The sequence below is a fragment of the Butyrivibrio sp. AE3003 genome, assembly GCF_000686065.1.
GTDB lineage: Bacteria > Bacillota > Clostridia > Lachnospirales > Lachnospiraceae > Butyrivibrio > Butyrivibrio hungatei_A.
This window is the reverse complement of record NZ_JMLX01000001.1, coordinates 1,268,775-1,384,117: the sequence shown is the minus strand read 5'-3', so window position 1 is coordinate 1,384,117 and position 115,343 is coordinate 1,268,775. Positions and strand designations below refer to the sequence as shown.

The following is a 115,343-nucleotide window of genomic DNA, read 5'->3' as shown; positions in this document are numbered from 1 at the left end:
TATATCAAGATGGTTTGTGGGCTCGTCGAGGATAAGGAAGTTAGCGTCGGAGAGCATAAGCTTTGCAAGGCTGACTCTTCCTTTTTCGCCACCCGACAGATCACCGATTCTTTTAAATACATCATCGCCGGTAAAAAGAAATGCTGCGAGAGTGTTTCTTATTTCGGTGTTGTTAAGCGAAGGATATGCGTCCTGAAGCTCGTCGAACAAAGTCTTGTTGTCGTTTAGAACGTGGTGCTCCTGATCGTAGTAGCCTATCTCGACCTTGGTTCCGAGCGTGATCTTACCGCTGTCTATGCTCTCAAGTCCGTTGATCATCTTAAGGAGAGTGGTCTTACCAGTTCCGTTGTCGCCGATGATCGCAACGTGCTCGCCCTTTTTGATCTCGAAACTTATATTGGAAAAGAGCTCCTGACTTCCGAATGATTTTGAAAGATTATCTGCCTCAAGGACATCTTTTCCGCTTTCGCATGAAGGTTTAAGAGAAATTTTCATGCTGTCGTCAATCGTTATGGGTTTATCGAGACGCACAACCTTATCCAGCATCTTTTCGCGGCTTTCGGCGCGCTTTATGGATTTCTCGCGGTTAAAAGATTTTAACTTGGCGATTACTTCTTCCTGATGCTTGATCTCTTGCTGTTGTTTCATGTACGCGCTCCACTGTGCAAGTCTTTTTTGTTCTTTCTTGACGGAGTAAGCGCTGTAGTTACCTACAAAGCTTGAAACGAGCGTGTTCTCAACTTCTATGACTTTTCCTACGATCTTATCAAGGAAATATCTGTCGTGGGATACGATGAGTACGGCTCCTTTATAATTGAGAAGGTAGTTCTCAAGCCATCTGATCGAAGTCATGTCTAGGTGGTTTGTGGGCTCGTCGAGGATGATAAGATCCGGGGAGCTGAGAAGAAGCTTACCCAGAGCGACTCTTGTCTTTTGCCCGCCCGAAAGGGTAGAGATTCTTTTATTGAGTTCATCTTCCGAAAATCCGAGACCCTTTGCGACACCTGTAACTTCGCTCTGCCATGAATAACCGGACATCCTCTGGAACTGTTCGTTCATAAATGTGTATTTGTCCATAAGGCGTGTGAGCTCGTCACCTGTGACGTGCTTCATTTCTTCCTCGGCGGCTCTGATATTTTCCTCAAGCTTGATTACGTGCTTTTTTACCTCCATGAGTTCTTCAAAGATGGTATTCTCTGTCTGAACGTTCTGGTTCTGTGCAAGATAGCCCCATGTGACATCCTTGGAAAATGTTACGTCACCGCTGTCTGCCGCAAGTTGTCCGATAATTATCTTAAGAAGGGTTGTCTTTCCGGCGCCGTTGATCCCGACGATGGCAGCCTTCTCATTATTTTCAATATGAAAAGAAGCATCTCTTAAGATGTCCTTTCCGTCAAAGCTCTTATTTATATTATGTACTGATAAAATCATGATCTGTCTCCAAAAAACTACTTTTTGCAACACCACATTTTAGCATGCGCGCGGCGATATGAAAAGGTATGCTTGAATTCGCTGTTTATTGCGAGCATGACAGGTGATAAAATATAGTTGTTTGCAGAACCATGAGGTTTTCTGAGAAATAACAGCAATTCGTATCAAGATATTTAAGAATATACGTGCAAGGGAGCGCACATGACACAGAAGAAAGACAAGAATGGATTAACTGAAAAAGAGTTTCTTAAGGACTACAAGGCGGGAGATTATGAGAGACCGTCTGTGACTGCGGATATTCTGGTGCTTGGAACAAGTGCGGATCTGAGGACTTTGAAGATTCTTTTGGTGAAAAGAGAAGAGCATCCGTATCTGGAGCAGTGGGCTCTTCCGGGAGGCTTTGTTCGTAAGGATGAGACCGCTTATCAGGCAGCAGAGAGGAAGCTTTCTCAGGAGACAGGGCTTGAAGGAGTGTACCTTGATCAGATATATACTTTTACCAATCCTGCGAGAGATCCAAGAACCTGGGTTATGACAATCGCATACCTTGCCTTGGTTTCCGATACAAGCGACGATGTGCTCCACGGAATAACCTGTGCGGGCGTCGGAGAAAGTGAAGGCGGAGTACAGGACGCAGCATGGTTTGATCTTGTGATCGATGCAGACAGTATTAGCTTTATCAATGCCGAGAGAAATGTCGAGATCAGATATTCTATCGTGAACAAGCGCTTTAAGAACGGCAGAATCTATTATGAAAACTGGGTTTCAAGCCCTGCTAGCAAAGAGACGCTTGCCTTCGATCACATAGAGATAATCATAGAATCAATCCTTAAGCTCAAGGCTGAGTTTGAGCATACTGACCTTTCTTTTAATATGATAGGAGAGAAGTTCACTTTGCCCGATCTTCAGGTGTTGTATGAACTTGTGCTCGGCAAAAAACTCTACAAGACAAACTTCCGCGCAATGATCGCCCCCAAGGTCGAGGCTACCGGCGAGAAGATGAAGTCCATCAGCAGCAAAAAGATGTCCGCCGAGTATCGGTATAAGGGGTAAGGGGATTAAGATATAAAAGAAGATATGTGACACTTCTTGTAAATATAGAGAAGAATGATCAAAAAAAGCATGAAATGCCTATTTAAATGGCGTTTTCATGCTTTTTATTTTTTATGTTGACAAAGTAGCAAAAAGCTACTATTATATATTCAAAGATAAAAAGTAGTAAAAAGCTACTAATACAAAGGTATAAAACTCAAAGCAAATGTACAACGCACAAACGCACAAGCAACACAGTTACAAAAACCTTAAAGCAAGGAAGGAGAAAGCAGTATGAAACTCAGAAAATTTAAGCCAAACGATTATGTAATGGTTATCAAGAACGGAAAGGTGATCAAGGAAGGCTTGGGATTGTCGGTGTTTTACAACAATCTTACGACCAGCATCATGGTAGCGCCTTCAACTGCTTTTGACGGGGCATTCGCATTTGATGATGTGGTCACAAGCGATTACCAGAGCGTATGCGTTCAGGGTGTTACGACATATATGATCACTGATTACAGCAAGGCTTCCAAGATGCTTGATTTCGCATATCAGACAAATGTTCCGACGGAGCAGAAGATAGCTGAGCAGATGGCTCTTTTGGAGAAAAGAATAAACAACATAATCAAAGCTATAGTCATCCGCGAAGTCAGCAAGAAAGATGTAAGGACGATCATAAGACTTGCGGATGAGATGGCCCAGACAATACAGGATGCGCTTACAAATGATGAGGCGATAGAAAAGCTTGGAGTAAGCATCGTAGCGATCAATATCCTCGGCATCAATCCAAAGACGGAGACAAGAAAGGCTCTTGAGGCAGCAGCCAGAGAGCAGATCTTAAAAGAACAGGATGATGCGATATATAAGCGTCGCAATGCAGCAATAGAGCAGGAACGCACGATCAAGGAAAACGAGATCAACACAGAGATCAAGGTTGCCGAGAAGGAAAAAGAGAAGGAAGAAAAAGAGCAGGAAATGAAACTGTATGTACAGCGCTGCGACCTTGATATGATGAAGGAACGCGAAGAAAGAGAACAGGAAATGCGCATGAGAGCTCTCAGAAGTGAGCTTGAGATGAGCACCGAGAAGCAGGAAAAAGAATTTGCGTTAAAAGAGATGGCTGCAACCAAGAAACTTGAGATTGAGAACAAGGAAATGCTTGGTAAGCTTGAAATTGAGAATAACGAGATGCTCGGAAAGATTGAACTTGAAAAGAAGAACAGTGAGTACACCGCTCTTGAAGCAGAAAATGAGAGAGTAAAGGCAGACCAGCAGGCATATGCACTTAAGGGACTTGTAGATGCTTACAACAACCTGAATGTGGCTCTCGTCGAAGCTTGCGCAATGGCACAGACAGATCCGAGCACACTCATGGCTAAGGCATTCATGAACATCGGTGAGAATGCGGACAAGATCGGAGCGCTCAATCTCACACCGGATCTTTTACAGACTATCACAAACGGACTTGCACAGAAGAACTGATCGGTAATCTAACGAGATACTCATAAAACGGAGGTCACTATGGACAGGGGAATGAATAAGGTTGTTTTGATAAAACGCCGCACAAGATATGAAGAACTTAAGAGAAGATATAACACAGTAGAGCAGGCAAGGTTTTACATCGAGCACCTTGGAGCCGATTTCTCCGACTACGAGAGAGAAGACAAGACCTATAATGCGGCTCTTGAAAATATCAGAAACCTGATTCGCCCCTGTGCAAGACTTCAGGAGATCGACAGAGAATATCTTCCCAACATGATCTTTGGAAAAGATGACATCGTGATAGCGGTCGGTCAGGACGGGCTTGTCGCAAATGCCATGAAGTATCTGGACGGGCAGCCTCTGATCGGCGTAAATCCCGATCCCGCAAGGTGGGACGGAGTTCTTTTACCCTTTGAGACCGGAGAAATAGGAAAAGTTCTTCCGAAGGTGATTAATGGCACATTTGATACAAAAAATGTTACAATGGGAAAAGTGGAGACTAAGGATGGTCAGGTATTATATGCGGTAAATGATTTCTTTATCGGAGTATCTAATCATACCTCAGCAAGATATAACATTAACTATCGTAACCGGGTTGAAAATCAATCATCATCGGGAATAATCATATCTACAGGCTTTGGGATGACAGGCTGGCACAAGTCGATCATGGCAGAGTTTGTGGGAATTGCCAAAGCATTTGGCCTTAATTACGTCACTGAACTTCACGCGGACTGGGGAGCAAGACAACTAATCTTCCAGGTAAGAGAGCCGTATCCGAGTAAATTTACACAGGCGGATATAGTATTCGGGAAGATATTGGACAATGAGAAGCTGGTGATCACGTCAAACATGAGTGAAAACGGAGTTGTTTTCTCTGACGGCGTTATAGATGACACTATTGATTTCAACGCGGGAATGGAAATTACAATAGGTGTCTCGGACCGAATCGGAAGGCTCGTGACCGGTTAGGAGATTATATGGGAATCAGCTTTGATAAATATTTTGACTGTGACGGAAATATCAGGGAAGGAGTGCTTGCAGACAACAAGTGGCTTAAGTTCCTGACAGAGACGGACAATGTCTACGTAAACGCAGAGCGACTTGAGAGATATCTCGACCTTCTTGACGAGAACGGAGATGCGATTGAATACCCTGCTTCGAACTGCATAATCGTGGCAGAAAAAATAAATTGACCTAAATATACGGAATATTTATAATATAGCTTGATTGTACATTCAAAGGAGCACAGCTGTGAAACGCTTATACATACCGTTTATTTGGGAACTGGTCCTGATTATTTCAACAATTATCTGGGAAAAACAGTCATTTTATTTTTTCTTTGTTTTTTACGTTGGACTGATCGTATACTTTTACTTTATAAATAAACAGTTCTCATTCAGAGAACTGAGCAGTAATTTCAGTGAAGTCAAAAATTTTTGGATTCCCGTTATGATGACGGTTGCGGCCATGGTGCTGGCATATTTTTTTTCAGGAAAAAATAATTGTCGGAATGTACAGTGAATATTATGACAGCATAGTTCATTTACCTATCAGAAATGAGCTTGCTCCGCTCTTGTTTAAGTGCCTTTTGTTTATGGTGATTAAGCCTGTTGCGGAAGGACTTTTCTATAGAAAAGCGATTATTTTATTTGACAATAAGAAAAAAATGGTACTTTTGACAATAGCAAGCCTTCTACTTTGCTCTATAACATTGGCACACGGGGTGGTCGGAATAACGACAATCATATTGATGGCGCTTCCCGTTACAATTGCTTACCTTGTTACAAAGAATGTATATGTTTCAATAATGGCACAGTTTCTTTTTGAGGTTTATAACACCGGATATGAGACAGTTTATGATCTCGCAAGAATCTATTTCAGATAATGCGGGTTGATAAAGGTTATAGTCATTATAATGCAAAGGAGAGGTAAAAAGTATGTTGGAGAAGTTATTCAAGCTCAAAGAACATGACACCACGGTAAAGAGGGAAATACTTGCAGGTGTCACGACATTCCTTACTATGGCGTATATCCTTGCCGTAAACCCTAATATCCTGGGAACTGTAATGAATGCAAACGGTGTATTTGTCGCTACGGCAATCGCATCGGCAATCGCAACATTTATCATGGCTTTCTTAGCTAATTATCCTATCGGACTTTCCGCGGGACTCGGACTTAATGCATATTTTGCATATACGGTTTGTCTTTCGGAACTGGCCGCCGAAGAGAACCCTTTTACGATCGCACTCACAGCGGTTTTTGTAGAAGGTCTTTTGTTTATTATTCTTTCTTTTTTCAAATTCCGTGAACAGATTATAAATAGTATTCCTCAGAACCTTAAGTTCGGTATTTCCGCAGGAATAGGTCTTTTCATTGCATTTATCGGAATGCAGAACGCGCATATCATTGTTGCAAATGAGGCTACGGTAGTAGGACTCGGAAGCTTCAGCGATCTTGACATGGTGCTTGCGCTTGTGGGACTTATCCTGATAGCTGCGCTTGTTCATTACAAAGTAACGGGCGGCGTTCTTATCGGAATTATCGGAACATGGATAATCGGTATGATCCTTCAGGCAGCAGGAATTTATACAGCAGGAAATCTTTTCCCCGATTTTTCACAGGGACTTCAGCTCGGAGCAATTTCTGAAACAGCGTTTAAGCTTAATTTCGGCTGGGCTGCATCACATCTCATTCAGTTCCTTGCAATTACATTCAGCTTCCTGTATGTAGATCTTTTTGATACGGTTGGAACAGTCGTAGGTGTTGCCGATAAGGCGGGCCTTCTTGATAAGGACGGTAATCTTCCCAGAGTCGGACAGGTATTTCTTGCCGATGCCGTAGGAACAACAGCAGGTGCCGTTCTTGGTACATCAACCATCACAAGTTTCGTAGAGTCAAGCGCAGGCGTTGCTGCAGGCGGAAGAACAGGACTTACGGCTCTTACAACAGGTGTGATGTTCCTTGTTTCACTTGTGCTTAGCCCGTTATTCCTTGCTATTCCTTCATTTGCAACGGCTCCCGCACTTATCTATGTCGGAATGCTTATGCTTATGAGTGTTACCAAGGTTAAGTTTGACGGAGACATCGCTGATTCTGTAGGTGCTTACCTCGCGGTAGTAATGATGCCTCTTTCATATTCAATCGCTACAGGTATTATGTTTGCTGTTCTTGCATGGGTAATCCTTAAGGTTATCGTTAAGAAGGCTAAGGATGTAAGCCCTGTTATGTGGATTGTATTTGTACTTTTTGTACTTAGGATAATTGCCCTTATTACCAACTTCCAGTGATGACATAATATTATTGACTACGGGCACCGCCAATGCTTTTTGTGACGGTGCCTGTTTATGTCATAGATTATTATTTGATGAGAATGGAGAAAATGATGATCAAGAAAAAAAGAAAATTTGATCCCAAGCTCATACTCGTAGGCATTATAGCTGTTTTTGTACTGCTTACGGTAACGGGAAGCTTCTATTCCGTTAAGGAGCAGGAGCAGGCAATCCTTACAATGTTTGGTAAGGTTGTCAGAGTTGACACCGCAGGTCTTTATTTTAAAGTTCCTTTTATTCAGAGTGTTCACCACATTGATATGACCACTCATGGTGTGGGTATCGGCTACACTATACAGGATGGACAGAACATTACTGTAGAGGATGAAGGAATCATGATCACTTCAGATTTTAACTTTGTAGATATTGACTTCTACCTTGAATACAAGGTAAGTGATCCCGTAGCAGCATATTATAACTGCGAGAATCCCGAAGTTGTAATGAAGAACATGGCTCTGTCATGCATCAGAAACACGGTTGTAAATTATCCTGTTGATGATGTGATTACAACAGCAAAGGGACAGATCCAGGCAGAAGTAAAAGAAAAACTTCAGGGCGAACTGACCAATAAGGATATAGGACTTATGGTGGTAAACCTTTCTGTACAGGATGCAGAGCCGCCCACAGAGGAGATTGTTCAGGCATTTAAGTCTGTTGAAACAGCCAAGCAGGGCAAAGAGACAGCTATAAACAATGCCAAGAAGTATCAGAGTGAAGAGCTTCCCAAGGCAGAAGCCACAGCAGATAAGATCGTCCAGGATGCTGTTGCAAAGAAAGAGTCCAGAATAGCGGAAGCCGAAGGACAGGTTGCAAGATTCAATGAGATGTATGAGCAGTACAAGCTTCAGCCATACATAACCAAGAAGAGACTGTTCTACGAGACAATGGAAGACATTCTTCCCGAACTTAAGGTTATTATTACAGACGGAAAAACACAGGAAATGCTTCCTCTGGAAAGTTTTAATTCTGTTGAAGGAGGGGCAAAAGATGGAGAAAATTAATAATAAAGGAAAGATTATCGGAACAGTAATAGCCCTGATTGTTTGTGTACTTGCTTTCCTTGCATTATCCGCGACTTATGTTGTTCATCAGAAAGAGTACATTGCCGTAAGAAGATTCGGTAAGATCATCAGCCTTGCAAAAGAGCCGGGACTTTATTTTAAGACACCTTTCATTGATGATACACAGTCGATCAGCGCACAGATAGTGCTTTACGATATTCCTAAGTCAGATGTTATCACTAAGGATAAAAAATCTATGATCGCTGATACTTATGTGATATGGAAGGTTGTAGATCCTGTAAAGTACATCCAGACTCTTAATGCGATAGATGCAAGGGCTGAAGAGCGAATTGAGGCATCTGTTTACAATGCTACAAAGAACGCCATTTCTTCAATGACTCAGGATGAAGTTATTGAGGCAAGAGGTGAGCAGCTTACAAAGCTCATTTCAGATGAAGCCAATTCAGATATGACAGGATACGGAATTGAAGTCGTACAGGCTCAGATCAAAGCTTTGGATCTTCCTGATGACAACAAGCAGGCTGTCTATGAGAGAATGATCTCAGAGAGAAATAATATCGCAGCATCCTACACAGCTCAGGGTGATGCCGAAGCTCAGAAGATCCATAACGAGACAGATAAGGAAGTTGCGATCGTAAAAGCAAATGCCGAGAAAGATGCGGCAGTGCTTGAGGCTGAAGGAGAGTCAGCTTACATGTCGACACTTTCCAAGGCATATGATACAACAGAAAAGTCAGAGTTTTACAGCTATATAAGAGGTCTTGATGCCATCAAGAAATCACTTGTAGGAGACAATAAGACACTTATCCTTGATAAGAATTCAGAACTCGCAAAGATTCTTTACGGGAATTTTAATTAAATAAACATCGGGGATTTGCGGCGGCCACACTTGATAGTGTGGTCGCTTTCCGTTTATTTAATATTTCTAATTGATTTTTTTTCTTGCATTAGAAAAAAATATGGTGTATGGTACATATATCGAAAACGAAATATTCCGTAAGCAAACGCGTAGTATTACGCATTCGTTTGTTTATCCCACTTAATTATTTTAACATTTATAGTTTACAGTCTTGCGATTGAGTGCGCAGAGGATAGGAGTTTAAATTTGAGAGAGAAATATGAAACATTGAAACTAAATGACCTTAGAGATATTGCCAAGAAGAGGGGAATCAAGGGCGCAACTACTTTGAAGAAGTCAGAGATCATCGATCTTATGTGTGAACTTGACGAGAAAGAGAAAGCTTTAGCAGATTCCGATGATGCTACTGAAGCATCTTCAAAGCCTCGCAAAAAGAATATAGTGGTTAAATCTCAGAAAGAAGATTTTGGACACAAGAATGACATTGCCGAAGAGAAGCAGGAAAAGAAGTCTGATACATCGGCAAAAGAAGAAACTGAAAATGAACTGCTTGACGGTGATACTGCCGACGGTATTCTTGAGATAATGCAGGATGGATATGGATTCATCAGATGTGAGAACTATCTTCCCGGTGAAAATGATGTATATGTAGCACCGAGTCTTATTAGGAAATTTAATCTTAAGACGGGAGATATTCTTAAGGGAACATGCAGGGCAAAGAAAGAGACAGATAAGTTTGCCGCACTTCTTCGCCTTGATACCGTAAACGGATACAAGCCCGAGGTTGCTATGGGAAGATGGAATTTTGAGAATATGACACCTATTTTCCCTAATTCAAGAATCAGACTTGAACAGCCAGGTGCCAGCGTTGCAATGAGAATCATGGATCTTATCAGCCCTATCGGTAAGGGGCAGAGAGGAATGATCGTTTCTCCTCCCAAGGCAGGTAAGACAACACTTCTTAAGGAAGTGGCTAAGTCTGTTCTTAAGAACAGCCCTGAGATCCATCTCATCATTCTTCTTATCGATGAGAGACCTGAGGAAGTTACAGATATCAAGGAGTCAATTGAGGGACCTAACGCAGAAGTCATCTACTCTACATTTGATGAGCTTCCAGAGCATCACAAGAGAGTTGCCGAGATGGTAATGGAGAGAGCTAAGAGACTTGTTGAGCACGGCAAGGATGTTGTTATCCTTCTTGATTCCATCACAAGACTTACAAGAGCTTATAACATCGTTGTTCCTCCTTCGGGAAGAACACTTTCGGGTGGTCTTGATCCCGCAGCTCTTCATATGCCTAAGAGATTCTTCGGTGCAGCAAGAAACATGAGAGAGGGCGGAAGCCTTACAATTCTTGCGACAGCACTTATAGAGACAGGTTCCAAGATGGACGATGTTATCTACGAGGAATTCAAGGGAACAGGTAACATGGAAATGGTTCTTGACAGAAAGCTTCAGGAAAAGAGAATTTTCCCTGCAATCAATATTCCGAAGTCAAGTACCAGAAGAGAAGACCTGCTTCTTGACAGAGAAGAACTCACAGCCATCAATAACCTCAGAAAAGGCTTTAACGGCATGAAGGCAGATGACGCTGTAGACCAGTGCATCAACCTCTTCTCCAAGACAAGAAACAACACAGAGTTCGTAAGAATGGTAGAGAAGCAGATTCGCTTCTGATAGTATCTAAATAATCTATGATCACCGGAGCTGGCATAAAGTAAACAGCCCGGTGATTCTTTTATTTCTTGTTACAAATCTCATATATAACTGAAATTGAACTATTGAATGGATGGAATGAAATTAGAACCCCCTGTCTTTATTTGCTATTTTATGAAAATGGACAGTGAAAAACAGGGGATGTCCCTGTCTAAAAATGCAGGTAGCGAAGAATGGACAGTGAAAAAACAGGGTATATCCCTGTCTAAAAATGTAGACAACGGAAAATAGACAGGGAAAAAACAGGGTATATCCCTGTCTAAAAATGCAGACAACGGAAAATAGACAGGGAAAAGGCAGAAGATAACCCTGTCCCAAAATGCAATCATTGTAAAAAAGATAGGATAACACCGAAAGATAAAGGGAAAAACAAGAGAAGCAAAGAAAAATAAAGGAATACAAAGGAGAATAACGTTATATGAACAGCCTTGAAGAATTGTTAAAAAGGGAAAGAGACAGATTACTCAGGATAAGCAGAATAGTTGAGGACAGGCTGACTGATGCACCGGATGGCTTTTTGAAAATAACTACATCCAAGAATAATACTCAGTTTATCTATTGCTCCGGCAATAATAAAAATTCCTATATCAAGAAAGATAAGGTGAAACTGGCTTATAAACTTGCTCAGAAGTCCTATGACAGCAAGGTGAAAAGGCTTGTTGACAGAAGGCTAAAGCAACTTGCAACGATTGCTGAGGAATACAAGGACAACGAGATTGAGGATATATACCGGGAACTGCATCCTATTAGAAAAAGTATCGTAGAAGCAGTTGAGATTCCGTGGGATCAGCGAATCAAGAGATGGAAAAGTGTCCCTTATAACGGAAAAGATTTTGCGGATAATATACCTGTAATATGTACAAAGAAAGGGGAACGGGTTCGCTCAAAGACAGAAAAGATACTTGCAGATTACTTCTATGATAATGGTATTGAATATAAGTATGAGTGCCCGTTGAAACTAAGAGGTATAGGAACAATATATCCGGATTTTACATTTTTAAGAAAGAGAGACGGGAAAGAGGTCTATTGGGAGCATGATGGTAGAATGGATGATCCCGGATACGCAGAGAAGGCAATTCAGAAGATCAATTCTTATATGCTAAATGGCATATTTCCGGGGGATAATTTAATATTATCCTTTGAATCCCAAAAAACAGTATTAAGCGATAAAATCATACAGGCACTTATTGTGAAGTATGGATTAAAGAGCGAACTACCTGAAAGAAATACTTAGGGAAAAGCGGTAAGTACAAGGCGGAGACAATCGTCGATGTGGACATCGACGATTGACGACAACGCAGTACATGGATTATTTCATGAGTAAATTATCTAATTGTCATCTTGCCGGTACACTTGACGTCAACAACGGGATTATGTATAGCCAAAAACGAGCTGAATAACGGTAATCTTACCGTTATTCAGCTCATCAAATATCTTAGGATATTCAATGTACTAATTTAAAATCAAGCTTTCTTGCTGTAGTCTCTTTCTCCGAAGATTCCTGTTCCGACTCTTACAAAGGTTGCGCCTTCTTCGATGGCTACTTCATAGTCGCCCGTCATGCCCATGGAGAGTGTGTCCATGTGAACGTTCGGAATGGACATCGAATTTACTTGATCCTTGAGCTCTCGAAGACCTTTGAAGTATACTCTGTTTGACTCGGGATTTTCCGTGTAGGGAGCGATTGTCATAAATCCGCGGATGTTAAGGTGCGGGAGAGTACTGATCTCTTTTACAAAATCAATTGCTTCATCCGGTGAGAGACCGAATTTTGTATCTTCGTGTGCCATATTTACTTCTACGAGGACGTCCATTACAAGGTCGTGCTTTGCGGCCTGTTTTTCAATCTCGTCTGCAAGCTTTCTGTTATCTACGGAATGTATCATGCAGGCAACGCCGGGAAGATATTTTACTTTGTTTGCCTGAAGATGGCCTATCATGTGCCATGAGAGAGGCTCTGTTATCTCTGCTGTCTTATCTCTTATTTCCTGAACTTTATTTTCTCCGAATACCGTGATGCCGCAGGCCATTGCTTCGCGGATGTCACTTACGGGTTTTGTCTTACTTACTGCGATGAGAGTTACGTCTTCTCTTTTTCTTCCGGCTCTTTCGCAGGCCTTTTTTATGTTCTCTTCTACAAATTTAAGGTTTTCCTTTATCATCTGTCGCTCCTTTAATGTCATTTGCAATTGTATGGGGCTTTTGCCCGATAATAACTCATTTACCGTGTTTTTCTTTATTTTTTGCCCTTAATAGTATATCATATGATGTGGTGGTGTAACACGATTCAAGTGGGGAAAAAAGAATATGAAGGTTAGCGAGATCGCAAACGGATCAGAGGTAAAGATTTATGCGGCCATTAACGGACACTCAGTTGTGATTATGACGGAGGCTATTTTTGGTGTGAATGTTGGACTTCTGGTAAGACCGATGGAGTATTTCGGTAAGTACATTCAGTTTTTAGAACCATCCAATGTTCAGATCAGGAACAAGCGTGACGGACGCGTATACAAGTTCATGTCTACAGCAATTTCACCCGTAAAGACAAGGTACGGGAATTTTCATTTGATCAGGTGCTCATCTATGCTGGAACCTGAAAACTCAAGAAGAGCAGAGCGCTTCTATATTGAGAAGCTCGGTCTCATTTCCGTTAACGGAAATAACATGCAGCTTAGAAACTGCCTTGTCCATGATATATCTATGAGAGGAATCTCTCTTGTTGTAGATGACGACACAGAGTGTGTGCCCGGAGACAAGATTGACGTAATGTTTAGATACGGGGCAACACTACATAATTATGAATTAAGCACTGTAGTAGTAAGAAATTTTAAACTAGGCAAAAAGAATGCCGTAGGATGCAGTATATCGAATCTTAATATCGATCTCATCGGACTGTTGAGTTCAAAGAAAAATGAGAAACAGACGAAACTCGATGAAGCTCCTGCGACAGATCTCAATCCTAAGATAACCGAACAGCAGCAGATTCTGGAAGTTGAAGAGGATGTTGCAAGGGATATCATTCCGGAGAGACCCGCGACCATTACCATAAGGTCGGGAAAACAGATGAATCTTAAAGATATGGAAGAGAGTGCGGATTCAGATGATATGGCAATTCTCCGAAAGAATAAAGAAAAGAAGATGGCTGATGAAAGGCGTGAGATCGAGAGTCTTCTTGATCTTAGGAATATCTAAATTTATTAAAGGAAAGACGGAGCAGTTGTTTAATAAAATAACTGCTCTTTATGCTGTTTACAGCAAAAAAAATATAGGGGATTAAAATTGTGAAAAAGAGAAGTGTATTGACGCTTATGCTTGTCATTTCTTTGATCGTTACCGCATGTGGCGGAAAGAACGGCAAGAAAGCAGAAAGTGAAGCCGATAAAGGTGACATGGCTGTTGAGAGTACGGTCGACGCAGGCAACGGGAAGGTTACTATTGATCTCGGAGGTGCTCAGCTTCGCTGGGATAATCTCGGAGATGCGGAAATCTCTGCCGAAGAATTTGAACGTTTTGACGGAGACGTGGTGCTTACAGCCTATTACAAGACCAATAATTATACGAAGGATTCGTCGCATGAAATTGGTCTGAGACTTAATTGGGACGATAAGTCATTCGGTGAAAACAGGAAAGTAAAAAAAGGAAAAGACAGCATTTCTTTTGAAATCTCAGAGGAAAAGAAAAATTCCATAATCGATGAAGGGTACGTATATGTGTACGGACATAATGTTCTTGTTGATAAAGTGGAGATCACCGGAAAAATGATAGAAGAAAGCGAGAGCTCCGGGCCGCTCTTTACTGAAGAAAACGGTCTTTTACATGTATCTGACGGAAAACTTGTAAATGAAGCGGGCAATCCGATTCAGTTAAAGGGACTTGCAAACTTTTACTTGAGCGTCCAGCCTCAGCTTGCACGAAAGAGTGTGTTTAAGAGAATGAAAGATGAGTGGGGAGCAAATGTACTGCGACTTCCCGTTAACGTCGATACATCGTTCTGGGGGACACCCGAGAAAGGATATGCATCGGGTTCTGATGAAGACAGAGCAAGGATTACGGCCACTCTTGATAAGGCAATCGCGGCGGCGAGAGAAACGGGCATGTATGCGATAGTTGAGTGGGTTGTTCTTGAAGAAGAGAATCCTTTGAAAGAGATTGAATATGCGAAGAAGTTTTGGGAATATGTTTCTTCGACATACAAGGATGACAAGCATATTATCTACGAAATCTGCAATGAACCCAACGGTGAGGCGACATGGGATAATGTTAAGGAGTATTGCTCCGTGATCGTACCTCTTATCAGAAACAACGATCCGGATTCGCTTATACTTGTCGGAACACCTGATTTTTCGGCAGATCTTTATGCTCCTATGAACGATCCGCTTGAATACGACAACATTATGTATGTTTTTCATGAGTATACGGGACATAACAGCAAATTCCAAAGCGAGATAGAGCAGATAGATAAAGCTATGGAAGTACATCTTCCCGTGTTTATGACAGAGGTTGCCGGAACGGACGCCGAACAGGAAGACTATTATGATATGGAGACGATACAGCAGTGGATGCCGATCGTTGAGAAATACAATATAAGCTATATAGTTTGGAAACTTGAAAAATATTCAGATTTTGACAGAAACGATGAATACTGGAACTATATGCGCGAAAACATGAAGAATGACAGCCCATATTAATTCAATTGATATTTGTGGAAATATTAAATATATATAAACGAATTTACACAAATATCAGGGGATAGTATAATGATTTTATACGATTCAGCTTTTCTGAGAGGGTAATATATTGGATAAGATGGGACTTTTAAGTAAGGTTTTTGAAGCATTTGCGAACTCTTCGGAGAGCAGATATGTATTTTTGTTTGATGTTGAAAAGAATGTCTGTAGATTTTCCCAGAGTTGCGTCGATAGATTTGGGCTTCCTGGCGAGTATGTAGATAATGCCGGAGAGGTTTGGGCTTCTATAATTAATCCTGCCGACAGGTTCAGATTTCAGAAATCTTTACAGGATCTGATCACCGGTAATACCAAGATTCATGATATGAGCTACAGGGCTCTTGATAAGACGGGAGAGTATGTAGTTTGTTCATGCAAGGGCTTTCTTATTGATGATGATGATGGTCATCCGGTATATTTTGCCGGTACGATCGATAATCACGGAATTGCAACCGAATATGATCCCATAACCAATTTATATACCAGATATAAGCTTCTTAACGATCTCAGAGAATATCAGGAGAGAAAAGAGAAGTACATGATCCTTATGGTGGGACTGTGTAACTTTCATGAGATCAACAATATTTACGGCTATGAAGTCGGAAATAAAGTGCTTAAGAACTTTGCGGAGAAGCTTCTTGATTATCTTAACGGAGCCTTTGTTTTCCATGCGGGTGGAACAAAGTTTGCGATAGTATCGTCTGTTTTCACCGAAGAAAAAATGGCTGCCATATACAAAGAAGTTTCTGAATATGCCAGAAATTCGATTGAGATAGAAGACAGCAAAGTTGCGATAAATATCGGCGGAAGTCTTTCGGAAGTAAGGAATTTTGACGTCGATGTACATACGATAGTAACGGGCGTGCTCCTTGGACTTGATGAGTCGATTCATGAAAGACACGGAGAACTCGTTAAATTTGGAAATGACAATTATGTAAATAATCATGACAGGATTGTTGTCATAAATACGCTCAGAAACTGCATAAATGACGGTTGTAAGGGATTCTATATGTGCTATCAGCCGATCGTCAATGCAAATACTGAGAAACTGGTGGGGGCAGAGACGCTTGTCAGATGGAGTATGGAACCTTTTGGAAGCATTTCTCCCGGAGATTTTGTTGCGTGGCTTGAAAACGACCCTCTTTTCTATGATCTTAGTTACTGGATCATGAAGACGTCGATGAGCGCGATAAAAGAGAAGGTATTGCCGCTTATGCCGGATTTCCTTCTTAACATAAATCTCTCATATATGCAGCTTGAAAGACAGAATTTTAGGACCGATCTTCTAAGGATAATCGATGAAGTCGGATATCCTCCGAAAAATCTGTGTCTTGAGCTTACGGAGAGGTGTAAGCTCCTTGATGAATCATTCTTGAGAAATGAGATGATATTCCTTAAGTCAAAGGGAATCAAGGTTGCACTTGATGATTTCGGAACAGGTTTTTCGGCACTCGAGCTTCTTATAACTTTGCCTATAGATGCGATCAAGATAGACAGATCTTTTGTCATGGATATCGAGAATATAAAAGAGAAGCAGTATGTAGTTGATGCGATTCTTGCTTGCGCAAGGAATATGAATATAAGCTCAACGATTGAGGGAATAGAGACCGTGAGCATGAAAGAGATAATGAAGAATTACGGTGCCACATCTTTCCAGGGATATCTGTATTCCAAGCCGGTTGTGATCGATGAATTTGTAAAGCTGATTCAAAAGTAATGTTACTGTTGTAAGTATTTGGACAGAAGTGGGCGAAGCTTATGATGAGAACAGTACCTCTATCAAAGAGTTTATCGTTGGATCAATTAAATCATCTCGCTGATACAGGGCATATTTTTATTACACCTTTCGCTTTGAACCGAACTGCGTATATTGTGGTTAATCAGAAACCGTTTATGGTTATAGTTACGGATATATCGCTTAAGGGAATACAACTTAGCGGAGCATGGTATACGTGGGACGATCTGGAGGCGATGGGGGGAGTGTACGAATCGGAGTTTGATGCGCTGAAAGCAATAGCGGACAGAGGATAATGAGCGGAAGTCTTAGAGTGAGACTTCCGCTTTCGACAGCTTATGGACTTCATTTATTAAGATTGTATAAAAAAGTGTAATTTCGTGGGCATTTTTGAGGATTTCGTGATAAAATTACTTCTATGTACGATGATTGGAGGTCTGGTTTTGACATACGTCTATTATTACGTTGAAGCGCATCTTGCTTGCATTTTTCTGATGGCATTTCTGCTGTTCAAAATCAGAAAAGGTGTAAATAAGCAACTTTCACAGATTTATCTCGGTAATCTGATAATAGTACTTATAGCTTACTGTTTTGCAGAAATCTTTTGGGCATTGGTGGATGGCGGTTATTTGGGCTCATCCAAAACTCTGTTATATTTATCTAATGTTTTCACATACCTTTTAATAAATGTAGCTGCGTATATTTGGTATATTCTGTCAGAAATTATGCAGAAGGAGAAGTATATTGAGAGTGATCTTACAAGGGTATTTATAAGTGTGCCGGTTTGGATATCGGCTCTTTTGTGCGTGACTGCATACAGAACAGGTCTTGTTTACTACCTTGATGAAAACGGTAATCTCACGGGAGGAAAACTGTATCTGATACTTATAATCGTTCCTTTCGGATACCTTCTTGCGGCGTCGATAAAGGCTTTGTCACGTGCGTTCAGCAAGGATAGATATGCAGAGAGATATATCTATTTTATGATCGGTATATTCCCGATAACGCCAATTTTGCTTGGAATATTGCAGGCAATGTATTGGAGAGTTCCGTTTATATGCTACGGAAGCCTTGCTGCGGTTTTGTATGTATACATAACTTATATGGATAATCTTGTGTCTATAGATCCTCTGACACAGATAAATAACAAGAATCAGATGTATAAATATCTGGTACAGAAAATGAGAAATCAGAATCCGGGGCTTTCTCTTTTTATGCTGATCATAGATATAGACAGATTCAAGTCTATTAATGATACTTACGGTTACAGCGAAGGTGACAAGATCCTTGTCAGAGTTGCAAATGCCGTTAAGGATGCATGTCAGGGCCCGAGAAGCAGATTTTTTATCTCAAGATACGGCGGAGATGAGTTCGTTGTTGTTGCTGAGATGGCATACAGAGCGGAAGCGAGCTGGCTTGCCGATCAGATCAAGAATAACGTAAAAAAAAATTCCCGAACTTACCGGATGCGCTTATGACCTCTCGGTAAGTGTAGGAATTGCTCAATACGACTACGAAGCTCCTATATCTATTCAGTCATTCATTGCAAGGGCAGATTCGGATCTGTACAAGCAGAGAAAATTGAATAATATTTAAAAGAGCGAGGAAATAAAGTTGATTGCAAGACCGGCGAGGACAAATCCTGCCAAAATGGCGATTGCATAAATAAATTTCATTCTTGCCATGGCATACTCCTTTTAATTAATCATGTTATAATTATATTGTATCTTTTTTGAGGATACAACCGAAATGACATGTACATCTGAATATCAATTCAGGATTGGAGGGAGTATGAAGATTTACGTTGCCGGTAATGTGTCCAGAAGTGGGGATGGGTCGCTTGACCATCCGTTCATGACTATTTCGGAGGCTGCCGAAAAGGCACGTCCGGGAGATACGGTTGTGGTTGCCCCCGGAGTATACAGAGAGTGGGTTAAACCCCGTTATTCAGGAACGGAAGATAAGCGAATAACATATTTAAGTACAGAACATGGCGGAGCCGTAATCACGGGCTCTGAGGAAATAAAGGGTTGGGAGGCTTTCGAGAACGTCTGGCGTGTCAGAATACCAAACAGCTATTTCGGAGATTATAATCCGTTCACAGCGTTAGTTCACGGGGATTGGTTTATCGAAGATCCCAAGAATCCATCACACACAGGAGAGATATATTTAAACAAGAGGTCCATGCTTGAGGTATTCGACCTTTCTTTTTGCATGCATCCGCAAAAAGACAACAGGTCATGGGAGCCGGACTTCACCGAGTATGTATGGTATACGGCGCAGGAGGATAACTTTACCGTTATCTATGCGAACTTTATGGGCAAAGATCCCAATTATGAAAATGTTGAGATTTCTGTGAGAAGATCATGCTTTTTCCCTGAGGAGAGTGGGATAAATTATATTACTTTAAGGGGATTTTGCATAACAAGGGCAGCTACTCAGTGGGCGCCTCCGACCGCTTTTCAGGAAGGAATGGTGGGACCTAACTGGGCTAAGGGCTGGATAATCGAAGATTGTGAGATCTCGGAGTCAAAGTGCTGCGGAATCAGTCTCGGTAAGTATTTCCAGAGAGGCAATAACAACAAGTGGTCAACTTATAATTTGAAGCTGGGATCGCAGACTCAGAGAGACACCGTGTGTCAGGCGGTAAATGAAGGCTGGGACAAAGAAACGGTCGGCTCGCATATTGTAAGACGCTGTGATATTCACGACTGCGGACAGACGGGAATCGTCGGTCATATGGGCGGTGCTTTCAGTATTATCGAGGATAACCACATCCATCATATCAATATAAAGCACAACCTTGCCGGGGCTGAGATTGCCGGAATCAAGCTTCATGCTGCGATAGATACCTGCATCAGAAGAAATCACATCGATCACTGCACAAGAGGAATCTGGCTTGACTGGGAGGCTCAGGGAACAAGAGTGTCGCAGAATTTTTTGCATGACAATGTTCCGCCGAAAGGTACTATAATAGAAAATGGATTGTCTTTGGGAGAAGATATTTTTGTTGAGGTCTCGCACGGACCGACGCTCCTTGATCACAATCTCTTTTTGTCAGATATTGCAGCAAGGATATCGACGCAGGGAATAGCGTTTGTTCATAACCTTATCGCAGGCTCTTTTACCTATGTGGGAGAGGGCTGCGGTGATATGAGTAAAAAATTCCCTTCGCCGAGATTTACGCCGTATCATGTTCCGCATTCTACCAAGATCGCAGGATTCATGACGATTCTTCACGGCGATGCGAGATTTTTTAACAACATTTTCATCCAGAAGGAAGTGCGAAGAGATCTTGTGGATTATTGCGTTGCGCAGAATTCCGATACCATGGATAAAAATAACTTTATTTGCGGTACGATTCCTTACAACGATTATCCGCTGGCTCCGGAGTATTTCTCGCGCTTTGGGAAGAATGTCATCAGGCAATACGGTTCAACAGATCCTTATTACGATCATCTTCCTGTATATTTCGGGGGAAATGCATATTATAACGGTGCGAGGGCCTGTGACCACGAGCCTGCGGCTCACGTTGACAAAGATCATAAGATCAGCCTTTATATCGATGAAGGTGACGGAAGATATACCATACACACCAATCTTTACGAGTTCCTTCCGAGGGGACTTGCCATGCCTGTTAATTCTGAGGTGCTGGGGCTTGCGTTTGAACCTGAGCAGCGCTTTGAGAATCCTGACGGCAGCAGTATTTCTTTTGACAGAGACTATTTTGGAAGAAAGAGGGGAAGATTCCCTGTTTCGGGACCTTTTGAGGAGTGCGGAACAGACAGATTTACCGTTCAGACTCCCGATGATGCGTCGTCCAAGATCGGTCATGATGAAAAGATAAGAATTGAGGATAAGTGGAAAGCGGATCTTGACAATACCAAAGAAGAATCTGATGTGAGTGAGATCAATGCAAATATTGTGCTCACGGGTGGAATGAATGCCGTAATAAGCTTCCCGTTTGACGGAGAGCTCTTCAAAGTGAGCGATATGTTTGTTAAGGGAAATGAGGTCTGGCTCTACGACAGTTTGGCTGACAAACTGGTAGAACTTGACTGTGAGTACGGAATTTATCATAATATCAAGAAATGGTCCATTGGGGCATTGCAGTCTCTTGATATGAGCGAGGATGCTAATGCCGAAGGGCTTGCAAGAACAGCAGGTACGCTTCTATGCATACTCAATAAGAGTCTTGCGCACGATGCGGCAGACACTTGCGAAACCATTCAGAATAAGGTGAATGACGGCCTTGGTGACAAGGGCATCAGCATGAGATTTACTCCAAAAAATCTTAAGTTCATAAGGGGGAAGAAATTTATCTCTCTTGAAGATGTTCTTTACAGGATTAGCAGGGGTACCATGGAAGTTGTTACTGAGCGAATCGAGCACCTTAATTAACTTAAATTTTGAGGATAGAATTTTTACATGAATAAAAGCAGCAACTGGTATAAGCTCGACAATGCGGCGAAAATTGTTCCGTCAACCGCACGCGGAGCAAATACACGAGTATTTAGAATAACTTGTGAGTTAAAAGAGAATATTGACGGAGAGATACTTCAGAGAGTGCTGGATGAGACGATTGAAGAGTTTCCATTTTTTAATTGTGTGCTTCACAGAGGTCTTTTTTGGTACTATCTTGAAGACAGTGATCTTAAGGCGGTAGTGGAGGAAGAGAAGACTCCCGCCTGTATGCCTCTTTATTATCCGGGCAGAAAAAATCTTTTATACAGAGTAAATTATTTCAAAAAGAGAATTAACCTTGAGATGTTCCATGTGCTTGCGGATGGAACAGGGGCGTTTATGTTCTTTAGAAATCTCATCATAAGATATATTCAGGAAAAGCACGGAATTGATGCCGATATTAAGCCTGTAGATGAGTTTTCTCTTGAAGAAAAGAATGTGGACGCTTTCGGAGATTTTTACAGCAAGCAAAAAGGTCTTAAGCAGTTAAAAGAGATGTCTTCGGTAAAGGCATATCAGCTTAGCGGAGAGATTGACGACGATCTTCTTCCGCACCTTGTGGAGGGCACTGTTTCCTCATCGAAATTTTACGAGGCGGCAAAGAGCCACAATACAACTGTGGGAGTTATGTGCGTTGCGGTTTATATAAAGGCTGTTCTTATGGGAATGAACAGAAGCCAGAAGAGAAAGCACATAGTAGTCAGTGTCCCGGTTAACTTAAGAAACTTTTTTAAGAGCGGAACGGCAAGAAACTTTTTCGGTGTTATAAGCATCGATTACAATCCTGTTGAATATGACGGTGAGCTTGAAACAATCATCAATTTCGTTGATAAGAATTTCAAAGAAAAGCTCTCGCCGGAAAGCATTGAAAAAACCATGAATTCATACTCTGCATTGGAGCACAACATAGGAATAAAGGTTATTCCGCTTCCAATCAAGAATATAGGAATAGGATTTTTTGACAAAAATGCGAAGCGAGGTATCACCAGCTCAATGTCGAACCTCGGTCAGATCAAGATGCCTGACGCTGTTGCGGATTATATAGACAGATTCAGCGCATTTATGACTGCACAGTCACAACAGATCACGGTCTGCTCATATATGGATAAAATGGTATTCGGAGAGGTTTCACCTTTCAAGACACACAAGGTAATGCTTAATTTCTTCAGGTTACTTACGGAAATGGGAATGGAAGTAGAACTTGGAACCAACGACTACGATGAGGAGCAGTGATTTATATGCAGTATTGTCAGAAATGTAAGATAAAGATAAGAGGAAAAAAGACGTGCTGTCCCATGTGCCAGGGAACTTTAAAGGAAGTTGAAGGCGGGGAGAACGTAACGGCTTCTTTTCCCACTCTTAAAAAGAAAAAGATGAGTCACATCACAATAATGAAGATGACAACTTTCGTTTGTGCTGTGCTTGAGATAATTTTGATAACGTTGAATATTATGATGGGAGATGCGCTTCAATTTTTGGGACCGTTATTCCTTGGAATTCTGGGCGCATGGATAGCGGTTCTTGCGACGGTTTATTTTAGAAACAATATCCTTAAACTGATAACGTGGGAAGCTATAGTTGCGATAATCGCAGATATTTATATCGATTACAACACAGGCTTTTACGGCTGGAGCATAGACTGGGTTGTGCCGATCACACTTATGGCACTCGGCGTTTTGACATTTGTTATTGCTATTTGCATAAAGCTTAGATTTGACGAATACATTTTTTACCTTTTATTTGACCTTATTATGACTGTATTACAGATAATATGCGTCACAAAGGGAATCACAAAGAATTTCTGGCCTACAGGCATCAGCATTATGCTTTACATGATCCTCCTGGCAGGTGTCTTGATATTCAGATTCCGCGATCTGAAGAAGGCTTCGGAGAAGATGTTTAACATGTAGTGATATAGCTTTCTAAAGTCCAAGCCGCGTACATGCTTGCATGTAAAGCGGCTTGAGACCTTAGAAAGCGAACAGACATGAGGAAGTAGCACGATAGTGCGGATTCCGAATGTCTGTAGAATTGCGAGAGTTGCTTTAGCAACGGAGCAATTCGTATATCACGTATCTTGGCATTGTGATGGAATTGCGAGAGTTGCTTTAGCAACGGAGCAATTCGTATATCACGTATTAGTACGTAGAATCAGGGAGTTTATGGGAGTGCGAGGCAAAAACACTAAAAAGAACATAAGGCACGGCGTGGTTTTTGCCACAAAATTCGGAGATTTTGTTGAGAATAAGCTTGAACAGGCAATTATCCAGCGAAATCACCTGGCAGAAGAACTCCCTGAAAATCCCGAGAAACTTAAGTGGTACAGAGTCTCTTTGGAGAACGGGCTCTCCGGAGACGGATCTGAATACTACATTTATGTGAAAATAGGCGATCCAGAGAAACTTTGCATTTTCTTTTCCGGCGGAGGAGTAGCCTGGAACGAATATACGGCTGCAAGACCTTCATCGATGGGCAAGCTTGCCGCCGGTCTGCCAAACTATTATTGGAATAATCTAAGACCTGTTACCCAGCTAAAAAATATAAATATCGGTATAACAGATGTATCGCTTGAAAAGAATCCTTTCAGAGACTGGAGCTTTGTTGTTGTGACCTACGCGACGGGAGATTTCCATGTGGGAAACAACGAATATCCTTATGTTTCGGAAGACGGAAAGGACGAAATTCTTCATTTTCACGGATACATCAATTTCCTTGAGAGCATGAAAGTTGCAAAAAGACTTTTTCCGTCACCTGAAGATATCCTTATAGCGGGAAATTCTGCCGGTGCTTTTGCAATTCCGGCTCTTTCGGGTGAGATAGTGGACGACTATTATCCGGAAGCAAAAGATATAACTCTTTTTTCCGATAGCGGACAGCTTCTTTATAACAAGTGGAGAAGCACTGCGAAGAATATCTGGAAGACCAAGGAAGAAATCTGGCAGAGCATCAATACCGAGAATATTACGCTCGACTGGTACAGGGCGTTATATTCGAAGTACGGCAACAGATTCAGGTATCTGTATTCAAGTTCTGACAGGGATTTCCTGTTGAGCGCTTATTATAATGACATAATAAACAAGCAGTACAAGACAGATCAGCAGGTGCAGGAAGAGTACAGAAGACAGCTCATTGAGATGGTTCATGAGTTAAAAGAGTTGAATCCGTCGTTCGGAATCTTTATAAACAACTGGAAACTTCCACTTATCACGCAGGGCGGAACAGTACATACAAGCGTGCGTGACATTCAGTTTGCCACCTTTGTACAGGATGGAATTACAATGGCACAGTGGCTTAAAGATGCAGTTGACGGTAAGATTTATGATGTGGGGATGGAACTGCTGGAATCGTAGTCAATGATTCATATAGAGAATATAATGCCGTTAAATTACGCTACCATTATAGCGGGGAAGTATGATGCGTTTTGTTGCTGTTAAAAAGGTCTCTATGATGTGTTTTATCATAGAGACCTTTAATGTTGGTTGGATATTGATTTTAGAGTTGTTTCAAACTCTTTTAAAGCCTTATAATTTGGGTCAATAAATCAGTCTACAAAATATTCCGCAATCTGTGCCTCATAGGAGTCGCGAAGATCTCCCGGAATGTCATACTCATCCAAAGCCTCGGCAACAGACCAATGTTCGTTTACCATCGAGCGAAGAATGCTGCGAATGACACGAGAATCAGAAGCCTCAATAGTTGCGGCGTTATTCATAATCATACCCTCCTCCATTGACAATAGAATATAACATATAATCACATATTTTTGATATAATATATTATATCCTACAACATATTGTAGCTCAAAAAAATTCAGATACAAGTATTGACATTTGTAAAAAAATGGAGATTTATAGGAGCTTGGCTCAGATGAAGATTGCAGCTATTGTTTTATCGTTGCTGGGACTTATCAGTTCTTTTGCGGCAGTGGGAATAATACCGTCAATTGCTGGATTTGTGCTCAGTTTGAAATGGTTTTTGGAAAAGAAATCCATAAACGGGGCAAGAGCGCTTGCTATTTCTGTTGTAGGAGTTCTATTGCCTTTTATCATGTACTTTAACAGTTTCGGGTTTTCTTTACCATACGAAAAGAGCGCAGGGCTTTCTTTTTTACCACAGATTATTTACGATAACTATACTAATCTCGGCCTTAATATGGAGTGGATGGTCAAGGACAAGGCGGAAGAACTTGATTTTGATGTTTTTGAGGATGCAGAGCAGGTAGAGAACCATGAAGATTTGGCGGAAAGCGTTGGCAAAGAGGCAACATCCGGTGATATTGATAGAAAAGATGTGATTGCAAGTGATGATGAAAAACAAGGTGATAGCGATAGTAAGGGAAAATTGGAATCTTCGAAGAATACCAAAGAGCAGAAAAGTCTTGATGATGAGTATGAGCTTGATATTATAGATGTAATCGATGATGAGATGCATACACATAAGCATAAACCGACCAGTACTGAGGTTGGAGCATCGGATGACAATATGTCCTGCTACGGAGGGCTTCCTGTGGGAACGCTACTAATAGCCAGGTACTTCAGGGAAGATGACCATAACTGTAATCCGGTACTTGTTCTTCAGAACAAGTCAGGAAAATTGTGCAGATATGAGTGTAAGTTTATCGCAAGGGACGATGACGGCAACGAGCTTGCGGTTTCCGAGAAGACTGTTGAAGTGGTTCAAAATGACGCAAAGTTTGTCTTTGAGGGACGGTTTGACAAGAAGGACTTAAACGGAAAACTCCCGTCAATGTACGAGTTTTCCGTTACAAAGCGTGATCCCTATGAGACTGACAGACTCGACGATGTCGCCGTTTATTCAAAGACAGAGGGAAACTCAGTGTTTCTTGCCGCAGAGAATACCTGCGATAAAAAAGTGAAAGTTGATGCATTCGTTTTATTTTTTGACGGAAACGAACTTGTAGACTGTATCTGGCTTATACCGGGAAGCAACAGCAACGTATATGTAGAGCCTGCGAGCGTCGGAACCGTAACCGGCGACGCTTACTATAAGTTTGATAGGATTGAGACATATTACACAGCTTATGAAGCTGTCGATGGTAAAGAATAGGCTTGATGTTGCCAATTTATAATTGTGAAGTTTGGATGGGTGGATGATTATGAGAAAACTAATTCTTTTCGGTGATTCAAACACATATGGCTATGATCCGCGTGGACTCATGGGAGGAAGATATCCTGAGGAGGCCAGGTGGGCTACGATTGTCAGAAAGGCATTGGCTGATTCATATGAGGTGATAGAGGAAGGTATGAACGGAAGGCAGCTTCCTTATGTTGAGGATAGATATTTTACTGACATGCTTTCCGGATTAACAGGTGAAGATGCCTTTGTTATGATGCTCGGTACAAATGATATTCTTCTTACCTACAACCCGGTAGTTGAGCAAGCTGCTTCAAAGATGAGAGATGTTCTGGCTTATGTAAAAGACAACTGTAACGGCACGTTTATTATGATCGCACCTCCATATATTGAGGCTAAAAGTCACGAACTTCAGATTTACAACGATGCGAGTATTGAAATGAATAAATGCTTTATGGAGCTTGCAAAAGAGTTTGGCATTAAAGCTATTGATGCGTCTAAATGGAACATAGAGATTGGATATGATGGTGTTCATTTTACTATTGAAGGGCATAAGCAGTTTGCGAAGATGCTTTTACGCGAAAGTAATCTATAAAACTTAGAATTGTAGGAATAATCACAATGTTAATCTGCGTTGCTTGATGCAATGAATACATTTTACTAGGCTGATACTATAACACACGAGGAGGACACAACTATGTTCAGCGAAAATTTAGAAACAAAAAGCAGTAAGAAGCTCTGGAAAACGATTGGAATCACAATACTTGTTATTGTGGCTCTATATATTGTGCTGATGGTAGTAAGCTTTTTTGCATTTACTACTGTTTGGCATACCACTACGGAGCGCATTGAGAGTATAGAGCTCGATGAGCCCGCAGACGGAGAGGAAGGTATGAATTAAGTCAAATCAGGGGAGGAGGTGCAATTAGATATTGCTATTTACAGGCAGACATTAGCGAAATGTGCAAAGTCTGCTCATCTTTTATTTCTTTTAAAGTCTTTTAAAGTTCTTATTTTCAAAATTATTTTCATCAAAAAAACAAAAGAAAAGGGGTTGTGATTTTCTTATGAAGATCACTTCTGAACAGGTATAACTCAATGAAAAAAATCTTGCGGTACAAACATGTTCTTTCTGTAATTCTTTCTTTAGCTATTGTTTTTTTTTCAGATTATTACAATATCAGCCACACCGGTTGAGATACAAACTGATGGCTCTATTCCGGCTTCTTCGGGCGAAGTTAAGCTTATCGATGAGGATCTAAACGATCTTGGCGTTGAAATCGATAATGAGAGCGAAAAGCTTGAAGAAGAAAAGGATCCTGACGAAGAAGTCAGGGTAATCATTGTAATGGAGGGTGACAGTGTCCTTGATAAAGGATATGACACCGTAGAAATTGCCGACAGTTCGTCTGCGATACGCGAGGTGAACAAAATCGAATCCGAGCAGGAAACGACTGTTGAAAAGATATCAGAGGAAGCTCTTGAAGGAAATGAGCTTAAGGTCAATTATTCTTTTTCCATTATTGCAAATGCCATATCTGCAGATGTTACATTTAAGGATATAGAAGCCATAGAGAAGGTGGACGGAGTTGAGGCTGTTTACACGGCAAGGCGACACGAACCTGTTGAAATGGCCGATCCTGCAACAATATCTTCAGGCGAGATGGTTGGAAGCTATCAGACATGGGCAACGGGATATACGGGTGCGGGACAGCGTATTGCTGTAATTGATACCGGTATAGATGTTGATCATCCTTCTTTTGATGCGGGCGCGTTTATGGCTCATTTAAAGGAGACTGCGGAAGATTCGAGTAAGGAGATTTCAGAATACGGCTTATTGGATGAAGCTGAGATTCAGAACGTCCTTCCGCATCTGAATGCCTTTAAAGATGATGAAAACGTAAGCGCAGATGACCTTTATCAGAGTGAAAAAATCCCATATGCATTTAATTATATAGACAAAGATATGGATATTACGCATGACAATGATGAGGAGGGGGATCACGGAACTCATGTGTCGGGTATAGCAACGGCAAACTATTATGTGCCGGATTCAAATGCGGAGGAAGGCTATGCAACTCAGGCTCAGGGAGTTGTCGGAATAGCGCCGGATGCGCAGCTTCTTACAATGAAAGTATTTGGTAAAAACGGTTCGCCATTTACCGATGATTATATGGCTGCAATAGAAGATGCGATTCTTCTTAAGGTCGATACCATAAATATGAGCCTGGGTTCTCCGGAGGCAGGAAATACATATGATTCCGAAGAGTATGTAAATGAGATTTTTGACAAGCTTCAGGGAACAAGTACAGTTGTATCTGTGGCTGCCGGCAATTCAGGTCGCTGGAGTGAAAACAGCCTGATTGGCGCAAATTTAAGCGGAAATGTAAATATGGATACGATAGGGACTCCGGGCTCTTATGAAAAAGCATTTACGGTAGCAAGCGTTGTAAACAGCGGCATTGTCTCATGTTTTTTCACATTTGACAACGATAAAAAGGTGTTCTATACGGATCCAACAGGAACAGAGGCACCGAAGTTTGAAACGTTTGATAAAACAAACGGGGGCGACGGAACAGAATATGACTATGTATTTCTGGATTCGCTCGGTGCAGCCGGGGATTATGAGAATATTGATGTTAATGGCAAGGTCGTATTCGTATCAAGAGGAGTGTTGTCTTTTTCTGAGAAACAGTTAAATGCACAGGAAGCAGGGGCAATAGCGATTGTAGTCTACAATAACACATTGGGAACAATCATCATGTCAATGGGCGGAAATGACGCCAAGATTCCGGCATGTGCGATAACGTTGGCAGAAGCAGAGGCAATCAAGGAAAAGAGCACTCAAAGAAGCGATGGGTTATATGAGGGAAAGATAACTGTGCATTCAATTCCCGAAGTGCATAAAAATACTGATGATGGATACACAATAAGCAGCTTCTCTTCATTCGGAGTTCCGGACAGCCTTGACTTAAAACCTGAGATCACATCGCCCGGAAGTAATGTATATTCGACGCTTAATGACGGTAAATACGGACTTTCAAGCGGAACATCAATGGCGGCACCGTCAATTGCCGGTCAGAGTGCACTTGTTCAGCAGTATATAAAAGAGAATAATCTTGCGGACAAAAATGACATTTCGGTAAGGACGCTTTCTCAGTCACTTATGATGAGTACAGCTATGCCGCTTAAGGGAAACAACAATCCGGAAAATTCGGAGTATACTCCTCGTGTTCAGGGAGCAGGACTTTCCAATGTTCAAAATGCAATATCGTCGCCTGCATACATTCTTTTGGGCAATAAAGAAAATAACGACGGTATGGTCAAAGTTGTTCTCGGAGACGATCCCGAAAAGTCAGGCTGCTATGAATTTTCGTTTGATATATATAACATGGATGTGGATCCTCAGTATTATGTGCTTGATTCATCAGTCCTTACGGAAGAACTGATGAGTGCGGGCGGGCTTAAGTATTTTATGGGTAAATCATACAGGCTCAGTCCTTCGGTAGAGTTTACGGCAGATGATACCAAACTTGTTTATGACCTTAATGATGACGGAAAAGTAAACGGTAAGGACAGAAAAATATTATTGCAGTATGTGAACGGCTCAAGGTCTGTTCCTTTGATTGAAAGAAATTATGAATATTATGACTTTAATAAAGACGGAGTAATAAGTACAAAAGATGTGTATCTTCTTTCAAGACAACTAAAAGGCAAAGCGGAAGTTGCAGATCTTGCGCTGAGCGTGGTTGAAGTAAAAGACAGCACGAAGGTAAATGTAAAGATCACTCTTTCAGACAGCGACAGGAAATATCTTGAGGGCTACGAGAACGGAATGTATGTCGATGGATATATCTACGTAAACGGACCTGTACCAATGTCGGTTCCATTCCTTGCTTTCTACGGAAACTGGATGGATTCTCCGATGTTTGAAGATTATGACTATATGAAAGCTGTATATGACAGTGACTATGCAGATAATGTAATTACATACTCAGGTGTTGAAAAGACCAACTGGCTGTCTACAAGTCTTTTTGGAACCAATGAGGAAAAAAATGTATGTTCCGAACAAATATGTAAAAGAGGATGAGTACATTGCGGACAGAAATGCACTTAGTTCTGAAAACGGGACATTTATTGCAAAACAGTATTACAGCCTTATAAGAAACGCCGGAAGGCTGATCCTAACCATAAGAGATGCTGATACCGGCGAGAAATATTTTGAAAAAATTGATAAGGATGCCTTGGCGGAATATTACCATGTTAAAGTCGGCGAATGGATGAATACAAAAGGAGAAATTGAGCTTAACTGGGCAGGAACCGATGCAGACGGCAATCCTTTGCCTACCGGAACCAAAGTGGAAGTCGTTCTTCAGGCTATTCCGAGCTACTACAACAATGTTGAAGATGTGTCTGAGCTTAATGCTGACGGAATGTTTATAAGAACACCTTTTGTGATCGATAATGAAAAGCCTTCTATCATAAGCAGTGAGACGAAAGACAATAAATTAAAGATCAAGATGCATGACAACAGATATACGGCAGCAGTGATTCTTTTAAACGAAGATGCTGATGTTGTAGGTTTATATGCGGTAAATCAGACCAAGGCCGGAGAAGACGTCGAAATGGAAGTGGACCTTGATAAAGAATTCTCTTATGTTGCGCTTGTGGATTATGCAGACAACAACAGAGTCTATGAATATGACAGAACGGCCAAGTCTATAGGTGAAGAGAGCGCGGCAGATATGTCGAGTGATGCGGCTTCTGTAGCTTCTTCAGATGTGTCTGACAGTGCTTCTACAGAAGTATCGGACGATGCTACGGCTGATAAGTCGGATGATGCGGCATCGGATTCTTCAAGTGATGAATCATCTGAGGATGATTCAGGTGATCTGGAAGTGGCAAAGACATCAGATACCAAAAAAAACATCATATTCATCGAGCGATGAAGCAACGTCGGGCATAGCGGATGATGTGGCATCAAAAGAAACTTCCAAAGAAGTTGAGGCAGGAGGAAAGTATGACGATTAAAATTTCAAGGCACTTTTTTATAATAAGCATAATGACGGTTCTTGCGTTTATATTCGCTCCGGCAATTAGCGTTAAAGCAGCTGATGCGGCACCTGTTCATACAAACATTGATACTTCAAAAAAGGGCGGAAACCAGTATATAACCTATAAGCTTACTTTTGATAAGATTGAAGTAACGGATGGACGAGTGGTTATAGGATATAACGGAGATATCCTGGAGCTTGAGAATGATTCACAGGGAATAGGCTTTAGCGAGGAAGATATAAATACGAAAAAAGAAAACGGAAAAGAGCTGTTCTCATATGCTTTTGTCAATGATGAAAAGAAGTCTGCGGGCGGCACGCTTATTACACTTAAATTCAAGGTTAAGGATGAAGTGTTTAGGCAAGATACAGCTATTGATACGCAGATTATAAGCATCAACAATGAAGATGAGGAAGTTCTTGGAAATACTTCACTGTCAGATACTTTTTCTGCAGGAAAATCAAAGCTAAAAAAGCCTGAGATCTCAGATATTACGCAGTCTATACTTGGCGTTTATGTATCATGGAAAAAAGACGGTGATGCTGACGGATATTATCTGTACCGCAGTACGTCAGAGAAGGGAAATTACGTACAGGTTGCGAAACTAAGCCTTCTTACAACATATCTGGATCTTTCGGTTGAGAACAGACAGACCTACTACTATAAGCTGGTTGCATACAGAGGAAGCGGCGATAAACAAGACCTTTCCGATGAGTCAGCGCCTAAGTCTGTGACTGTCAAAAAGTTCTGGGGCTTGTTTGACTGATAGATGGGGAGCAAACCTCGTCCCCACGGGGAATAGACTGATGGACAAGCCACAAACCCCGTCCCCATGGACCATATATTGAATAGACAACGTAAACACCTTAAAACATGCGGGTTTTAAGGTGTTTATTCTTTTTTAATTTTTTTTCGTTTAAGAAAAAAATATTAGCTCCGATAAAAATAGTGTACGAGAGAAAATGAGTTGAAAAAATAAACGCCGAATATGACTTTGGAGGTAAAGAATGAAGAAGAATACAGTTTTAAAAGTAATCAGAATTGCACTTGCAACAATGATCACAGCAACAACAGTAACTGTAAATGTAAGAGCCATGGACGGCGAAGTATTTGAGAATACAGAGAACAATCAGGAAGATACAAACGAAGAAGTTACAAATGAAGAAGTTACAAATGAAGAAGTTACAAATGAAGAAGTTACAAATGAAGAAGTATACAACGAAGCAGTAAGCGAGGCAGTTGAAGCAGAGACAGCAGCTGAGGAATCAGTTGAAGAGGCAGTAGAGAGCTCTGCTGAGACAATCGAGGCAATTGCAGAAGGAAACGAGGAAGCAGGAATTGAGGCAGCTGATGTTACAGACGGCGGAGCAGTTGCACAGGAGAGCGTTGAGGCATTTGTTGAAGCAGTAGAGAGCCTTCCGGTAGAAGAAAACCTCAATGAGGCAGTAGCTGAGCTCAACGAAGTAACAGAAGAGCTCGTAAAGGTTGACGAAGCAGACCGCATTGCAGATGAGAGCGCAAAAGAGACGGTTGAAACTGCAACAGCAGCTCAGGAAATCGCTAACAGCGTAGTTAATACAGTTGAAGAGACAAAAGAGCAGGCAAACAGCCTTATCGATATAATCTCAAGTGAAGATGCAGATGCTGAGCAGGTAAGCGAGGCTATGGACAAGCTTGATCAGATCACAGAAGATGCAAAAGGAAATGTTGAGGCAAAGAAAGCTACTTTCGAAGCACTTAGCGAAAAGTTCGAGATGGCAAAGAGACAGCTTGAGGGTGCACAGAAGGTATATGATGAGACAGTTAAGCACCTTAAGAGTGATGACAGCAATGTAAACAAGGCAGCAGCGAAGCTTGAAGAGGCTAAGAAGAATGTAGAAGTTCTTTCAGAGGCTTGCGATAATGCAAAAGAGGATCTTGAGAAAGAGCAGGCAGCAGTTGAAGATATTCTTGCTAAGAAAGAAATTTCAGACAAGAACAAAGACTGGAAGACTCAGGATAAGCTCATGGAGAGCATTATAAGCGGATATATCATTCCTAACTTTATCGACAAGGATGCAACAAATATCAAGTACACAGAGATGCTCAGAGGATTTGACCGTCAGAACAGTTCATATACTGTTGTTACATATTTAGATAAGAACAACAACACAGTAAAGCGTTATTTCAACATCGACAGAACAGACAGACAGTTCAAGGAAAACGATCAGTGGTACAGACTTGGAAGTTCAAGAGAAATCGTAGTGTACGAGAAGCCTGAAGAGGATATCACATCTTCAGTATATCAGAAGAATCACTTCGGAAATTTTAGTGTTACAAACCAGTTCAAGGCAGATGTAAATTCAGGAAAATATGATGTATATTCATTTGATTATGCTGACGGAACAAACGAGTACAAGTGCATCGACGAGCTTAAGGCCGGAGTAGAGAACGGAGAGATTGAGTTAGTAGACGGTGTTTACTACATGAACGGTGTAGCAGCTCGCAAGATCGTTCAGACAACAAGCGGAAATGCAAAGGGTATCAGAATTTCAACAAAGGATGATGCAGGTCTTAAGTCATTCATCGAAAATGCTTCAAAGCTTGTTGAGAAGTATGAGAAGTACGGAGAGATCATAGCTGATACACAGGATAAGGTTGAGGAAGCAGCAGATAAGGTTGAGGTTTTAAAGGAAACTATCGATGAGATCGAAGATAACAGAGTAAGAATTTCAGCAGATATCGTTGCAGAGCTTAGAAATTATGTAAGCGAAGAGGAAATTGAGAGAGTTCTTAATGCAGGATCAACAAAGAAGGCTGTAGAAGTTCTTGAAGGAATCCTTGCAAATGCAAAAGAGGATCTTGATAATGCGGCAGCAGAGCTTGATGAGCTCATCGAGAAGCGCGAAGAAATCAGAGAGAGCTTAAGTGTTCAGGAAGAGGAGGTTCTTGCAGAGAACACAGCAGATCAGGAAGAGGTAATTGCAGAAATCGCAGAAGAAGCAGTTGCAATCGAGGAAATCGCAGAAGTAGCTGAGGTTGCAGAAGTTACAGAAGCAGTTGAGACAGCAGAAATCGAAGAAGTAGCAGAAGTTCCTGCAGTTGCATCAATCCCTGTAGCAGTTAACAACACAGTAGGGCAGAACATCGAAGGAAATAGATATGACACAGAGACAGTTGCAAAAGAGACAATCGCAGAGAATGCAGTTGACACAGTAGTTGCAACACTTGCAGAGATTTTTGAGAACACAGTTGCACCTGTAGAAACAGCTATCGCAGCTGAGAGAAATACAGTAAGCGAGAATGCAGCACAGAATGTTGTAACAGAAAGATCAAACGGAGCAGTATCAGTAATTGAGCAGATTGCAGAGCAGGCACATGCTGTTTCAGAGGATATGATCGGACAGATTCTCGGAGCAAAGAGATACAACAAGTACAACAAGGCATTTGAGGAGTTTACAAGTGGAATTGTTGGAATGGAGAACAATCAGGCAGCTTTTGCAGGAATCGGATCAACAAATAATTTGAAAGCTCTTGCTGAGATGGATACAGAGAGCGGAATAAAGATCAACTGGTTATGGCTCCTTATTATCGCAATTCTTCTTATAACAGAGAAGAAGGTTCGCGATGAGCACCAGAAGAAGGTTCAGGAGTTGAGAGCAGCATAAAACAAATTCAAATATGAAATATAAAAAAGCGGGTCCTTAGGGATCCGCTTATTCTGTCATATCTGTCGGAGCAACTATCATGTTTATTGCTTCTTTTGCGACTTCATAGATTGAAGCCATCTGTTTTACATTCTCGTCGTCAATTTCGGCAAGGCGTCTGTATTGTGAATTGAAGTAAGCGCTTGCCTGTTCAATGGTGGTACGGGAAATAATGTGGCCGTTACAGTACATTGTTCCGGTTTCTGCATTATATTTGCCGGATGTACCACGTGCTTTTTGTGCATCGCCAACGCCCATGGATTTTGCAAGTGAATGAATGAGATCTTCTCTTTCGTTTGCCATAATACTCGCCCTCCCCATATTCGTTTGTTCCTTTCTAAATTATATCTTATTTAACAGTATTTACACAATACCGCAGCTTTTTAAGTATAATTGAATTAATAGATTTTTACAATGATATAGTTATCAAAAAAACAGGAATATATGTTGATAATTGAGATTGCACATAAGGAGGATTGACGCGTGGCTAAATATATTATGGCGCTGGATGCGGGAACTACCAGTAACAGATGCATACTTTTTAATGAAGAAGGGGAGATGTGCAGTGTTTCTCAAAAGGAATTTACTCAGCTTTTTCCAAAGCCCGGCTGGGTGGAACATGATGCCAACGAAATATGGCAGACACAGCTATCCGTGGCGCGAACGGCAATGCAAAATGTCGGAGCAACTTTTGAAGATATAGCAGCGATAGGCATAACCAATCAGCGTGAGACGGTTGTTGTATGGGATAAAAAAACGGGACAGCCCATAAATCATGCGATTGTCTGGCAGTGCAGACGTACTGCGGACTATGCGGCACAAAAAATGAAGGAAGATCCGCAGATTGTAAAGAAATTTCAGGAAAAAACGGGACTAAAGTTCGATCCGTATTTTTCCGGAACCAAGATAAGATGGATACTTGAAAATGTTGTCGGAGCAAGAAGACGGGCCGAGAACGGCGAACTGTGTTTTGGAACGGTTGATTCATGGCTTATCTATAAACTCACAAAGGGAAGAGTCCACGTCACTGACTATTCAAACGCATCAAGAACGCTTTTTTTTAATATAAATACCCTTAAGTGGGATGAAGAACTGTGCGATATCCTTGAAGTTCCTATGTCTATGCTTCCCGAAGTCAAGCCGTCAAGCTGCATATACGCAGAGACGGATCCCGAGTTCTTCGGAGGTCCGATAAAGATTGCGGGAGCTGCCGGAGATCAGCAGGCGGCACTGTTTGGACAGACTTGTTTTAAGGAAGGCGATGCTAAGAATACCTACGGAACAGGTTGCTTTATGCTGATGAATACGGGAGATAAGCCCATTTTTTCTCAAAACGATCTGCTGACAACTATAGCATGGGGAATAGACGGCAAAGTCGAATATGCGCTCGAAGGCTCGGTATTTGTGGCAGGTGCCGCGATTCAGTGGCTTAGGGATGAACTTAAGATCATAGATTCATCGCCGGATTCGGAGTATCTTGCAACGAGAGTTGACGATACGAACGGCTGCTATGTCGTTCCTGCATTTACGGGGCTTGGTGCTCCGTATTGGGATCCGTATGCAAGGGGCGCCATCATGGGGCTTACACGAGGCGTTAATAAATATCACATTGTCAGGGCAACGCTTGAGTCGCTGGCATTTCAGACTTACGACGTTTTGCATGCAATGGAGCTTGATACGGGTAAAAAGATAACGTCGCTTAATGTTGACGGAGGTGCATCGAATAACAATTTCCTGATGCAGTTTCAGGCTGATATTCTTGATGCAAATGTACTCAGGCCATCCTGCGTAGAGACGACGGCAATGGGCGCAGCATATCTTGCGGGACTTGCAGTTGGATATTGGAAGAGTAAAGATGACGTCATTAAGAACAGATCTATAGATAAAGCATTTACTTCAAAGATTTCATCGGAAAAAAGAGAAAAAGAGCTTAAAGGCTGGCATAAAGCGGTTAAAGCAACTCTTTTGTGGGATAAGGAAGAATGATTCTTTACAAAAAGGAGAATGGCTATGTACGATGTGGTGATAATAGGCGCAGGCGTGACCGGAGCTGCTGTTGCATGGAAACTTGCAGAATACGATATTAAAACTTGCGTTTTAGAAAAATGTAGTGACGTGTGCGAAGGTACATCTAAAGCCAATTCGGCTATCATACACGCCGGATATGATGCTGAACCCGGCTCTTTAAAGGCAAAGCTCAATGTAAGGGGAAACGAGATGATGGATGAGCTTTGCGAGAATCTGGATATTCCTTTTAAACGCATAGGTTCTCTGGTTGTCTGCATTTACAAGGATGCACTGCCGGGGCTTAAAGAGCTCTGTGAGAGAGGTGAAAAAAATGGAGTAAAAGGCCTAAAGCTACTATCTAGAGAAGAAGCTCTTTTGGCGGAACCAAATCTCTCAGATGAGACGCAGGGAGCACTCTTTGCGCCGAGTGCGGGGATAATCTGTCCTTTTGAGCTCAATATAGCAATGGCGGAGATTGCTTCGATGAACGGCGCAGAGTTTAAGCTGAATACGGAAGTTCAGGATATCAAAAAAGACAATGACGGCCTTTTTCGGATCTTTACAAATAACGGAGAGTACAAGGCAAGATATGTGGTAAACGCAGCCGGAGTATACGCCGATGTCATTCACAACATGGTAAGTTCCGGGAAAATGCATATAACACAGAGGCGTGGGGACTATTGTCTTCTTGATAAGCAGGCTGGAGCATATGTAAATCATGTTATTTTCCCCCAGCCCACAGAACTTGGAAAAGGCGTACTTGTTGCGCCTACGGTTCATGGCAATCTGATCGTCGGACCGACGGCAATTGAGACGGAAGATAAAGAAGGAACTGCGACGACAGCGCAGGGAATAAGCGAACTTACGCAAAAAGCAGGAAATCATGTAAAAAATATTCCTATGAATAAGGTCATAACGTCTTTTGCAGGCCTTCGTGCGCATGAAGACAACAATGATTTTATTATTGAAGAGGTAAGAGATGTTCCGGGATTTATAGACTGCGCAGGCATAGAGTCTCCCGGACTTACAAGCTGTCCCGCAATAGGCGAAGCAGTCTGCGATATCTTAAAGAGTCGTATGAATTTTAAGAAAAAAGAAAATATTATCACGAAGCGCAAGGGCGTAAGAAGAACGGAAGGTCTTTCCACAGAAGAGATGAATGCTCTTATAAAGGAAAATCCCGCTTACGGCAATGTGATATGCAGATGCGAATCCATAACGGAGGGAGAGATACTTGATGCCATACACAGGCCGCTTGGTGCACGGACTCTCGATGGAATAAAGAGAAGGACGAGAGCCGGAATGGGAAGATGTCAGGCCGGATTTTGTATGCCGAGGACCATGGAGATACTCGCAAGAGAACTTGGACTTTTGTATGAAGACATCACAAAGTCCGGAGGTGATTCGAACATTGTGGCTACGAGAACCAAGGGGAGGTGAAAAGACCATGAAGTCATACGATATAGTTATCGCCGGAGGCGGCCCTGCAGGTCTTGCCGCAGCTGTAGCCGCCAAAGAAGCGGGAAATGACAGCATTCTGATCCTAGAAAGAGATAAAGAACTTGGGGGCATTTTAAATCAGTGCATTCACAACGGATTTGGTCTGCACACCTTCAGGGAGGAACTTACAGGCCCTGAGTATGCCGACAGGTTCAAGAAGAAAGTATCAGACCTTGGTATAGACTATAAACTTGGAACTATGGTCATGAATATAGCACATGACAAAACCGTGACCGCCATGAACAGAGAAGACGGTATGTTTACGATATCTGCAAAGGCGGTTATCCTGGCTATGGGATGCAGGGAGAGAGCAAGAGGAGCGCTTAATATACCCGGATTCCGTCCTGCGGGGATTTTTTCGGCAGGATGCGCGCAGCGTCTTGTAAATATTGAAGGATACATGCCGGGAAAAGAAGTTGTCATCCTCGGATCGGGTGACATCGGACTTATCATGGCCAGAAGAATGACGCTTGAAGGAGCGAAGGTCAAGGTTGTTGCAGAACTCATGCCATATTCGGGAGGTCTTAAGAGGAATATCGTGCAGTGTCTTGATGACTATGGAATCCCGCTTAAGCTCTCGCACACGGTCGTTGATATTGAGGGAAAAGAGCATATTAAGGCGGTCACTATAGCAGAGGCGGGACCTGACAGAAAACCGATTCCCGGAACGGAAGAGAGATATACATGCGATACACTTCTTTTATCATGCGGGCTTATACCCGAAAATGAGCTGTCTGTTTCTGCGGGAATAGAGATGAGTTCCGTGACCGGAGGGCCTATAGTTAATGAATCACTTGAGACAAATATTTCCGGAATATTTGCGTGTGGCAATGTACTCCACGTACATGATCTTGTAGACTATGTTTCGGAAGAAGCGATGAGAGCGGGGCAGAATGCGGTGAAATTCATAAAAAACGGCTGCAGGGAAGGAAGTACAGCGGGAGCGGTTGAAATTGTCGCAGAAAGCGGAGCGAGATATACCGTGCCGAAGACAATAGATCCGGGCAGAATGGAAGATCTTTTGACCGTAAGATTCAGAGTGGGAGATGTATACAAAGATTCTTATGTGTCGGTATATTTTGACGGTGAAAGAGTTGTTCACACCAAGAAGCGTATAATGTCTCCGGGTGAGATGGAGCAGATTGTTCTAAAAAAGGATGAGCTGATTAAAAGAAGTAATCTTAAGATAATAACGGTAAAGATTGAACATGAATAAGAGTATTGGCTAAAAAGAAACAAGCGGATTATTGTACTGCTTGTTTCTTTTTTTAAGGATTTTTTAAAAAATGCACAGCTATAATCTTAGCAACATTTATTTGACATGTGGTTATGTTGGTGGTATGGTTAGTTGCATGAGTGATTAACCATATAAGTGATAAGAGGGTTAGTTATGAAGAAGATAGTTAGAAATATGGTAATTACTTTATTGATCTTACATGCAATTATAGTGCAGTCTGTTATCAGTATGTGTGTTTCGCGTTATGTAACGGATAGGCATGAGATTGATTATGTAATAATATGTATCAAAAAATAAAGAAATGTTGGGTGAAAGGGGATATAAAATGACAAACAAAACCGTTAACAAGAAAGATGCGCTTAAGTTGATGGGGGTATTGATCGTTATGATGATCGTAGGATACGGCCTGGATATAGGTGTTGGGGTAGTTACGGCAATTGCAGGTATATCTGCTCCGTTTATAGTTTATTCGTTGGCACTTTACATTCCGATGATCGCGATCGCATTCTTATATTTGCGCGAGAAGGGCGATAATTTATGGAAGGAATGCGGATTTAATAAGATTAAGGCAAGTACTTTTTTTCTTACAATTCTTCTTACAGTAGTTACTTATCCTATGGTTATGTTTACCAATGTTCTTTCCCAGCTTTTTGTTAAGAATACGATGGCGCAGGCTACTGATGCTATGATTGGTGATACACCGGTGCTTTACATGATCGCGTTGGCAATACTGGCTCCTGTCTGTGAAGAAATTTTGCTTAGAGGTTTTTTTCCATAACAGATTAAAGAAGTTTATTCCTTTTACAGCTGCGGCAATTTTGTCAGGTTTTTGGTTTGGAGTGTTTCATCTTAATATCAACCAGTTCTGCTATGCGTGGGTATTGGGAATAATTTTTGCTTATGTTAACAGGGCAAGCGGAAGTATCCTGACATCAATGATCATGCATGTTGTTGTTAATTCTTTTGGAGGCGTTATGCTGTATATTACAAACGCTTTTTACAAGAGTCAGGGAAAAGAATTTGCAGAGGTTGCTGAGAGTTCGAGGTCTGACATTAAGCAGATGATCACGCTCATTGTTGTGACAGGTATTTTGTCTGTCGGATCTTTTTTCCTTACAAGAATTATTATCAAAGCAATTGCAAAGCGTGAAGGTAATAATGTTGAAGCGGTTAAAGACAATGCTGTTGCTTAAGAATACTTTACTTAAAAGAAGACAGAAGGGGCAAATATGATCAGAGCAAAAAATCTTGTAAAAACATTTACCAAAACGGTTCAGAAGAATAAAAAGGTTGAGTTTAATGCGGTTGACGGTATTTCCTTCGAGGCGGAAAAAGGAGAAATAGTGGGACTTCTAGGGCCGAACGGTGCAGGAAAGACTACGCTTCTTAGGATGCTTGCGGGGCTTATGACGCCGACGGGTGGAGAAGTATCAGTTACGGCAGGAAGCGGCGAGATAACAGGAAATGAAGATCTTAAAAGGCATATCGGTTATATGTCAGCAAATACAAAACTCTACGGAAGGTTTTCTGCAAGAGAGATCCTTAAGTTTTACGGTCAGGTATACGGAATGGAAGATTCGGATATAGAAAGACGAACGGATGAGATAATAAAAGTTTTGAATATGGATAAGTTTGCCGACAACAGGATTGACAGGCTCTCAACAGGTCAGGTTCAGAGAACTTCCATTTCCAGGTGCCTAATACATGACCCTGAAATATATATATTCGATGAGCCTACGCTTGGTCTTGATATACTCAGTTCATCCGCAATCATAGATTTTATGCTGGCGGAAAAAGAAAAGGGCAAGACGGTAATTTATTCGACACATTACATGGAAGAAGCGGAATATCTGTGCGACAGGATAGTCATGATACACGAGGGAAAGGTTGTATGTAATGATTCGCCCGATAATCTTAAGAAAGAAACAGGATCACAGAATTTAAGAGAAGTGTTTAGAAAGCTGATAGAAAACAAGATGGAGAGTGCGGCAAATGAATAATAAACTGAAGATTTTTAAAACACTGTTTTTAAAAGAATTACGTGATGTTCTAAGAGATAAAAAGGCGATAATGATGATGGTTCTGGTTCCCGTGATCGTATATCCTCTTATCATGATGGTATCGCTTATGGTATCGAGTATGCTTGCGAATGATAAAGATACAACATATGATATTGCCGTATATAATGAGAGCACCGGATTTGATGTTGGGAATCTTGAAAATGCCTTAAAAGAAAATGCTGTTGAAACGGATGAAGAAGACGGTAGCAAAGAGCAGTTATACAATGTGATCTGTACCGTGTCCGATAAGAAGATAAGTGAAGATCAATGTAAAAGCATGATAAGTGATAAAGATCTTGATGCATATCTTGAAATTGCCGATAATGGCGAAAAAGTAGAGGTTAAAGCTTTTTACATGGAATCCGTAAATGAGTCTTCAGAGGCAATGGACAAAGTCAGGAGAGCCGTTGATAACCTCTCTGACGGCATTGTTGAAGAGAATGTAGAGAAAGCCGGGCTTGATAAAGATAGCTTTTTGTATCCTATCTCTTTTGAGAAAAAGGGACTTTCCAGCAGTGAACAGATTGCAGGACAAATACTTGGAATGATATTGCCGATGATGATAGTTTTATCAATACTTATAAGTGTTATGCATCCGAGTATAGATCTGACTGCCGGGGAAAAAGAGAGGGGAACTCTTGAGACACTTTTGATGCTTCCTGTTTCGGGCAAATATATAGTTATGGCAAAAACTCTCACAGCGGCATTGTGCGGAGTGGTTACGGCAATCCTTAATATATTGTCGATGTCTGTTGTCTTCGGCGTTTTGTTTGAACAGAATAAGGCGGCAGGATTGCTTGAAGGTACTAATATAGATTTTTCATCTTTTATTTCGGCAATGTTACTTACGTTTCCCGTTATAATCGTAACTGCATTGTTTATGAGCGCAATCTTCATGTGCTTTACATGTTTTGCAAAATCATACAAAGAAGCAAACAGCTATATGTCACCTGTAATGATGGTGCTCATGTTCCTTGCTTACGGTTCTATGATACCTACAGTTGAACTCAACCAATACGTTGCGGTTGTTCCGGTACTTAACGTATCTATCCTTTTGAGGGATGCACTGAATTTTAAGCTTGATTATACGATGCTTCTTTTGGTTTTGTGCAGCATGGTACTTTATTCGGTGTTGTCGATATTGTTTCTTTCCAAAGCTTATAACAGTGAGAATCTTTTGTTTGGTGACGGTAAAAACGCAATTTCTCTTTTTGAAAAGAGAAGCAATATAAAGAAAGGCATGTCTGTAACAATCGGTGATGCATGCTTTATTTATCCCTTTGTTATATTGGTCTATCTTTTGTTCGGGACACTGATTCAGGCGAAATATGAATTGGCGGGACTTCCTATAAGCCAGTTTTTGATACTGGTAGGTATACCTCTTGCATTTTTTATATATGCAAAGAAAGATATAAAGAAGGTGTACAGCTTTAATAATTGCAAGCCGCTTAGTTTGGTTGGCGGTGTAATTACAGGAATCGGCGCGTTTTTTGTGGCGGCAATTCTTGGAGATATTATTATGAAGGTGACCGGAATAACGATTGGTGAAGGATTGTCAGATGCATTTAAGGAGTTCTTTTCACACAATGCGGTCATGGCCACCCTGTGCATAGCGCTTACTCCCGCAATAGCGGAAGAGACGTTGTTTAGAGGAGTATTATTAAGTGCATTAAAAGACAAAGTAAAACCTGTTTATACAGTGCTTATTGTATCTGTATTGTTCGGACTGTTTCATATGGATCTGCTTAAGTTCTTTACAACAGGATTTATTGGGGCAATTTTTTGCCTCATAGTATACTATGGCGGAAGCATATTTCCTTCAATGTTTGCACACTTTACGGTGAATTTTATTTCGGTAATTGTGGCAAAATATGTATCTGAGCAGACAGTGAATATGCTCACTAATCCTATATTCGGAATTATCGGATTGGTGCTTGTGATCGTCGGATTATTTGTTGTGAAAAATTCAAACAAGGAACAATCTTTTTAATAATAATTTAATATTCGAAAAAACGTTATTCAAATCCCTTTCATGTTACAATTTTAGTGTGTCGACTAAAACAATGAGATTGTATGTGAAAGGGATATTTTATGAATTCTGAACAGTATAAGAGAGCTAATAATAACAGTTTTTACGTAACAATCATCATCATATTGAGCGGTCTTTTACTCACAGTTTTTTCTTTATTCCAATACGGTGCGACCGTAGGCAGAATATCAATTATCATCGACGCTTTCTTCTGTGCGGGAATATGTGCTTTTGGAAATTACAAGTATCCGTATGAAAAGAAGGGTTCCATCATGATAATGGGCGGAGCAACCATATTCTATTTTGTGATTCTTATTGCGGAGGAGTCACTGATATACTTTGCGTTCGGACTTCCGATACTTATCTGCAGTATTATTTATCTTAATGTTCGCCTTTGTAAATTCGGAATAAGTGCAATAATAATTTCTTTTATTATCACCTGTATAAAAAATACCGTGTTAACAGGAAAGTTCAATCTTGAGTTGATTCCGGCCGGTATCACGCTGGGACTTGCGTTTATTGCGAGCTTGTGCACGGTTACACTCCTTACTTTATTTAATGAAGAGAATAATGCCAAGATTACCGAGAATGCCGAAAAGACGCTTGAGACGGGTAATGCAATGGCAGACATTGCAAATGCGATCACGGATCTTTTTAATAAATCTCAGGGAGATATGGTTGATCTTCAGAATATCATGGATGCCCAGCATTCGGGAATGCAGGATATCGCAAGCAGCATGGAGAGTACGGCACAGTCCGTGACCAAGCAGGCGCAGAAGGTTCAGCAGATTCAGGAAGAGACTGAGGCAACAGAGACTCACAGAAAAGAGATGACCGAGGCTTCCGAGAGCACACAGAAGACTGTCAAGGAAGGTGTACAGGTCATTTCCGAGTTGAAAGAAAAATCGGCCAATGTTGAAAAAGCAAGTAAAGTTACTGTTGAAGCTACTCAGGCCGTTATCAACAAGGTTCAGGAAGTACAGAAAATTGTCGGATCGATCATGTCTATTTCAAAGCAGACAAACTTACTTGCACTTAACGCGAGCATAGAGGCGGCAAGAGCGGGAGACGCCGGTAAAGGATTTGCGGTTGTTGCAAATGATGTTCGTGAACTTGCGGAAGAAACAAATACGGCTTCAAATGAGATAAAAGGCATTATTACCGAGCTTGTCGAGGATGTTCAGAAAGCGATGGCAAGCATTGATGATACGGTAAACAGCGTATCGGAGCAGAATGAGATGATCCGCACAGTGGGCGAAAATTTCGACAGCATCAATGTAAACGTAACCGAAATGCTTTCAAGATTCGAGGAAATCGGAGAAGGTATGAAGTCAATCGCAACTTCTACTACTGAGATCAACGATTCCATCTCTAATCTGTCCGCAACCAGTGAAGAAGTTGCTTCTCTTTCCAATCAGGGTGTTAAATCTTCGGATGATGCTGTAGAGAAATTTGATGAGTTTAAGGGAATTCTGGGCGAAATATTCATGCAGGCAAATAAGCTCAAAGATATGCAAACTGAATAAAAAGATCAAAATATTGACGTCTCTCTGTATAATAAGTACAGGGAGACGTTTTTCATTAAAATAATACGGAGGCTATGACTATGGAGAAAAGGGAACTTACATGTATAGGTTGTCCGATGGGATGTTTTCTGACTGTAGAGCTTGAGAACGACGAAGTAGTTTCGGTGTCCGGAAACACCTGTCAAAAAGGCGATATTTATGCGAGGAAAGAAGTTGTAAATCCCACGAGGATAGTTACAAGTACCGTGAAAGTTACGGGAGGAGACAGGAGCAGGGTTTCTGTTAAGACAAACAGCGATGTTCCGAAGGATAAGATTTTTGCCGTTATGGATGAGATCAATAAAAGCCATGCGAATGCCCCTGTTTCGATCGGAGATGTTATAATAAAAAATGTTGCGGATACGGGGAGTGATATTGTCGCGACCTCAAATGCCGGGACTATATAGTGTTTTAAAGGAAAAGAGGAAATTGATATGAGAAAAATACTTGTTGTTGTTGACATGCAAAAGGATTTTGTCGATGGGGCGCTCGGAACAAAGGAAGCGGTAGCAATAGTTCCCGCCGTTGTTGAGAAGATAAGGAAATACGACAAAAAGGATATTTTTGTCACAAGAGATACTCATCAGGAGAACTACATGGACACTCAGGAAGGAAAGAATCTTCCGGTAGTTCACTGTATTGAAAATACCGAAGGGTGGGAGCTTGATAAGACCGTTGCCGCAGAAGTTGAGGGCGCAACATTTATAAATAAGCCTACTTTCGGTTCTGTTGATCTTGTGAAGGCAATAAAAGATATATATGAAAAAGAGGAGATTGAAGTAGAGCTTATCGGACTTTGCACCGATATTTGCGTTGTTTCAAATGCTCTTTTACTCAAAGCAAATATGCCTGAGCTTAAAATCAGCGTAGATAAGGACTGCTGCGCGGGTGTAACGGTCCAAAAGCACCTTGCGGCGCTTGAGACTATGCGTTCTTGCCAGATATATTGCTAATAAAAATGACATAATAATAAGGCGGATAAAAAATTGGGGAAAGTATATTTCGTAAACGGATTTCTGGATGCAGGAAAAACAACCTTCATACAAGATCTTCTTGAGGAAGATTATTTTGAGATAAAAGGAAAAACACTTCTTATTCAATGCGAAGAAGGCGAAGTTGAATATGATGATTATCTTTTGAATCATCTGAAAGTTACCGTAAAGAAGATTGAGAATGAGGAAGACTTTGATACCGGGCATATCGTTGAATTTGAAAAAGAAGTCATGCCCGAAAGAATAATCGTTGAGTTTAACGGAATGTGGGATCGCAAGAACCTTGTATTTCCGGAACACTGGGACGATATCATGGAAATTGTAATAATAGATGCTTCTACGTTTGAGATCTTTGCGGCAAACATGAAATCTTTTATGTCTGAGCACGTTAGAAAAGCGTATCTTACGATCTTTAATAATTGTGATGACGTTATGGACAAGATGGCATCTTACAGACGAAGCGTTAAGGCTGTAAATCCCAGTCTTAACATAGTTTGCAAGGATAAGCACGGAGAGGACATCCTTCAGAAATTCGAAGACGATCTTCCTTATTCGCTTGATGATGCGGTAATTGATGTAAGGGACGACAAATTTTCTGTATTTTATCTGGACAGTCTGGACAATCTCGACAGATATCTTGGCAAAAAGATAGTATTTACGTCTCAGATAATGAAGGCAAAAGAAGAGGGAAAAGACATATTCCTTGCCGGCAGATTTGCAATGACATGCTGCGAGCAGGATATTTCATTGTTTGGTATAATCTGCCACTACAGCGGCAGCGATTCAATTGAAAACTATGACTGGGTGGAAATAACCGGAACCGTTGATAAAGAGTATGTCAAACAGTATGATGTGGAATTCCCTGTATGCATTGTCGAAAACATACGTCCATGTGACAAACCAAAGAGAGAAGTTATTTCTGTCATATAAGATTATTGATGAAAAAACATCAACCGGAATGAAAAAATCTGCTTAAATACGCGCCTTGACACTCCTCGTATGATTGTATACAATTATACGAGGTTAGCTATTTGTTTATATGAGAGAGGTTTACTTTACTATGAACGATACAAGTGCATTTCAGAACAGACCGGTTACTATGAATGACAAGAATAATCTGCTCCAGATTGAAGAGCATATGTACATTCTTGACGACGTGGAAAAGCCAAATGTTTTCAGAAATATGTTTCCTTATGAGGAGATTCCCAAGATTCCATTCAATGACAGGATCGTTCCTCATAATATGCCAAAGGATATATGGATAACGGATACTACTTTCCGTGACGGGCAGCAGTCAAGGGCGCCGTATACCACAGAGCAGATTGTTACCATATATGACAAGCTTCACGAACTTGGCGGTCCGAACGGAATGATCAGGCAGAGTGAGTTCTTTTTATACAGTAAGAGCGACCGTGATGCGGTTTATAAGTGTATGGAGAGAGGCTACAAATTCCCTGAAGTTACAAGCTGGATCAGAGCAAGCGAAGAAGATTTTAAGCTTGTAAAAGAGATAGGAATGAAGGAAACGGGAATTCTCGTTTCTTGCTCGGATTATCACATTTTCTTAAAGCTTAAGATGACAAGGAGACAGGCACTCGATCATTATCTCAGTGTGGTAAGATCGTGTCTTGAGGCGGGAATCAGCCCCAGATGCCATCTCGAAGATATTACAAGAGCAGATATTTACGGATTTGTTGTTCCGTTCTGCGTAGAGCTTATGAAGCTCAAGGATGAGTACGGAATTCCCGTTAAGATCCGCGCCTGCGATACAATGGGATACGGAGTTAACTTCTCCGGTGCGGTTATTCCCAGAAGTGTACAGGGAATCATTTATGCGATAAATACAAATGCCGGAGTTCCCTGCGAACTCATTGAGTGGCACGGACACAACGATTTCTATAAGGCTGTTACCAATTCGACAACAGCATGGCTCTACGGATGTTCATCCGTTAATACATCTCTTTTCGGAATCGGTGAGAGAACAGGTAATACACCTCTTGAAGCTATGGTATTTGAGTATGCACAGCTTAAGGGCACACTCAACGGCATGAATACTCAGGTAATAACAGAACTTGCCGAGTATTATGAAAAAGAGATCGGATTTACGGTTCCTGCAAATACACCTTTTGTAGGAAAGAACTTTAATGTTACAAGAGCAGGTATCCATGCGGACGGTCTTTTGAAAAACGAGGAGATCTACAACATTTTTGATACGGATAAGTTTCTGGGCAGACCGCCTGTAAGTGCGGTTTCCAATACATCGGGACTTGCGGGAATTGCTCACTGGATCAATATACATTACAAGCTTAAAGAAGAGCATGCTCTTTCTAAGACTTCACCCATCGTTACAAAGATCAAAGAGTGGGTTGACAGCGAGTATGCGGGCGGCAGAGTTACAGTTATGACCGATGATGAGCTTGTAAGAGAAATTGGCAAAGTAAGTGATGAGCTTGGCGTTGTTATCAAGGATGGAGAAATTACCGAAATCTCAAAATAATGAGGGAAAATATGGAAAATCAAGACTTAAAACATGAAGTTACGGACAAGTATTCCCTGAGAGGAAGAGTGTTTCACAGAATTCGTGAGGACATTCTGAACGGAAAGTATAAGGACCATGAGGAACTTAAGGAAGTTGCCATCGGTCAGGAACTTGGCGTCAGCAGAACCCCCGTAAGAGAGGCTTTCAGGCAGCTTGAACTTGAGGGACTTATTCAGATAATTCCCAACAGGGGCGCTTATGTTACGGGAATCAAAGTCAAGGATATAGAAGATATCTACATGATAAGATCAAAGCTCGAAGGACTCTGCGCCAGATGGGCTTGTGAGAATATCACACAAGAACAGCTTGAGGAAATGGAAGAGAACATATATCTTGCGGAGTTCCATGCTGCAAGAGGTCATATGGAGCAGATGGCTGAACTCGACAACCGTTTCCACAATATTTTGTATGAAGCATGCAATTCAAAGATGCTTGAGCATCTTCTTAAGGATTATCACCAGTATGTATGGAGAGTAAGACAGAAGACTCTTTCAAGCAGCAGAGGTGCGGTTTCCAATGTTGAGCACAAATATATAATGGAAGCCATTAAGGAGAATAATCCTGATAAAGCGGAGGAACTTGCAAACCAGCATATGATCAATGCATATGAGAATATGGTGGACAAGGGACTTCTTGAAATGTTTGAATAATTAAATTGATTGAAAGGAAAGGCGAACATGGCAAAAATTCAGATGACTACCCCCATCGTTGAGATGGATGGCGATGAGATGACCAGAGTTTTATGGAAGATGATCAAGGATAAGCTTATTCTTCCATATATTGATCTTAAGAGCGAATATTATGATCTTGGACTTGAATATAGAGATGAGACTGACGATCAGGTTACTGTAGACAGTGCAAATGCTACACTTAAATACGGTGTTGCCGTTAAGTGTGCTACAATAACTCCCAATAACGAGAGAATGACTGAGTATAAGCTCAAGAAGATGTGGAAGAGCCCTAACGGAACAATCAGAGCGATCCTCGACGGAACAGTTTTCCGTACACCTATCATGGTTAAGGGAATCGAGCCCAACGTAAGAACATGGGAGCAGCCCATTACACTTGCAAGACACGCTTACGGCGATGTTTATAAGAACGTTGAGATAAGAGTTCCCGGTGCAGGTAAGGCAGAGCTTGTATTTACAGGTGCCGACGGAAAAGAGATCAGAGAGACAATTCACGAGTTTAACGAGCCCGGAATCATCCAGGGTATTCACAATAAAGATGCTTCTATCAGAAGCTTTGCAAGAGCCTGCTTTAAGTATGCACTTGCCGAGAAGAAAGAACTTTGGCTCGGTACAAAGGATACTATCAGCAAGACTTACGACAGAAGATTCAGAGAAATCTTTGATGAGATATTTGAAAATGAGTTCAAGGCTGATTTCGAAAAAGCCGGTATCACATATTTCTACACACTTATCGATGATGCGGTTGCACGTGTTATGAAGTCTAAGGGTGGATTCATCTGGGCATGTAAGAACTATGACGGAGACGTTATGAGTGATATGGTATCATCTGCGTTCGGTTCACTTGCAATGATGACATCTGTTCTCGTATCACCTACAGGTGTATATGAGTATGAGGCTGCTCATGGAACTGTACAGAGACATTACTACAAGTACTTAAAGGGTGAGCCTACATCAACAAATCCTGTTGCTACGATTTTTGCATGGACAGGTGCTCTTCGTAAGAGAGGAGAACTTGATGGAATTGCTGAGCTTATGGCATGGGCTGACAAGATGGAGAAGGCAACACTTTCAGTTATCGAGTCCGGCCGCATGACAGGTGATCTGGCGCTTATAACATCACTTCCCAATCCTGTAAAACTTGGAAGCGAAGAATTCCTCGACGCAATCGCGGAAGAATTCAATAAAATATGATAACAAAGAGCCTTTCATTTATTGGGAGGCTCTTATTTTTTCTCTTTTTGCGGCGGCGTTTATATGCTATACTATTCACTGGTTATACATTTACGGTATGAAAGAGACACACACGGATGTTGGATAGGAGTCGTAAGAAGAAAGTATATAGTAAAAAGATAAAACGTCTTCGCAGGGGGATTGTGATAACCGTTGTAGCGGCGTGTCTGATTCCCACGTGTATCTGTGTTATTCTTTCAGTAAGGTATGACAGGTTAAATGCCAAGTATAAACAGAGCACTGCAGATCTTGAATGGTACAGACAGAGGTATGGAAGCGAGCTTTCAATACTTTCGGCCGTGCAACCGGATGTTAATGAAGATAATGTTCCGGATGCCGAGACGGGAGGCTTTGAGCAGGATTATGCCGATGTAGATACCAGCGGAGCTCTTAATCCCGAGGATATCGAGGGTACAAGATATGTATATCTTACTTTCGATGACGGTCCCAGTATTTATACCGAAGAGATATTGGATATTTTAAAAGAGAATGATGTAAAGGCCACTTTTTTTGTGTGCGGAAAACCCGATGCCAAGTATGTTGATGCCTATAAGAGGATAGTCGATGAAGGGCATACGCTGGGAATGCATTCTTACAGCCACAAATACGGTGAGATTTACTCATCTCTGGATTCATTTAAAGAGGATTTTGACAAACTAAGAATATTTTTATATGAGACCACGGGGGTCTGGGCCAAGTATTACAGATTTCCCGGAGGAAGTTCCAATGCTGTCAGTAAGGTTGATATCAAGGAGCTTGAGAATTTTTTGGAAGGAACCGATGCCACTTTCTATGATTGGAATATTTCTGCGAAAGATGACAAAGCGGGCAACACCAAAGAGTCGATTTATGCTAATATAGTAGATAATGTCCCAAAATTCAAACACTGCATCGTGTTAATGCATGACGCTGCAGACAAGCGTAGTACCGTTGACGCTTTGCCTGATATCATAAGAGATATCAAGGCTATGGATGATACCGTGATAGTTCCGATAACAGATAATACGTTACCGGTTCAACATATCAAATAAAAGTATTAACAAGAAAAAGTGAACGGAGGAGAAACAATGGGATTTTTTTCTGAGCTAAAGAGCGATTTATCCCAAGCAGTTAACACACTCATGCCTGATGATAAGGCTGACGAAACAAGGGCTCTTGATAAGGAAAGTGTTGATGGGGGAACTGTAAGACCGGAAGATGTCGATCTTGACAGTATGCTTGATCGTCTTGATGAAATCAAGCTTGATGATGTGGTGAACAAGGAAGAGGGTTTATCTGAAGAGTCGGAGCAGACTCTTGATAATTCTGAAGAAACGGGAGCAGGCGCGGAGGAAGAAAATACCGATGCGGAAACTTCCGACAATGAAAATTTAAATGAAGGGGCTTCTGAGGAACAGACTGAAGAGATAAGTGAAGAGCGTGCGCTTGAACAGCTTATCGAAGCACAGACGGCGTCAGAGGTAAAAGAGGGTGAGCCGATGAGCGCGCTTGAGGCAATCAATAATTCTAATATCGACGAGTACATTGCAGAGAGCAATGCTACAGATAAAAATACTAATAACGGGGGAGAAGAAACTATGGAATTTGATCAGCAGACACCTACAGATGAAACTGCCAGCATTACAGAAGGAATGATACTTACGGGAGATTTGCAGACAACAGGTTCTCTTGATCTTATCGGTAAGATCAACGGTAATGTAAAGTGCCTTGGAAAGCTTAATGTTACAGGTGAGATCACAGGTGATTCAGATGCAGCTGAGATCTATGCAGAGTCAGCAAGAATTACAGGTGAGGTTAAGAGTAAGGGCAGTGTAAAGGTTGGACAGAGTACCGTTATCGTTGGAAACATCTTCGGTTCAAGTGCTGTTATCGCAGGTGCCGTTAAGGGCGATATCGACGTTCACGGACCGGTTGTACTTGATACAACTGCAATTGTTATGGGTAACATCAAGTCTCAGTCAGTGCAGATCAATAACGGAGCGGTTATTGAAGGTATGTGCTCACAGGCATATGCTGATGTAAATCCTTCAGAGTTCTTCGAGGGACTTAAAAACAGATAAGTAGTATAAGTATTTGGAGAGATTATGAGAATATTATTAAAACTAAGTGGTGAAGCACTCGCAGGCGACAAGAAGACAGGATTTGATGAGGAAACTGTCAGAAAGGTTGCTCTTCAGGTCAAAGAACTTACCGAGAAAGGAACAGAGGTTGGAATCGTTATCGGAGGCGGTAATTTCTGGAGAGGAAGAACCAGCGAAAATATCGACCGTGTAAAAGCGGATCAGATCGGTATGCTTGCAACCATAATGAACTGCATCTATGTTTCTGAGATTTTCAGAAGTGAAGGAATGATGACAAATATACTGACTCCTTTTGAATGTGGCTCATTTACCAAGCTCTTTTCCAAAGACAGAGCAAACAAATATTTCGCAAAGGGAATGGTGGTATTCTTTGCCGGCGGTACGGGACATCCCTATTTCTCAACGGATACGGGTGTTGCGCTTCGTGCGATCGAGGTAGAAGCGGATTATATATTACTTGCCAAGGCTATTGACGGTGTATATGACAGCGATCCTGCCAAGAATCCGGATGCAAAGAGATATACCGAGATTTCTATCGATGAAGTTATTGCCCGGAATCTGCAGGTTGTTGATATGACAGCTTCGATAATGGTAAGAGATAACAAGATTCCTATGAGAGTATTTGCTCTTCAGGAGGAAAAAAGTATTGTAAACGCCGCCAGCGGCAACTTTAACGGTACAACAGTTACTGTTTGACGTTTTGGTCTAATGAAATAACGGAGGCATAATATGAACGAAAGAATTAAAGAATACAGTGATAAGATGCAGAAGTCTTATGATTTTCTCAAGGAGGAGCTGGCTTCTATCCGTGCCGGAAGAGCCAATCCCCACGTGCTTGATAAGATAAAGGTTGATTATTACGGAACACCTACACCTCTTCAGCAGGTTGGTAACGTATCAGTTCCCGAAGCGCGTATCATTCAGATCGCACCTTGGGATAAGACACTTATTAAGGATATCGAGAAAGCAATCATGACATCTGATCTTGGAATTACTCCAAGCAACGATGGTGCTGTTATCAGACTTGTTTTCCCTGAGCTTACAGAGGAGAGAAGAAAACAGCTTGCAAAGGATATACGCAAGAAGGGTGAAGATGCCAAGGTTGCAGTCAGAAACGTAAGACGTGACGGCAACGATGCTCTTAAGAAGCTTAAGGGCTCAGATGTATCCGAGGATGAGATCAACGATCTTAATGATGAACTTCAGAAGGTAACAGATAAGTTTATCAAGGATATTGATGCTGCTGTAGAAGATAAGAACAAGGAAGTCATGACAGTGTGATTTCCCGTAAATAGGAAATTTAGTTATGGAAGAAAATAAAAATATACCTGCACATGTTGCGATAATTCTGGACGGAAACGGAAGATGGGCCAAGGCAAAGGGTCTTCCCAGAAATGCCGGACATTTGCAGGGGGCAAAGGCTGTTGAGGATATTTTGTATGATGCCAAGGATATGGGCATCAAGTATCTTACGGTTTATGCTTTTTCGACAGAAAACTGGAGTCGCCCTGAGGCAGAGGTTTCTGCTCTCATGATGCTCCTTCGTAATTACCTTAAGACAAGTATAAAGAAGTCAATGAAAAACAATGTGAGATGCCGTGTTATCGGCGACAGAAGTCTTCTCGCAAAGGATATCATCGAGGCAATCGAGAATCTTGAGAAGACAACCGCAGAAAATACCGGACTTACATTTACAATTGCTATCAATTACGGAAGCAGAGACGAGATCAGAAGATCCTTTATCAAACTTGCAGACAAGGTAAAAAATGGAGAACTTGATCCCTCTGATATTACAGAAGAAATGATAGCTTCCAATCTTGATACCGAATATATGCCCGATCCGGATCTTTTGATAAGGACCTGCAACGAGCAGAGAGTATCAAACTTCTTATTGTGGCAGCTCGCTTACACGGAGTTCTATTTTACTCCTGTGGCATGGCCTGATTTTAATAAGGCCGAGCTTGAAAAAGCAGTGGAAGCATATGGAAACAGAAACCGTAAATTCGGAGGTCTCAAGCAGGATCAGATTTAGTACAGTGTACTGTGATCCCAATGGAATTGAATGAATAGGCGGGGTTAGTGTATTGAAAACGAGAGTGATTAGCGGAATCGTTATTGCCGTTGTGCTGGCAGCGGTTCTGATTTCCGGGGGGTATTTTCTGGCAGCAGTTTTGTTTGCTGTTTCACTTATCAGTTATAACGAACTTACAAAAGCTACCGGAGTCCATGACTGCGGAACCAAATATAATCCGCTTGAAATATGCGGATACATATCGATAGTAGTGCATTATCTTCAAATGATAATGATAAGAGATTACAGGTATTATATTTTTTCTTTGATGTTTGCTTTTTTCTTAATAATGGCATGTTATGTTCTGACATTCCCAAGGTTTACATCAACGCAGGCAATGTCGGCATTTTTTAGCTTTGTTTATGCTCCTGTAAATATGTCTTTTGTATTTCTTTTGAGAATTCGTCCCGATTATGGATGGATTTTTGCCTGGGTTCCTTTTATTGCCTGGGTGTGCGATACATGTGCATATTTTTCCGGAAGAGCATTTGGTAAGCACAAGCTTGCACCCGAGCTTTCACCTAAGAAGACGATTGAAGGCGCTATAGGTGGCGTTATCGGCTCGGTTGTTGTCGGATTCGTTATTGGTTTTGTAATTTATCTTAGAAAGATATATAGTATCGAATTCCTTTTGGTGATGATAATCATCACTTTTGTCGGAAGTATAATCGGGCAGTTGGGCGACCTTCTTGCATCCGGAATAAAGAGAGATCATAAGATCAAGGATTATGGAAATGTTATTCCGGGACACGGCGGTATTATGGATCGTTTTGACAGTGTAATATTCGTAATACCTTGTGTATATTTTTTGGCCGCAGTATTAGTGCCGCTTATTGAATAAGAAGACATCAGAGAGTCGCAGGATATCAAAGCGGCTCTTTGTTCGTTGATAGAAAATATTTGATTTAATGCGATAAAATCCATTCGTTTATTATAGGAGAAAAAATGCGTAGTATAGTATTACTTGGATCCACAGGGTCTATAGGAACACAGACTCTTGATGTTGTAAGAAATAATAAAGATGAACTTAAAGTTGTGGGACTTGCGGCAAATAAGAGAGTTAATGAAGTAGAACGGCAGGTGAGGGAATTTAATCCCAAGTACGTTTGCATGTTTGATCCCGAAGCGGCCAAAGAGCTAGCTGAGAAGATCGCGGATACCGGAATTAAGGTTATGTCGGGAATGGACGGACTTCTTGAGATGGTTTCCGTTCCCGAAGCGGATACTGTTCTTACGGCAGTTGTAGGAATGATCGGAATAAGACCCACTATAAAGGCGATTGAGTGTGGCAAGGACATTGCACTTGCAAACAAGGAGACTTTGGTATGCGCAGGACATATCATTATGCCGCTTGCCAAGGAGAAGAATGTACAGATTCTTCCCGTAGACAGCGAGCACAGCGCTATATTCCAGTCTCTTGTGGGACAGCCGAAAGATAAGGTTGAGAAGATTCTTCTTACCGCAAGCGGAGGACCTTTCAGAGGAAAGAAGAGAGAAGAACTTGCAGCAATGACTGCAGCGGATGCCTTGAAACATCCTAACTGGGATATGGGACCCAAGGTAACAATAGATTCATCGTCTCTTGTAAATAAGGGGCTTGAAGTTATGGAAGCAAGATGGCTTTTTGATGTGAGTCTTGATAATATCGAGGTTCTGGTTCATCCGCAGAGTATAGTTCACAGTGCTGTTCAGTATGTAGACGGCGCTGTTATCGCGCAGCTCGGAGTTCCTGATATGAAACTCCCGATTCAGTATGCGCTTTTTTACCCGGACAGACGTCCTATGGCGGAAAAGAGGCTTGATCTATTTGAACTGGGTAGCCTTACTTTTGAAAAGCCCGATACGGATACTTTCAGGGGGCTTAAGCTTGCGTTTGATTCCGCATATGCGGGAGGTAGCATGCCGACTGTATTTAATGCGGCAAATGAGATGGCAGTTCGCAGATTTTTAAAGGGTGATATCAGATACCTTGAAATATACGATATGATAGAAGAAGCCATGACACATCACAATAAGATCGAGAATCCCGATGTGGCGGCAATACTTGATGCCGAGAAAGAAACATATGACTTCCTCGGTACAAAATACGGAATTTGAGGATAGATAATGATAGCAAGTATAATAATATTTTTTATAATATTCGGAGTTTTGGTAGCATCTCACGAGTTCGGACATTTTATAATCGCTAAGTCCGGAGGAATTCGTGTAAATGAATTCTTTATCGGGATGGGGCCGACAATTTGGAAGAAACAAAAAGGAGAAACTCTATACAGTATAAAGCTTCTTCCTATAGGCGGGGCTTGCGTGTTTGACGGTATGGATCCCGTTGAAGAAGAAAAAGAAGGATATGACGAACATTCTTTTTTACACGCACCTGTGTGGCGCAGGATTGCAACTTTGTTCGGAGGACCGGTTGCAAACTTTGTAATTGCATATATTCTGGCGGTTGTTCTGGTTAACTTATCTCCATGGGATCTGCCTACGGTAAAGGCACTTACTGAAGATTCTGCTGCTCAGGAAGCCGGAATGGAAGCAGGTGACAGGATTATAAGCATTGATGGTGAGAAAGTTTATATGTCATCTGAAGTAATGCTTATCTCCCAGTTTGCCGAAGGCTCACCGATGGACATTGTATATGACAGAAACGGTGAAGTTAAGAAGACCGTGCTCACTCCTAAGTACAGCGATGAAAATAAGCGCTATTATATGGGCGTGTATCTCGGTGATTATAAAGACGTTAAGGGGCCTGAGTCGCTTAAGTATGCATGGTACACGGTAAGATATAATTTTAAGGCGACTTACAGAAGTCTTGCACTTTTGATTAGGGGCAAGCTTTCAAAGGACGATGTTTCGGGACCTGTCGGAATGGTCAAGATAGTTGACGAAACTTATGAAGAAGTTAAGCCATACGGCGTTTCGGCTGTTTTTGTCGTGATGCTGTCGCTTACGGTACTTCTTTCCGTAAACCTAGGAGTAATGAATCTTCTTCCTTTCCCTGCACTTGACGGCGGAAGACTTGTATTCCAGTTTATCGAGGTTATATTCGGAAAGCCCGTTCCGCCCGAGAAAGAAGGTATTGTTCACATGGTGGGAATGATGCTTCTTATTGCACTTATGGTATTTGTGTTATTTAACGATATAGCTAAGTTCACCAGATAATGATTGTTAGGAGACTTATTATGGCATACAGAGATAATACTAAAGTAATAAAAATAGGCGACAGAGTGATAGGAGGAGGCAATCCTATTCTCATTCAGTCTATGACAAATACAAGAACAGAGGATGTCAAAGCGACGGTTGCCCAGATTCATGAGCTTGAGGCTGCGGGATGCGACATCATAAGATGTACCGTTCCCACACAGGAAGCCGCAGATGCTGTAAAAGAGATCAAGAAGCAGATAAGCATTCCTCTTGTCGCAGATATTCATTTTGACTACAAGATGGCTATTGCGGCCATGGAAAACGGAGCTGACAAGATAAGGATCAATCCCGGGAATATCGGCTCAAAGGACCGTATCGCTGCAGTCGTTTCCTGTGCAAAAGAGAGAAATATTCCCATAAGAGTAGGCGTTAACAGCGGTTCTTTGGAAAAAGATCTTGTGGAAAAATATCACGGTGTAACAGCAGAGGGCCTTGTAGAGAGCGCTCTTGATAAGATCGGTATAATCGAAGAACTTGGTTATGACAACATGGTTGTAAGTATCAAGTCATCAAACGTCATGCTGTGTGCAAAGGCACATGAGCTCCTTGCTGAAAGATGCAGATATCCTCTTCATGTGGGAATTACTGAAGCCGGAACTTTATGGGGCGGAAATATCAAGTCTTCAGTGGGACTTGGAATAATCCTTAATCAGGGAATCGGAGATACCATAAGAGTATCTCTTTCGGGGAATCCCGTAGAAGAGATCAAGACGGCAAAGGCAATTCTCAGAACTCTCGGTATAAGAGAGGGCGGAATAGAAGTTATTTCATGCCCTACATGCGGAAGAACAAAGATTGATCTTATTTCTCTTGCAAATCAGACAGAGACTCTTGTTCAGAACTATCCCAACCTTAACATCAAGGTCGCTGTTATGGGATGCCCTGTAAACGGCCCCGGAGAAGCTAAAGAAGCCGATCTTGGAATTGCCGGCGGAATAGGAGAGGGACTCCTTATAAAGAAGGGCGAGATCATTAAGAAAGTCAAAGAAGATGAACTTCTTGCCGTTCTCAAGGAAGAGCTTGATAACTGGAAGTAATCCGAAGTAAAAGAAGTTTTTGGGGAACCGGTAATAACCGTGTGAGGGAGTAGATGTCAAAAAGTTTTTTTGAGGTTTTTCCTACGCTTAAACTTGATGCCAAGACCAAAGAGATCATGGAACAGACCGTGGTCGATAAGGTCTCGACAACAAGGAAGCAGGATTTTATAAGAGTATATATATCAAGCAAAAATCTGATAGATAAGGCGGATATTTTAAAGGCCGAGACCGGAATTAAGAAGCAGTTTTTCGGAAATCAGGATCTTACGGTCAAGATTTACGAGAAGTTTTCTCTCTCGGCGCAGTATACGCCAAAGAATCTTATCGATATTTACAAAGACAGTATCGAGCTTGAGTTAAAAGACTATGACCATATGGAATATAGTCTTTTTCGTTCTGCGCAGTTTCTTTATCCTGAGGACGGAAATATCGTTATTCAGCTTGAAGACAGCGTCGTTGGACAGAAGAAAGCGCCCGATCTTGTAAGAGTTCTTTCTAAGATCATCAATGAAAGATGCGGACTTTCTGCGTCCATAACTCCCGAATTCATAGAGGTTGTAAAAGAAACCGAGGAACCGGATTACTCTGCGGAATCTGCTAAGATGGCCAAGAAACTTGAGGCGGCTGAGCAAAAATCTGAGGAAAAGAAAAAGCAGAAAGAAGAGCAGGAGGCGGCAAAAGAGGCTGCGGCTTCTGCAAAGAAGGGTGCCGCCGAAAAGCCTGCAGGAAAGCCTGCCGGAAAAGAAGGCGGATTCTCCAAAGGCAAATGGAGCGGAAAAAGAGATTTTGGCGGAAGCTTCAAGAGGTCGGATAATCCTGATGTTATTTTCGGAAGAGACTTTGACGATGAGACGATGAGACTTTCGGATCTTGTCGGAGAACTTGGAGAAGTCTGTGTTCACGGTAAGGTAATTCTTTTTGATAAGAGAGATATCAGAAACGAGAAGAGTATTCTTATCTTTGATATAACCGACTTTACTGATTCGATCACTGTAAAGATGTTCGTAAGGACGGAGGATGTTCCCGAGATAACCAAAGATATCAAGATGGGCGCATTCCTTAAGCTTAAGGGAATCGCGGCGGTCGATAAGTTCGACCATGAACTTTCTATCCAGTCTGTTGCGGGAGTTAAGAAGATTCCCGATTTTACAAGTAAACGTGTCGACAGAGCGGATGTAAAGAGAGTTGAACTTCATTGCCATACCAAGATGAGTGATATGGACGGTGTTTCCGAAGTTAAAGATATAGTTAAACAGGCCTATAAATGGGGAATGCCCGGAATTGCCATCACAGACCACGGCGTTGTTCAGGCGCTTACGGATGCAAATCATGTCTGGGAAGATCTTTATTCTGCCGAGAAAAAGAGAAGAAAAGAGGCCGGAGAGCCTCCTATCGAGAGACAGGATTTCTTTAAACTGATCCTTGGCGTTGAGGCTTATGTTGTTGATGACCTTAAGGAGATAGTTGTAAATGATAAGGGACAGCCTATCGAGGATACAACCTTTGTTGTATTTGATATTGAGACGACAGGTTTTTCGCCTATTAAGAATAAAATAATCGAGATCGGTGCCGTAAAGGTAAGAAACGGCGAGATACTTGAGAGATTCTCTGAGTTTATAAATCCGGAGGTTCCGATTCCGTACAGGATCACTAAGCTTACAAGTATCACAGATGACATGGTCATCGATGCTCCTACAAGAGAGGTCATAATACCGCGATTCGTTGAATTTTGTAAGGATGCGGTACTTGTAGGACATAATGTAGGGTTTGATATAAGCTTCATCAATCAGAACTGCAAAGAGCTGGGAATAGACGTAGATTACACGACAGTCGATACTTTGTGGCTTTCAAGATATTTTTTCCCGCTTCAGGCAAAGCATACGCTTGATGCTGTCGCAAAGACTCTGGGAGTTGTTCTTGAACATCACCATAGAGCGGTCGATGATGCGGAGTGTACGGCGCTTATATTCAATAAATTTGTGCCCATGCTAAAAGAACAGAAGGCAGAGACACTTACGGATGTAAACATACTCGGAAAGCCCACAAAGGAGATGATCAGGCACCTTCGCCCGAATCATTGTATTATCCTTGCGAAGAATACGCTTGGAAGGGTTAATCTTTATACACTTGTAAGTGAGTCGCATGTAGACTATTTCAGAAGATTTCCGCTTGTGCCAAAGAGCGAACTTATAAAGCACAGGGAGGGGCTTATCATCGGAAGTGCCTGCTGTGCGGGCGAACTTTATGGCGCGGTTGTAGAAGGAAGACCTCCCGAAGAGATCGCAAGACTTGTTGATTTCTATGACTATCTTGAGATTCAGCCTGTCGCAAACAACCGCTTTATGATCGACTCCGAGAGATATGAAGATATAAACAGTGAAGATGATATCAAGAATATAAATAAAGAGATAGTAAGACTCGGAGAACAGTTTAATAAGCCTGTTGTCGCTACTTGTGATGCGCACTTTCTAAATCCGGAGGATGAGATATACAGAACCATCATCATGGCCGGAAAGGGAATGAATGACGAGGAAGAATCGCCTCTTTTCCTAAGAACGACAGATGAGATGATGGCTGAGTTCGATTATCTGGGCGGTGACAAGGCAAAAGAAATCGTAATAGAAAATACCAGGATGATCCTTGATATGTGTGACAGCATATCGCCGGTACGACCCGATAAGTGCGCGCCTGTTATTGAAAACAGTGATGAGATACTTACCAAGATCTGTTATGACAAGGCACATGAGATATACGGAGACAATCTTCCCGAGATAGTTCAGGAACGTCTTGAAAGAGAGCTTAATTCCATTATCAAGAATGGTTTCGCGGTTATGTATATTATCGCGCAGAAGCTCGTTTGGAAGTCAAATGAGGACGGATATCTCGTTGGATCTCGTGGATCTGTAGGATCTTCTTTTGTTGCATTTACATCGGGAATTACGGAAGTTAATTCGCTTAGTCCGCATTATGTGTGTCCTAAGTGCAAATACAGCGATTTTGACTCGGAAGAAGTGCTTAAATACGGCGGTAATTCGGGCTGTGATATGCCTGATAAGAGGTGTCCCAAGTGCGGAGCTCTTTTGTACAAAGACGGATTTGACATCCCGTTTGAGACATTCCTTGGATTCAAGGGAGACAAGGAGCCCGATATTGACCTTAACTTCTCCGGTGAGTATCAGTCAAAGGCCCACAAGTACACAGAGGTTATCTTTGGCTACGGACAGACTTTCAGAGCCGGAACAATCGCGTCTCTTGCGGATAAGACGGCTTACGGTTTCGTAAAGAAATATTACGACGGTATCGGTTCAAGCAAGAGAAAATGCGAGATTAACAGAATTGTCCAGGGATGTACGGGTATCAGAAGAGGTACAGGTCAGCACCCCGGTGGAATCATAGTTTTGCCGGTGGGAGAGGATATCAACTCATTCTGTCCTGTTCAGCATCCCGCGAACGATATGACAACCGCAACGATAACGACACATTACGACTATCACTCAATCGACCACAACCTGCTTAAGCTCGATATTCTGGGACACGATGATCCTACGATGATAAGATTTTTGCAGGATTGTACGGGACTTGATCCCAAGCTCGTTCCTTTGGATGATAAAAATGTAATGAGTCTGTTTATGAATACGACCGCTCTTGGCGTTACGCCTGAGCAGCTCGGAGGAACAAAGCTGGGATGCCTTGGACTTCCCGAGTTCGGTACAGACTTTGCCATGCAGATGGTTATCGATGCCAAACCTACGTCATTATCCCATCTTATAAGGATTTCGGGACTTTCACACGGTACGGACGTTTGGCTCGGAAATGCGCAGACGCTTATTCAGGAAGGCAAGGCGACGATCGATACATGTATCTGCTGTCGAGACGATATCATGATCTATCTCATTCAGAAGGGCATGGATAAGTCTCTTTCCTTCAAGACCATGGAGTCCGTGCGTAAAGGAAAAGGACTTAAGCCGGAGATGGAAGAAGCCATGATCGCTGCGGGAGTGCCCGATTGGTATATTTGGTCCTGTAAAAAGATCAAGTACATGTTCCCGAAGGCTCACGCGGCCGCTTATGTTATGATGGCTTGGAGAATCGCATACTTCAAGGTTTATGTTCCGCAGGCATTCTATGCTGCGTGGTTCAGTATAAGAGCTAAGGCGTTCAACTATGAGCATATGTGCCAGGGCGAGAACCACCTTCATGCCGTTATGAATGATTACAAAAACAGGAAAGATGAGCTTTCAAATGCACAGCAGGCTGAGTACGGCGATATGAGACTTGTTGAAGAAATGTACGAGAGAGGAATTGAATTTCTTCCCATCGACATATTTAAGGCTAAGTCCAGAGAGTTTCAGGTTATCGGAGACAAGATCATGCCGGCGCTTAACAGTATCGATGGTATGGGGGAAAAGGCTGCCGACCAGATCGTCGAAGCAGCCAAGGACGGTCCGTTCCTTTCAAAGGACGACTTTAAACAAAGAACAAAGTGCCCTCAGGCGGTTATCGACAAGATGGCAGACATGGGGCTCCTTGGCGATATTCCCGACTCCAATCAGATTAGTATCTTTGATCTAATGAAGGGATAATATTACGTTTGCACAGGCGTTAGGTGGACGGCATACAGCCGTATCTGCTGGTGTTCGGCTGCGCACTGCTTTTTAAAATTTCAAAAACATGGGAATGCTTCCTTTCGACGTTGCTCAGGGAAGTCAGCATTCCCATGTTTTTTCAATGTAAAAAGCATGTTGCTCGTCCGAGAACTGCACAGATACGGCTGTATGCCGTCCACCTAGTGTCTGTGCAAACGAACTGCTCGGAATAAAGTGAAAATGTCAGATACGGCGTAAACTACACAAACATTTCACAGTTCAAATGCCTGCACCTATGTATAATATGCTTTGGGTTAGGTAATGGGCAACGAAAGGACAATCAATGAAGAAAAAAGTATTTGCGTTAGCTGCGCTGGCATCTCTGCTTGCAGGATGTGCCAAGGCACCGAACGGGGATGCGCAGTCTACAGCTGCGGTGGAAAGCGGATCTGAAGCTGATTCGGCATCCGAAGCCCAAAGCGAGGTTGTGGAAAACGCTTTGACAAATGAAGAACTGGCTGAATTTGCTCAGTTGTTCTGGACTTGTGAATATAGCGGTTTTTTAGATGACGGATTTAACAGCCCCAAGGATATTGAGTGGGAAGATGTTTTTCAAAACGGTGCAGGAATAAATGTAGAAAATATAAGTGAGGACGAGAAAGAAGCCTATCTGGAGGCAACACATCAAGATTGTCTTTACGATATTGACACTTTTATAGTTATTAGAAAGACTGATATGATGAATTTCACGAAAAAACATGCAGGATATGAGTATGCTCCCGATAAAGATGATCTGGATACATGGGGAGACGATTATAATCATTGGATCTATCTGGAGAAGTATGATTCATATTATTTTATGAATGTATGTTGGAAGGAACTAAAATACTGCAGTTGTGTTTCAGGAGAAAAAGAAGGAAACGTATATACTATCAGATTCAAGATGGCTACAGATGATCATTATGGAAAAGACGCCGACAGAGTTTTGAAATTCACTAAAGAAAATGATGAACTTGTAATGATATCAAATGAGATTCAGTGGGACGATCTTTGCGTCAAAGACAAAACATTCGATGCGAATTTGACACAGTTTGACAGTCCTCTGCGTTTTTATACATATAATGTTGATCCTGAAGAGACGGAATTAGAAATCGTAAAAGATGGGAAATATCTTACAACCATTCGGTATTATGTCAAAGCATCTGATGATGCACAATATCCGGTAATTATTGACGATATAGGCTTTTTTGATTTTTACGCAGACGGCTATCAGGATATTGCTGTTTTGTGTATTTCATATTGCGGAAAAAAGATTATTTTGCATGAATATGATTATGAATCAAATGGTTTCTGTGGAATTGCAGAGCTGGATGAAGAAAATGTACCTGAACTAAAAGGCAATCTAACAATAGCAGGAGCAAAAAAATATCTTCTTGGTGACAATGAAAACGGAGTGTATAACAACTATAAAGAGGTATATGCTCAAATGGCAAAGATCTATCATGTGGCAGATGACGGCTATAAGTTTGATCTTGCATATACTGATGATGACGATATTCCTGAACTTGTAATCGGACGGCCCGGATATTGGGTGTCGCTTTTTGCATATGAAGACGGCCATATTCACAGGCTTATTGATGGTTGGGCATATGGAGCAGGCGCTAATTCCGGATATTACTATGCCGAAAGAAAAAATGTTTTCATCAATGATAATTCCGATTATAACGTTCATTACACTTCATTTATGTCAAAGCGCGATAAAGGTGAGATTGCGACGGATTATTATATAAAATATATCTATTTCAAAGATCTTGACGGTGACGGAAATCCCTCTGAAGAAGAACTTGCTGCGTCCGATGGAGATGATTGCTTTGTCGAATATCATAACAATACTGACAAGAAAATGTCCGAAAAAGAAATTAAAAAAATAACCACAAAATACAGCAAGTATGATTACAAAGAGCTGTGCGGCGATATGGATTATGAGACGCTGCTTGCAGAACTCAGTAAATAAGCAGAAAACAGGCACCATCCACAATTCAGGGATGGTGCCTGAAATTATTTGGCTTCATTTTGGGTGATGCTATCAAAAATCTTTTGAATTTCATCTTTTGGAAGATCCGGAATTGAAGCAATGATTGTATCTAAAGAAACTCCGTTTTTTATAAGATTGATTGCTGTTTGACGGTTGGCTTCATTTTTTCCTTCAAGCAGACCTTTGTTTATTGCATCATCAAGTAAGTAATTCATTGTAGTACCTCCTTTTGGAAAGCGTTCTCGTAATATTTCAAAATGGTTATTACCTGTTAAGACAGATATTATTTTTAGTAGTGGATCAGGAAACTCGATTTGTTCATTATAATCAGCTGTGTCGGTAATCCCACTCATGTATTTGGCAAGTATTTTAAAATCGCTATGAAACAAAGTGTTGATTTCGTTATTGGTCATGTGAGAGATATCAAATACATTGATATGATAATCACTTACATATTTATCAAGACATTTTGGAATGTCTAATCTTTCTTTGAGATTTCTGGGAGCATTCCATGCCTCTTTTCCATAGTATAACACAATAGTTATAACCGGATATCGCTTGGATTGATTTTTTTCCAGAAGCTGGCTTCTGTATGATGCTCCGTCATAACCGATCACGCGTAAGACCATGTCTTTATCTATTGTGGTCTGATTTTCAATTCCTATTATGGAAAATATGACATTTTCTTTTGACCATCGTTTTACAATATCACGTTCTTGTTCGTGTAACTTGCCGTCATCAGCTTTATACTGTGATTTATGTGGGAGGTCGATTAGTTCGTCCTCTTTGATGGTTTGATTTCCTCCAAATAATGTTCCGTTTACAATGTCTGCGAAGATTTTATTGATTTCTTCAAAATGCTTTTCTGCAATATCTTTCTTTCCCATATGCACCTTTCAATTGTATAGATTTGGCGATAAGCCATGAATTCAGCAAAGAATGGTTGTTGAAAAACCTGCTGACTTAGATAGGATATCATATAAATCTTAAGAAATACCTACGAAAAATCTTAAGATTTCTTGTAGATTGTGATGTTATACAGCATCAATCGTTTTCACCATGATAGAGGATGATGTGTTCAAGAGAAAACCGCTTTCCATGCGGCTTTTTCCATATATATACAGCGCAAAAAGGGCAGTGACGGCTACTTTTTTAAAATTTTTTGAAAAAAATTTAAAAAAGTGCTTGCATTATTTCAAACTATGAGATAATATAAACAAGTCGCCGCGATACAGCGGCTGACACAAAGCTACTAAGCCTCGTTGGTCAAGCGGTTAAGACGCTGCCCTCTCACGGCAGAATCAGCGGTTCGATTCCGCTACGAGGTACGCAAGACTGTTTTTAACAGCCCAACCCGAGATCAAGTCCTTTGTGACTTGATTTTTTCTTTGAAGTAGCTGTTTACAAACAGCGCGACGCAAGTTATAATGTAGTTGATTTTAGGAGTGGACTTTCGCGAGTCCACTTTTTGCATGTTTCGGATTTTTTTCATATTTCATTGACGGCAAAAATAAAGAAGTGAAATTTGAAATATCTGAATTTAAGGAGATTGAATGTCCAGGAAAGAAGATATCGAGAAGAAAACAGAAGAACTGCTCGCACCTATTGCGGAGGCAAACGGTGTAAGGATTTATGATGTCGAATATGTGAAGGAAGCCGGAGAGTGGTACCTCAGAGCATATATTGACAAGGACGAAGGGGTTAATATCAACGATTGCGTCAATGTAAATCATGCTTTATCCGATGCCCTCGACGTGGATGACTTCATTGAGGATGCATATACACTTGAAGTCAGCAGTCCAGGACTGGGAAGGCAGCTTAAGAAGGACAGACATTTTGAGAACAGTCTCGGTAAGGAAGTTGAGCTTAAGCTATACAAGGCGATTGACGGAGTAAAAGAGTTTGCCGGTACACTTAAGAGCTACGATAGCACTTCGGTTACCGTAACTATAAATGACAAAGACGAAACTTTTTTGAGAAAAGAAATATCAGTTATTAAGCTTGCTCTGGATTTTTAATCCGGGCGAAAAAGAAGGAGACTACGATGAGTAAAGAATTAATGGATGCCCTTGACCTCTTGGAGAAGGAGAAGAACATCAGCAAGGATTCTCTGTTTGATGCTATTGAGAATTCTCTTGTCACAGCCTGCAAGAATAATTTCGGAAAGGCTGAGAACATCAGGGTAGAAGTTGACAGAGAGAACTGTGATTTCAAGTGCTATGCTGAGAAAACAGTTGTTGAAACCGCAGATGATGTTATGGATCCTATGCTTGAAATCTCTCTTGATGATGCCAAGAAGATCAGCAAGAAGAGCAAGGTTGATGATATTGTCAATGTTCCCCTCAATTCCAAAGAGTTCGGCCGTATTGCTACTCAGAATGCCAAGAACGTAATTCTTCAGAAGATCCGTGAGGAAGAGCGCGGAGCTATATATAACGAGTATTACAAGAAAGAGCATGATATTGTTACCGGTGTTATTCAGAGATATGTCGGCAAGAATATCAGCATCAATCTTGGCCGTGCAGATGCTATTCTCAATGAGAACGAGCAGGTTGAGAGCGAGGCAAAATCAGGTTTCTACAAACCTACATCAAGAATCAGACTTTATGTCCTCGAAGTAAAGAACGGTTCGAAGGGACCCAGAATTCTTGTTTCAAGAACTCATCCCGATCTTGTAAAGAGACTTTTCGAGCAGGAAGTTGCAGAGATTCAGGACGGAACAGTAGAGATCAAGAGTATCGCGAGAGAAGCAGGAAGCCGTACAAAGATCGCCGTATACTCAAACAATCCGAATGTTGATGCTGTAGGTGCTTGCGTAGGTGTCAACGGAGCAAGAGTTAATCTTATTGTAGATGAGCTTAACGGTGAGAAGATCGATGTTATCAACTGGGATGAGAACCCCGGTAACCTCATTCAGAATGCTCTTTCACCCGCAAAGATCGTTGCCGTATTTGCCGATCCCGATGAGAAGAGTGCTAAGGTAGTCGTTCCCGATTATCAGCTTTCACTTGCAATCGGTAAGGAAGGTCAGAATGCAAGACTTGCAGCAAGACTTACAGGTTACAAGATCGATATAAAGAGCGAAACACAGGCTAAGGATGCTCCCGGATTCCGTATGGAAGATTATCTTGATGATGAAGAAGATTACGATGAGGAGTATGAAGAAGGCGAGATCGAAGAAGTAGAAGAAGTTGAAGTAGACGACGCTGAGATCGAAGAAGTAGAAGAAGTTGAAGTAGACGACGCTGAGATCGAAGAAGCAGAAGATGCTGAAATTGAAGTAGAAGAGGACACTGACGCAGAGGAATAAGATGCAGAAGAAAATTCCAACAAGAAAGTGTGTAGGCTGCGGAGAGATGCGTGACAAGAAGGACATGATAAGAGTTATCAAGACTCCCGAAGGTGAGATATGTCTTGATGTCACAGGCAGGGCGAATGGAAGAGGCGCATATATATGTAACAGTGCCGAATGTCTAAAAAAAGCAGTTAAGAACAGGGGACTTGAGAAATCTTTGAAAGCTCAGATTCCCGGAGACATACTTGAGCAGATGAATAAGGAGCTCGGAGAGTAAATTGGATAGTAAAAAGATTTATTCTTTGCTTGGCCTTAGTGCAAGGGCCGGGAAATTAAAGAGCGGAGAGTTTTCCGTATTGGATGCGATCCGCAGCGGCAAAGCATGTGTCGTGATAGTGAGTGAAGATGCTTCTGATAACACAAAGAAGCAGTTCAAAGATAAATGTAGTTATTATAATGTGCCTATTGCTTTTTTTGGAGACATGGAGAGCCTCGGGCATGCAGTTGGTAAAGGAGTTCGAACAAGCCTTGTCATCACCGACAAAGGGCTGGCGCAATCGCTTTTAAAGAACTTACTACAAGAAGATTAGTTGGAGGAAATGTGAATGGCAAAAATTAAGATATCTGAACTTGCAACAGAGCTTGGGTGTGAAGGAAAAGCACTGCTTAGCTTTTTGCAGGAAAAGGGAATAGAGGCGAAGCGTTCGAACAGCTCGATTGATGACAATGAGGCGGAAATTGCAAGAAAGCATTTCGGCAAAAAGAGTGCAAATGATGCACCCTCCAATGCCAATAAGGAAGCTAAGCCTGCTAAGACAGACGCATCTGCAAAAGGCGCGTCTGATCAGAGTGCTTCAGGTGATGCACCTAAGAAAAAGAAAAAGATCATAATGGTTACAAATGCCGGAAATTCCAAGATGGGCGGCTATCAGAACCAGAATAACAATAATGCGGGAAATAACAACCAGAGACGTGACAACAGAAATTCCGGTAATCAGAACAACAGAAGAGGAACTTTTGCTCAGTCACAGAATGTTTATCATCCCATTAAGCCTTTAACTGCACCTTCTCAGCTTGAGAGCTACGGAAACAGTTCTATTCCCAAGACTCCGGTTCAGAAGCAGGCACCTGCCAAGCAGGAAGCTCCCGCAAAGCAGGAGACACAGGCTGTTAAGCCTAAGGAGACTGCTGTTGAGAATAAGCAGCCGGTAAAGGCACCCGTTAAGGAGAAAACAGAAAGACCCGCAGAGAGAAATGCGGCTCCTGCACAGAACAATAACAGAAACGGTGCCGATAGAAGAGATAACAGAGGCCCTCGTCAGAACGGAGACAGAAACTCATTCCAGAACAGAAACGGTGCACAGGGCGGACCCAGAAACAACAATGCTCAGGGTAACGGTCCACGCAGGGACAACAATAACGGAAACAATGCTCAGAACGGTAAGTTCAGGGGCAAGGGCGACAACAATAAGTTTGCCGGAAATAAGTTTGATAAGGGCGCAAGAGGCGGATTTGCCGATGCACCTCAGAAAGAAAACTCAGGTCGCAGAGACGACGAGAGAAGAAGAATCGGTCAGGAAAAGGATAAGAGAAACAAGAAGGATCTTGCTTACGAGCAGGAAGAGATGATGCCGAGAAGTAAGAGAGTCGGCAGATTCATCAAGCCTGAAGTTAAGAAGGTTGAAGAACCCGAAGAGCAGATCAAGGTTATCTCAATTCCCGAGAAGGTTTCCATCAAGGAACTTGCTGAGAAGATGAAGATGCAGCCTTCAGTAATCATCAAGAAGCTCTTTATGGCAGGTCAGATTTCTACCGTTAATACAGAGCTTACTTATGAAGAGGCCGAGAATATAGCTATCGAATATGACATCATCTGTGAGAAGGAGATTCCCGTTGATATTATCGAGGAGCTTCTTAAAGAGGATGAGGACGCAGAAGAGACACTTAAGAAGAGACCTCCTGTTGTCTGCGTAATGGGTCACGTTGACCATGGTAAGACTTCACTTCTTGATGCTATTCGTAAGACAAGCGTTACAGACAGAGAGGCAGGCGGTATCACACAGAGAATCGGTGCTTACACTGTATCTGTAAATGACCAGAAGATCACATTCCTTGATACTCCCGGTCACGAAGCATTCACTGCAATGCGTATGAGAGGTGCTACATCAACAGATATCGCAGTTCTTGTTGTTGCTGCCGATGATGGTGTAATGCCACAGACTGTTGAGGCTATCAACCATGCCAAGGCAGCCGAAGTTGAGATTATCGTAGCAGTTAATAAGATAGATAAGCCTAATGCAAATATCGATAAGGTTAAGCAGGAAATGACTGAATATGGCCTTATTTCAACAGATTGGGGCGGAACAACAGAATTTGTTCCCGTTTCAGCTAAGTCCGGAGAGGGAATTGAGACGCTTCTTGAGACTATCATTCTTACAGCTGATATTCTCGAGCTCAAGGCTAATCCTGACAGAGAAGCAAGAGGTCTCGTACTTGAGGCAAGACTTGATAAGGGTCGCGGACCTGTTGCAAACGTACTTGTTCAGAAGGGTACACTTCACGTTGGTGACTTCATTTCAGCCGGTGCAAGCTCAGGTAAGGTTAGAGCGATGGTTGACGATAAGGGCAACAAGCTCAAGGAAGCACTTCCTTCACAGCCTGTTGAGATTCTTGGCCTTTCAGATGTTCCAAACGCAGGTGAAGTATTCCTTGGACATGAGACTGACAAGCAGGCTAAGCAGTATGCCAACACATACCTTCAGCAGCATAAGAAAGACCTTATCGAAGAGACAAAGGCTAAGATGTCACTTGACGATCTGTACTCCAAGATTGAGGAAGGCAGACTTCAGGAACTCAATATTATTATCAAGGCAGACGTTCAGGGTAGCGTAGAGGCACTTAAGCAGAGCCTCCTTAAGCTTTCAAACGAGGAAGTTGTTGTTAAGGTTATTCACGGCGGTGTTGGTGCCATCAATGAGTCTGACGTAACTCTGGCCGCAGCTTCAAGTGCTATCATCATCGGATTTGACGTTCGTCCCGATGCGACAGCAAAGAGCATGGCAGAGCACGAAGGCGTAGAGATCAAGCTTTACAAGGTTATCTACCAGGCAATCGAAGAAATCGAATTTGCCATGAAGGGTATGCTTGCTCCTATCTTCGAAGAGAGAGTTACCGGACATGCCGAAGTCAGACAGATATTCAAGGCTTCTAAGGTCGGAAATATCGCAGGTTCCTTCGTTAAGGACGGTATCATTAAGAAAAATTGCAAGGTTCGTATTTCCAGAGATGGTGAGCAAATCTTCGAAGGTGATCTTGCATCCCTTAAGAGATTCAAGGACGATGTCAAGGAAGTTAAGGAAGGCTTCGAGTGCGGTCTTGTATTTGACGGTTTTGATCAGATTCACGAAGGTGATCTTGTAGAAGCTTACGAGATGGTGGAAGTACCCAGAACCTAAGAAAGGTAAAAATGCGAAAGAACAGCAATAAAAATAAAAGAATAAACGGTGAGGTTCAGAAAGTTATATCCGAAGCTATCAGATATAGCAAAGATCCCAGAATCAGTCCAATGACATCCGTAATGGATGTTGAAGTTGCTCCGGACCTTAAGACATGTAAGGTCTGGGTTACTGTAATGGGAAATGATGAGGATAGGGAGAGAACCGAAGCCGGACTTAAGAGCGCAGCGGGATATATCAGAAGTACTCTGGCAAAAGAGCTCAATATGAGATATACGCCCGAGCTTCGCTTTATCATGGATGACTCCATTGAATATGCAATCAATATGTCCAAGAAGATTGATGAAGTAACAGCAAAGGATAATGAAGCAAAGATTGCTCGCGGAGAGGAAATCGATGAGGATTGATGATTATTTGACTAATGTCGGTACAGTTGGAATCAGCGGACATGTGAGACCTGACGGAGACTGTGTTGGGTCATGTATGAGTATGTATCTTTACCTCAGAAAGAATTATCCGAATATCAAGGTGGATGTTTTTCTTGAAAAAATACCTCAGGAGCTTACATTTATCAAAGATTCCGACAAGATAAACAATGATTTTGTTTCGGAAGTTGAAAGCTACGATCTGTTTATTGCGCTTGATTGCGGAAAAGAGCGCACAGGCGGCGCGGAGAAGTTTTTTGATTCTGCAAAAAAGACGGTAAATATAGATCATCACATCAGTAATCCCGGAACAGGTGATGCAAATTACGTTGTTCCTACAGCAAGTTCTGCTTGTGAGCTTGTTTATGACGTTCTTGATAAAGAGCGCATGGATGTTGAGATAGCTAAGGCTATTTATACCGGAATGGTTACTGACACGGGAGTCTTCAAATATTCAAACACATCTCCGAAGACAATGGAGATTGCGGCAAAACTCATAGCTTACGGTTTTGATTTCGGAAGTCTTATCGACCATGTTTTTTATGAAAAGACTTATCTTCAGAACCAGATACTTGGAAGAGCGCTTTTAGAGAGCATTCGTCTTCTTGACGGAAGATGTATCGTATCTGTTATCTCTAAGCAGACAATGGATTTCTACGGCGCTGAATCAAGCGATCTTGATGGTATAGTAAGTCAGATGCTTCTCACCATCGGAGTTGATTGTTCGATTTTTGCTTATGAGCTGGCTCCTTTGGAATATAAGGTCAGCCTTCGCAGTAACGGCGCTGTCGATGTAGCCAAGGTTGCAGCGATATTTGGAGGCGGTGGTCATCAGAGAGCGGCAGGATGCAGCGTAAACGGAACTTATCATGATGTAATAAACAATATAATGAAATATGTTCAGCATCAGCTTGAAGAGTGAGAACATATTGTATTAAACGAAAAAGGTACCCATAAAGATTACATTTAGGGGTACCTTTTTGAGAGCACGGGAGAATATGAAAAGTAATTACAACGGACTTATAAATATCTATAAAGAACCCGGATTTACTTCAAATGACGTGGTTGCAAAGTTAAGAGGAATACTTAAGCAAAAAAAGATCGGCCATACGGGGACTCTTGATCCTGATGCGGTGGGCGTTCTTGTTGTATGCCTCGGAACGGGCACCAAGCTTGTCGAGATGCTTACAGATCATGACAAGGAGTACATTGCCGTCTGCAGGCTCGGAGTAACCACTGATACCCAGGATATGTCAGGGAACATCTTGGAGACATTGGACGTCAAAGTTACAAAAGAACAGGTACACGAAGCGGTGCAAGCATTTATCGGCGATTACGATCAGATTCCCCCCATGTATTCCGCTATCAAGAAAGACGGAAGAAAGCTTTATGAGCTTGCGAGAGAAGGCATTGAGGTTGAACGTAAACCTAGAAAAGTCCACATATCCGCGATATCGGTTCTTGATGATTCGCATATTGATTCGGACGGCCTTTTCACAATAGAAGTTAAGTGCAGCAAGGGGACATATATAAGGACTCTTTGCCATGACATCGGCCTCAGACTCGGATGCGGTGCGGCAATGCAGCATCTTACAAGAACGAGAGTAGGAGCATTTACTCTTGATACCGCTGTGACCCTTTCTCAGATTGAGAATATGAGGGATGCGGGAACGCTTCCCGAGATCATACAGTCGCCTGAATATATTTTCAGAGATCTTGATAAAATACATGTGAAAAACGCCGCCAGAACGCTTTTAGAGAACGGAAACAGCTTCAGGAGGAATAATATCGTAAATGAAGATCCCGAGGGCGTAAATGACAAGGAATTTGAAAAAGAGATGTTTTCCGAGGGCAATAAGTTCAGAGTATATTCGGAGGATGATGTTTTCTTTGGGATATATACATTCAGTGCCAAGACGGGTATGTTTAACGTAGATAAATTCTTTTTTGAAAAATAATCGGAACGGATATCGGATCGAAATGAAGATAATAACTGAACTTGATAAATTGAATATCCGCGAAAAAACTGCGGTAGCAATAGGAAAATTTGACGGTATACATGTGGGACATAAGGAACTTCTTTCCAGGATTCTTGAAAAGAAGAAGGATGGACTTAAGGCAACTGTGTTTACGTTCGATCCTTCGCCTGAGGAGTTTTTTGTAGGGCACTCCGTACCGCAGCTTTTTACACGTGAAGAAAAGCTTAAGGCGTTTCAGGAGCTTGGAGTGGACATCCTTGTGATGTTTCCGCTAAATGATGCGACTGCTGCGACGGATCCTGAGGAGTTTGTCAGAAGAATACTTGTGGATGAACTTAATGCCGGTTTTATCGCGGCGGGAAGTGATGTTTCTTTTGGCAATAAGGGAAAAGGCGACAGTAAGCTCCTTGAGCGACTTGGAAAAGAGCTTTCGTATGAACTTTGCATTATCGATAAGGTGAAGGTCGACGGCGAAGAAGTGAGCTCTACAAGAGTCAGAAATGCCGTATCTGACGGGGATATGGATCTCACCGAAAGGCTTCTTGGAACGAAGTATTCGATTTCCGGAATCGTTGAACACGGAAATCATCTGGGACATACGATTGGCGTGCCTACGGTGAATATCCTTCCTCCTTCAATGAAACTTCTTCCTCCCTACGGAGTGTATTCAAGTACGGTCAAGATAGGGAAGAATGAGTTCAAAGGAATGACAAATATAGGGCGCAAGCCAACGATTTCGGAAAAAGAAAAGGTTGGCGTCGAGACATATATATATGATTTTGACCGCGATGTGTACGGGGAATATATAGAAGTTGTGCTCCACAGCTTTGTAAGACCCGAGATAAAGTTTGAAAATATGGAGCAGCTGAAATTACAGATTCAGCAAGATATAAAAAATGCAGTGAGGAGTTTTTAAGTGAGTATTTTAAATGTTGAGCATCTCACACATGGCTTCGGAGACAGAGCCATTTTTGATGATGTGTCTTTCAGATTGTTAAAGGGTGAGCACATTGGACTTGTCGGAGCAAACGGCGAGGGAAAGTCCACCTTTATGAATATTATTATCGGAAAACTTATGCCTGATGCCGGAAAGATAGATTGGGCAAAAAAATGTGAAAGTAGGTTATCTTGACCAGCACGCGGAGCTAAAGCAGGGAATGACCATACGAGACGTTCTCGCTTCCGCATATGAGCCGCTTTATGAGATGGAGCGCAGAATGAATGAGATCTGCGATGCAATGGCTGAAGCGGATGAAAAGACACTTGAAGAGTATATGGAAGAGCTTGGAACAATTCAGGATCTTCTTACAAATCATGATTTTTACCTGATAGATTCCAAGATAGAAGAGGTATCAAGGGCGCTGGGCTTTCTTGACCTTGGCCTTGACAGGGATGTAACGGAACTTTCGGGAGGACAGAGGACAAAGATCCTTCTTGCCAAGCTCCTTCTTGAAAAGCCCGATATCCTTCTTCTTGACGAGCCTACGAACTATCTTGATGCGGAACACATCGTATGGCTTACAAGATATCTTCAGGATTATGAGAACGCTTTTATCCTCATATCTCATGACATACCGTTCCTTAACAGCGTGGTAAACATCATTTACCACATGGACGGTCAGACACATTCTCTTGACAGATACGTGGGCGATTACGACAAGTTCATGGAAGTCTATGAGATGAAAAAAGCTCAGAGAGAAGCTGCATATAACAGACAGCAGCAGGAGATTGCCGACCTCAAGGACTTTGTTGCGAGAAACAAAGCAAGAGTCGCTACCAGAAATATGGCGATGGCAAGGCAGAAGAAGCTCGATAATATGGATATAATCGAGATGGTAAAAGAAAAGCCGAAGCCTGAGTTTAATTTCAAGGTTGCAAGGACTCCGGGTAAAGTTATATTTGAGACAAAAGACCTTGTTATAGGCTATGACGATCCTCTTTCATCGCCTCTTAACATAACTATGGAGCGCAATTCAAAGATTGTTCTTACGGGTGCAAACGGAATCGGAAAGACAACTCTTTTAAAGAGTATTCTCGGTCTTATTCCTGCGCTTGAAGGCTCCGTAGAACTTGGAGAAAACGTTGAGATAGGCTATTTTGAGCAGGAGATGTCACCTGATATCGAAACTACATGTATGCAGGAAATCTGGAACGAATTTCCGGGATTTTCGCAGTATGAGGTTCGCTCGGCTCTTGCAAAATGCGGACTTACGACCAAGCACATAGAAAGCAAGTGTAAGGTGCTTTCCGGAGGAGAGCAGGCGAAAGTAAGACTTTGTAAGCTCATAAACAGGGAATCAAATCTTCTTGTTCTTGATGAGCCTACGAACCATCTTGACGTTGATGCAAAGACAGAGCTTAAGAGAGCACTTTCGGAGTACAAGGGCAGCATTCTGATGGTATGCCATGAGCCTGATTTTTACGATGGGCTTGCCACGGAGGTTTTAGACTGTTCAAAGTGGACAACTCGTCTGTAATCCGATAATGACTTTACATAAAAGAATATATATGCTAATATAACTTAGTTGCCTACCAATCTTAGGCACATCAACAGAACTACCTATACTCGGATATGGGATACTCCAACCCTTGTCTGTGTATCGGGCGGATTCATAAAATATTTTAAGGAGTGAAAAAATGATCACAAAAGAGAAGAAAACAGAAGTTATCAACAAGTTTGCGAGAAAAGCCGGAGATACAGGTTCACCGGAAGTTCAGGTTGCAATTCTTACAGAGAGAATTCAGGAGCTCAACGCTCACCTTCAGAAGAACCCTAAGGATCACCACTCAAGAAGAGGTCTTCTTAAGATGGTTGGTCAGAGACGTAGCCTTCTTGGATACCTTAAGAAGAAGGACATCGAAGCTTACCGTAAGCTTATCGCAGATCTTGGTTTGAGAAAGTAATCTGTAAAACAGAAAGGCGGGATGAGGCTGATGCAAATCGGCTTATTCCGTCTTTATTAATGTTTGGTACATGCGTTGTAATATGATCTAGGGCTTTCAAAGTTATAATATACGGTTCGATTCTTGCGAGGCGCATATTATGACCTTGAAACCCACGTATCATATTATTATTTAATGTGAGTGAAGGAGATTAAAATGGTTAAGACTTACACAATGGATCTTGCCGGACGTACTCTTAAAGTAGAGATCGGCAAAGTAGGTAAACAAGCTAATGGATGCGCATTTATGCAGTATGGTGACACAACAGTTCTTTGTACAGCTACAGCATCTGCAAAGCCCAGAGAAGGAATCGATTTCTTCCCTCTGAGTGTTGAATACAGTGAGAAATTCTACGCAGTGGGCAAGTTCCCCGGCGGATATAACAAGAGAGAGGGTAAGCCTTCTGAGAATGCTATCCTTACAAGCCGTGTTATCGACCGTCCTATGCGTCCTCTTTTCCCTAAGGATTACAGAAACGACGTTACGATCGAGACTATGGTAATGGCAGTTGACAATCAGTGCAGACCTGAACTTGTAGCTATGCTCGGTGCATCTGTATCTGTATCAATTTCGGATATTCCTTTCGACGGCCCTTGTGCTATGACGCAGGTTGGTATGGTTGACGGTGAGCTTATCATCAACCCTACACAGGAGCAGTGGAATACAGGTGACCTTAAGCTTACTGTTGCATCAGTAGGACAGAAGGTTATCATGATCGAGGCCGGAGCAAACGAGATTCCTGAAGAGAAGATGAAGGAAGCCATCTACAAGGCTCATGATGTAAACCTTCAGATTATCGAATTCTTCAAGGGAATCGTAGCAGAGATCGGTAAGCCCAAGCATGAGTATACAAGCTGTGCTGTTCCCGAAGAGCTCTTTGCCGCAATCAAAGAGGTTGTTCCTCCCGAGGAGATGGAAAAGGCTGTATTTACAGACGATAAGCAGACAAGAGAGAACAATATCGCAGAGATTACAGATAAGCTTACAGAGAAGTTTGCAGAGAACGAAGAATGGCTTGCAATTCTCGGTGAGGCTATTTACCAGTATGAGAAGAAGACAGTTCGTAAGATGATCCTTAAGGATCACAAGAGACCTGACGGACGTGATATCAAGCAGATCAGACCTCTTGCAGCTGAGGTTGACATCATTCCCAGAGTACACGGAAGTGCTATGTTCACTCGTGGACAGACACAGATCTGTGACGTTACAACACTTGCACCTCTTTCAGAGGCACAGAAGGTTGAGGGACTTGATGAGTTCGCTTCAGATAAGAGATATGTACACCAGTACAATTTCCCTGCTTATTCAGTAGGTGAGACAAAGGTTTCAAGAGGACCCGGACGTAGAGAGATCGGACACGGTGCACTTGCAGAGAGAGCACTTCTTCCCGTTCTTCCAAGTCCTGAAGAATTCCCTTATGCAATCCGTTGCGTATCAGAGACATTTGAGTCAAACGGATCTACATCAATGGCTTCAACTTGCGCATCATGTATGTCACTTATGGCTGCAGGTGTTCCCATCAAGAAGATGGTTGCAGGTATCAGTTGCGGTCTTGTAACAGGCGATACAGACGATGATTTCATCGTACTTACAGATATCCAGGGACTTGAAGACTTCTTCGGAGATATGGACTTCAAGGTAACAGGTACAAAAGACGGTATCACAGCTATCCAGATGGATATCAAGATTCACGGTCTTACAAAGCCTATCGTTGAGACAGCTATCGAGCAGTGCCGCGAGGCAAGATTCTTCATCATGGACGAGTGTATGAGCAAGGCTATTGCTGAGCCTCGTAAGGAAGTATCCAAGTATGCTCCCAAGATCGTATCTATTCAGATCGATCCCGAGAAGATCGGTGATGTTGTCGGACAGAGAGGAAAGACAATCAACGAGATCATCGCTCGTACAGGCGTTAAGATCGATATTACCGATGACGGCAAGGTTTCTGTATGCGGAGAAGACCAGGAGAAGCTCCAGCAGGCAATCGATATGGTAAATATCATTGTTACTGACTTCGAGAAAGGCCAGACCTTTACAGGAAAGGTAATCAGCATTAAAGAGTTTGGTGCATTCGTTGAGTTCGCTCCCGGAAAAGAGGGTATGGTTCATATCAGCAAGATTTCAAAGGAGAGAATCGACCGCGTAGAGGATGTTCTTACACTTGGTGATACAGTTAAGGTTGTATGCCTTGGCAAGGATAAGATGGGAAGAATCAGCTTCTCGATCAAGGACGCTAAAGACTGAACACTTGACGAGGTATTATCGAGTCTAGTGTGAAGCTTGTTCTGGCGAGCACTTCGTGCGAGAGCAGAACCTCCTTATGTCCTTGTAAAAAGAAACTATAGAATAAACAGATTTATGAGGTCGGGATGTTAATTCATGCCGACCTCATGTTGAGTAGAGGAAAAGATGAGCAATACAAAAGAAACAATCAATGAGATAAACAAGAGACGTACATTTGCGATTATTTCCCACCCTGACGCAGGTAAGACAACACTTACGGAGAAATTCCTTCTCTACGGTGGTGCGATCAATATGGCGGGAAGCGTTAAGGGAAAAGCAACTGCCAGACATGCCGTATCTGACTGGATGGAAATCGAGAAACAGCGTGGTATTTCTGTTACTTCTTCCGTACTTCAGTTTAATTATGAGGGATGTTGCATAAACATTCTTGATACACCGGGCCACCAGGATTTCTCTGAGGATACATACAGAACACTTATGGCTGCGGATTCTGCTGTTATGGTAATTGATGCAAGTAAGGGTGTTGAGGCACAGACAAGAAAACTCTTCAAAGTCTGCGCTATGAGCCATATTCCGATCTTTACTTTTATCAACAAGCTTGACCGTGATGCAATGGATACATTCGATCTTCTCGATGATATCGAGAATAACCTTGGAATCGCAACTTGCCCTATGAACTGGCCAATCGGTTCAGGTAAGAACTTCAAGGGAATATATGATAGAAGAGAAGGACATATCGTTACTTTCTCAGATACCCAGAAGGGTACAAAAGAAGGCAAGGAGACAATTATAGATCTTACCGATAAGGCAGGAATAGAATCACTTGTCGGAAACGATGCATTTGAGAAACTTCAGGGTGAGATTGAGCTTTTGGATGGGGCAGGAGCTGAATATGACCTTGAGAGAGTCAGAAAGGGAGAACTTACCCCCGTATTCTTCGGATCTGCTCTTCAGAACTTCGGTGTTGAACTTTTTTTGCATCATTTCCTTAAGATGGCTACTCCTCCTATGGGACGTTCGTCTGCAGACGGCGAAATGATCGATCCGCTTGAAAGAGACTTTACTGCATTTGTATTTAAGATTCAGGCCAATATGAATAAAGCTCACAGAGACAGAGTGGCATTTATGAGAATCTGTTCGGGAAGATATGATGCAAATAAGGAAGTTAAGCATGTCCAGAGTGGAAAGGTTATGCGCCTTTCACAGCCTCAGCAGCTTATGGCTGACGAGAGAAAAATTCTTAGCGAGGCATATGCCGGAGATATCATGGGCGTATTCGATCCGGGTATATTTGCTATCGGAGATACTGTTTGCATGCCTAAGGATAATGTTGTTTATCAGGGTATCCCAACATTCGCTCCGGAACATTTTGCACGAGTTCGTCAGGTCGACACAATGAAACGTAAACAATTTGTTAAAGGAATTTCACAAATTGCTCAAGAGGGTGCAATCCAGATATTTCAAGAGTTTAACACGGGTTTGGAAGAAATAATTGTTGGAGTTGTAGGAATTCTTCAATTTGATGTCTTGAAATTTAGGTTACAAAGCGAGTACAATGTAGATATCATTCTAGAAAATCTTCCATACGAACACATCAGATGGGTGGACAACGATAACATAGATATGGCCTCTATTATCGGCACTTCTGACATGAAAAAGATAAAAGATATGCATGACAGACCACTCCTTTTATTTGTTAACGAATGGAGTGTTGGAATGACAATGGAAAGAAATGAGGGATTAAAACTTTCAGAATTTAAGAGAAACTAAGTAGTACAAGCAACACAACGGGGGTAATTTATTGAGGATACGCTTAAGAGGAAAGAGAAAAAATGAGGAAAATTATGATTTAATAGTTAAGAAAAACTTAATATGGACGAAAGAAATAAGTTGCAAATTATTAAGATACGCAACAGTGTTCGGAATTGTAGCAGCAACATCAATGTCTTTATGTGGATGTGATTACAGTGATATGGAAGCATATTATGACCTGCTTGAAGATATCGACACAGATAAAGACATTGATATTTCAAAGATTCTTGACGAGAATGATATATCTACGGATGATCTGGAAGATATAAGTGATCTCCTGAATCAGCTCGATGATTCATCTAAAGATAATTCTGACGAGGGGAAGAAAGATGATTCTGATGATGATAAGTTTTCCGATTTAGATCTTAATTTTGACTGCAACAAAGACAAAGATTGCAATAACAATGATTGCAATGACGGCAGTACCTGTGATAAAGACAGCGACTGTAACAAAGACAAAGATTGTAACAAGGATGATGCCGGTGATCAGAGCACAGAATGTGACAAAGACAAAGAAAAAGATACCGGTGACGATAGGAAGAAAGATACCGATCAAAATAAGGATTGCGATCCGAACAGAGATTCTACAGAAAACACTGACAGTGAACAAGACACTGATAAAAATGATGAGGCCAATAAAGAAGACACTGACAGTGCAAACAATGAGGATAGCTCAGATAAGCCTGACGATTCCAAGGGCAATGTCAGCGACCAGAATGGTGGCGAACCGCTTCCGGATGACGGAAGACCTAAGATGGATGCAGCGTATGAAGCTTCATACAGAGGCTTTGACGATGATTATACAAGAAAGAATCGTGAAGCTGCAGGAATTACCGATGCAAGCATTGACGAGCTTAAGAAGCAGCAGGAAGGTTATTACGCATACAGCAGATTAAGTGATGCGGGAAAGACTCTTTATGTTGAACTTCTTCAGATTATCAATAAAGAGGCAAATGAAATATTTGTTTCTACAAGAGATCCAAATGCAATACAGCTCGCTTTTGATTATCTAATGATGGATCATCCGGAGATATTCTGGGTGAACGGCTACCGTTATGTAAAACATTTTACAAATAACGGAGGAATTGATAAGCTTGCTTTTACAGGAGTTTATACATATGATTTAAATGAAGTTGCAAATAGGCAGGCAAAGATGCAGGGATATATCGATACATGCCTTGCAGGTGCACCTTCAACTGAAGATGAATATTTTGTCGTAAAATATATTTATGACTATCTAATAGCTAATACTGAGTATGATCTCAGAGCTCCTGACAATCAGAATATTTGCTCTGTATTCCTTAACGGAAAGACAGTTTGTAGCGGATATGCAAGAGCTTCGCAGTATTTGCTTAATAAACTTGGAATTAAGTGTACATACGTTACAGGAATGGCTGATAACGGATCCGGAAGTCCTGGACTTCATGCGTGGAACCTTGTAAGATGTAACGGTGATTATTATTACATGGATACAACCTGGGGAGATACAGGAATAACTTCACGCGATGGAAGGCCCAGAATCAATTATGATTATCTGTGCGCTACAGAAGCAGCAATGAGTGTCAATCACAAGCTTTCTGACAGAATTGATTATCCTGATTGTACAAGTACAAAGGATAGCTACTATGTAAGGGAAAACCGTTACATGGAAAGCCCGAATCTCACTCAGGTGGAAGAAATTTTCGCACAGGAATATGAATCGGGAAGCGATAATGTTACAGTAAAATGTGAATCTAAGGATACATATAATTCACTGTATGAACAGCTTATAAAAGATGGAGCTGTATATGATTACCTTCAGGGTGATAAGAAGCTTTCATATACGCTTTTCGAAGATAGTAATACTATTGCCATCTGGCTTAATTAAAGCAGAATAATATGGCGTAGGTGAGGGGACATTTTGAAAAATATCTTGGTTAATAAGATAAAGTTTAAAGGCATACATGCAAAAATGGTTGTGGTTATTGCCACGGTTGCTATAGCATCTACATTTTTGTGTGGTTGTGAGTATTTTGACATTGATGAATTACTGAAAACATTTGATCTGTCGGATTACGATTATGACGATTCGACATTTCTAGAGTCAGATGAAACTGCTTCAGAGGATAAAGAGGCCGCCGACGAAGCAGCGGAAGAAGGTAGTGATTCTTTGGATTCAGGGATATCCAGTAAGATAAAAGACCCTGAAAACTTCGACTTTTCATCATTCTACAAAAAGTTCTTTGATACGGACACGGACGGTGATGTAAAAAAAGTTCGTGAAGCAGCGGGACTTACCGATGAAAATTTAAAAAAGGTTATGAAAGAGCAGGAAGGAAACTATGCTTATGACAAGCTTACCGAGGCGGGCAGAACTCTTTATGCCGAACTGTATCTGGTTCTTACAAAAGAGTCCGAAGAGGTATATGTTTCCACAACAAGTGAACAGGCAATAGATATAGTTTTTAATTATCTGATGATCGACCATCCTGAAATATTCTGGGTGGAAGGCTATTCTTTTAAAAGGTATACTGTTGGTGATGTCACTGAGAAAATGGCTTTTTCGGGTCAATATACCTATGACCTTAAGGAAGTTGCCCAAAGAAAGAAAAAGATTGATAAATACGTGAATGAGTGCATTTCGGGTGCACCTTCATCCGACGATGATTATTTAAAGATCAAGTATATTTATGAGTATATTATCGCGAAAACGGACTATGTGTCCGGAGCGCCTGATAACCAGAATATTTGCTCTGTATTTATCGGAGGAGAGAGTGTATGTAGCGGATATGCCAAGGCTACGCAGTATTTGCTGAATAAGCTTGGTATTGAGTGCATAACTGTTTCCGGAACGGTAGATACAAGAACAACTTCAGATGCAAAACACTCGTGGAATCTGGTGCAATGTAATGGAAAATATTATTATATTGACACTACATGGGGTGATTCTTCATATCAGACGGTAAGTAGCGATAGTGAAAATGTTACAAACCTTCCGAGAGTAAATTACGAATATCTTTGTGTTACAACAGAGAATATATTGAGCAATCATAAGTTTTCGGATGTTATTGCACTTCCTGAATGTAATAGCATGGAGGACAACTACTATGTGAGAGAAGGCGCCTATTTTAATAATGACGATCTTGAACATGTCAGAGAACTGTTTGACAGACGCTACAGTGAAGGAAGCGAAAATGTTACGATAAAATGCGCAACGGAAGATGTATATAATCTGTTATTGGATAAATTGGTATCTAAAGGAGCCGTATTTGATTATCTCAGAGGCGGTTACGACAAAGATAACAAGAAAAATGTTCGTTATACGACATTTGAAGAAACCAAGACAATTATTTTCTGGTTGTGACAGGTAAACTATAACATTGTTGGTATTAGCGGTAATATCGTTAATGCCAACAATGTTTTTCTGTGCTTTAATATCGTAGGAAATTATTTATTTAACTGAGAAGTGTGGTATACTATGTAGAAAGACTTAATATGAGGTGAAAGTAATATGGGAAAAGAACTTGCGGAAATCGGAGCAGTAAAGATTGCCGATGACGTTTTAGCCAGAATAGCAGCCCTTGCAGCTCTTGAAGTTGACGGTGTATCCGCCATGGCAGGTAATTATACAAGCGATGTACTTGAAAAGGTAAGTCGCAAAAATCTTGCGAAGGGAGCCAAGGTTGTAGTGGGACAGACTCAGGTGAAAGTTGATCTTTCCCTTATGATGTCTTACGGATACAATATTCCTGCTACATGTCAGCAGGCTCAGACTCGTGTTCAGACAGCTATTGAGAACATGACAGGTCTTGAAGTTACTGACGTAAATGTTAGGATTGCCGGCATTACAATGCCAAAAGCATAAAAAATATCAGAGTGAGAGAAGAATGATGAACAGAAGCTTACTGAGAGAGCAGGTATTTAAACTGCTCTTTCGTGTTGAATTTAACCCTATGGAAGAAATGCCTGAACAGGAGGAGCTTTTTACCTCAACAAGTGACGACGATTTTTCCAAACAAGATGCTGATTATATCAGAGAAAAATATGAGAAGATAGCCGAGAAACTCGATGATATCGACAAGGCTATCAATGAGAAGACAAAGGGCTGGGACACAGATCGTATGGCCAAGGTTGAGCTTACAATAATAAGGCTTGCCGTATACGAGATTAAGCACGATGATTCTGTTCCTACCGGAGTTGCTATCAATGAGGCAGTTGAACTTGCAAAGAAGTTTGGACAGGACGGTTCACCCGCCTTTGTGAATGGAGTGTTAGCTAAATTTGCGGAGTGAATATACAGTCACACAAGTTAATGCCTATATAAAGAACATGTTTACTCAGGATTTCCTTTTGAGATCAATCACAGTCAAAGGGGAGATCAGTAATTGCAGGTACCACTCTTCGGGACACATCTATTTTACGATGAAGGATTCGGGTGGTGCCATTTCTTGTGTAATGTTTCGCGGAGACAGAGACAGGGGCGGCCTTAAGTTTCAGATGAAGGAAGGGCAGCAGGTCAAAGTTTCCGGAACTGTTGATGTATATGAAAGAGATGGCAAATATCAGCTCTATGCCAGAAATATCGAACTTGACGGCGAAGGAGCTCTTTTTGAGAAATATGAAGAGTTAAAGAAGAGATTGGCGGAATCCGGAATGTTTGCTGATGAATACAAGCAGCCCATTCCGACATATATAAAAACTCTTGGCGTAGTTACTGCTTCTACGGGAGCGGCTGTGCGGGATATTATCAATGTTGCCACCCGCAGAAATCCACATATTCAGATTATTCTTTATCCTGCCATCGTACAGGGAGATCAGGCTGCCGAGAGCATAGTCAGAGGAATCGAGACTTTATCGGAAATGCAGACTGATGTTATCATTGTCGGACGTGGCGGAGGTTCTATCGAAGATTTATGGGCTTTTAATGAGGAAATTGTTGCGGAAGCAATATTTAATTGCCCTGTTCCAATCATTTCAGCAGTCGGACATGAAACTGATACAACAATAGCCGATTACGTGGCGGACAGAAGAGCACCTACACCTTCAGCGGCAGCTGAGATTGCAGTGTTTGAGTATAGAAGATTTGTGCAGGATCTCGAAGACTATTCTTATACGCTGCAAAAGAGTATGAACAGGGTAATCGGTACACTTAAGCTAAAAGAGGCAAAGTACGCCGACAGTTTAAGGCACTTAAGTCCGATGGGCAGAATAAAGGAAAAGCTTCTCAGAATGGATAAGTTGCAGGATGCGATTCAGACTCTCATGGACAGAAAAATCATGGAAGCGCGTAACAGATTCATGGTCGATGCACAGAAATTAAAGGGTTTGTCGCCGCTTGAAAGGCTTATGGGAGGATATTCGTACACAGCGGATGAAAACGGTAAGAATGTTCGCAGCATTAATCAGGTAAAAAAAGGCGATGAATTATCAATATATGTAACCGACGGAGTTATAAAGGCGGAGGCTACAGAAACTACCGCTATAGACAGAAGTAACATATAACAGGGAGATGTTTTATGGCTGCCAAAAAGGAACAGAAAGAAAAAAACAACATATCTGTCGAGGAAGCTTTTTCCAAGATAGAAGAAAAGATACAGGCGCTTGAAAAAGATGATATATCTCTTGATGATTCTTTTAAAGAATATCAGGAAGGAATGACACTTATAAAGCAGTGCCATGAGATGATCGAGAGCGTAGAGAAAAAAGTACAGAAAATTGCAACGGATGGCAGTCTGGAGGATTTTGATTAATGTCACAAAATGATTTTAATGCCGAGCTTTCAAAGAGAGCTGAGCATGTGGAAGAGATATTAAAGAAGTTTCTTCCGAAAGAAGAAGGATATGCAAAGAAAGTAATCGAGGCTATGAATTACAGTCTTTTGGCAGGCGGAAAGAGACTCAGACCTGTCATGATGCTTGAATCATATAAACTTTTTGCAGGTGAAGATGCCGATGAGGCGGTGGTAGAGCCTTTCATGGCGTCAATGGAGATGATACATACGTATTCTCTTGTACATGACGATCTTCCTGCAATGGATAACGATGAATACAGAAGGGGAAGAAAGACAACACACGCCGTATATGGCGCGGGAATGGCAACGCTTGCGGGCGATGCGCTGCTCAACTTTGCTTTTGAGACAGCGATAAACGGCGCAGTTGCAGGGGAAAAGCTATCCTCTTATGACGGAGATACAGACAACAGATATTTTGCAGCGCTTAAAGTCTTGTCAAAAAAGGCCGGAATATATGGAATGGTCGGCGGTCAGTGTGCGGATATAATGGCTGAGAATGCGACCGGTGTTCCAAAAGACGAGATGAGTGATATACTTTCATATATAGACGAAAATAAAACTGCAGCGCTTATTGAGAGCAGTCTTATGGTCGGCGCAATCCTGGGCGGAGCCTCAAAGGATTCCGTTGCAGCTATGGAGAAAGCCGGAAGCTGCGTCGGAATAGCATTCCAGATTCAGGATGATATTCTTGATATAATCGGAGATCAGGAAGAGATTGGAAAGCCTGTGGGCTCCGATGAGAAGAACAATAAGAGCACGTATGTAAGCCTTAACGGCATGGAGGCTGCATCGGCAAAGGTAAAAGAACTGTCTGAAATGGCAGAGGAGATTTTGAAAAAACAGGGATTTGAGGATTCTTTTTTGGGTAATCTGTTTGATTCTCTGATCCACAGAAGGAAATGATATGTTATGTTACTTGAACTAATAAATAAAACCGGTGATATAAAGAAAATACCCCAGCAGAGATATCAGGAACTAGCAGGGGAAATACGCCATTTTTTGATCGAGAGCATCTCAAAAACAGGTGGACATCTTGCGTCCAATCTGGGTGCGGTTGAACTTACAATGGCACTTCATTTGGCACTTGACCTTCCAAAGGACAAGATTATATGGGATGTAGGCCATCAGGCATATACACATAAGATTCTTACCGGTAGAAAAGATAAATTTGATACACTCAGGCAGTTTGGGGGACTCAGCGGATTTCCCAAAAGATGTGAGAGCAGCACAGACTGTTTTGATACGGGACACAGTTCGACTTCCATATCGGCCGGACTTGGTATGGTAAAGGCAAGAGACCTTATGGGAGAGGATTATACCGTTGTGTCTGTTATCGGCGATGGATCGCTTACGGGCGGACTTGCCTATGAAGCGCTCAATAACGCATCAAAACTTGAGACAAACTTTATCATTATCTTAAATGACAATGAGATGTCCATTTCGGAGAGCGTCGGAGGAATGAAGAAATACCTCAACAGCGTTCGTACGGCAGACGGATATCTTAACCTCAAAGAGGATATTTATGCACAGCTTAGCAGTAATCACAAGGTTGTAAACGGTATCAGAAGGGCTAAGAACAGTTTCAAACAGCTCTTTGTACCGGGAATGGTATTTGAGAACCTTGGAATTACTTATCTGGGCCCCGTAGACGGACATAACGTCGCAAGCCTTGAGAAGACCATAAAAGAGGCTAAAAAGGTCAAGAAAGCGGTTATGATACACGTTATGACCAAGAAAGGTATGGGATACGGTCCTGCAGAGAGACATCCTGCAAGATTCCACGGAACAGAACCGTTTATCGTTGAGAACGGACTTCCGAGAAATCCCAGAACCACAGCCAATTATCAGGACATTTTCAGCACTGTAATGTGTAAGCTCGGTGCGAGAAATGCCAAGGTTGCAGCAATCACTGCGGCAATGGCGGACGGAACCGGACTTAAGAGATTCAGAAACATGTATCCCGACAGATTTATCGATGCGGGAATTGCAGAGGAACATGCGGTAACATTTGCGGCAGGAATGGCAGCAGGAGGATATAAGCCTGTATTTGCGGTTTATTCATCATTCCTTCAGAGAGCGTATGACCAGATACTTGAGGATGTATGTCTTCAGAAACTCCCGGTTGTCTTTGCAATTGACAGAGCGGGACTTGTCGGAAGCGACGGAGAGACCCACCAGGGTATTTTTGATGTCGCATTCCTTTCATCGATGCCGAATATGCACATAATGGCGCCCAAGAATAAATGGGAGCTTTCGGATATGCTTAAGTTTGCGGTAGATTTTGATATGCCGATCGCAGTCAGATATCCGAGAGGAAATGCTTACGACGGGCTCAAAGATTTCAGGGCACCCGTAAAGCTTGGTAAGTGCGAACCACTTTATGAAGAGAAAGACATCTGTCTTCTTGCACTCGGATCTATGGTAAAGATAGGCGAGGAAGTGCGTAAGATCCTTAAAGACAGAGGGCTTAACTGCAGTCTTGTAAATGCACGCTTTTACAAGCCTATAGATACTGATTACATCAAGGCGGCTTCACACAGCCACAAGCTCTTTGTCACAATGGAGGAAAATGTCCTTACAGGCGGCTTTGGTGAGAAAGTCAGAGAATATGTCGATACAAACAGAATTGATGCGAGTGTGCTTAATATTGCGATCCCCGATCAGTTCGTTACACACGGAAGTGTCGACAAGCTCAGAAGTGAGCTTAAGATAGATGCAGATTCTATCGCAGAAAGAATTATGAATGAATTGCACAGGTAATGATATATGGCAAAAGAAAAGGAAAGACTGGATGTCCTTCTTGTAAACAGAGGACTTGCCGTTTCCAGAGAAAAAGCAAAAACACTTATAATGGCAGGTGACGTTTTTGTAAACGGACAGAGGGAGGATAAGCCCGGAACCACCTTTGAGGAGAGCAAGATAAAGACTCTTGAAGTAAAGGGTGATACTCTTCCTTACGTCAGCAGAGGCGGACTGAAGCTTGAGAAAGCAGTCAATAATTTCGGATTTTCTTTGGAAAAGAAGATCTGCATGGATATAGGTGCTTCTACAGGCGGCTTTACGGATTGTATGCTCCAGAACGGCGCCAGCAAGGTGTATTCCGTAGATGTCGGACACGGACAGCTTGACTGGAAGCTTAGAAGCGATGACAGAGTCGTTTGCATGGAGAAGACCAATTTCAGATATATGGTAAGAAACGATATTGATGACGATCTTGATTTTGCGTCATGTGATGTTTCTTTTATCTCACTTACGAAGATACTTCTTCCTGCCAGAAAGCTTCTGAAAGACGGGGGCGAAATGGTATGCCTTATTAAGCCCCAGTTTGAAGCAGGAAAGGAAAAAGTCGGTAAAAAAGGTGTTGTAAGAGAGCCTAAGGTACACGAAGAAGTGGTTCACAGGATCACGGATTTTGTGGATATAGCGGGATTTGAAGTTTTGCATCTTGATTTTTCCCCTATAAAGGGACCTGAGGGAAATATTGAGTATCTTATACATATAAGAAAAAATCCCGATGCCGATGAGAGAGTTATGGAACTTACGGAGGCAGAGGGTGAAAAAATCTTAAAAGAGACAGAAGTAAGAGGAGATGGATTCTCACATACTCCTGAGATGGAGAAGCTTATTTCCGAGACTGTCATGAGGGCGCATGGCAAATTAGACAATTAAGTCATCAAGTTATGCGGCGGGAGAAGATATGGAACGGTTTTGTATTGTTACGAATAAGAGTAAAGACCTGAACCTTGAAGTTACCGGTCATATCAAGGACTATCTTATTAGTCACGGTAAACAGTGCGTTGTAGCGGATTGTGCCACCGGGCTTTCAAAAGAATCAAATGCCATCGGCAGAGAATTTATGAGTTATATTCCTGAAGATACGGATTGCTGTATTGTTCTCGGAGGAGACGGAACCATGCTCCAAGCGGCAAGAAGCGTTGCGTTTCAGGATATACCGCTTCTGGGTGTCAATCTCGGAACTTTGGGATATCTTGCCGAAGTTGAAAAGAGCGGCATTGACGAGGCTATGTCACGTTTTTTGGCAGGCGATTATTATGTTGAAGACAGGATGATGCTTCGTGGTGTCATAGGAGACAGAAAAGATTATGCTCTGAATGACATTGTAATAAGCAGGGCTTCGGATATACAGGCCATAGATTACAATATTTATGTAAATGACCTTTTGCTTTACAGCTACCATGCCGATGGAATTATCATCTCGACTCCGACCGGTTCTACAGGATATAATATGTCAGCAGGAGGCCCTATTGTGGAGCCCTCGGCTAATATGATTCTTTTAACACCAATATGTCCGCATACGCTCAATTCGAGAAGTATGGTGCTTTCGGCAGATGCAAAGATTGAAGTTGAACTCCTTCCGGGACGCGGCAAACGCAATCCCAAGGTGGTCGCTGCTTATGACGGCAGCGGAGCAATCGAGCTTAATGCCGGAGATAAGATGGTGATCAATAAATCAAAGAAGATAACCAAGATTGTTAAATTTAACAGAGTAAGCTTTTTGGAAGTTCTGGGTAAAAAATTCAGTATGTAATAAAAAAGAGATTGGGGGATGATTGTCCGACGATGAAAAAGAACAGACAAGATAAGATTATCGAAGTCATTGCTAAAAACGTGGTAGAGACGCAGGAACAGCTGGTATCTCTTTTAAATCAGGAGGGATACAAGGTTACGCAGGCTACTGTCTCAAGAGATATCAGGAAACTTAAGCTTACCAAGCAGGTAAACGAAGAAGGTATTTCCAAATATGTATATACGACTGCCGGACCTGAAGTTATGCAGAGCAAGTATGTCAGCGTTTTGAGAGCCGGATTTTTGAGCATGGATGTTGCGGAGAATCTCCTTGTTGTAAAGACTGTTTCCGGAATGGCTATGGCACTTGCTACGGCTATAGATTCATTGGAGTTTAAGGAGATAGTCGGATGTATCGCGGGCGATGATACCATTATGATCGCAATAAAGAGCAAAGCGGAAGCAATGAATGTCATGGAAAGACTTCATGAAATGATGCAGCAATAACACAGAGTGGGGAAATATGTTATATAGTTTACATGTAAAGAACCTTGCCCTTATCAAAGAACAGGAAATTGAGTTTTCCAAAGGGCTTAATATTTTGACCGGAGAAACAGGTGCGGGTAAGTCTGTTGTCATCGGATCTGTCAATCTTGCTCTTGGCGCAAAGGCGGATCCTTCACTTATAAGAACAGGCGAAGAATATGCACTTGTTGAGCTTGTGTTTGGCGTAGAGAACGATCTTCAGAGGAAACTCCTGGAAGAACTTGAGATTCCCGTGGAGGAAGACGGGACACTTGTTATTCAGAGAAAGATCATGCAGGGCAGGAGTACTTCAAAAGTATCCGGCGAAACTGTCACAGCCAAGCAGCTCAAAGACATTTCAAATATTCTTATAAACATTCACGGGCAAAACGACCATCAGGAACTACTTCACAAGAAAAAGCATATAGAGATACTTGATAATTATTGCTTGGACGATCTGAACGGACTTTTTGAGCTTCTTTCAGAAGAATATTCCAAAATGAAGGAGCTTGAGAAGAAACTTTCGGAGACCGATATTGATGAAAATACCAGACTTCGTGAGACCGAACTTCTTGAGTATGAGGTAAAAGAGATATCAGAGGCCGAGCCGGTTATCGGCGAGGATGAGAAGCTTGAGACTGCCTATAGGAAAATGGTAAACGGGCGTAAGATATCAGAGGCTGCGAATATTGCTCTTAATCTTACGGGATCGGGAGAAATGGAAGAGAGTGCTTCGGATGCTGTCGGAAGGGCTGTAAGAGAACTTACATCCGTTGTTTCGTATGACAGCGAGCTGGAAGGTCTTTTATCCCAACTTTCGGATGTGGAGAATCTTTTGACCGACTTTAATCATGCTCTTTCAGGCTATCTTGACGGGCTTGAGTTCGACGACGAAGAGTTCAGGACTACGGAAGACAGATTAAACATAATAAATCATCTTAAGGATAAATACGGCGGAAGCATTGAGCAGGTCTTAAAGAGCCTTGAAGAAAAAGAGGAGAGGCTTAAGGCGATATCAGATCTTGATGCGCACAGAGACAGACTTAAGAAGGATTATGAAGAGAGTTTTGACAAGGTAAAAGAGCTTTGCGAAAAGATATCAAAGGTAAGAAGGGAAGGCGCAAAGAGTCTTCAGGAGAAACTGAAGGAAGCGCTTATCGACCTGAATTTCCTTGATGTCAGATTCGAGATAGATATAGAGAGCAGCGACGATAAGATTTCTTCAAAGGGCTATGATGAGGCTCAGTTCATGATATCTACCAATCCCGGAGAAGCGCTCAGACCGCTTGATCAGATAGCGAGCGGCGGTGAGCTTTCTAGGATCATGCTTGCGCTTAAGACTGTTGTTGCGGACAGAGATGATATCAGCACGCTCATCTTTGATGAGATTGACGCGGGTATAAGCGGAAGAACGGCATGGAAGGTGTCACAAAAGCTCGGAGAACTTTCAGCAAATCATCAGATAATCTGTATCACGCATCTTCCGCAGATTGCGGCAATGGCGGATACACATTATATGATTGAAAAGGGACTTGACGGTGGAAGGACGGTCACATCCATTTACGCTCTTTCCGAAAAGCTGTCGGAGAAGGAACTTGGAAGGCTTCTCGGAGGCGATGAACTCACCGAGGCGACTCTTTTAAATGCACGTGAAATGAAACAGATGGCTCTTGAGAAAAAAGCTTTATTAAAGGCATGAGGAACAAATAATGACTATAGATAATGACGACCTTATCAACAGTGTGATAGCGTCACTTGGCAGAATAAATGCTATTTCGCTGGATGACATCCCAAATATTGACCTGTATATGGATCAGCTCACCACATTTATGGATGAGCGTCTTAAGAGGTCAACACGTCATCCCGACACGGATAAGATACTTACTAAGACAATGATAAATAACTATGCAAAGAACGATCTTTTGCCGCCTCCCATTAGGAAGAAGTATTCAAAAGATCATATCATTTTGCTTATTTTTATTTATTATCTTAAAAATATCTTGTCGATAAACGACATACAGACTTTGCTTGAACCTTTAAAAGAAAGATTTCATGTAAGCGATGATGAGCTTAATCTCGGAAGTATCTATGAGCGTGCTTTTGCGCTTCAGGAAGAGGAACTTGAACCTGTTATAGAAGATCTTAAGAAAAAGTACGAGAGATCGCTTGAGACATTTGATGATGCAGGACTTTCCGAAGAAGAAGAGAAAAGGATGCAGATGTTTTCTTTTATTATTCTTCTTTCATACGATGTATATGTAAAAAAGCTTCTGATCGAGAAGATAATAGACAACACCATGGACAAAGAATCCAAGGATAAAGAGAAAACTCCAAAGGAAAAGAAAAAGAAGTAAGGATTTATTTATAGATGGGAATATACGATACACTTAATTCACAGCAGAAAAAGGCTGTTCTTCAGACAGACGGCCCTGTGCTTATTCTTGCGGGAGCAGGATCGGGTAAGACCAGGGTTTTGACTCACAGGGTTGCTTATCTTATTGATGAGTGCGGAGTAAATCCCTGGAATATCATGGCAATCACATTTACAAATAAGGCAGCGGGAGAGATGAGAGAAAGGGTCGATAAGATTGTCGGCTTTGGCGCAGAGAGCATCTGGGTTTCAACTTTCCATTCAAGCTGCGTTAAGATACTCAGAAGATACGCTGACAGGATCGGCTTCGGGAACAATTTTACAATCTATGATACGGATGATTCCAAGAGCCTTATGAAGGATATCTGCAAAAAGTATCAGCTCGAGACCACTCAGCTTAAGCTTAAGAGAATCATGGGAAGCATATCCACATGCAAGGACAATCTTGTTACGCCTGAGGAATATGCTCTCAATACGCAGAATGACTTTATTAAAGTCAGGATATCCAAGGCATACACTGAGTATCAAAACGCTCTTAAAAAGAACAATGCGATGGATTTTGACGATCTTATCATGAAGACGGTCGAACTCTTTAAGACAAATCCGGATGTTCTTGACAGTTATCAGGAGCGCTTTAAGTACATAATGGTCGATGAGTATCAGGATACAAACAATGCACAGTTTGAGCTTATCCGTGTACTTGCCGATAAATACAGAAACCTTTGCGTTGTAGGTGACGACGATCAGAGTATCTATCGCTTCAGAGGCGCTAATATTAGGAATATTCTTGATTTTGAGAAGGTTTATAAAGACGCCGTTGTCATTAAATTAGAGCAGAACTACAGGTCGACGCAGCAGATCCTTGATGCAGCAAATGCGGTTATCAGCAATAACGGAGGTCGCAAGGAGAAAGCTCTTTGGACTGAAATTAAAGACGGCGATATCGTTAAATTAAAGCAGTTTGATACAGCTTATGATGAAGCTGAATTTATTGCGAGCGACATTGGTAAGCTTAAGAGAAACGGGAAGCTTAACTACAGTGATACGGCAATCCTGTATAGGACAAATGCCCAGTCACGACTTATAGAAGAGCGTTTTGTCGTTGAAGGAATTCCTTATGATATAGTAGGCGGAACGAATTTCTATGCAAGACGCGAGATAAAAGATCTTTTGGCATACCTTAAAACGATTGATAACGGTCTTGATGATGTTGCGGTAAGAAGAATCATCAATGTTCCCAAGAGGGGCATCGGTCAGACCACTGTGGATTATGTTCAGGCTTATGCCGATGAGAGGCAGATAAGCTTTTATGATGCTCTTTGCGAAGCGGACCAGATAATGGCTGTTTCGAGGAGCGTAAGTAAGCTTAGTGACTTTGTTACAATGATAAGAGCGTTCAGAACCAAGATGAAGACTTATTCGCTTGAGGAGCTCTTAAAGGATGTTATCGATGTCATAGGGTATATGGATTATCTTAAGACTTTGGATGACGATGAGAATGAAGACAATGACAGGGCGCAGAACGTGGACGAGCTTATTTCCAAGATAGCTGCGTATGAGGAAAATATGGAGGAAGAGGAACCTACTCTTTCGGGATTCCTTGAAGAGGTTGCTCTTGTTGCGGATATAGACAGGATTGGTGAGGACAATGAGAAAGTTCTTCTTATGACTCTTCACAGTGCCAAGGGACTTGAGTTTGAGCACGTATATCTTGCCGGAATGGAAGAGGGAGTTTTCCCTTCATATATGGCACTTGCTACCGAGGATGCGGATCCTGAGGGTATCGAGGAAGAGAGAAGACTTTGCTATGTTGGAATTACAAGAGCCAAGAGGCATTTGACACTCACTGCAGCAAAGAGAAGGATGGTTCGCGGAGAGACGCAGTTTAATCGTCTCAGCAGATTTATTTCCGAGATTCCTTATACGATGATCGAAAGATCGGGTGCCGAGAGTAAGCCGGAATTTCTTTTCGATGACGGTGATACGATCGATGATTATGAGAGTGTTGAAGATACTTTCGGAAGTTCAAATTCCGGGATCAAGGCGTCTTATGCCAAGGAATTTGGCGCAGGTTCTTCGGGCAAGCATGTTGTCGGAAGGTCGGAGCTTGCAAATACATACAGGATAAAGGCAGTGCCTAAGCCGCCTAAGAAGGAGAAAAGGGCTGTTCCGTCAGAAAAGCCTTATATCGCATCTGCGGCGAAGACTTATGCAAGAGGTTCTCTTGCAGGTCTTTCCAAGGGAATGCCTACAACGGGCGGAAAGCCTGAGTACGGCGTGGGAGATAAGGTCAGTCATATAAAGTATGGCGTCGGCGTTGTTACTTCGCTTGAACAGGGACCAAGAGACTATAAGGTTACCGTTAATTTTGATGAATGCGGACAGAAAATCATGTATGCGGCATTTGCCAAGCTGAAGAAAATCTGAATAAGGTGTGGTATTGTGGTATACTGAATGATATAGGGTATAAAAGTCCATAATACGTACATGCTTGCATGTTATGTGTTTTGAATAATTTTTTTATGAGAAAGGGGTCACTTATGGAAGTGAAATCTAAGATTGACGATATTATTGAAATGACACGAATTAACGAACTTCTCGACAAGAGAGCGGCTGCAAATGCCAAGAAGCCTTCCAACGTGATTCTTTGGGTGCTTGCAGTTATCGGTTCAGTATCTGCAGTTGCAATCATCGCTTATCTGGTGTATCGCTATATGACACCGGCATACGAAGACGATTTCTATGATGACGATTTTGATGACTTCGACGATGATTTCGATGATGAAGAATTTATGAGAGAAAGCTAAGAACAGGCCGTGAAGAAAAAAGAAGTTATATCAGGAACAGTTAAAAGAGTGGAATTTCCCAATAAGGGAATAATTGAGACCCCGGAGGGAAAGGTCGTCGTTAAGGGCGTCCTTCCCGATCAGAAGGTCTCTGTACAAATTCAAAAAGTGAGAAAAGACAGAGCTGAGGGAAGACTTCTCGAAGTTTTGGAAGAATCTCCGGACTACGTTGAAAGCCCCTGCATCCATTTCGGGAAATGCGGAGGCTGTAGTTATCTTACCATGCCTTACGTAAAGCAGCTCGGACTCAAGGAACAGCAGGTCAGAAGTATACTTAAGCCTGCCATTGAGAGACAGAGCTCAAAAGTTACCTGGGAAGGCATAAAGACCAGCCCCGTAAAATTTGCATACAGAAATAAGATGGAGTTCAGCTTCGGTGATGAAGTCGTAGGCGGACCTCTTTGTCTTGGTATGCACAAAAAAGGAAGTTTTTATGACATCGTGACTGTCTCGGGATGCCGTATTGTTGACGATGATTACAAGGCAATTCTGAGCGCTACGCTTGATTATTTCACTCCCATGTATGAGAGGAAGGAAATATCTTTTTATCACAGAATGAAGCAGGAAGGCTATTTGAGGCACCTGCTTGTGAGACGTGCCGTAAAGACGGGAGATATTCTTGTCGATCTTATCACTACGACAAAGGAAGAACACAATCTTGAGGGATTTAAGGACGCACTTCTTAATCTTAGCTTAAACGGCAGGATTGTGGGCATTCTTCATACTAAGAATGACAGTCTTGCGGATGCGGTTATAGACGAGGGTACCGAGATTCTTTTCGGTCAGGATTATTTCTATGAGTACCTTTTGGGACTTAAATTTAAGATCAGTCCGTTTTCGTTCTTTCAGACGAACAGCCTGAGCGCGGAAGTTCTGTACAAGACTGTCCGCGGATATATCAAGAGCTTGTACGATCAGGGCAAGATCGGAAACGATGGGGTTATCTTTGACCTGTACTCCGGAACCGGCACAATTGCCCAGCTTCTTGCACCCGTTGCCAACAAGGTTATCGGTGTCGAGATTGTCGAGGAAGCTGTTGAGGCTGCCAAAGAGAACGCGCGGCTCAACCATCTGGACAATTGCCACTTCATCGCAGGTGATGTGCTCAAAGTCCTTGATGAGATCGAAGAAAAGCCCGATCTTATTATTCTCGATCCGCCCCGCGACGGAATCAATCCTAAGGCACTCACCAAGATTATCGGCTACGGCGTGCCATATATTATTTACGTTTCGTGCAAGCCTACAAGCCTTGCACGAGACCTTGAGATACTTCAGGAGAATGGATACGTCATGACCAGGGCTGTCGCTCACGATCAATTCCCCTGGACGAGCCATGTTGAGACGGTGGTTCTGCTTACTAAGCAGTGAACACAGTTGAATAGAATAACGCAGATGCCTCAACGGTGCGCTTTGCAGCTAACGTTAAAAAGTGTTAGCAGGCAGAGTGGCACCGTTATTTTTATGCCATTTTAAAAGTGTAGGGAAACTGAACTACGAGAAGGTTGAGACGGCGGTACTCCATGATTTTGAAAATGAATTCAGTTTAACGATAGCTATTGATTTATCTTAAAAATTGATCCACCTTTTTGATGTTATATAAAATTCTTTCTGTATGTAATCACATATGGAGGAAAAGAGGTGAAAGATTTAGAAAAACGCGGAATTATGCAGGTTAGCATAATTTGAGACTACTAAAAACTACTTTTGCGCGAATGAAGCGAAATAGGTGTAAATAGCTGCATTTCCGTCAGTTGACGGGTAGAGAAGATATTGTAACTGTAGGCACTGTCTATTTTTTTTGTGAGAGTGTGTGACATTTTCTAGATTGTTATTATACTAATATTTTTATGAAATGAATGGTGCGGATTATCATATTACAGTAAAAACTTTTATGCTGAGCTTAAGTGGGATATAATTAGTTAATAATGCGTATGAAGATTGTTGGTAAAACAATAACTATTCTAGATGAAATTATAATGGAGGCTTTTGATATGGCAGGTTTTGGGCATGAGGATGTAAAGATACAAGAGTTTAATGCAAGAATTCAGAGCGGAAAATACAGATTACCTTGTTTTCAACGTGATTTTAAATGGAATCCTGCAAAAATCAAGTCACTTATTAATTCTATTCAACATGGGTACCCTGCGGGGTCGCTTCTTTTTTTAGAAGTAAATAAAGATGATCCTCTTATACCGCCTCAAGAATTTAAGCTTGCAGATCCACAAAAATTCACAGAGAAACCGGAAATGCTTGTTCTTGATGGACAGCAGAGAATGACATCATGTTATCATGTATTCAATAATTTAGGCTATTATTCTTATTATATAAATTATAAGGAGTTGATGAAATTACAAAAAGATGGTGTGGAAGATTTTGATTTTGAAACATTGATAGTTAATAAGCGCCATAACTCGAATCCAGCCTCAGAACTGGAGAATGGTTTATTTCCAATTTCATTTTTAGCTGATAGATCTACCATGAGAGATCAGATTAAGAGCTATGTAAATTTGATTCAGACGGATGCTTCAAAATCAGAAATCTGTAATTTTTTAAATTATACATTTCAGGACATTGTAGATAATATATTAGACTATCAGTTTCCTGTAGTTAAGCTTCCGGAAAGTTCATCGATGGAAGCCGTTTGTAAAGTGTTCCAGACCATAAATACCACGGGATTAAAGCTATCAGTGTTCGATATTTGCGTTGCTGTGTTTATGCCTAAGGGTATTAATTTAAAACAAAGAGTGAGTGAAGCTATTGAGAACCACTCTATTGTGAAGAAGATGATTGATAAAGATGCAACTATGGTTCTTCAAGTTGTAGCTTTATTGTCAAACAAACAGCCCAATACAAATGCTTTGGCTAAACTGCTTGACCCTGATGATATAACTGACCATTGGGATGATGCAATTAATGGAATAGAACAAGCATTGATTATGTTTGATTCTTTTGGAGCAGGAACAAAAAAGAATTTAGCACTTTTACCATATTCTCCTATGGTTCCAATTGTTGCAGCAGTGTTGATCAGAATTAAGTATTTAAATATGAGTGTGCCAGAGCAGGCAGCAGTTGAGCAGAAAATAAAAACATATTACTTTACAGTAGCGCTTTCGGCTAGATATACAGAAGGTACAAATGCAAAGATACATGAAGATTTTAAGAATCTAAGGCAATGGATTACTAATGATGATATTCCTGCTATGATCTCTTATGGAGTGGATTGGAATACTGAAAAAATCGTTGAATACAATAAAAATGGAGCGTTTGGTAAGGCAGTACTTACTATTTTAAATAATAATGGAATAAAGGACTTTTATAAAAATAAGAAAGTAGGTGTGGGGGAAAATATTGAAAGCTGTGATTTGCATCATATCTTTCCAAAAGCCAAATATAAGGAGAACTATAATGACATATTAGTAAATTCTGTATTTAATTATACATGGCTTCTTAAGGATACTAATGTTTATATACAAGATGAGAGAACGCATGAATATTTAGATAAAATAATGAATGCATTAGATCTGACAGAAAAACAATTAAAGAAAAAGTTGGCCGCTCATTACATAGATGAAAAGCTTTATAACAGTTTGTACAATGAGGATTTTGTTGAATTTCTTAATGGAAGGGCGGAAGCATTCAAGAAGATGTTTATTGATGCTGGAGTTCAGTTTAAAGAAGTTAGACAGGACGAACTGGAAATAGAGAATGAGGAATATGAAGATGAGGATGAAGATGCATAATAGGAGCCCTATATACCTTGTAGGGGAGGAAAAATTAAGATTTGAATGAAAGGATATGTTATATACAAGATTGTAATGTCGGAAAAAGCAATAGATCGAATGATTAATTGATTGGAGCAATAAAAATGGCACGTGGTGAAGCGGAAAAGCGTTGCTTTGAGTACATAAGGAATGGATTGTTTGAAGAAAAAGCTTTGAATTTTAGTTTCGAAGCATACTGTGAAGATCGGATTATGTTGTCTAAGAGACCGATGGAATGTTTCTATGCTATGACAGAGCAAGATATTGAACGAGTAGAAGATGTGTTTTTTACAGCAATTCCCAATGACGATCCTAGTAAATTTCCAGATTTTGTGTCTGAGGTGGGATTTGTGGAGCATTTTCAAATTACTTCATCTGATATAACAAAGGCGGGGGCGGGTTACAAGAAAGCATTTTCACTTCATGAAAAGGAATTTAATAAAGAAGTAAAGCAACTACAGGATGAAATGGGTGAAACGCCATCATTTGATAAGGTTAGGTCAGTAAGTAGAGCATTTTCGTATAGTAATAGGCATTCTCATGAAAATCTTCTTACGTCATTAAAACAAAGTGTTGATAAGCACATTAGGAGCGAAGAGAACTATAAAGGAATAAAATCTTTTTGATTGAATATAATGAATTGTCACTTAAGATGCAGATAGATTATCCTAATATAAAGCCTGAAAGATGTTATGGCGATTTGTTGAGACGAGAGGATGTGTCTGAATATAGATTGAGTCGAGATAAAAAAGCTTTACAATATCTCTATGAAAAATGCAGTCACATCGACTATATTGTGTATGCAACGGAGTTTCTATTTGAAATAATTAAGGTTGAGGATATACCAGAGATTCTTAAATTGTTAGTAAATGATTATGAGGTTCATCCAGTAATGCTAACAACATTATCGAGCGTGTATGGGATTAGCGTTCCGATAAATCTCAGTGAAAGTAAAGAAAGCGAAGAAAAATAAAAGGTACAGACATTCAAGCTTGGAATGCCATTAGAATTTAAAGTGTTCGGATATGAACACTTTATTTTTTTTGTTTGGAATTAAGCTTTTGAGCATAAGCCAATAAATGTTTCTGTGTTGCAGAATTGTAAGTTGAAAGGGCTTCTATTAGTTCAAATAATTCAGGAGCTTCTTTTTTACTAATCATGATAAAATCAGGTTTCATGTCTTCAGATTCACCTGTTAAATAAGCTACGGAAGTACCTAAAACTCTGGCTATTACTTCGACAGTCTGAGGCGAAGGTGTTCTGTCACCATATTCGTATCTGCAATATCCAATCTTAGAAAGATTCAGTCTTCTGGCAGCTTCTGCCATAGATATTCCAAGGCTTTCTCTTGCTGATTTTAATCGTTCAGGTATAAGTTGATTTGTCATATTTGTATCCTCTTAGTTATTGACGGTAACCAATGGATAATATACAATAGTATCCATTGGATAGTATAACGTATCTTGTTATGTTAGGCAAATTATCTGTGGCCCATAGAGCTGGGAGGAACTGATGCGAAAAATAGAGCTTTTTAAGACTAGAGTAGTATTGTGCTGTCATGTACCAGGAATTGATTTTTATATATCACAAACAGAAGTAATAAAGCTTCTTAATCTAAATATGTATAGAGATGTGATTTTGATTGAGGGTGACATACCTTTTGATAGCATAAAATATGTTACTGATAGTGAATTTGATAACTAAAGAAGCTGCTTAATATTTTTATTATAATTTTAAAACATGGTCTTAATAGAGTATATGTGCATTTAATTGACTTTTGAGATGCTGATGCTATAATACAATTAATCGGGAGAGCTCCTGCCATATAAGTGGAGAAGTTTAAACTCGGGTGAGTCCCTACCATATAAGTGGGAAAGCTTAAACTCTAAGAGGACTGTTGTTGCAGTCCTCTTATTTTTGTGAGGTAATATGGACAATTTTAAGATTTATAGTGTGACGGATGAGTATATAGATTATTTGAGAATAATAGAACCAAACGTATATTCAAATAAAGTGGAGAATAGGATTCATACAAGAAAATATATAGGAACAGTTCTAGAGATGAATGGTTATAAGTATTTTGTGCCAATGTCATCGCCAAAGGATACTGATTATCAGATGGCTGGTGGAAATAGGGGAATAAGGAAGAGCATTGTTCCGATAATCCGTATGATTGAAAAGAATAATGGTGTCAGGGAATTAAAGGGGACTTTAAGGATTAGTCATATGATTCCTGTTCCTGAGAGTGAACTAATTTTGTATGACCTTGAAAATGAAGAAGATAAGGATTATAAGGCACTAGTTCAGGCTGAAGCAATATTTATACGTAAGAATGCTTCAAAAATTACTAATAATGCAAGACTTTTGTATAAACAAAAAGCTGCTAATGAAGAAGTTGGCTACGTTAAAACTGCTTTGGATTTTAAAAAGCTGGAAGAGATATGTAAAGATTATGAAAAGAATTTATGAGAGGAATGTTGATGCTTTCAGAAAAGAAATGTATACGCAGGTTGTAGGGCATACTCCTGTTGATAAGATATATGAGGAAAATGGATTCATCTCGACAGATGTGTTTTCTACTTATCGGGACGGAAGGCAAATTGGCGAATCTGCGATGGTAGTGATTGATTCGGTATCGAGGGAGTTTGAGAAGATAGAAGTGTAAAGGGGCGCCAATGATATATTTTACAAGTGATTTACATCTGGGGCATAAAGGCATCATAACCATGCAGAACAGACCTTTTGAATCTGTAGAAGATATGAACCGGATACTACTTACAAACTACAATGCAGTTGTCGGTAAGGATGATACTGTCTATATTCTAGGAGATATTTGCCACCATATGAGTGTCGATCAAGCCAACAGTGTTATAGCTAGAATGAAGGGCAAGAAATATCTTATAAATGGGAATCATGATAAAAAATATGATCCAGCATTATTTGAAGACATAAAAGATTTCATGACGGTTTCACTTAATGGAAGATATTTCGCACTTATGCATTATCCTATGCTGTCATGGCCCAAGAAAAACAGCGGAAGTATTCAGCTACATGGGCACATACATGCGAGAATGGATTATAACGAGCAGAACAGGAACGAAGGTGTGCTCAGGTATGATGTCGGAGTGGATGCAAATAACTTTTATCCTGTGTCGGTGAAACAGATTATTGAGTTCTTTGGCAGTTGTTCGGAAATTCCGAATAACTGAATTGAAGTATGTTTTTTCTATTATTGTCACGTTTTTTATGTAATAAACGTGATAATTCGTCAGATAAACTATATAATTTATCTGACGAAAGGAATGTAAGATGAGAGAAAAATATCAGATTGAAATAGAAAAAAGAATAGAGAATTCCGGCTCTGGCTACGCTTTTTCGGCTATAGATTTTATTGATATTGCTGGAACAGATCCTACCAACAAGGCATTATCGAGGCTTGGTGAATCTGGAACAATCAGGCGGGTCATAAAGGGAATATATGACAAGCCGTCTTACAGTAAGTTATTAGGAGAGTATAGTGCTCCTAATATTGAGAAAGTAGCAGAAGCTATTGCCAGAAAATATAACTGGACTATTGCTCCTTCAGGAGAGACGGCTTTAAATTATCTGCATTTATCTACACAGGTACCTAATACCTGGAGTTATATAAGTGATGGCCCATATCGTAAATATGAAATCGGTTCGTATCAGGTTGAGTTTAAGCATTGTGCCAATAAGGAAATATCTGGTAAAAGTTTCATTACGATAGCTGTCATTCAGGCAATTAAGTATATAGGTAAAGATAAAATACAGCAGGAAGATATAGAAAGATTATCAAATGTGCTGTCGAAGGCGGATAAGGAAACTATACTTTGTGAGGCAATAACAACGACAGCGTGGATATATAAAGTAATAAAGGAGATATGTATTAGGTGAGAAATGTAGCATTACTCAGTAAAGAGGACAGGGAGGTCCTTTTTTCTCGATTAATAGGAAATTTCGCCTTGACGGCGAAATCTTGAATTAAAAGGCCCGGCAAGACCGGGCCACGCAAAGTAGAGGTAAGTTGGTATAATTACCAATCTACCTCATCAAAAAATTCATCATCTTCATGCATAAAGTAATCCATGTCGAGAAGGTCTTCATCATCCATCTCGCGGATTTCGTTCGCCGACATGCCTTCCGGCGGATTTTGGATGTATTTCTCTCTAAGCTTTGCAATTAGTTCTTTATCGACCATAACTGTTCCTCCTTGCATGATTTTATCATGTGCAGAAACATGGGGAAACACTGTTTGGTTTTGAAGATGGAGCTCTGCTTTTGGGACGGCATTTTCCCTTTGCCTCTTTGTATAAGTCTTCAAGAGAAATATGTTTATGATTAAAGTACAAATCAAGGAATTTCATGGTACTACTGCACTTTGAACATTTGATTGGATCATAGCCAAATGCTGAAAGAATACTTGAGCGCCATTGTAAGAAAGATTTGAAGAATGGCTGTTTGGTGGGGGGAATAAGACGGTAGAGCTTTTTATCTGATTCTCGATGTCGACCATACACGCCGTAGTAGCGTATCATCTTAAAGTCTTTTTCAGGTATGTGCTGGATAAGGCGTTTGATGAAGTCTATTGCAGGAAGTGTTTCGGTGACAAGGACTTCGTCCTCATGCCTGTTGTAGTGGAAAGTAATAGTATCATGCGCTTTATCATAGGAATCAATTCTTGATAGGCCGATTGCAGGGCGCCCAAGGTATCGACCTATATATTTAGCCACTTTGTTCTTGTCAGCGAGAGTGGGTTTTGCATATATATAGAATCCATCTTTTTGATTTTTGTATGAGAGAGCTTTTTCTTTTTTGAACAATGCTTTTTTCGCGGAGTCAGTAATAAGAGCTTCCATAAGATTAAGAAGAGCGGTTTGAAAAGCATGGCGCATGTATTGAAAACTGAAGTAATTGACTTTACGCCAAAATCCGGTGTCACCTACACCACCTTCAGATATAAGGCAGTGGATATGAGGATTCCATTCCAATGGACGTCCAAATGTGTGAAGAACCAGAATGTAACCGGGAGTGAAGTTCTGACTTTTGTTGGTTTTGTAGAACATCCGACGAATAACGCTGCTGGCGGCGTCAAAAAGACAGTTGAGAAGATTACGGTCTTCGAGAAAGTAATGGCGTAATTCTTTTGATATAGTAAAAACGCAGTGTCGGTGCTGGCAGTTTATGAGTTTGAAAGACATGGCCAGAGCACGTTTTTGCGAATACATGGAACCACAGGTAGGACAGAATCTTGAATGACAACGAAAGGGAATGAACTTGAGATTACCACAATCGTGGCAGCCATACATGGCGCCACCATAGGCAGGATCGCCACAATTGAGCATCTTATCGATGTTTTCCATTTCCGTTTTGCGGGGATGGAGAGTATATTGAATTTCTTCATAATGATCTCGGAACAGATCTTGCAGTATGTTTCGTTTCATAAAAATCATTATGAATGAATTGAGGCAAAAAACAACCCCAACCCCTCATGAGTGAGGGGCAGGGGAGTTGAAGTGCCATAGGCACTTTTTTATACAGCAGAGAAAATGAAAATGCATCCTTCTATTGTTGAAAAGGATTTTTGGGTGTGTTTTATGCTGGATCATTTATTTCATGATTGCATTTATAAGGATGCATTTGTATTTAAGGGAGGGACAAGCCTTTCAAAGTCCTACCATGTTATAGAGCGATTTTCCGAAGATATCGATCTGATATTGGAAAAGCAGTAGTTGAGCGCCTAAAAAATAAGGATAGAAAACCTAAACTCTAATATTTCTAAATATATTTGCCGATAATAAAGATAGCAATGGTATGCGTGTCTTTTCAACGGAATGAAATCCAATGAAATGATGCGCATTTTTCTTGAAAGGGAGCAATCTTATGAATGTTGCATTTAATCCGGGGATTAACTATGGAACAATGTATCGTCCTAACATTAACAAACCTATAAGAAAAATGGAAGCGCCTACCAGTCTTCCACAAACCAGCTATTATAAGGATCCTATCCCAAGTGTATTCCACAGTAAGGAAGATTGTGGCGTAGGAGAGACATATCTTAACTGCGCTCTTTCTGGAAGCGAGGGTGATCCTAATAATTTGCCCTGCAATTTTTATAAGCCGGCTGATTATAATGAAGAAGATCCAGTATATATAGCAAGGCTCTATCCATGGGATGGTTCGGAATCTATAGTAAAAGAGATTCATCTTAAGGACGTGGATTTAACACATGCCGATAAGATTGAGACTTTTGCTTATGGGATATATCTAAAAGACAAAGGCGAGATAGCAAATCTTAATGATATTTTAACCGCTTACGATCATGCACATGATAATGCTTCCGATGGTGCTAAATCTAACCTTGATAAAGTGGATGTTATAAGTGCTATACGAGATTTTATGGAAGCAGGCCTTAATCAAGGTTATTATAATCAGTATGTAGACTTTTTAGCACTGTTAAATGCTATCGAATGAAACAACCATTAACTTTTATAGGTAATAAAATCCCTACGCACTGCATAAACTCTTAATGCAAACGCAGACTGGTTCTGGCTTTAGCACATACTGAGGGTTAGAATACATCTGAATGTACAAAGGAAGATGTAGCATATACAGTAAATATCAGAAAAATGTATTTACCTAGTATTTTTAACACCCATAATTTCTATGTTTCTCAACGGGGGATACAGTATTAGTCCGTATATGTACATGCAAACATAGATGATTACGCATGTTGAGACGGCGGTCCTATCAATTTTTAAAAGTGAATACAGTTTAACGATAGTTTTTGGGATAATGAAAGACTCCCGGGAGAATTTACGGCAATTGCAAAAAAAGAATATCTAAAGTAGCGGAGGCAAAAGATGATAAAACCAACTAGATTAATCCCCGGTGATAAGGTTGCGATAGTGAGCTTATCATGGGGAGGATTGGGCGATAAAGAGCTGATACATAAATATTATATTGCCAAAGAGCGTCTGGAGAAGATATTTGGTCTGGAAGTGGTTACTATGCCACATGCGCTCAAAGGAAGTGAGTTTGTATATAATAACCCTGAGCTAAGGGCAAAAGATTTGATGGATGCTTTTAAAGATCCCACAATCAAGGGCATTATCAGTGCAATCGGCGGTGATGATTCGGTGCGAATCTTGCCTTATATCGATTATGATGTTATTCATAACAATCCTAAGATTTTTATGGGATATTCAGATACAACAGTTACTCATTTTATTATGAACAAAGCAGGTGTCGTATCGTATTACGGTCCTTGTATTATGAAAGAGTTTGCAGAATATGGTCGGATTTTTGATTATACCGAGCGGGCTGTAAAAAAACATTCTTTTCTCCGAGACAAAAGGATATGAAGTTCCGTCTTGCGATTATTGGTCTAATGACCATATAGAGTGGGCTGAAGAGAATATCAATGCCTGGTACAAGACTATTCCTGAAACGCATCATTATGAGATGTTATCCGGAACGGGTAAGGTCTCGGGGCAGTTACTCGGAGGCTGCCTGGATGTATTCCCTATGATTGTCGGAACTGATATTTGGCCAAAAGTTGATGAGTGGAAGGGAAAAATATTGCTTCTTGAAACCAGCGAGGAAAAGCCAAATCCGGATTATGTGACATATTATTTGCGGAACCTTGGCGCGCAGGGAATATTGAATGCAGTCAACGGAATAATCGTCGGAAAACCTCAAGATGAAGAATTCTATGAAGAATATAAGGCGGTTTATTTGTCTGTTTTAAAAGAATTCAATTGTGAGAATTTACCGATCATATACAACGTTAATATCGTACATGCTGTTTGCTCAAGAAATCTGTAGTTTACGCAGTCGTTGTAAACTACAGAATTTTTTTGTGTAAAATAAATCTTGTACCAAATGTTGAATATATTGAAAAAACGGTTATACATTACATTTTGAGGGAGGCTTAAATGTTGGAAGAAGAGTGTACGAGTAAGACCGGCAAAGCAATAATGGTGATAGCAATTTTTGGTGTGGCAATATGTTATTTATTATTTTCGGTTGCTGTAAGGAGGGTATGGGATTCGCAGTACAGGAATGGGATATATCATCAACCTTCTTGCGGAGACATTGATGAATCAGGGCTGACACTGCTTGGAGAAATTGATGGATGCGACGTATACAAATACAACATGGATAATCTGTCATATGTAACGTATATGGGAGACCGCAAGCCAATGGAGCAGATCCTTGAAGATTTTAAGGAAAACAAGAAGGAAGATATTTTTCCGATTGACGGAGAAACAGAGGTGGAGATAATTGACGGACATCCTGTTCGCGTCAACAGATATGAAGCTTTGGTTACCCTTGATCTTGGCGGAGCGCTGATCTTTACGCATTATTCGCAAGATATAAAAAAAGCTTACAGAGAACTTGATAAGAAGTATGATTGATCTGAAAATATAAACAAAAATACCGCCGAATCTCTTTAAAATAAAAAATGAGATTCGGCGGTTTATTTTCTTTAATCAGTGTTTTGCCATATGGGTCTTTATTGCTTCGAAGGATTCGTCGCTGATGTAGTGCTCGATACGGCACGCATCTTCTGCGGCAATCTTTTCATCTACTCCCAGATCGACAAAAAGCTTTGTAAGGACTGTGTGTCTTTCGTAGATACGCTTTGCAAGTATAGTTCCTGCTTCAGTAAGCTTTACAAAACCATACTCGTCAATTTTGACAAGTCCTTCGTCTTTTAACAGGTGCATGGCACGGCTGACAGATGGTCTTGAATAGCCTAATTCCTCACCTATATCGACTGATCTAACGTTTGTGTGGCTTTTTGAAAGCACATAAATTGTTTCGAGATACATCTCGCCTGATTCCTGTAACGCCATCGCTTTTTCACCTACTTTCTCTGCTTTTAAGAATACTACAAGAGATGCATAAACACAACCAAATGACAGAAAGAAAAAATCAATAATTTGATTTAAGGGTTGACATATGTGTTAGCGAGTGCTAACATTAACATCGTTAGATAACCTAACACGTGACATACATAGTCATAAGAAATCTCCTACCTGAAAAGCCGCATCTTGCCAGTGCGGCTTTTTTCTTTGCTTGAGGACTTTGGGAAGGCCATTTATACGTATGAAAAAAGGATAAAATAACATAAAAATTCAGTGCCCCTATTGACAATAATTCTTAATAAGAATATTCTATGTTAGGAAAGTTAGCAATGACTAATTATGATTAACTATTACTAACCTGTTTTTTTAGGAGGCATATATGACACTTAACAATGCAGAGCTTGGCAAAGAGTATATGATCAATGCTGTTAATACAGATGGAGATGATGAGATGGAGAGTTTTTTATTCTCGCTTGGATGCTACAGCGGAGAGAAGATCACTGTTGTGAACAAGAAGCGCAACCTGGTGGTCGCTATAAAGGATGCCAGATACAACATCGATCCTGAGTTAGCTGACGCTATCAATATCTGATACTTTTGGTAGCGGTTACCGATCATATATTTTTTGGAGGAACTGTAATGAGAATCGCACTGGCGGGCAACCCCAACAGCGGAAAAACGACTATGTTTAACGCTTTGACAGGAAGAAACGAGAAAATCGGCAACTGGGCAGGGGTTACTGTTGATAAAAAAGAGAGTGTTATAAAGAAAAACTACTATGATGGTGACAAGGAGCTGATCGCTGTAGATCTTCCCGGCGCTTACTCAATGTCACCATTTACTTCGGAAGAGAGCGTTACAAGTGATTATGTAAAAAATGAGCATCCCGATGCGATCATCAATATTGTTGATTCGACCAATCTGAGCAGAAGTCTTTTCTTTACAACACAGCTCTTGGAACTTGGGATTCCTGTTGTTGTCGCACTTAACAAGAATGATGCCAACGATAAAAAAGGAAACGAAATAGACGAGAGGCTTTTATCGGAAAAGCTCGGTTGTCCTGTGATCAAGACAATAGCAACTTCAGATACAGGCCTTAAGGAAGTTATAAAAACTGCAATGTCATTTGAAGGTAAAGCGCAGGAGATGCCTTACAATCAGGGAGACGTTGACCTTAATGATAAGGCAGCAGTTGAAGCGGCCGACAGAAAGCGTTTTGAATTTGTAAATAATATAGTAGATCAAGTCGAGAGTCGCAGAGATAACCCGAAAGAGCACAATATCACCGATTCGATAGATAATGTCATTACTCATCCGGTAATCGGTATTCTGCTTTTTGCAGTGATCATGTGGTTTGTATTCTATATATCACAGACAACTTTGGGAACATGGCTTGCGGACATTCTTGCCGGATGGATTGATGTTTTCAAGGGATTTGTCGGAGAGGCGATGGCAGATGCAAATCCGCTTCTTTACGCACTTATTGTGGATGGAATAATCGGAGGTGTAGGCGCGGTTGTAGGATTCCTTCCGCTTGTAATGGTAATGTATTTTCTTATCGCACTCCTTGAAGACTGCGGATATATGGCAAGAGCAACGGTTGTTCTTGATCCGATTTTCAAAAAAGTAGGTCTTTCGGGAAAATCCGTTATTCCTATGATAATCGGTACAGGGTGCGGTATTCCCGCTGTTATGGCGTGCCGTACCATCAGAAATGAGAGAGAAAGACGTGCCACGGCCATGCTTGCAACATTCATGCCGTGTGGTGCCAAGCTTCCGGTTATAGCACTTTTTGCAGGAGCTTTTTTCCCCGAATCAAAGTGGGTCAGCTTTATCTGCTATGTCGGAGGCATTGTACTGATACTTTTCGGGGCGCTTATCATCAGGGCAATCACTACTTCGAAGCATAGAAAGAGCTTTTTTATCATAGAGCTTCCCGATTATAAGGTTCCGAGCCTTGTGTTTGCGGTCAAGTCAATGCTTGAGAGAGGTAAGTCATACATCATAAAAGCGGGAACAGTCATACTTGTCTGCAACACTGCGGTTCAGATCATGCAGACCTTCAACTTCAGATTGCAACCCGTGGAAGAGGGTATGGAAAATACCTCAATCCTTGCAGGAGTGGCAGGGCCTTTTGCATACATACTGGTTCCTGTTGTCGGAATCGTAAGCTGGCAGCTTGCGGCAGCGGCTATTTCAGGTTTTATAGCAAAAGAAAATGTTGTAGGAACCATAGCTACTGTATTTGCGGTTTCAAATCTCATTGATACGGAAGAACTTGAGCTTATAGGAGAAGGAAACGCGGTTGCGGCAGTAATGGGAATAACAAGGGTTGCAGCTCTTGCATTTCTTATGTTTAACCTTTATACACCGCCTTGCTTTGCGGCCCTTGGAGCGATGAATTCCGAGATGAAGTCAAAGAAGTGGTTTTGGGGAGCAATTGCTTTTCAGCTTGCGACGGGATTTACGGTAGGATTCCTTGTTTATCAGATAGGGACGCTTATCACGACCGGGAAGCCAGGAGAAGGATTTGCTTACGGACTTATTGCAACCTTAGTATTTGCAGGTATTATAATATATCTGATAAAGAAGAATAAAAAAAGAAATGCCGGTTGAATTCAGAGTAGGATAAGAAGTATCGGCTTTTGCAAATATAGTTTTTTGGAGATATGTATTATGGTAAATATAATTGCTTTTTTGGCACTGGTATTGATATTGGGTTTGGCAATCGGTTACATTTATAAAGAAAAGAAAAAAGGCACACATTGCATAGGGTGTCCTTCTGCGGGAAATTGCAGCAAAGCCCGTAACTGCAATCGTAAATGAATATATAAAAGTGCGGTATCTTACATAGCCATAAACAGAAATTGTGTTGAAACATGGGGAGTGTAAACGGTATAATCATTAAGTGATGAATACTGTGAACACTCCCCGTAGTAATAATAAGCGTAAACTTAATAAAAGAGAGAGAGTTATCATGATAGCGACAGTGACTTTCGTTATTGTTACGCTTTTTCTTATCGCTGTAAGTTTCAGCATCAGTCTCAAGGGATTTAAACGAAAAGATGAAGCGCATGAGTACGACAAGTACTATGTCATGATAACCGATAATTATAAGTCGGATTTCTGGAAATCTGTTTACCGTGGTGCTTTCGCGGCTGCAAAAGAGGACAATATATATGTCGATCTTTTGGGAGAGAATTTTTCAACCAAGTATAAGACGGAAGAACTTATGAAGATTGCGACGGCATCTAAGGTTGACGGGATAATTCTTTATGCAAATGAGTCGGATGAGATGACGCAGCTCATTGATGCGGCAGCTGCTGAAGGAATTCCGGTTGTTACTCTTTACGGAGACAATACCCGTTCAAAGAGGCTTAGCTACGTTGGTATCGGAGGATATGCAATAGGTCGTGAGTATGCTAAGCAGATCAATAATATTATCCGTGAAAAGAAAATTGATAATACGGAAGAATCTGAAAAAAACGAGCAGGATAAAACTATGCAGGTTACTGTGCTCGTTAATTCGGATGCAGGTAATTCCGGTGAAAATATTCAGAATATAATAATCGCGGCAATGCAGGAAGGAATCGCGCAGGAAGAGGCGGACGGCATTGATGTTTCCATTTCTATCAAGACTGTTGATAATACAAATGATTTTTCTGCGGAAGAATCGATCAGAGACATTTTCCATACGGAGCAAGTGCCGGATGTCATTGTATGCCTTAATGAGCTAAATACCACGTGCGCTTATCAGGCAGTAGTAGATTTTAACGAAGTAGGTAAAGTAAATATCCTGGGATGTTATGCTTCCGAATCGATAATCAATGCCATAGACATAGGTGTTGTTTATGCGACTATTGCCATAGATACGAATCAGCTGGGTGAGCAGTGCATAAAAGCTCTTTCCGATTATTATGAATCAGGTAATACCAGTGAGTATTATGCCGCAGACGTGAGCCTGATCAATAAGAGCAACGTTGCGGAATATATGAAGAAGGA

106 protein-coding genes, 1 tRNA gene and 1 pseudogene (2 of these 108 cut by a window edge) are annotated in these 115,343 nt (G+C 41.3%); 99 read left to right on the top strand and 9 right to left on the bottom strand.

From position 1 onward, the window contains the following. Positions 1-1,431, bottom strand: the 5' portion of a protein-coding gene (locus CD00_RS0106615) for an ABC-F family ATP-binding cassette domain-containing protein (protein ID WP_026655243.1). Its footprint begins 531 nt before the window's first position; 1,431 of the gene's 1,962 nt are visible here — the first part of the coding sequence; its start codon is at positions 1,429-1,431; its stop codon lies off the left edge, out of view. 201 nt (positions 1,432-1,632) lie between these two features. Between CD00_RS0106615 and CD00_RS17500 the strand changes: the two genes are divergently transcribed. The 10 genes from CD00_RS17500 (at position 1,633) to CD00_RS0106555 (ending at position 12,108) form a co-directional block, all read left to right on the top strand. Next, a complete protein-coding gene (locus CD00_RS17500) occupies positions 1,633-2,484 on the top strand; it encodes an NUDIX hydrolase (RefSeq protein ID WP_034462013.1) in 852 nt (283 codons plus the stop codon). Between the two features lie 273 nt (positions 2,485-2,757). Then, positions 2,758-3,948, top strand: a complete 1,191-nt coding sequence (locus CD00_RS0106605; RefSeq protein WP_026655242.1) for an SPFH domain-containing protein — start codon at positions 2,758-2,760, stop codon at positions 3,946-3,948. A gap of 39 nt (positions 3,949-3,987) precedes the next feature. Further along, positions 3,988-4,917, top strand: a complete 930-nt coding sequence (locus tag CD00_RS0106600) for a sugar kinase (RefSeq protein WP_026655241.1) — start codon at positions 3,988-3,990, stop codon at positions 4,915-4,917. Positions 4,918-4,925: 8 nt separating this feature from the next. Next, positions 4,926-5,141, top strand: a complete 216-nt coding sequence (locus CD00_RS0106595) for a hypothetical protein (protein WP_026655239.1) — start codon at positions 4,926-4,928, stop codon at positions 5,139-5,141. A 317-nt stretch (positions 5,142-5,458) separates the two neighbouring features. Further along, positions 5,459-5,833, top strand: a complete 375-nt coding sequence (locus tag CD00_RS0106585) for a CPBP family glutamic-type intramembrane protease (protein WP_026655237.1) — start codon at positions 5,459-5,461, stop codon at positions 5,831-5,833. A gap of 55 nt (positions 5,834-5,888) precedes the next feature. Continuing rightward, positions 5,889-7,235 carry an NCS2 family permease gene (locus tag CD00_RS0106580; RefSeq protein WP_026655236.1) on the top strand — a complete coding sequence of 449 codons (1,347 nt, stop codon included), beginning with the start codon at positions 5,889-5,891 and terminating at the stop codon, positions 7,233-7,235. A gap of 32 nt (positions 7,236-7,267) precedes the next feature. After that, complete coding sequence (gene hflK / locus CD00_RS17495) at positions 7,268-8,278, top strand: FtsH protease activity modulator HflK (protein ID WP_242838927.1); 1,011 nt, start codon at positions 7,268-7,270, stop codon at positions 8,276-8,278. Beyond that, positions 8,265-9,158 (top strand): protease modulator HflC, encoded by an 894-nt coding sequence (gene hflC / locus CD00_RS0106570; protein ID WP_026655235.1) that lies wholly within the window; start codon positions 8,265-8,267, stop codon positions 9,156-9,158. Before hflK ends, hflC begins: the two co-directional genes overlap by 14 nt. A 246-nt stretch (positions 9,159-9,404) precedes the next feature. Next, on the top strand, positions 9,405-10,835 hold the full coding sequence (rho, locus tag CD00_RS0106565) for a transcription termination factor Rho (protein ID WP_026655234.1): 1,431 nt from the start codon (positions 9,405-9,407) through the stop codon (positions 10,833-10,835). A 457-nt stretch (positions 10,836-11,292) separates the two neighbouring features. Continuing rightward, on the top strand, positions 11,293-12,108 hold the full coding sequence (locus CD00_RS0106555) for a hypothetical protein (protein ID WP_026655233.1): 816 nt from the start codon (positions 11,293-11,295) through the stop codon (positions 12,106-12,108). A 229-nt stretch (positions 12,109-12,337) separates the two neighbouring features. Here CD00_RS0106555 and CD00_RS0106550 read toward each other — a convergent pair whose 3' ends face one another. Then, positions 12,338-13,036 carry a YggS family pyridoxal phosphate-dependent enzyme gene (locus tag CD00_RS0106550; protein ID WP_026655232.1) on the bottom strand — a complete coding sequence of 233 codons (699 nt, stop codon included), beginning with the start codon at positions 13,034-13,036 and terminating at the stop codon, positions 12,338-12,340. 145 nt (positions 13,037-13,181) lie between these two features. Between CD00_RS0106550 and CD00_RS0106545 the strand changes: the two genes are divergently transcribed. The 9 genes from CD00_RS0106545 to CD00_RS0106500 all read left to right on the top strand — a co-directional run bounded on the left by CD00_RS0106545 (position 13,182) and on the right by CD00_RS0106500 (position 25,150). Then, positions 13,182-14,066 carry a PilZ domain-containing protein gene (locus CD00_RS0106545; RefSeq protein WP_026655230.1) on the top strand — a complete coding sequence of 295 codons (885 nt, stop codon included), beginning with the start codon at positions 13,182-13,184 and terminating at the stop codon, positions 14,064-14,066. Positions 14,067-14,155: 89 nt separating this feature from the next. Then, a complete protein-coding gene (locus CD00_RS0106540) occupies positions 14,156-15,562 on the top strand; it encodes a glycoside hydrolase family 5 protein (protein ID WP_026655229.1) in 1,407 nt (468 codons plus the stop codon). A gap of 118 nt (positions 15,563-15,680) precedes the next feature. Next, a complete protein-coding gene (locus CD00_RS0106535) occupies positions 15,681-17,318 on the top strand; it encodes an EAL domain-containing protein (RefSeq protein ID WP_242839006.1) in 1,638 nt (545 codons plus the stop codon). Positions 17,319-17,473: 155 nt separating this feature from the next. Then, on the top strand, positions 17,474-17,632 hold the full coding sequence (locus tag CD00_RS20130) for a hypothetical protein (protein WP_196803683.1): 159 nt from the start codon (positions 17,474-17,476) through the stop codon (positions 17,630-17,632). Between the two features lie 147 nt (positions 17,633-17,779). Next, positions 17,780-18,814, top strand: coding sequence for a GGDEF domain-containing protein (locus CD00_RS0106525; protein ID WP_026655226.1), 1,035 nt, complete (start codon positions 17,780-17,782; stop codon positions 18,812-18,814). A gap of 313 nt (positions 18,815-19,127) precedes the next feature. After that, positions 19,128-21,737: a right-handed parallel beta-helix repeat-containing protein gene (locus tag CD00_RS17490; protein WP_081811853.1), complete on the top strand. Its 2,610-nt coding sequence runs from the start codon at positions 19,128-19,130 to the stop codon at positions 21,735-21,737. A gap of 27 nt (positions 21,738-21,764) precedes the next feature. Then, positions 21,765-23,033 carry a hypothetical protein gene (locus CD00_RS0106510; RefSeq protein WP_026655225.1) on the top strand — a complete coding sequence of 423 codons (1,269 nt, stop codon included), beginning with the start codon at positions 21,765-21,767 and terminating at the stop codon, positions 23,031-23,033. A gap of 5 nt (positions 23,034-23,038) precedes the next feature. Next, on the top strand, positions 23,039-23,710 hold the full coding sequence (locus tag CD00_RS0106505; protein ID WP_026655223.1) for a DUF6320 domain-containing protein: 672 nt from the start codon (positions 23,039-23,041) through the stop codon (positions 23,708-23,710). A 297-nt stretch (positions 23,711-24,007) separates the two neighbouring features. Then, complete coding sequence (locus CD00_RS0106500; RefSeq protein WP_242838926.1) at positions 24,008-25,150, top strand: pectin acetylesterase-family hydrolase; 1,143 nt, start codon at positions 24,008-24,010, stop codon at positions 25,148-25,150. 191 nt (positions 25,151-25,341) lie between these two features. Here the strand turns inward: CD00_RS0106500 and CD00_RS20125 are convergent, their stop codons facing one another. Then, positions 25,342-25,518: a hypothetical protein gene (locus CD00_RS20125; protein WP_155833743.1), complete on the bottom strand. Its 177-nt coding sequence runs from the start codon at positions 25,516-25,518 to the stop codon at positions 25,342-25,344. Positions 25,519-25,667: 149 nt separating this feature from the next. On the opposite strand from CD00_RS20125, the gene CD00_RS0106485 reads away from it, so the two are divergent. The 7 genes from CD00_RS0106485 to CD00_RS0106450 all read left to right on the top strand — a co-directional run bounded on the left by CD00_RS0106485 (position 25,668) and on the right by CD00_RS0106450 (position 35,596). Then, the gene (locus tag CD00_RS0106485; RefSeq protein WP_026655221.1) at positions 25,668-26,867 is read left to right on the top strand and encodes a hypothetical protein; all 1,200 of its coding nucleotides are present in this window, start codon (positions 25,668-25,670) and stop codon (positions 26,865-26,867) included. Between the two features lie 49 nt (positions 26,868-26,916). Further along, a complete protein-coding gene (locus tag CD00_RS0106480; RefSeq protein WP_026655220.1) occupies positions 26,917-27,489 on the top strand; it encodes a GDSL-type esterase/lipase family protein in 573 nt (190 codons plus the stop codon). Positions 27,490-27,591: 102 nt separating this feature from the next. After that, positions 27,592-27,795 carry a hypothetical protein gene (locus CD00_RS0106475; RefSeq protein WP_026655219.1) on the top strand — a complete coding sequence of 68 codons (204 nt, stop codon included), beginning with the start codon at positions 27,592-27,594 and terminating at the stop codon, positions 27,793-27,795. Between the two features lie 252 nt (positions 27,796-28,047). Next, complete coding sequence (locus tag CD00_RS0106465; protein WP_026655218.1) at positions 28,048-30,984, top strand: S8 family serine peptidase; 2,937 nt, start codon at positions 28,048-28,050, stop codon at positions 30,982-30,984. Beyond that, positions 30,938-31,843: a hypothetical protein gene (locus CD00_RS0106460; RefSeq protein ID WP_207640458.1), complete on the top strand. Its 906-nt coding sequence runs from the start codon at positions 30,938-30,940 to the stop codon at positions 31,841-31,843. The genes CD00_RS0106465 and CD00_RS0106460 overlap by 47 nt, the downstream gene beginning before the upstream one ends. 71 nt (positions 31,844-31,914) lie before the next feature. Beyond that, on the top strand, positions 31,915-32,715 hold the full coding sequence (locus CD00_RS0106455; RefSeq protein WP_026655215.1) for a hypothetical protein: 801 nt from the start codon (positions 31,915-31,917) through the stop codon (positions 32,713-32,715). Between the two features lie 241 nt (positions 32,716-32,956). Next, complete coding sequence (locus CD00_RS0106450) at positions 32,957-35,596, top strand: hypothetical protein (RefSeq protein WP_026655214.1); 2,640 nt, start codon at positions 32,957-32,959, stop codon at positions 35,594-35,596. A 48-nt stretch (positions 35,597-35,644) separates the two neighbouring features. Here CD00_RS0106450 and CD00_RS0106445 read toward each other — a convergent pair whose 3' ends face one another. After that, positions 35,645-35,938 carry a hypothetical protein gene (locus CD00_RS0106445; protein WP_026655213.1) on the bottom strand — a complete coding sequence of 98 codons (294 nt, stop codon included), beginning with the start codon at positions 35,936-35,938 and terminating at the stop codon, positions 35,645-35,647. Between the two features lie 180 nt (positions 35,939-36,118). On the opposite strand from CD00_RS0106445, the gene glpK reads away from it, so the two are divergent. The 26 genes from glpK (at position 36,119) to CD00_RS0106310 (ending at position 66,476) form a co-directional block, all read left to right on the top strand. Further along, complete coding sequence (gene glpK / locus CD00_RS0106440; RefSeq protein ID WP_026655212.1) at positions 36,119-37,621, top strand: glycerol kinase GlpK; 1,503 nt, start codon at positions 36,119-36,121, stop codon at positions 37,619-37,621. 24 nt (positions 37,622-37,645) lie between these two features. After that, on the top strand, positions 37,646-39,082 hold the full coding sequence (locus CD00_RS0106435; RefSeq protein WP_026655211.1) for an NAD(P)/FAD-dependent oxidoreductase: 1,437 nt from the start codon (positions 37,646-37,648) through the stop codon (positions 39,080-39,082). 7 nt (positions 39,083-39,089) lie between these two features. Then, positions 39,090-40,358: an NAD(P)/FAD-dependent oxidoreductase gene (locus CD00_RS0106430; RefSeq protein ID WP_026655210.1), complete on the top strand. Its 1,269-nt coding sequence runs from the start codon at positions 39,090-39,092 to the stop codon at positions 40,356-40,358. A gap of 174 nt (positions 40,359-40,532) precedes the next feature. After that, a complete protein-coding gene (locus CD00_RS20120) occupies positions 40,533-40,676 on the top strand; it encodes a hypothetical protein (RefSeq protein WP_155833745.1) in 144 nt (47 codons plus the stop codon). A 28-nt stretch (positions 40,677-40,704) separates the two neighbouring features. Next, entirely contained in the window at positions 40,705-41,157 is a 453-nt protein-coding gene (locus tag CD00_RS0106420; RefSeq protein ID WP_026655209.1) for a hypothetical protein, read from the top strand. After that, entirely contained in the window at positions 41,123-41,572 is a 450-nt protein-coding gene (locus CD00_RS0106415) for a CPBP family intramembrane glutamic endopeptidase (RefSeq protein ID WP_026655207.1), read from the top strand. Before CD00_RS0106420 ends, CD00_RS0106415 begins: the two co-directional genes overlap by 35 nt. Positions 41,573-41,608: 36 nt before the next feature. Next, positions 41,609-42,379 (top strand): ABC transporter ATP-binding protein, encoded by a 771-nt coding sequence (locus tag CD00_RS0106410; RefSeq protein ID WP_026655206.1) that lies wholly within the window; start codon positions 41,609-41,611, stop codon positions 42,377-42,379. Then, positions 42,372-44,429, top strand: a complete 2,058-nt coding sequence (locus tag CD00_RS0106405) for an ABC transporter permease subunit/CPBP intramembrane protease (RefSeq protein WP_026655205.1) — start codon at positions 42,372-42,374, stop codon at positions 44,427-44,429. The genes CD00_RS0106410 and CD00_RS0106405 overlap by 8 nt, the downstream gene beginning before the upstream one ends. Before the next feature lie 101 nt (positions 44,430-44,530). Next, positions 44,531-45,994: a methyl-accepting chemotaxis protein gene (locus tag CD00_RS19205; RefSeq protein ID WP_026655204.1), complete on the top strand. Its 1,464-nt coding sequence runs from the start codon at positions 44,531-44,533 to the stop codon at positions 45,992-45,994. An 80-nt stretch (positions 45,995-46,074) separates the two neighbouring features. Next, positions 46,075-46,440 (top strand): DUF1667 domain-containing protein, encoded by a 366-nt coding sequence (locus CD00_RS0106395; RefSeq protein ID WP_026655203.1) that lies wholly within the window; start codon positions 46,075-46,077, stop codon positions 46,438-46,440. 27 nt (positions 46,441-46,467) lie between these two features. Continuing rightward, a complete protein-coding gene (locus tag CD00_RS0106390) occupies positions 46,468-46,986 on the top strand; it encodes a cysteine hydrolase family protein (RefSeq protein ID WP_026655202.1) in 519 nt (172 codons plus the stop codon). 33 nt (positions 46,987-47,019) lie between these two features. After that, positions 47,020-47,955: a TIGR03943 family putative permease subunit gene (locus CD00_RS0106385; protein WP_026655201.1), complete on the top strand. Its 936-nt coding sequence runs from the start codon at positions 47,020-47,022 to the stop codon at positions 47,953-47,955. A 130-nt stretch (positions 47,956-48,085) separates the two neighbouring features. Next, a complete protein-coding gene (locus CD00_RS0106380) occupies positions 48,086-49,522 on the top strand; it encodes a hypothetical protein (RefSeq protein ID WP_026655200.1) in 1,437 nt (478 codons plus the stop codon). An 11-nt stretch (positions 49,523-49,533) separates the two neighbouring features. Then, a complete protein-coding gene (locus CD00_RS0106375) occupies positions 49,534-50,214 on the top strand; it encodes a GntR family transcriptional regulator (protein ID WP_026655198.1) in 681 nt (226 codons plus the stop codon). Positions 50,215-50,241: 27 nt separating this feature from the next. Next, positions 50,242-51,447, top strand: coding sequence for an NADP-dependent isocitrate dehydrogenase (locus CD00_RS0106370; RefSeq protein ID WP_026655197.1), 1,206 nt, complete (start codon positions 50,242-50,244; stop codon positions 51,445-51,447). A 116-nt stretch (positions 51,448-51,563) separates the two neighbouring features. Beyond that, complete coding sequence (locus tag CD00_RS0106365; protein WP_026655196.1) at positions 51,564-52,517, top strand: polysaccharide deacetylase family protein; 954 nt, start codon at positions 51,564-51,566, stop codon at positions 52,515-52,517. 36 nt (positions 52,518-52,553) lie between these two features. Beyond that, complete coding sequence (locus CD00_RS0106360) at positions 52,554-53,546, top strand: polymer-forming cytoskeletal protein (RefSeq protein ID WP_026655195.1); 993 nt, start codon at positions 52,554-52,556, stop codon at positions 53,544-53,546. Between the two features lie 24 nt (positions 53,547-53,570). Further along, complete coding sequence (gene pyrH, locus CD00_RS0106355; protein ID WP_034462008.1) at positions 53,571-54,263, top strand: UMP kinase; 693 nt, start codon at positions 53,571-53,573, stop codon at positions 54,261-54,263. Positions 54,264-54,296: 33 nt separating this feature from the next. Continuing rightward, entirely contained in the window at positions 54,297-54,848 is a 552-nt protein-coding gene (gene frr / locus CD00_RS0106350; protein WP_026655193.1) for a ribosome recycling factor, read from the top strand. 25 nt (positions 54,849-54,873) lie between these two features. Next, positions 54,874-55,599, top strand: coding sequence for an isoprenyl transferase (locus tag CD00_RS0106345; RefSeq protein WP_026655192.1), 726 nt, complete (start codon positions 54,874-54,876; stop codon positions 55,597-55,599). A gap of 52 nt (positions 55,600-55,651) precedes the next feature. After that, on the top strand, positions 55,652-56,479 hold the full coding sequence (locus tag CD00_RS0106340) for a phosphatidate cytidylyltransferase (RefSeq protein ID WP_026655190.1): 828 nt from the start codon (positions 55,652-55,654) through the stop codon (positions 56,477-56,479). A gap of 104 nt (positions 56,480-56,583) precedes the next feature. Beyond that, complete coding sequence (locus tag CD00_RS0106335; RefSeq protein WP_026655189.1) at positions 56,584-57,735, top strand: 1-deoxy-D-xylulose-5-phosphate reductoisomerase; 1,152 nt, start codon at positions 56,584-56,586, stop codon at positions 57,733-57,735. Between the two features lie 9 nt (positions 57,736-57,744). Then, a complete protein-coding gene (rseP, locus tag CD00_RS0106330; protein ID WP_026655188.1) occupies positions 57,745-58,797 on the top strand; it encodes an RIP metalloprotease RseP in 1,053 nt (350 codons plus the stop codon). A gap of 20 nt (positions 58,798-58,817) precedes the next feature. Beyond that, complete coding sequence (ispG, locus tag CD00_RS0106325) at positions 58,818-59,876, top strand: flavodoxin-dependent (E)-4-hydroxy-3-methylbut-2-enyl-diphosphate synthase (protein WP_026655187.1); 1,059 nt, start codon at positions 58,818-58,820, stop codon at positions 59,874-59,876. 53 nt (positions 59,877-59,929) lie between these two features. Beyond that, positions 59,930-64,459, top strand: coding sequence for a PolC-type DNA polymerase III (locus CD00_RS17480; RefSeq protein ID WP_034462004.1), 4,530 nt, complete (start codon positions 59,930-59,932; stop codon positions 64,457-64,459). Positions 64,460-64,805: 346 nt separating this feature from the next. After that, on the top strand, positions 64,806-66,476 hold the full coding sequence (locus CD00_RS0106310) for a hypothetical protein (protein ID WP_026655186.1): 1,671 nt from the start codon (positions 64,806-64,808) through the stop codon (positions 66,474-66,476). A 44-nt stretch (positions 66,477-66,520) separates the two neighbouring features. On the opposite strand, the gene CD00_RS17475 is transcribed toward CD00_RS0106310, so the two are convergent. After that, positions 66,521-67,384 (bottom strand): Rpn family recombination-promoting nuclease/putative transposase, encoded by an 864-nt coding sequence (locus CD00_RS17475; RefSeq protein ID WP_051198925.1) that lies wholly within the window; start codon positions 67,382-67,384, stop codon positions 66,521-66,523. A gap of 369 nt (positions 67,385-67,753) precedes the next feature. Here CD00_RS17475 and CD00_RS0106300 point away from each other — a divergent pair. From CD00_RS0106300 to CD00_RS0106140, 33 genes and pseudogenes are all read left to right on the top strand, one after another. Further along, positions 67,754-67,825: transfer RNA gene (locus CD00_RS0106300), tRNA-Glu, on the top strand. Between the two features lie 225 nt (positions 67,826-68,050). Next, complete coding sequence (rimP, locus tag CD00_RS0106295; protein WP_026655185.1) at positions 68,051-68,515, top strand: ribosome maturation factor RimP; 465 nt, start codon at positions 68,051-68,053, stop codon at positions 68,513-68,515. Positions 68,516-68,541: 26 nt separating this feature from the next. Next, complete coding sequence (nusA, locus tag CD00_RS0106290; protein ID WP_026655184.1) at positions 68,542-69,807, top strand: transcription termination factor NusA; 1,266 nt, start codon at positions 68,542-68,544, stop codon at positions 69,805-69,807. 1 nt (position 69,808) lies between these two features. Further along, complete coding sequence (gene rnpM / locus CD00_RS0106285; RefSeq protein ID WP_026655182.1) at positions 69,809-70,069, top strand: RNase P modulator RnpM; 261 nt, start codon at positions 69,809-69,811, stop codon at positions 70,067-70,069. A 1-nt stretch (position 70,070) separates the two neighbouring features. Next, positions 70,071-70,382, top strand: coding sequence for a L7Ae/L30e/S12e/Gadd45 family ribosomal protein (locus tag CD00_RS0106280; RefSeq protein ID WP_026655181.1), 312 nt, complete (start codon positions 70,071-70,073; stop codon positions 70,380-70,382). A 15-nt stretch (positions 70,383-70,397) separates the two neighbouring features. Then, positions 70,398-73,247, top strand: coding sequence for a translation initiation factor IF-2 (infB, locus tag CD00_RS0106275; protein WP_081670506.1), 2,850 nt, complete (start codon positions 70,398-70,400; stop codon positions 73,245-73,247). A gap of 11 nt (positions 73,248-73,258) precedes the next feature. Beyond that, positions 73,259-73,654: a 30S ribosome-binding factor RbfA gene (gene rbfA / locus CD00_RS0106270; RefSeq protein ID WP_026514257.1), complete on the top strand. Its 396-nt coding sequence runs from the start codon at positions 73,259-73,261 to the stop codon at positions 73,652-73,654. Continuing rightward, positions 73,644-74,594, top strand: coding sequence for a DHH family phosphoesterase (locus CD00_RS0106265; protein WP_026655179.1), 951 nt, complete (start codon positions 73,644-73,646; stop codon positions 74,592-74,594). The genes rbfA and CD00_RS0106265 overlap by 11 nt, the downstream gene beginning before the upstream one ends. Before the next feature lie 76 nt (positions 74,595-74,670). Continuing rightward, positions 74,671-75,630 (top strand): tRNA pseudouridine(55) synthase TruB, encoded by a 960-nt coding sequence (gene truB / locus CD00_RS0106260; protein WP_034462003.1) that lies wholly within the window; start codon positions 74,671-74,673, stop codon positions 75,628-75,630. Between the two features lie 22 nt (positions 75,631-75,652). Beyond that, on the top strand, positions 75,653-76,567 hold the full coding sequence (locus tag CD00_RS0106255) for a bifunctional riboflavin kinase/FAD synthetase (RefSeq protein WP_026655177.1): 915 nt from the start codon (positions 75,653-75,655) through the stop codon (positions 76,565-76,567). After that, positions 76,568-78,128: pseudogene (locus CD00_RS17470) on the top strand (ABC-F family ATP-binding cassette domain-containing protein). Between the two features lie 160 nt (positions 78,129-78,288). Further along, positions 78,289-78,555 carry a 30S ribosomal protein S15 gene (gene rpsO / locus CD00_RS0106245; RefSeq protein ID WP_024864377.1) on the top strand — a complete coding sequence of 89 codons (267 nt, stop codon included), beginning with the start codon at positions 78,289-78,291 and terminating at the stop codon, positions 78,553-78,555. 195 nt (positions 78,556-78,750) lie between these two features. After that, positions 78,751-80,838, top strand: a complete 2,088-nt coding sequence (locus CD00_RS0106240) for a polyribonucleotide nucleotidyltransferase (protein WP_026655176.1) — start codon at positions 78,751-78,753, stop codon at positions 80,836-80,838. 165 nt (positions 80,839-81,003) lie between these two features. Then, positions 81,004-82,608 (top strand): peptide chain release factor 3, encoded by a 1,605-nt coding sequence (locus tag CD00_RS0106235; RefSeq protein ID WP_026655174.1) that lies wholly within the window; start codon positions 81,004-81,006, stop codon positions 82,606-82,608. A 31-nt stretch (positions 82,609-82,639) separates the two neighbouring features. Continuing rightward, on the top strand, positions 82,640-84,517 hold the full coding sequence (locus CD00_RS19200; RefSeq protein ID WP_026655173.1) for a transglutaminase domain-containing protein: 1,878 nt from the start codon (positions 82,640-82,642) through the stop codon (positions 84,515-84,517). A gap of 33 nt (positions 84,518-84,550) precedes the next feature. Further along, complete coding sequence (locus CD00_RS0106225) at positions 84,551-85,993, top strand: transglutaminase domain-containing protein (protein WP_026655172.1); 1,443 nt, start codon at positions 84,551-84,553, stop codon at positions 85,991-85,993. Between the two features lie 147 nt (positions 85,994-86,140). Continuing rightward, a complete protein-coding gene (locus CD00_RS0106220; protein WP_026655171.1) occupies positions 86,141-86,494 on the top strand; it encodes an Asp23/Gls24 family envelope stress response protein in 354 nt (117 codons plus the stop codon). A gap of 25 nt (positions 86,495-86,519) precedes the next feature. Beyond that, positions 86,520-86,921: a transcription antitermination factor NusB gene (gene nusB / locus CD00_RS0106215; RefSeq protein ID WP_026514247.1), complete on the top strand. Its 402-nt coding sequence runs from the start codon at positions 86,520-86,522 to the stop codon at positions 86,919-86,921. Then, the gene (xseA, locus tag CD00_RS0106210; RefSeq protein WP_026655170.1) at positions 86,911-88,131 is read left to right on the top strand and encodes an exodeoxyribonuclease VII large subunit; all 1,221 of its coding nucleotides are present in this window, start codon (positions 86,911-86,913) and stop codon (positions 88,129-88,131) included. The genes nusB and xseA overlap by 11 nt, the downstream gene beginning before the upstream one ends. Before the next feature lie 14 nt (positions 88,132-88,145). Further along, positions 88,146-88,379 (top strand): exodeoxyribonuclease VII small subunit, encoded by a 234-nt coding sequence (gene xseB / locus CD00_RS0106205; RefSeq protein ID WP_026655169.1) that lies wholly within the window; start codon positions 88,146-88,148, stop codon positions 88,377-88,379. Then, the gene (locus CD00_RS0106200) at positions 88,379-89,323 is read left to right on the top strand and encodes a polyprenyl synthetase family protein (protein WP_026655168.1); all 945 of its coding nucleotides are present in this window, start codon (positions 88,379-88,381) and stop codon (positions 89,321-89,323) included. The genes xseB and CD00_RS0106200 overlap by 1 nt, the downstream gene beginning before the upstream one ends. A 6-nt stretch (positions 89,324-89,329) precedes the next feature. Then, positions 89,330-91,180, top strand: coding sequence for a 1-deoxy-D-xylulose-5-phosphate synthase (gene dxs, locus CD00_RS0106195; protein WP_026655166.1), 1,851 nt, complete (start codon positions 89,330-89,332; stop codon positions 91,178-91,180). Between the two features lie 6 nt (positions 91,181-91,186). Next, positions 91,187-92,089: a TlyA family RNA methyltransferase gene (locus CD00_RS0106190; protein WP_026655165.1), complete on the top strand. Its 903-nt coding sequence runs from the start codon at positions 91,187-91,189 to the stop codon at positions 92,087-92,089. A 28-nt stretch (positions 92,090-92,117) separates the two neighbouring features. Further along, entirely contained in the window at positions 92,118-92,969 is an 852-nt protein-coding gene (locus CD00_RS0106185) for an NAD(+)/NADH kinase (RefSeq protein ID WP_026655164.1), read from the top strand. Between the two features lie 32 nt (positions 92,970-93,001). Further along, positions 93,002-93,454 (top strand): arginine repressor, encoded by a 453-nt coding sequence (gene argR / locus CD00_RS0106180; RefSeq protein WP_026655163.1) that lies wholly within the window; start codon positions 93,002-93,004, stop codon positions 93,452-93,454. A gap of 16 nt (positions 93,455-93,470) precedes the next feature. Continuing rightward, on the top strand, positions 93,471-95,171 hold the full coding sequence (recN, locus tag CD00_RS0106175; protein WP_026655162.1) for a DNA repair protein RecN: 1,701 nt from the start codon (positions 93,471-93,473) through the stop codon (positions 95,169-95,171). 10 nt (positions 95,172-95,181) lie between these two features. Then, positions 95,182-95,826 carry a DUF1836 domain-containing protein gene (locus CD00_RS0106170; RefSeq protein ID WP_026655161.1) on the top strand — a complete coding sequence of 215 codons (645 nt, stop codon included), beginning with the start codon at positions 95,182-95,184 and terminating at the stop codon, positions 95,824-95,826. Between the two features lie 14 nt (positions 95,827-95,840). Further along, positions 95,841-98,270, top strand: a complete 2,430-nt coding sequence (locus CD00_RS0106165; RefSeq protein WP_026655160.1) for an ATP-dependent helicase — start codon at positions 95,841-95,843, stop codon at positions 98,268-98,270. 113 nt (positions 98,271-98,383) lie between these two features. Then, positions 98,384-98,650, top strand: a complete 267-nt coding sequence (locus CD00_RS0106160) for a hypothetical protein (RefSeq protein ID WP_051594103.1) — start codon at positions 98,384-98,386, stop codon at positions 98,648-98,650. 9 nt (positions 98,651-98,659) lie between these two features. Then, positions 98,660-100,057 carry a 23S rRNA (uracil(1939)-C(5))-methyltransferase RlmD gene (rlmD, locus tag CD00_RS0106155; RefSeq protein ID WP_026655157.1) on the top strand — a complete coding sequence of 466 codons (1,398 nt, stop codon included), beginning with the start codon at positions 98,660-98,662 and terminating at the stop codon, positions 100,055-100,057. A 563-nt stretch (positions 100,058-100,620) separates the two neighbouring features. Continuing rightward, on the top strand, positions 100,621-102,429 hold the full coding sequence (locus CD00_RS0106150; protein WP_207640457.1) for a DUF262 domain-containing protein: 1,809 nt from the start codon (positions 100,621-100,623) through the stop codon (positions 102,427-102,429). A 125-nt stretch (positions 102,430-102,554) separates the two neighbouring features. Further along, complete coding sequence (locus CD00_RS0106145) at positions 102,555-103,076, top strand: hypothetical protein (protein ID WP_026655155.1); 522 nt, start codon at positions 102,555-102,557, stop codon at positions 103,074-103,076. Between the two features lie 26 nt (positions 103,077-103,102). Beyond that, complete coding sequence (locus CD00_RS0106140) at positions 103,103-103,423, top strand: hypothetical protein (RefSeq protein WP_207640456.1); 321 nt, start codon at positions 103,103-103,105, stop codon at positions 103,421-103,423. Between the two features lie 61 nt (positions 103,424-103,484). On the opposite strand, the gene CD00_RS0106135 is transcribed toward CD00_RS0106140, so the two are convergent. Continuing rightward, positions 103,485-103,838: a helix-turn-helix domain-containing protein gene (locus CD00_RS0106135; RefSeq protein ID WP_026655153.1), complete on the bottom strand. Its 354-nt coding sequence runs from the start codon at positions 103,836-103,838 to the stop codon at positions 103,485-103,487. A gap of 124 nt (positions 103,839-103,962) precedes the next feature. On the opposite strand from CD00_RS0106135, the gene CD00_RS0106130 reads away from it, so the two are divergent. The 5 genes from CD00_RS0106130 (at position 103,963) to CD00_RS0106110 (ending at position 106,365) form a co-directional block, all read left to right on the top strand. Continuing rightward, positions 103,963-104,154, top strand: a complete 192-nt coding sequence (locus tag CD00_RS0106130; RefSeq protein ID WP_026655152.1) for a hypothetical protein — start codon at positions 103,963-103,965, stop codon at positions 104,152-104,154. A gap of 225 nt (positions 104,155-104,379) precedes the next feature. Then, positions 104,380-104,919 carry a type III toxin-antitoxin system ToxN/AbiQ family toxin gene (locus CD00_RS0106125; RefSeq protein ID WP_026655151.1) on the top strand — a complete coding sequence of 180 codons (540 nt, stop codon included), beginning with the start codon at positions 104,380-104,382 and terminating at the stop codon, positions 104,917-104,919. After that, positions 104,903-105,115, top strand: coding sequence for a hypothetical protein (locus CD00_RS0106120; protein WP_026655150.1), 213 nt, complete (start codon positions 104,903-104,905; stop codon positions 105,113-105,115). Before CD00_RS0106125 ends, CD00_RS0106120 begins: the two co-directional genes overlap by 17 nt. Positions 105,116-105,125: 10 nt before the next feature. Then, positions 105,126-105,659, top strand: coding sequence for a metallophosphoesterase (locus CD00_RS0106115; RefSeq protein WP_026524191.1), 534 nt, complete (start codon positions 105,126-105,128; stop codon positions 105,657-105,659). A gap of 100 nt (positions 105,660-105,759) precedes the next feature. Continuing rightward, positions 105,760-106,365 (top strand): DUF6088 family protein, encoded by a 606-nt coding sequence (locus tag CD00_RS0106110; RefSeq protein ID WP_026655148.1) that lies wholly within the window; start codon positions 105,760-105,762, stop codon positions 106,363-106,365. Positions 106,366-106,504: 139 nt separating this feature from the next. Here CD00_RS0106110 and CD00_RS20115 read toward each other — a convergent pair whose 3' ends face one another. Next, positions 106,505-106,669, bottom strand: a complete 165-nt coding sequence (locus CD00_RS20115; RefSeq protein WP_176756632.1) for a hypothetical protein — start codon at positions 106,667-106,669, stop codon at positions 106,505-106,507. 25 nt (positions 106,670-106,694) lie between these two features. Next, a complete protein-coding gene (locus tag CD00_RS17460; RefSeq protein WP_051594271.1) occupies positions 106,695-107,912 on the bottom strand; it encodes an IS91 family transposase in 1,218 nt (405 codons plus the stop codon). Between the two features lie 105 nt (positions 107,913-108,017). Here CD00_RS17460 and CD00_RS19785 point away from each other — a divergent pair, with 105 nt between their 5' ends. The 5 genes from CD00_RS19785 to CD00_RS0106080 all read left to right on the top strand — a co-directional run bounded on the left by CD00_RS19785 (position 108,018) and on the right by CD00_RS0106080 (position 110,888). Next, positions 108,018-108,200 carry a nucleotidyl transferase AbiEii/AbiGii toxin family protein gene (locus tag CD00_RS19785; RefSeq protein WP_081811851.1) on the top strand — a complete coding sequence of 61 codons (183 nt, stop codon included), beginning with the start codon at positions 108,018-108,020 and terminating at the stop codon, positions 108,198-108,200. Between the two features lie 151 nt (positions 108,201-108,351). Further along, entirely contained in the window at positions 108,352-108,942 is a 591-nt protein-coding gene (locus CD00_RS0106090) for a hypothetical protein (RefSeq protein ID WP_026655147.1), read from the top strand. 389 nt (positions 108,943-109,331) lie between these two features. Then, positions 109,332-109,832, top strand: coding sequence for an LD-carboxypeptidase (locus CD00_RS20380; RefSeq protein ID WP_051594102.1), 501 nt, complete (start codon positions 109,332-109,334; stop codon positions 109,830-109,832). Positions 109,833-109,932: 100 nt separating this feature from the next. Then, complete coding sequence (locus CD00_RS20375) at positions 109,933-110,295, top strand: hypothetical protein (RefSeq protein WP_207640455.1); 363 nt, start codon at positions 109,933-109,935, stop codon at positions 110,293-110,295. A 110-nt stretch (positions 110,296-110,405) separates the two neighbouring features. Next, the gene (locus tag CD00_RS0106080; RefSeq protein WP_026655146.1) at positions 110,406-110,888 is read left to right on the top strand and encodes a hypothetical protein; all 483 of its coding nucleotides are present in this window, start codon (positions 110,406-110,408) and stop codon (positions 110,886-110,888) included. 75 nt (positions 110,889-110,963) lie between these two features. On the opposite strand, the gene CD00_RS0106075 is transcribed toward CD00_RS0106080, so the two are convergent. After that, positions 110,964-111,329, bottom strand: a complete 366-nt coding sequence (locus CD00_RS0106075; protein ID WP_026512717.1) for a metal-dependent transcriptional regulator — start codon at positions 111,327-111,329, stop codon at positions 110,964-110,966. Between the two features lie 391 nt (positions 111,330-111,720). Here CD00_RS0106075 and CD00_RS0106070 point away from each other — a divergent pair, with 391 nt between their 5' ends. The 4 genes from CD00_RS0106070 to CD00_RS0106055 form a co-directional block, all read left to right on the top strand. Further along, on the top strand, positions 111,721-111,933 hold the full coding sequence (locus tag CD00_RS0106070; RefSeq protein WP_026655145.1) for a FeoA family protein: 213 nt from the start codon (positions 111,721-111,723) through the stop codon (positions 111,931-111,933). 47 nt (positions 111,934-111,980) lie between these two features. After that, a complete protein-coding gene (feoB, locus tag CD00_RS0106065) occupies positions 111,981-113,957 on the top strand; it encodes a ferrous iron transporter B (RefSeq protein WP_026655144.1) in 1,977 nt (658 codons plus the stop codon). A 60-nt stretch (positions 113,958-114,017) separates the two neighbouring features. After that, positions 114,018-114,167 (top strand): FeoB-associated Cys-rich membrane protein, encoded by a 150-nt coding sequence (locus tag CD00_RS20110; RefSeq protein WP_155833747.1) that lies wholly within the window; start codon positions 114,018-114,020, stop codon positions 114,165-114,167. A gap of 151 nt (positions 114,168-114,318) precedes the next feature. Beyond that, positions 114,319-115,343 carry the 5' portion of a substrate-binding domain-containing protein gene (locus tag CD00_RS0106055; protein ID WP_026655143.1) on the top strand. The gene runs 19 nt beyond the window's last position, so 1,025 of the gene's 1,044 nt are visible here — the first part of the coding sequence; its start codon is at positions 114,319-114,321; its stop codon lies beyond the right edge, outside the window.

Bases quoted from the DNA above. Each gene is read 5' to 3' on its own strand.
- CD00_RS0106550 (WP_026655232.1), bottom strand. From the start codon at position 13,036: ATGATAAAGGAAAACCTTAAATTTGTAGAAGAGAACATAAAAAAGGCC.
- truB (WP_034462003.1), top strand. From the start codon at position 74,671: ATGAAAAGTAATTACAACGGACTTATAAATATCTATAAAGAACCCGGA.
- CD00_RS0106455 (WP_026655215.1), top strand. From the start codon at position 31,915: ATGACGATTAAAATTTCAAGGCACTTTTTTATAATAAGCATAATGACG.
- CD00_RS0106505 (WP_026655223.1), top strand. From the start codon at position 23,039: ATGCAGTATTGTCAGAAATGTAAGATAAAGATAAGAGGAAAAAAGACG.
- rseP (WP_026655188.1), top strand. From the start codon at position 57,745: ATGATAGCAAGTATAATAATATTTTTTATAATATTCGGAGTTTTGGTA.
- frr (WP_026655193.1), top strand. From the start codon at position 54,297: ATGAACGAAAGAATTAAAGAATACAGTGATAAGATGCAGAAGTCTTAT.
- CD00_RS0106110 (WP_026655148.1), top strand. From the start codon at position 105,760: ATGAGAGAAAAATATCAGATTGAAATAGAAAAAAGAATAGAGAATTCC.
- pyrH (WP_034462008.1), top strand. From the start codon at position 53,571: ATGAGAATATTATTAAAACTAAGTGGTGAAGCACTCGCAGGCGACAAG.
- CD00_RS0106080 (WP_026655146.1), top strand. From the start codon at position 110,406: ATGTTGGAAGAAGAGTGTACGAGTAAGACCGGCAAAGCAATAATGGTG.
- CD00_RS0106605 (WP_026655242.1), top strand. From the start codon at position 2,758: ATGAAACTCAGAAAATTTAAGCCAAACGATTATGTAATGGTTATCAAG.
- CD00_RS0106380 (WP_026655200.1), top strand. From the start codon at position 48,086: ATGAACGATACAAGTGCATTTCAGAACAGACCGGTTACTATGAATGAC.
- CD00_RS0106190 (WP_026655165.1), top strand. From the start codon at position 91,187: ATGGCAAAAGAAAAGGAAAGACTGGATGTCCTTCTTGTAAACAGAGGA.
- CD00_RS0106535 (WP_242839006.1), top strand. From the start codon at position 15,681: ATGGGACTTTTAAGTAAGGTTTTTGAAGCATTTGCGAACTCTTCGGAG.
- CD00_RS0106420 (WP_026655209.1), top strand. From the start codon at position 40,705: ATGACAAACAAAACCGTTAACAAGAAAGATGCGCTTAAGTTGATGGGG.
- CD00_RS0106375 (WP_026655198.1), top strand. From the start codon at position 49,534: ATGGAAAATCAAGACTTAAAACATGAAGTTACGGACAAGTATTCCCTG.
- CD00_RS0106160 (WP_051594103.1), top strand. From the start codon at position 98,384: ATGGAAGTGAAATCTAAGATTGACGATATTATTGAAATGACACGAATT.
- CD00_RS0106545 (WP_026655230.1), top strand. From the start codon at position 13,182: ATGAAGGTTAGCGAGATCGCAAACGGATCAGAGGTAAAGATTTATGCG.
- CD00_RS0106170 (WP_026655161.1), top strand. From the start codon at position 95,182: ATGACTATAGATAATGACGACCTTATCAACAGTGTGATAGCGTCACTT.
- CD00_RS0106090 (WP_026655147.1), top strand. From the start codon at position 108,352: ATGAATGTTGCATTTAATCCGGGGATTAACTATGGAACAATGTATCGT.
- rimP (WP_026655185.1), top strand. From the start codon at position 68,051: ATGTCCAGGAAAGAAGATATCGAGAAGAAAACAGAAGAACTGCTCGCA.
- CD00_RS0106145 (WP_026655155.1), top strand. From the start codon at position 102,555: ATGGCACGTGGTGAAGCGGAAAAGCGTTGCTTTGAGTACATAAGGAAT.
- CD00_RS17460 (WP_051594271.1), bottom strand. From the start codon at position 107,912: ATGAAACGAAACATACTGCAAGATCTGTTCCGAGATCATTATGAAGAA.
- argR (WP_026655163.1), top strand. From the start codon at position 93,002: ATGAAAAAGAACAGACAAGATAAGATTATCGAAGTCATTGCTAAAAAC.
- CD00_RS20125 (WP_155833743.1), bottom strand. From the start codon at position 25,518: ATGATTATGAATAACGCCGCAACTATTGAGGCTTCTGATTCTCGTGTC.
- CD00_RS0106435 (WP_026655211.1), top strand. From the start codon at position 37,646: ATGTACGATGTGGTGATAATAGGCGCAGGCGTGACCGGAGCTGCTGTT.
- CD00_RS0106370 (WP_026655197.1), top strand. From the start codon at position 50,242: ATGGCAAAAATTCAGATGACTACCCCCATCGTTGAGATGGATGGCGAT.
- CD00_RS0106595 (WP_026655239.1), top strand. From the start codon at position 4,926: ATGGGAATCAGCTTTGATAAATATTTTGACTGTGACGGAAATATCAGG.
- CD00_RS0106510 (WP_026655225.1), top strand. From the start codon at position 21,765: ATGAATAAAAGCAGCAACTGGTATAAGCTCGACAATGCGGCGAAAATT.
- CD00_RS20120 (WP_155833745.1), top strand. From the start codon at position 40,533: ATGAAGAAGATAGTTAGAAATATGGTAATTACTTTATTGATCTTACAT.
- CD00_RS0106130 (WP_026655152.1), top strand. From the start codon at position 103,963: ATGCGAAAAATAGAGCTTTTTAAGACTAGAGTAGTATTGTGCTGTCAT.
- CD00_RS19785 (WP_081811851.1), top strand. From the start codon at position 108,018: ATGAAAATGCATCCTTCTATTGTTGAAAAGGATTTTTGGGTGTGTTTT.
- CD00_RS0106120 (WP_026655150.1), top strand. From the start codon at position 104,903: ATGAAAAGAATTTATGAGAGGAATGTTGATGCTTTCAGAAAAGAAATG.
- rpsO (WP_024864377.1), top strand. From the start codon at position 78,289: ATGATCACAAAAGAGAAGAAAACAGAAGTTATCAACAAGTTTGCGAGA.
- recN (WP_026655162.1), top strand. From the start codon at position 93,471: ATGTTATATAGTTTACATGTAAAGAACCTTGCCCTTATCAAAGAACAG.
- CD00_RS19205 (WP_026655204.1), top strand. From the start codon at position 44,531: ATGAATTCTGAACAGTATAAGAGAGCTAATAATAACAGTTTTTACGTA.
- CD00_RS0106125 (WP_026655151.1), top strand. From the start codon at position 104,380: ATGGACAATTTTAAGATTTATAGTGTGACGGATGAGTATATAGATTAT.
- CD00_RS20115 (WP_176756632.1), bottom strand. From the start codon at position 106,669: ATGGTCGATAAAGAACTAATTGCAAAGCTTAGAGAGAAATACATCCAA.
- CD00_RS0106165 (WP_026655160.1), top strand. From the start codon at position 95,841: ATGGGAATATACGATACACTTAATTCACAGCAGAAAAAGGCTGTTCTT.
- ispG (WP_026655187.1), top strand. From the start codon at position 58,818: ATGGCATACAGAGATAATACTAAAGTAATAAAAATAGGCGACAGAGTG.
- CD00_RS0106585 (WP_026655237.1), top strand. From the start codon at position 5,459: ATGTACAGTGAATATTATGACAGCATAGTTCATTTACCTATCAGAAAT.
- CD00_RS0106475 (WP_026655219.1), top strand. From the start codon at position 27,592: ATGTTCAGCGAAAATTTAGAAACAAAAAGCAGTAAGAAGCTCTGGAAA.
- CD00_RS0106405 (WP_026655205.1), top strand. From the start codon at position 42,372: ATGAATAATAAACTGAAGATTTTTAAAACACTGTTTTTAAAAGAATTA.
- rbfA (WP_026514257.1), top strand. From the start codon at position 73,259: ATGCGAAAGAACAGCAATAAAAATAAAAGAATAAACGGTGAGGTTCAG.
- CD00_RS20380 (WP_051594102.1), top strand. From the start codon at position 109,332: ATGATAAAACCAACTAGATTAATCCCCGGTGATAAGGTTGCGATAGTG.
- CD00_RS0106555 (WP_026655233.1), top strand. From the start codon at position 11,293: ATGAACAGCCTTGAAGAATTGTTAAAAAGGGAAAGAGACAGATTACTC.
- CD00_RS0106220 (WP_026655171.1), top strand. From the start codon at position 86,141: ATGGGAAAAGAACTTGCGGAAATCGGAGCAGTAAAGATTGCCGATGAC.
- hflK (WP_242838927.1), top strand. From the start codon at position 7,268: ATGCTTTTTGTGACGGTGCCTGTTTATGTCATAGATTATTATTTGATG.
- nusB (WP_026514247.1), top strand. From the start codon at position 86,520: ATGAACAGAAGCTTACTGAGAGAGCAGGTATTTAAACTGCTCTTTCGT.
- CD00_RS0106395 (WP_026655203.1), top strand. From the start codon at position 46,075: ATGGAGAAAAGGGAACTTACATGTATAGGTTGTCCGATGGGATGTTTT.
- CD00_RS17480 (WP_034462004.1), top strand. From the start codon at position 59,930: ATGTCAAAAAGTTTTTTTGAGGTTTTTCCTACGCTTAAACTTGATGCC.
- rnpM (WP_026655182.1), top strand. From the start codon at position 69,809: ATGCAGAAGAAAATTCCAACAAGAAAGTGTGTAGGCTGCGGAGAGATG.
- dxs (WP_026655166.1), top strand. From the start codon at position 89,330: ATGTTACTTGAACTAATAAATAAAACCGGTGATATAAAGAAAATACCC.
- CD00_RS0106445 (WP_026655213.1), bottom strand. From the start codon at position 35,938: ATGGCAAACGAAAGAGAAGATCTCATTCATTCACTTGCAAAATCCATG.
- xseB (WP_026655169.1), top strand. From the start codon at position 88,146: ATGGCTGCCAAAAAGGAACAGAAAGAAAAAAACAACATATCTGTCGAG.
- CD00_RS0106070 (WP_026655145.1), top strand. From the start codon at position 111,721: ATGACACTTAACAATGCAGAGCTTGGCAAAGAGTATATGATCAATGCT.
- feoB (WP_026655144.1), top strand. From the start codon at position 111,981: ATGAGAATCGCACTGGCGGGCAACCCCAACAGCGGAAAAACGACTATG.
- CD00_RS0106480 (WP_026655220.1), top strand. From the start codon at position 26,917: ATGAGAAAACTAATTCTTTTCGGTGATTCAAACACATATGGCTATGAT.
- CD00_RS0106430 (WP_026655210.1), top strand. From the start codon at position 39,090: ATGAAGTCATACGATATAGTTATCGCCGGAGGCGGCCCTGCAGGTCTT.
- CD00_RS0106140 (WP_207640456.1), top strand. From the start codon at position 103,103: ATGCAGATAGATTATCCTAATATAAAGCCTGAAAGATGTTATGGCGAT.
- hflC (WP_026655235.1), top strand. From the start codon at position 8,265: ATGGAGAAAATTAATAATAAAGGAAAGATTATCGGAACAGTAATAGCC.
- CD00_RS20375 (WP_207640455.1), top strand. From the start codon at position 109,933: ATGTTATCCGGAACGGGTAAGGTCTCGGGGCAGTTACTCGGAGGCTGC.
- CD00_RS0106335 (WP_026655189.1), top strand. From the start codon at position 56,584: ATGCGTAGTATAGTATTACTTGGATCCACAGGGTCTATAGGAACACAG.
- CD00_RS0106410 (WP_026655206.1), top strand. From the start codon at position 41,609: ATGATCAGAGCAAAAAATCTTGTAAAAACATTTACCAAAACGGTTCAG.
- CD00_RS0106360 (WP_026655195.1), top strand. From the start codon at position 52,554: ATGGGATTTTTTTCTGAGCTAAAGAGCGATTTATCCCAAGCAGTTAAC.
- CD00_RS0106485 (WP_026655221.1), top strand. From the start codon at position 25,668: ATGAAGATTGCAGCTATTGTTTTATCGTTGCTGGGACTTATCAGTTCT.
- CD00_RS17500 (WP_034462013.1), top strand. From the start codon at position 1,633: ATGACACAGAAGAAAGACAAGAATGGATTAACTGAAAAAGAGTTTCTT.
- CD00_RS0106185 (WP_026655164.1), top strand. From the start codon at position 92,118: ATGGAACGGTTTTGTATTGTTACGAATAAGAGTAAAGACCTGAACCTT.
- CD00_RS20110 (WP_155833747.1), top strand. From the start codon at position 114,018: ATGGTAAATATAATTGCTTTTTTGGCACTGGTATTGATATTGGGTTTG.
- CD00_RS0106365 (WP_026655196.1), top strand. From the start codon at position 51,564: ATGTTGGATAGGAGTCGTAAGAAGAAAGTATATAGTAAAAAGATAAAA.
- CD00_RS17475 (WP_051198925.1), bottom strand. From the start codon at position 67,384: ATGGGAAAGAAAGATATTGCAGAAAAGCATTTTGAAGAAATCAATAAA.
- CD00_RS0106310 (WP_026655186.1), top strand. From the start codon at position 64,806: ATGAAGAAAAAAGTATTTGCGTTAGCTGCGCTGGCATCTCTGCTTGCA.
- CD00_RS0106135 (WP_026655153.1), bottom strand. From the start codon at position 103,838: ATGACAAATCAACTTATACCTGAACGATTAAAATCAGCAAGAGAAAGC.
- CD00_RS0106460 (WP_207640458.1), top strand. From the start codon at position 30,938: ATGAGGAAAAAAATGTATGTTCCGAACAAATATGTAAAAGAGGATGAG.
- CD00_RS0106150 (WP_207640457.1), top strand. From the start codon at position 100,621: ATGAAGATTGTTGGTAAAACAATAACTATTCTAGATGAAATTATAATG.
- CD00_RS17490 (WP_081811853.1), top strand. From the start codon at position 19,128: ATGAAGATTTACGTTGCCGGTAATGTGTCCAGAAGTGGGGATGGGTCG.
- CD00_RS0106200 (WP_026655168.1), top strand. From the start codon at position 88,379: ATGTCACAAAATGATTTTAATGCCGAGCTTTCAAAGAGAGCTGAGCAT.
- CD00_RS0106345 (WP_026655192.1), top strand. From the start codon at position 54,874: ATGGAAGAAAATAAAAATATACCTGCACATGTTGCGATAATTCTGGAC.
- nusA (WP_026655184.1), top strand. From the start codon at position 68,542: ATGAGTAAAGAATTAATGGATGCCCTTGACCTCTTGGAGAAGGAGAAG.
- CD00_RS0106255 (WP_026655177.1), top strand. From the start codon at position 75,653: ATGAAGATAATAACTGAACTTGATAAATTGAATATCCGCGAAAAAACT.
- CD00_RS0106235 (WP_026655174.1), top strand. From the start codon at position 81,004: ATGAGCAATACAAAAGAAACAATCAATGAGATAAACAAGAGACGTACA.
- CD00_RS0106600 (WP_026655241.1), top strand. From the start codon at position 3,988: ATGGACAGGGGAATGAATAAGGTTGTTTTGATAAAACGCCGCACAAGA.
- CD00_RS0106390 (WP_026655202.1), top strand. From the start codon at position 46,468: ATGAGAAAAATACTTGTTGTTGTTGACATGCAAAAGGATTTTGTCGAT.
- CD00_RS0106240 (WP_026655176.1), top strand. From the start codon at position 78,751: ATGGTTAAGACTTACACAATGGATCTTGCCGGACGTACTCTTAAAGTA.
- CD00_RS0106075 (WP_026512717.1), bottom strand. From the start codon at position 111,329: ATGGCGTTACAGGAATCAGGCGAGATGTATCTCGAAACAATTTATGTG.
- CD00_RS0106265 (WP_026655179.1), top strand. From the start codon at position 73,644: ATGAGGATTGATGATTATTTGACTAATGTCGGTACAGTTGGAATCAGC.
- CD00_RS0106450 (WP_026655214.1), top strand. From the start codon at position 32,957: ATGAAGAAGAATACAGTTTTAAAAGTAATCAGAATTGCACTTGCAACA.
- infB (WP_081670506.1), top strand. From the start codon at position 70,398: ATGGCAAAAATTAAGATATCTGAACTTGCAACAGAGCTTGGGTGTGAA.
- CD00_RS0106115 (WP_026524191.1), top strand. From the start codon at position 105,126: ATGATATATTTTACAAGTGATTTACATCTGGGGCATAAAGGCATCATA.